General features: G+C 70.1%; 106 protein-coding genes (2 of these 106 only partly in view). 68 read left to right on the top strand and 38 right to left on the bottom strand.

Features of this window, described 5'->3' with window-relative positions:
* Both ACZ5J1_RS17220 and ACZ5J1_RS17215 read left to right on the top strand, forming a co-directional pair.
* Positions 1-338, top strand: the final stretch of a protein-coding gene (locus tag ACZ5J1_RS17220; RefSeq protein ID WP_464560765.1) for a sugar phosphate isomerase/epimerase family protein. 667 nt of this gene lie to the left of the window's left edge; 338 of the gene's 1,005 nt are visible here — the last part of the coding sequence; its start codon lies beyond the left edge, outside the window; it ends in the stop codon at positions 336-338.
* Positions 335-1,813, top strand: coding sequence for an MFS transporter (locus ACZ5J1_RS17215; RefSeq protein WP_464560764.1), 1,479 nt, complete (start codon positions 335-337; stop codon positions 1,811-1,813). Before ACZ5J1_RS17220 ends, ACZ5J1_RS17215 begins: the two co-directional genes overlap by 4 nt.
* Here the strand turns inward: ACZ5J1_RS17215 and ACZ5J1_RS17210 are convergent.
* Both ACZ5J1_RS17210 and ACZ5J1_RS17205 read right to left on the bottom strand, forming a co-directional pair.
* Positions 1,781-2,986: an MFS transporter gene (locus ACZ5J1_RS17210; RefSeq protein WP_464560763.1), complete on the bottom strand. Its 1,206-nt coding sequence runs from the start codon at positions 2,984-2,986 to the stop codon at positions 1,781-1,783. The genes ACZ5J1_RS17215 and ACZ5J1_RS17210 overlap by 33 nt on opposite strands.
* Before the next feature lie 94 nt (positions 2,987-3,080).
* On the bottom strand, positions 3,081-4,004 hold the full coding sequence (locus tag ACZ5J1_RS17205; RefSeq protein WP_464560762.1) for a LysR family transcriptional regulator: 924 nt from the start codon (positions 4,002-4,004) through the stop codon (positions 3,081-3,083).
* A 144-nt stretch (positions 4,005-4,148) separates the two neighbouring features.
* On the opposite strand from ACZ5J1_RS17205, the gene ACZ5J1_RS17200 reads away from it, so the two are divergent.
* Genes ACZ5J1_RS17200 through ACZ5J1_RS17160 form a run of 9 tightly spaced genes read left to right on the top strand, consistent with a single transcriptional unit; the run spans position 4,149 to position 11,868 of the window.
* Positions 4,149-5,279, top strand: a complete 1,131-nt coding sequence (locus ACZ5J1_RS17200; RefSeq protein WP_464560761.1) for an FAD-dependent monooxygenase — start codon at positions 4,149-4,151, stop codon at positions 5,277-5,279.
* A 31-nt stretch (positions 5,280-5,310) separates the two neighbouring features.
* On the top strand, positions 5,311-6,297 hold the full coding sequence (locus tag ACZ5J1_RS17195) for a VOC family protein (RefSeq protein WP_464560760.1): 987 nt from the start codon (positions 5,311-5,313) through the stop codon (positions 6,295-6,297).
* 11 nt (positions 6,298-6,308) lie between these two features.
* Positions 6,309-7,301, top strand: coding sequence for a fumarylacetoacetate hydrolase family protein (locus tag ACZ5J1_RS17190; protein ID WP_464560759.1), 993 nt, complete (start codon positions 6,309-6,311; stop codon positions 7,299-7,301).
* On the top strand, positions 7,298-8,035 hold the full coding sequence (locus tag ACZ5J1_RS17185) for an SDR family NAD(P)-dependent oxidoreductase (protein ID WP_464560758.1): 738 nt from the start codon (positions 7,298-7,300) through the stop codon (positions 8,033-8,035). The genes ACZ5J1_RS17190 and ACZ5J1_RS17185 overlap by 4 nt, the downstream gene beginning before the upstream one ends.
* Before the next feature lie 18 nt (positions 8,036-8,053).
* Positions 8,054-9,241 carry an alpha/beta hydrolase family protein gene (locus tag ACZ5J1_RS17180; protein WP_464560757.1) on the top strand — a complete coding sequence of 396 codons (1,188 nt, stop codon included), beginning with the start codon at positions 8,054-8,056 and terminating at the stop codon, positions 9,239-9,241.
* The gene (locus ACZ5J1_RS17175; protein ID WP_464560756.1) at positions 9,238-10,245 is read left to right on the top strand and encodes a cyclase family protein; all 1,008 of its coding nucleotides are present in this window, start codon (positions 9,238-9,240) and stop codon (positions 10,243-10,245) included. Before ACZ5J1_RS17180 ends, ACZ5J1_RS17175 begins: the two co-directional genes overlap by 4 nt.
* A gap of 18 nt (positions 10,246-10,263) precedes the next feature.
* A complete protein-coding gene (locus tag ACZ5J1_RS17170) occupies positions 10,264-11,043 on the top strand; it encodes a CoA transferase subunit A (protein ID WP_464560755.1) in 780 nt (259 codons plus the stop codon).
* Positions 11,040-11,252, top strand: a complete 213-nt coding sequence (locus ACZ5J1_RS17165; protein WP_464560754.1) for a hypothetical protein — start codon at positions 11,040-11,042, stop codon at positions 11,250-11,252. Before ACZ5J1_RS17170 ends, ACZ5J1_RS17165 begins: the two co-directional genes overlap by 4 nt.
* Positions 11,236-11,868, top strand: a complete 633-nt coding sequence (locus ACZ5J1_RS17160) for a 3-oxoacid CoA-transferase subunit B (protein WP_464560753.1) — start codon at positions 11,236-11,238, stop codon at positions 11,866-11,868. The genes ACZ5J1_RS17165 and ACZ5J1_RS17160 overlap by 17 nt, the downstream gene beginning before the upstream one ends.
* Before the next feature lie 287 nt (positions 11,869-12,155).
* Here the strand turns inward: ACZ5J1_RS17160 and ACZ5J1_RS17155 are convergent, their stop codons facing one another.
* Positions 12,156-12,905, bottom strand: a complete 750-nt coding sequence (locus tag ACZ5J1_RS17155) for an IclR family transcriptional regulator (RefSeq protein ID WP_464560752.1) — start codon at positions 12,903-12,905, stop codon at positions 12,156-12,158.
* Between the two features lie 71 nt (positions 12,906-12,976).
* On the opposite strand from ACZ5J1_RS17155, the gene ACZ5J1_RS17150 reads away from it, so the two are divergent.
* Positions 12,977-14,173, top strand: a complete 1,197-nt coding sequence (locus ACZ5J1_RS17150; protein WP_464560751.1) for a 4-hydroxybenzoate 3-monooxygenase — start codon at positions 12,977-12,979, stop codon at positions 14,171-14,173.
* Positions 14,174-14,337: 164 nt separating this feature from the next.
* Here the strand turns inward: ACZ5J1_RS17150 and ACZ5J1_RS17145 are convergent, their stop codons facing one another.
* From ACZ5J1_RS17145 to xylA, 3 genes are read right to left on the bottom strand one after another with little or no spacing between them, the layout of a single operon-like run.
* Entirely contained in the window at positions 14,338-15,594 is a 1,257-nt protein-coding gene (locus ACZ5J1_RS17145; RefSeq protein WP_464560750.1) for a D-arabinono-1,4-lactone oxidase, read from the bottom strand.
* A gap of 4 nt (positions 15,595-15,598) precedes the next feature.
* Positions 15,599-16,984: a xylulokinase gene (gene xylB, locus ACZ5J1_RS17140; protein WP_464560749.1), complete on the bottom strand. Its 1,386-nt coding sequence runs from the start codon at positions 16,982-16,984 to the stop codon at positions 15,599-15,601.
* A gap of 32 nt (positions 16,985-17,016) precedes the next feature.
* Positions 17,017-18,177, bottom strand: coding sequence for a xylose isomerase (xylA, locus tag ACZ5J1_RS17135; protein WP_464560748.1), 1,161 nt, complete (start codon positions 18,175-18,177; stop codon positions 17,017-17,019).
* Between the two features lie 152 nt (positions 18,178-18,329).
* On the opposite strand from xylA, the gene ACZ5J1_RS17130 reads away from it, so the two are divergent.
* Positions 18,330-19,496 (top strand): ROK family transcriptional regulator, encoded by a 1,167-nt coding sequence (locus ACZ5J1_RS17130; protein ID WP_464560747.1) that lies wholly within the window; start codon positions 18,330-18,332, stop codon positions 19,494-19,496.
* A gap of 385 nt (positions 19,497-19,881) precedes the next feature.
* Here the strand turns inward: ACZ5J1_RS17130 and ACZ5J1_RS17125 are convergent, their stop codons facing one another.
* The 3 genes from ACZ5J1_RS17125 to ACZ5J1_RS17115 all read right to left on the bottom strand — a co-directional run bounded on the left by ACZ5J1_RS17125 (position 19,882) and on the right by ACZ5J1_RS17115 (position 21,724).
* Positions 19,882-20,430 carry a helix-turn-helix domain-containing protein gene (locus ACZ5J1_RS17125; protein WP_464560746.1) on the bottom strand — a complete coding sequence of 183 codons (549 nt, stop codon included), beginning with the start codon at positions 20,428-20,430 and terminating at the stop codon, positions 19,882-19,884.
* Entirely contained in the window at positions 20,427-20,831 is a 405-nt protein-coding gene (locus ACZ5J1_RS17120; RefSeq protein WP_464560745.1) for a hypothetical protein, read from the bottom strand. Before ACZ5J1_RS17120 ends, ACZ5J1_RS17125 begins: the two co-directional genes overlap by 4 nt.
* A 152-nt stretch (positions 20,832-20,983) precedes the next feature.
* On the bottom strand, positions 20,984-21,724 hold the full coding sequence (locus ACZ5J1_RS17115) for an IclR family transcriptional regulator (RefSeq protein WP_464560744.1): 741 nt from the start codon (positions 21,722-21,724) through the stop codon (positions 20,984-20,986).
* Between the two features lie 68 nt (positions 21,725-21,792).
* On the opposite strand from ACZ5J1_RS17115, the gene pcaH reads away from it, so the two are divergent.
* Genes pcaH through ACZ5J1_RS17085 form a run of 6 tightly spaced genes read left to right on the top strand, consistent with a single transcriptional unit; the run spans position 21,793 to position 27,699 of the window.
* Positions 21,793-22,572, top strand: a complete 780-nt coding sequence (gene pcaH / locus ACZ5J1_RS17110; RefSeq protein ID WP_464560743.1) for a protocatechuate 3,4-dioxygenase subunit beta — start codon at positions 21,793-21,795, stop codon at positions 22,570-22,572.
* Complete coding sequence (gene pcaG / locus ACZ5J1_RS17105; RefSeq protein WP_464560742.1) at positions 22,569-23,120, top strand: protocatechuate 3,4-dioxygenase subunit alpha; 552 nt, start codon at positions 22,569-22,571, stop codon at positions 23,118-23,120. The genes pcaH and pcaG overlap by 4 nt, the downstream gene beginning before the upstream one ends.
* Positions 23,113-24,276 carry a lyase family protein gene (locus ACZ5J1_RS17100; protein ID WP_464560741.1) on the top strand — a complete coding sequence of 388 codons (1,164 nt, stop codon included), beginning with the start codon at positions 23,113-23,115 and terminating at the stop codon, positions 24,274-24,276. Before pcaG ends, ACZ5J1_RS17100 begins: the two co-directional genes overlap by 8 nt.
* Entirely contained in the window at positions 24,273-25,409 is a 1,137-nt protein-coding gene (gene pcaDC, locus ACZ5J1_RS17095; RefSeq protein ID WP_464560740.1) for a bifunctional 3-oxoadipate enol-lactonase/4-carboxymuconolactone decarboxylase PcaDC, read from the top strand. The genes ACZ5J1_RS17100 and pcaDC overlap by 4 nt, the downstream gene beginning before the upstream one ends.
* Before the next feature lie 59 nt (positions 25,410-25,468).
* Positions 25,469-26,929 (top strand): peptide MFS transporter, encoded by a 1,461-nt coding sequence (locus ACZ5J1_RS17090; protein WP_464560739.1) that lies wholly within the window; start codon positions 25,469-25,471, stop codon positions 26,927-26,929.
* 5 nt (positions 26,930-26,934) lie between these two features.
* Positions 26,935-27,699 carry an endo alpha-1,4 polygalactosaminidase gene (locus tag ACZ5J1_RS17085; protein WP_464560738.1) on the top strand — a complete coding sequence of 255 codons (765 nt, stop codon included), beginning with the start codon at positions 26,935-26,937 and terminating at the stop codon, positions 27,697-27,699.
* On the opposite strand, the gene ACZ5J1_RS17080 is transcribed toward ACZ5J1_RS17085, so the two are convergent.
* A complete protein-coding gene (locus tag ACZ5J1_RS17080) occupies positions 27,668-28,576 on the bottom strand; it encodes a LysR substrate-binding domain-containing protein (protein ID WP_464560737.1) in 909 nt (302 codons plus the stop codon). The two genes, ACZ5J1_RS17085 and ACZ5J1_RS17080, sit on opposite strands and share 32 nt — an antisense overlap.
* A gap of 71 nt (positions 28,577-28,647) precedes the next feature.
* Between ACZ5J1_RS17080 and ACZ5J1_RS17075 the strand changes: the two genes are divergently transcribed.
* Genes ACZ5J1_RS17075 through ACZ5J1_RS17065 form a run of 3 tightly spaced genes read left to right on the top strand, consistent with a single transcriptional unit; the run spans position 28,648 to position 31,198 of the window.
* The gene (locus tag ACZ5J1_RS17075) at positions 28,648-29,850 is read left to right on the top strand and encodes a thiolase family protein (RefSeq protein ID WP_464560736.1); all 1,203 of its coding nucleotides are present in this window, start codon (positions 28,648-28,650) and stop codon (positions 29,848-29,850) included.
* Positions 29,850-30,545 (top strand): 3-oxoacid CoA-transferase subunit A, encoded by a 696-nt coding sequence (locus ACZ5J1_RS17070; RefSeq protein ID WP_464560735.1) that lies wholly within the window; start codon positions 29,850-29,852, stop codon positions 30,543-30,545. Before ACZ5J1_RS17075 ends, ACZ5J1_RS17070 begins: the two co-directional genes overlap by 1 nt.
* The gene (locus tag ACZ5J1_RS17065) at positions 30,542-31,198 is read left to right on the top strand and encodes a CoA-transferase (RefSeq protein WP_464560734.1); all 657 of its coding nucleotides are present in this window, start codon (positions 30,542-30,544) and stop codon (positions 31,196-31,198) included. The genes ACZ5J1_RS17070 and ACZ5J1_RS17065 overlap by 4 nt, the downstream gene beginning before the upstream one ends.
* Here ACZ5J1_RS17065 and ACZ5J1_RS17060 read toward each other — a convergent pair.
* Positions 31,195-32,616, bottom strand: a complete 1,422-nt coding sequence (locus ACZ5J1_RS17060) for a pyridoxal phosphate-dependent decarboxylase family protein (RefSeq protein WP_464560733.1) — start codon at positions 32,614-32,616, stop codon at positions 31,195-31,197. The genes ACZ5J1_RS17065 and ACZ5J1_RS17060 overlap by 4 nt on opposite strands.
* 100 nt (positions 32,617-32,716) lie before the next feature.
* On the opposite strand from ACZ5J1_RS17060, the gene ACZ5J1_RS17055 reads away from it, so the two are divergent.
* A complete protein-coding gene (locus ACZ5J1_RS17055; RefSeq protein WP_464560732.1) occupies positions 32,717-33,181 on the top strand; it encodes an Lrp/AsnC family transcriptional regulator in 465 nt (154 codons plus the stop codon).
* Positions 33,182-33,249: 68 nt separating this feature from the next.
* Positions 33,250-33,885 carry a hypothetical protein gene (locus tag ACZ5J1_RS17050; RefSeq protein WP_464560731.1) on the top strand — a complete coding sequence of 212 codons (636 nt, stop codon included), beginning with the start codon at positions 33,250-33,252 and terminating at the stop codon, positions 33,883-33,885.
* Between the two features lie 79 nt (positions 33,886-33,964).
* On the opposite strand, the gene ACZ5J1_RS17045 is transcribed toward ACZ5J1_RS17050, so the two are convergent.
* A complete protein-coding gene (locus ACZ5J1_RS17045; RefSeq protein WP_464560730.1) occupies positions 33,965-34,753 on the bottom strand; it encodes an IclR family transcriptional regulator in 789 nt (262 codons plus the stop codon).
* A gap of 215 nt (positions 34,754-34,968) precedes the next feature.
* Here ACZ5J1_RS17045 and kduI point away from each other — a divergent pair, with 215 nt between their 5' ends.
* The 12 genes from kduI to ACZ5J1_RS16985 all read left to right on the top strand — a co-directional run bounded on the left by kduI (position 34,969) and on the right by ACZ5J1_RS16985 (position 55,023).
* Entirely contained in the window at positions 34,969-35,751 is a 783-nt protein-coding gene (gene kduI / locus ACZ5J1_RS17040) for a 5-dehydro-4-deoxy-D-glucuronate isomerase (protein WP_464560729.1), read from the top strand.
* The gene (gene kduD, locus ACZ5J1_RS17035; RefSeq protein WP_464560728.1) at positions 35,748-36,500 is read left to right on the top strand and encodes a 2-dehydro-3-deoxy-D-gluconate 5-dehydrogenase KduD; all 753 of its coding nucleotides are present in this window, start codon (positions 35,748-35,750) and stop codon (positions 36,498-36,500) included. The genes kduI and kduD overlap by 4 nt, the downstream gene beginning before the upstream one ends.
* A gap of 110 nt (positions 36,501-36,610) precedes the next feature.
* Complete coding sequence (locus tag ACZ5J1_RS17030; protein WP_464560727.1) at positions 36,611-37,687, top strand: sugar ABC transporter substrate-binding protein; 1,077 nt, start codon at positions 36,611-36,613, stop codon at positions 37,685-37,687.
* Positions 37,688-37,689: 2 nt separating this feature from the next.
* Complete coding sequence (locus ACZ5J1_RS17025; RefSeq protein ID WP_464564813.1) at positions 37,690-38,694, top strand: ABC transporter permease; 1,005 nt, start codon at positions 37,690-37,692, stop codon at positions 38,692-38,694.
* Positions 38,691-40,268, top strand: coding sequence for a sugar ABC transporter ATP-binding protein (locus tag ACZ5J1_RS17020; RefSeq protein WP_464560726.1), 1,578 nt, complete (start codon positions 38,691-38,693; stop codon positions 40,266-40,268). The genes ACZ5J1_RS17025 and ACZ5J1_RS17020 overlap by 4 nt, the downstream gene beginning before the upstream one ends.
* A complete protein-coding gene (locus ACZ5J1_RS17015; RefSeq protein WP_464560725.1) occupies positions 40,265-41,260 on the top strand; it encodes an ABC transporter permease in 996 nt (331 codons plus the stop codon). Before ACZ5J1_RS17020 ends, ACZ5J1_RS17015 begins: the two co-directional genes overlap by 4 nt.
* 64 nt (positions 41,261-41,324) lie before the next feature.
* Positions 41,325-42,818 (top strand): aldehyde dehydrogenase family protein, encoded by a 1,494-nt coding sequence (locus tag ACZ5J1_RS17010; protein WP_464560724.1) that lies wholly within the window; start codon positions 41,325-41,327, stop codon positions 42,816-42,818.
* Positions 42,815-43,459, top strand: coding sequence for a bifunctional 4-hydroxy-2-oxoglutarate aldolase/2-dehydro-3-deoxy-phosphogluconate aldolase (eda, locus tag ACZ5J1_RS17005; protein ID WP_464560723.1), 645 nt, complete (start codon positions 42,815-42,817; stop codon positions 43,457-43,459). The genes ACZ5J1_RS17010 and eda overlap by 4 nt, the downstream gene beginning before the upstream one ends.
* Positions 43,456-44,481 carry a sugar kinase gene (locus ACZ5J1_RS17000; RefSeq protein ID WP_464560722.1) on the top strand — a complete coding sequence of 342 codons (1,026 nt, stop codon included), beginning with the start codon at positions 43,456-43,458 and terminating at the stop codon, positions 44,479-44,481. Before eda ends, ACZ5J1_RS17000 begins: the two co-directional genes overlap by 4 nt.
* Positions 44,482-44,754: 273 nt before the next feature.
* Positions 44,755-51,276 carry a LamG-like jellyroll fold domain-containing protein gene (locus ACZ5J1_RS16995; RefSeq protein ID WP_464560721.1) on the top strand — a complete coding sequence of 2,174 codons (6,522 nt, stop codon included), beginning with the start codon at positions 44,755-44,757 and terminating at the stop codon, positions 51,274-51,276.
* Positions 51,277-51,363: 87 nt separating this feature from the next.
* Positions 51,364-53,085, top strand: a complete 1,722-nt coding sequence (locus tag ACZ5J1_RS16990) for a PKD domain-containing protein (protein WP_464560720.1) — start codon at positions 51,364-51,366, stop codon at positions 53,083-53,085.
* Between the two features lie 90 nt (positions 53,086-53,175).
* Entirely contained in the window at positions 53,176-55,023 is a 1,848-nt protein-coding gene (locus tag ACZ5J1_RS16985; RefSeq protein ID WP_464560719.1) for a 3-keto-alpha-glucoside-1,2-lyase-like domain-containing protein, read from the top strand.
* Positions 55,024-55,301: 278 nt separating this feature from the next.
* Here the strand turns inward: ACZ5J1_RS16985 and ACZ5J1_RS16980 are convergent, their stop codons facing one another.
* Positions 55,302-55,526, bottom strand: a complete 225-nt coding sequence (locus tag ACZ5J1_RS16980) for a tautomerase family protein (RefSeq protein ID WP_464560718.1) — start codon at positions 55,524-55,526, stop codon at positions 55,302-55,304.
* 185 nt (positions 55,527-55,711) lie between these two features.
* Between ACZ5J1_RS16980 and ACZ5J1_RS16975 the strand changes: the two genes are divergently transcribed.
* From ACZ5J1_RS16975 to ACZ5J1_RS16965, 3 genes are all read left to right on the top strand, one after another.
* On the top strand, positions 55,712-56,416 hold the full coding sequence (locus tag ACZ5J1_RS16975; protein WP_464560717.1) for a YcnI family copper-binding membrane protein: 705 nt from the start codon (positions 55,712-55,714) through the stop codon (positions 56,414-56,416).
* A complete protein-coding gene (locus tag ACZ5J1_RS16970; protein WP_464560716.1) occupies positions 56,386-58,089 on the top strand; it encodes a copper resistance CopC/CopD family protein in 1,704 nt (567 codons plus the stop codon). The genes ACZ5J1_RS16975 and ACZ5J1_RS16970 overlap by 31 nt, the downstream gene beginning before the upstream one ends.
* 123 nt (positions 58,090-58,212) lie before the next feature.
* Positions 58,213-58,944, top strand: a complete 732-nt coding sequence (locus tag ACZ5J1_RS16965) for a YwaF family protein (RefSeq protein WP_464560715.1) — start codon at positions 58,213-58,215, stop codon at positions 58,942-58,944.
* On the opposite strand, the gene ACZ5J1_RS16960 is transcribed toward ACZ5J1_RS16965, so the two are convergent.
* From ACZ5J1_RS16960 to ACZ5J1_RS16950, 3 genes are all read right to left on the bottom strand, one after another.
* Complete coding sequence (locus tag ACZ5J1_RS16960) at positions 58,895-59,266, bottom strand: VOC family protein (RefSeq protein WP_464560714.1); 372 nt, start codon at positions 59,264-59,266, stop codon at positions 58,895-58,897. The genes ACZ5J1_RS16965 and ACZ5J1_RS16960 overlap by 50 nt on opposite strands.
* A 60-nt stretch (positions 59,267-59,326) precedes the next feature.
* Positions 59,327-60,835, bottom strand: coding sequence for a GGDEF domain-containing protein (locus tag ACZ5J1_RS16955; protein ID WP_464560713.1), 1,509 nt, complete (start codon positions 60,833-60,835; stop codon positions 59,327-59,329).
* An 85-nt stretch (positions 60,836-60,920) separates the two neighbouring features.
* Positions 60,921-61,580: a hypothetical protein gene (locus ACZ5J1_RS16950; protein ID WP_464560712.1), complete on the bottom strand. Its 660-nt coding sequence runs from the start codon at positions 61,578-61,580 to the stop codon at positions 60,921-60,923.
* A 116-nt stretch (positions 61,581-61,696) separates the two neighbouring features.
* Between ACZ5J1_RS16950 and ACZ5J1_RS16945 the strand changes: the two genes are divergently transcribed.
* The gene (locus tag ACZ5J1_RS16945) at positions 61,697-61,993 is read left to right on the top strand and encodes a putative quinol monooxygenase (protein WP_464560711.1); all 297 of its coding nucleotides are present in this window, start codon (positions 61,697-61,699) and stop codon (positions 61,991-61,993) included.
* Positions 61,994-62,062: 69 nt separating this feature from the next.
* Positions 62,063-64,150: a putative bifunctional diguanylate cyclase/phosphodiesterase gene (locus ACZ5J1_RS16940; RefSeq protein WP_464560710.1), complete on the top strand. Its 2,088-nt coding sequence runs from the start codon at positions 62,063-62,065 to the stop codon at positions 64,148-64,150.
* On the opposite strand, the gene ACZ5J1_RS16935 is transcribed toward ACZ5J1_RS16940, so the two are convergent.
* From ACZ5J1_RS16935 to ACZ5J1_RS16925, 3 genes are read right to left on the bottom strand one after another with little or no spacing between them, the layout of a single operon-like run.
* Positions 64,117-64,659 carry a gamma carbonic anhydrase family protein gene (locus ACZ5J1_RS16935; RefSeq protein WP_464560709.1) on the bottom strand — a complete coding sequence of 181 codons (543 nt, stop codon included), beginning with the start codon at positions 64,657-64,659 and terminating at the stop codon, positions 64,117-64,119. The genes ACZ5J1_RS16940 and ACZ5J1_RS16935 overlap by 34 nt on opposite strands.
* A 30-nt stretch (positions 64,660-64,689) precedes the next feature.
* A complete protein-coding gene (locus ACZ5J1_RS16930) occupies positions 64,690-65,787 on the bottom strand; it encodes a PDR/VanB family oxidoreductase (RefSeq protein WP_464560708.1) in 1,098 nt (365 codons plus the stop codon).
* Between the two features lie 40 nt (positions 65,788-65,827).
* Positions 65,828-66,229: a nuclear transport factor 2-like protein gene (locus ACZ5J1_RS16925; RefSeq protein WP_464560707.1), complete on the bottom strand. Its 402-nt coding sequence runs from the start codon at positions 66,227-66,229 to the stop codon at positions 65,828-65,830.
* An 88-nt stretch (positions 66,230-66,317) separates the two neighbouring features.
* Between ACZ5J1_RS16925 and metX the strand changes: the two genes are divergently transcribed.
* The 6 genes from metX to ACZ5J1_RS16895 all read left to right on the top strand — a co-directional run bounded on the left by metX (position 66,318) and on the right by ACZ5J1_RS16895 (position 71,519).
* Positions 66,318-67,343 (top strand): homoserine O-acetyltransferase MetX, encoded by a 1,026-nt coding sequence (gene metX, locus ACZ5J1_RS16920; RefSeq protein WP_464560706.1) that lies wholly within the window; start codon positions 66,318-66,320, stop codon positions 67,341-67,343.
* Positions 67,340-68,644 (top strand): O-acetylhomoserine aminocarboxypropyltransferase/cysteine synthase family protein, encoded by a 1,305-nt coding sequence (locus tag ACZ5J1_RS16915; RefSeq protein ID WP_464560705.1) that lies wholly within the window; start codon positions 67,340-67,342, stop codon positions 68,642-68,644. The genes metX and ACZ5J1_RS16915 overlap by 4 nt, the downstream gene beginning before the upstream one ends.
* Positions 68,644-69,138, top strand: coding sequence for a CoA-binding protein (locus tag ACZ5J1_RS16910; protein ID WP_464560704.1), 495 nt, complete (start codon positions 68,644-68,646; stop codon positions 69,136-69,138). Before ACZ5J1_RS16915 ends, ACZ5J1_RS16910 begins: the two co-directional genes overlap by 1 nt.
* An 82-nt stretch (positions 69,139-69,220) precedes the next feature.
* Complete coding sequence (locus ACZ5J1_RS16905) at positions 69,221-69,742, top strand: OsmC family protein (protein WP_464560703.1); 522 nt, start codon at positions 69,221-69,223, stop codon at positions 69,740-69,742.
* 26 nt (positions 69,743-69,768) lie between these two features.
* A complete protein-coding gene (locus tag ACZ5J1_RS16900) occupies positions 69,769-70,329 on the top strand; it encodes an OsmC family protein (RefSeq protein ID WP_464560702.1) in 561 nt (186 codons plus the stop codon).
* Positions 70,326-71,519 carry an NAD(P)-binding domain-containing protein gene (locus ACZ5J1_RS16895; protein WP_464560701.1) on the top strand — a complete coding sequence of 398 codons (1,194 nt, stop codon included), beginning with the start codon at positions 70,326-70,328 and terminating at the stop codon, positions 71,517-71,519. The genes ACZ5J1_RS16900 and ACZ5J1_RS16895 overlap by 4 nt, the downstream gene beginning before the upstream one ends.
* A gap of 8 nt (positions 71,520-71,527) precedes the next feature.
* Here the strand turns inward: ACZ5J1_RS16895 and ACZ5J1_RS16890 are convergent, their stop codons facing one another.
* The 6 genes from ACZ5J1_RS16890 to ACZ5J1_RS16865 all read right to left on the bottom strand — a co-directional run bounded on the left by ACZ5J1_RS16890 (position 71,528) and on the right by ACZ5J1_RS16865 (position 77,824).
* A complete protein-coding gene (locus ACZ5J1_RS16890) occupies positions 71,528-72,409 on the bottom strand; it encodes an LLM class flavin-dependent oxidoreductase (protein WP_464560700.1) in 882 nt (293 codons plus the stop codon).
* Between the two features lie 8 nt (positions 72,410-72,417).
* Positions 72,418-73,491 (bottom strand): NAD(P)H-dependent amine dehydrogenase family protein, encoded by a 1,074-nt coding sequence (locus ACZ5J1_RS16885; RefSeq protein ID WP_464560699.1) that lies wholly within the window; start codon positions 73,489-73,491, stop codon positions 72,418-72,420.
* Positions 73,488-74,501 (bottom strand): Rieske 2Fe-2S domain-containing protein, encoded by a 1,014-nt coding sequence (locus tag ACZ5J1_RS16880; protein ID WP_464560698.1) that lies wholly within the window; start codon positions 74,499-74,501, stop codon positions 73,488-73,490. Before ACZ5J1_RS16880 ends, ACZ5J1_RS16885 begins: the two co-directional genes overlap by 4 nt.
* A 41-nt stretch (positions 74,502-74,542) precedes the next feature.
* Complete coding sequence (locus tag ACZ5J1_RS16875) at positions 74,543-75,769, bottom strand: cytochrome P450 (protein WP_464560697.1); 1,227 nt, start codon at positions 75,767-75,769, stop codon at positions 74,543-74,545.
* Positions 75,770-75,773: 4 nt separating this feature from the next.
* Positions 75,774-76,400, bottom strand: coding sequence for a YitT family protein (locus ACZ5J1_RS16870; RefSeq protein WP_464560696.1), 627 nt, complete (start codon positions 76,398-76,400; stop codon positions 75,774-75,776).
* Positions 76,401-76,462: 62 nt separating this feature from the next.
* Entirely contained in the window at positions 76,463-77,824 is a 1,362-nt protein-coding gene (locus tag ACZ5J1_RS16865) for an FAD-dependent oxidoreductase (protein WP_464560695.1), read from the bottom strand.
* Positions 77,825-77,958: 134 nt separating this feature from the next.
* On the opposite strand from ACZ5J1_RS16865, the gene ACZ5J1_RS16860 reads away from it, so the two are divergent.
* The gene (locus tag ACZ5J1_RS16860; protein ID WP_464560694.1) at positions 77,959-78,285 is read left to right on the top strand and encodes a non-heme iron oxygenase ferredoxin subunit; all 327 of its coding nucleotides are present in this window, start codon (positions 77,959-77,961) and stop codon (positions 78,283-78,285) included.
* Here ACZ5J1_RS16860 and ACZ5J1_RS16855 read toward each other — a convergent pair.
* Complete coding sequence (locus tag ACZ5J1_RS16855; RefSeq protein ID WP_464560693.1) at positions 78,264-79,088, bottom strand: IclR family transcriptional regulator; 825 nt, start codon at positions 79,086-79,088, stop codon at positions 78,264-78,266. The genes ACZ5J1_RS16860 and ACZ5J1_RS16855 overlap by 22 nt on opposite strands.
* A gap of 71 nt (positions 79,089-79,159) precedes the next feature.
* Between ACZ5J1_RS16855 and ACZ5J1_RS16850 the strand changes: the two genes are divergently transcribed.
* Genes ACZ5J1_RS16850 through dmpG form a run of 3 tightly spaced genes read left to right on the top strand, consistent with a single transcriptional unit; the run spans position 79,160 to position 81,968 of the window.
* A complete protein-coding gene (locus ACZ5J1_RS16850) occupies positions 79,160-79,981 on the top strand; it encodes a 2-keto-4-pentenoate hydratase (protein ID WP_464560692.1) in 822 nt (273 codons plus the stop codon).
* A complete protein-coding gene (locus ACZ5J1_RS16845) occupies positions 79,981-80,946 on the top strand; it encodes an acetaldehyde dehydrogenase (acetylating) (RefSeq protein ID WP_464560691.1) in 966 nt (321 codons plus the stop codon). Before ACZ5J1_RS16850 ends, ACZ5J1_RS16845 begins: the two co-directional genes overlap by 1 nt.
* The gene (dmpG, locus tag ACZ5J1_RS16840; RefSeq protein WP_464560690.1) at positions 80,943-81,968 is read left to right on the top strand and encodes a 4-hydroxy-2-oxovalerate aldolase; all 1,026 of its coding nucleotides are present in this window, start codon (positions 80,943-80,945) and stop codon (positions 81,966-81,968) included. The genes ACZ5J1_RS16845 and dmpG overlap by 4 nt, the downstream gene beginning before the upstream one ends.
* A 113-nt stretch (positions 81,969-82,081) precedes the next feature.
* Here the strand turns inward: dmpG and ACZ5J1_RS16835 are convergent, their stop codons facing one another.
* Positions 82,082-83,521: an MDR family MFS transporter gene (locus tag ACZ5J1_RS16835; RefSeq protein WP_464560689.1), complete on the bottom strand. Its 1,440-nt coding sequence runs from the start codon at positions 83,519-83,521 to the stop codon at positions 82,082-82,084.
* 18 nt (positions 83,522-83,539) lie between these two features.
* Between ACZ5J1_RS16835 and ACZ5J1_RS16830 the strand changes: the two genes are divergently transcribed.
* The 4 genes from ACZ5J1_RS16830 to ACZ5J1_RS16815 all read left to right on the top strand — a co-directional run bounded on the left by ACZ5J1_RS16830 (position 83,540) and on the right by ACZ5J1_RS16815 (position 88,595).
* Positions 83,540-84,124, top strand: coding sequence for a TetR/AcrR family transcriptional regulator (locus tag ACZ5J1_RS16830; protein WP_464560688.1), 585 nt, complete (start codon positions 83,540-83,542; stop codon positions 84,122-84,124).
* Between the two features lie 87 nt (positions 84,125-84,211).
* Positions 84,212-85,339 (top strand): YihY/virulence factor BrkB family protein, encoded by a 1,128-nt coding sequence (locus ACZ5J1_RS16825; protein WP_464560687.1) that lies wholly within the window; start codon positions 84,212-84,214, stop codon positions 85,337-85,339.
* Between the two features lie 50 nt (positions 85,340-85,389).
* On the top strand, positions 85,390-87,594 hold the full coding sequence (locus tag ACZ5J1_RS16820; RefSeq protein WP_464560686.1) for a HelD family protein: 2,205 nt from the start codon (positions 85,390-85,392) through the stop codon (positions 87,592-87,594).
* A 17-nt stretch (positions 87,595-87,611) separates the two neighbouring features.
* Positions 87,612-88,595, top strand: a complete 984-nt coding sequence (locus ACZ5J1_RS16815) for a LacI family DNA-binding transcriptional regulator (protein WP_464560685.1) — start codon at positions 87,612-87,614, stop codon at positions 88,593-88,595.
* Between the two features lies 1 nt (position 88,596).
* On the opposite strand, the gene ACZ5J1_RS16810 is transcribed toward ACZ5J1_RS16815, so the two are convergent.
* Entirely contained in the window at positions 88,597-89,469 is an 873-nt protein-coding gene (locus ACZ5J1_RS16810; protein WP_464560684.1) for a DMT family transporter, read from the bottom strand.
* 83 nt (positions 89,470-89,552) lie between these two features.
* On the opposite strand from ACZ5J1_RS16810, the gene ACZ5J1_RS16805 reads away from it, so the two are divergent.
* Complete coding sequence (locus ACZ5J1_RS16805; protein WP_464560683.1) at positions 89,553-91,667, top strand: MMPL family transporter; 2,115 nt, start codon at positions 89,553-89,555, stop codon at positions 91,665-91,667.
* Here the strand turns inward: ACZ5J1_RS16805 and ACZ5J1_RS16800 are convergent.
* Entirely contained in the window at positions 91,647-92,822 is a 1,176-nt protein-coding gene (locus ACZ5J1_RS16800; RefSeq protein ID WP_464560682.1) for a hypothetical protein, read from the bottom strand. The two genes, ACZ5J1_RS16805 and ACZ5J1_RS16800, sit on opposite strands and share 21 nt — an antisense overlap.
* A gap of 152 nt (positions 92,823-92,974) precedes the next feature.
* Between ACZ5J1_RS16800 and ACZ5J1_RS16795 the strand changes: the two genes are divergently transcribed.
* Both ACZ5J1_RS16795 and zwf read left to right on the top strand, forming a co-directional pair.
* The gene (locus ACZ5J1_RS16795) at positions 92,975-94,939 is read left to right on the top strand and encodes an anthranilate synthase family protein (RefSeq protein ID WP_464560681.1); all 1,965 of its coding nucleotides are present in this window, start codon (positions 92,975-92,977) and stop codon (positions 94,937-94,939) included.
* A gap of 80 nt (positions 94,940-95,019) precedes the next feature.
* Positions 95,020-96,492, top strand: coding sequence for a glucose-6-phosphate dehydrogenase (gene zwf, locus ACZ5J1_RS16790; protein WP_464560680.1), 1,473 nt, complete (start codon positions 95,020-95,022; stop codon positions 96,490-96,492).
* A 2-nt stretch (positions 96,493-96,494) separates the two neighbouring features.
* On the opposite strand, the gene ACZ5J1_RS16785 is transcribed toward zwf, so the two are convergent.
* Together ACZ5J1_RS16785 and ACZ5J1_RS16780 are read right to left on the bottom strand one after the other, a co-directional pair.
* The gene (locus ACZ5J1_RS16785; RefSeq protein ID WP_464560679.1) at positions 96,495-97,919 is read right to left on the bottom strand and encodes a sensor histidine kinase; all 1,425 of its coding nucleotides are present in this window, start codon (positions 97,917-97,919) and stop codon (positions 96,495-96,497) included.
* Positions 97,916-98,554 carry a response regulator transcription factor gene (locus tag ACZ5J1_RS16780; protein WP_464564811.1) on the bottom strand — a complete coding sequence of 213 codons (639 nt, stop codon included), beginning with the start codon at positions 98,552-98,554 and terminating at the stop codon, positions 97,916-97,918. Before ACZ5J1_RS16780 ends, ACZ5J1_RS16785 begins: the two co-directional genes overlap by 4 nt.
* A gap of 128 nt (positions 98,555-98,682) precedes the next feature.
* Between ACZ5J1_RS16780 and ACZ5J1_RS16775 the strand changes: the two genes are divergently transcribed.
* The 3 genes from ACZ5J1_RS16775 to ACZ5J1_RS16765 are packed head-to-tail and all read left to right on the top strand — an operon-like array spanning position 98,683 to position 101,791.
* Positions 98,683-99,573, top strand: coding sequence for an AAA family ATPase (locus ACZ5J1_RS16775; protein WP_464560678.1), 891 nt, complete (start codon positions 98,683-98,685; stop codon positions 99,571-99,573).
* Positions 99,574-99,580: 7 nt separating this feature from the next.
* A complete protein-coding gene (locus ACZ5J1_RS16770) occupies positions 99,581-100,963 on the top strand; it encodes a VWA domain-containing protein (RefSeq protein WP_464560677.1) in 1,383 nt (460 codons plus the stop codon).
* A 21-nt stretch (positions 100,964-100,984) separates the two neighbouring features.
* The gene (locus tag ACZ5J1_RS16765; protein ID WP_464560676.1) at positions 100,985-101,791 is read left to right on the top strand and encodes a nucleotidyltransferase domain-containing protein; all 807 of its coding nucleotides are present in this window, start codon (positions 100,985-100,987) and stop codon (positions 101,789-101,791) included.
* A 55-nt stretch (positions 101,792-101,846) separates the two neighbouring features.
* On the opposite strand, the gene ACZ5J1_RS16760 is transcribed toward ACZ5J1_RS16765, so the two are convergent.
* Entirely contained in the window at positions 101,847-102,416 is a 570-nt protein-coding gene (locus ACZ5J1_RS16760; RefSeq protein WP_464560675.1) for a hypothetical protein, read from the bottom strand.
* A 152-nt stretch (positions 102,417-102,568) separates the two neighbouring features.
* On the opposite strand from ACZ5J1_RS16760, the gene ACZ5J1_RS16755 reads away from it, so the two are divergent.
* Together ACZ5J1_RS16755 and ACZ5J1_RS16750 are read left to right on the top strand one after the other, a co-directional pair.
* The gene (locus ACZ5J1_RS16755) at positions 102,569-103,192 is read left to right on the top strand and encodes a hypothetical protein (protein WP_464560674.1); all 624 of its coding nucleotides are present in this window, start codon (positions 102,569-102,571) and stop codon (positions 103,190-103,192) included.
* A 78-nt stretch (positions 103,193-103,270) separates the two neighbouring features.
* Positions 103,271-103,570: a thiamine-binding protein gene (locus tag ACZ5J1_RS16750; protein ID WP_464560673.1), complete on the top strand. Its 300-nt coding sequence runs from the start codon at positions 103,271-103,273 to the stop codon at positions 103,568-103,570.
* Here ACZ5J1_RS16750 and ACZ5J1_RS16745 read toward each other — a convergent pair.
* The 3 genes from ACZ5J1_RS16745 to ACZ5J1_RS16735 all read right to left on the bottom strand — a co-directional run bounded on the left by ACZ5J1_RS16745 (position 103,551) and on the right by ACZ5J1_RS16735 (position 106,259).
* Entirely contained in the window at positions 103,551-104,711 is a 1,161-nt protein-coding gene (locus ACZ5J1_RS16745; RefSeq protein WP_464560672.1) for a PGAP1-like alpha/beta domain-containing protein, read from the bottom strand. The two genes, ACZ5J1_RS16750 and ACZ5J1_RS16745, sit on opposite strands and share 20 nt — an antisense overlap.
* Entirely contained in the window at positions 104,708-104,995 is a 288-nt protein-coding gene (locus ACZ5J1_RS16740; RefSeq protein ID WP_464560671.1) for a hypothetical protein, read from the bottom strand. The genes ACZ5J1_RS16745 and ACZ5J1_RS16740 overlap by 4 nt, the downstream gene beginning before the upstream one ends.
* Before the next feature lie 88 nt (positions 104,996-105,083).
* On the bottom strand, positions 105,084-106,259 hold the full coding sequence (locus ACZ5J1_RS16735) for an aminotransferase class I/II-fold pyridoxal phosphate-dependent enzyme (RefSeq protein WP_464560670.1): 1,176 nt from the start codon (positions 106,257-106,259) through the stop codon (positions 105,084-105,086).
* A gap of 78 nt (positions 106,260-106,337) precedes the next feature.
* Between ACZ5J1_RS16735 and ACZ5J1_RS16730 the strand changes: the two genes are divergently transcribed.
* Complete coding sequence (locus ACZ5J1_RS16730; RefSeq protein WP_464560669.1) at positions 106,338-107,831, top strand: potassium/proton antiporter; 1,494 nt, start codon at positions 106,338-106,340, stop codon at positions 107,829-107,831.
* 1 nt (position 107,832) lies between these two features.
* On the opposite strand, the gene ACZ5J1_RS16725 is transcribed toward ACZ5J1_RS16730, so the two are convergent.
* Genes ACZ5J1_RS16725 through ACZ5J1_RS16715 form a run of 3 tightly spaced genes read right to left on the bottom strand, consistent with a single transcriptional unit; the run spans position 107,833 to position 110,434 of the window.
* Entirely contained in the window at positions 107,833-108,351 is a 519-nt protein-coding gene (locus ACZ5J1_RS16725; RefSeq protein WP_464560668.1) for a LytR C-terminal domain-containing protein, read from the bottom strand.
* Between the two features lie 7 nt (positions 108,352-108,358).
* Entirely contained in the window at positions 108,359-108,649 is a 291-nt protein-coding gene (locus ACZ5J1_RS16720; protein WP_464560667.1) for a type II toxin-antitoxin system VapB family antitoxin, read from the bottom strand.
* Between the two features lie 9 nt (positions 108,650-108,658).
* Positions 108,659-110,434 carry an FtsK/SpoIIIE domain-containing protein gene (locus tag ACZ5J1_RS16715; RefSeq protein ID WP_464560666.1) on the bottom strand — a complete coding sequence of 592 codons (1,776 nt, stop codon included), beginning with the start codon at positions 110,432-110,434 and terminating at the stop codon, positions 108,659-108,661.
* Between the two features lie 147 nt (positions 110,435-110,581).
* Here ACZ5J1_RS16715 and ACZ5J1_RS16710 point away from each other — a divergent pair, with 147 nt between their 5' ends.
* The 4 genes in view from ACZ5J1_RS16710 to ACZ5J1_RS16695 are tightly spaced (each overlapping or abutting the next) and all read left to right on the top strand, a layout consistent with a single transcriptional unit that may run on beyond the window.
* Positions 110,582-110,902: a WXG100 family type VII secretion target gene (locus ACZ5J1_RS16710; protein ID WP_464560665.1), complete on the top strand. Its 321-nt coding sequence runs from the start codon at positions 110,582-110,584 to the stop codon at positions 110,900-110,902.
* Positions 110,899-111,189, top strand: a complete 291-nt coding sequence (locus ACZ5J1_RS16705) for a WXG100 family type VII secretion target (RefSeq protein ID WP_464560664.1) — start codon at positions 110,899-110,901, stop codon at positions 111,187-111,189. Before ACZ5J1_RS16710 ends, ACZ5J1_RS16705 begins: the two co-directional genes overlap by 4 nt.
* Positions 111,186-111,689 carry a hypothetical protein gene (locus tag ACZ5J1_RS16700; RefSeq protein WP_464560663.1) on the top strand — a complete coding sequence of 168 codons (504 nt, stop codon included), beginning with the start codon at positions 111,186-111,188 and terminating at the stop codon, positions 111,687-111,689. Before ACZ5J1_RS16705 ends, ACZ5J1_RS16700 begins: the two co-directional genes overlap by 4 nt.
* Positions 111,680-111,763, top strand: partial view of a hypothetical protein gene (locus ACZ5J1_RS16695; protein WP_464560662.1) — the 5' portion only. The gene runs 69 nt beyond the window's last position; only the first 84 of its 153 coding nucleotides appear in the window; it begins with the start codon at positions 111,680-111,682; its stop codon lies off the right edge, out of view. The genes ACZ5J1_RS16700 and ACZ5J1_RS16695 overlap by 10 nt, the downstream gene beginning before the upstream one ends.

Here is a 111,763-nt window from a genome sequence, read left to right as displayed (position 1 = left end):
GCTTCCTCTGGGACTTCCAGGACCGGATCTACCACGTGGACTGCAAGGACACGAAGCGCCAGACGGGCAACGGCCGCAACGGCCGCCTGGGCTCGCACCTGCCATGGGCCGACCCCCGGCGGGGCTGGGACTTCGTCTCCACCGGGCGCGGTGACGTGCCATGGGAGCAGTGCTTCAGGACGCTCAACGCGATCGGGTACGACGGCCCGATCTCGATCGAGTGGGAGGACGCCGGCATGGACCGTCTCGTCGGTGCACCCGAGGCGCTCGACTTCGTCCGGGCGCAGCTGTTCGAAACTCCGGAGTCCGCCTTCGACGCCGCCTTCAGCACCCGGTGAACGAGGGGACGCTGAGCGCAGCACCGACCGCGGTGGTGTCGCCCCGGCGGCAGACCGCTGTGCTGGTCGTCGCCGGTGCTGTCGCACTGATGACGGTGCTCGACCTCTCGGTGGTGACCGTCGCGCTCCCGGCGATGCAACGTGAGCTCGGGCTCTCGCCCGGTGAGCTTCAATGGGTGGTCAATGCCTACGCCCTGACCCTTGCGGGGTTCCTGCTTCTCGGTGGGCGGGCGGCCGACCTCTGGGGCGCTGAGCTGGTCTTCCAGGTCGGGCTGGTCGTCTTCACTGTCTCCAGTCTGGTCGGCGGCCTGGCCGTCGAGGGGTGGCAGCTGATCGCGGCCCGGGCGGTCCAAGGGGTCGGGGGAGCCGTCCTCGCTCCGGTCACGCTGACCCTGCTGACCCGGACGTTCCGCGAACCGCAGGAACGCGCCCGAGCTCTGGGGATCTGGGCCGCCGTGGCGGGCATCGGTGGCGCTCTCGGCGGTGTCGTCGGCGGCCTGCTCACCGGGCTGCTCAACTGGCGCTGGGTCTTGATGGTCAACGTCCCTGTGGGCGTCGCGCTTATGGTCGCCGCTCTCCTGGTCTTTCCGATCAGTCGGAGCCAGGGCGGCCGCGGACGGCTCGATATCCCTGGTGCCATCACCGTCACCGGTGCTTCCGCCGCGCTCATCGGTGGGATCACCGCCGCCGAGGGTCGCGGGTGGGCTGACCCGCTCACCGTCGCGCTGATCGCCGCCGCGGTCGTCCTGGCGCTCGGCTTCGTCGCGATAGAACGTCGAGTCCCCGCACCGCTGGTGCCGCTGTCGATCTTCCGGATCCACTCCCTGCTCCTGGCCAATACGCTCTCGCTGCTGACCGGCGGGGTCGTGGGTGCGACGTTCTTTGTCCTGTCGCTCCACCTGCAGAATGTCCACGACTCCACGCCAGTGGCGACCGGCTTCCTGCTGCTGCCCGGCGCGATCGGAATCAGCCTGGGTGCCCGGTTGGCGCCCCGGTTGCTGCGTCACCAGTCGCACCGCAATGCCTATCTGATCGGGGTGGGACTGACCGTGGTCGGACTGATCTGGCTGGGTGCAGTGGTGGGAACCGAGGCCTCCCCGATCCACGTCCTCGCTCCGTCGTTCGTCGCGATGGCCGGGTGTGGGTTCTCGGGCCTCCCGCTGACGTTGTCGGCGCTGGTCGACGTTCCCGAGGACCGGGTCGGGCTGGCCTCCGGGCTGCTCAACACCTCCCGACAGCTCGGCGGTGCGGTGCTGCTCGCACTCCTGATGACGATCGCCTCAACGATCGCCGCCCCCCAGCACGCCGGTGAACTGAACGCCGGCTACACCACCGCGCTCGCGGTAATGGCGTGCCTGGTCGCGGCCACGGCGCTCGTCGGTGTACGGCTGAACGCCGCCCGGCCCGATCGGGCCGAGCGGCGGTCGGTCGGGCCAGCAGGGTCAGACGTGGGTGGAGCGCCGAGCGCCGAGTAGTGCGGCCGCGGCGGCGGCCAGCGAGAGCAGGCCCACGCTCGCGACCGCGCCTCCGCGGTTGTCGGTTCCCGCCATCACGGCGAGGACGAGGAGTGGGCAGATGAACTCCCCAAGGAAGAGCGCCGAGGTCCAGCGTCCCGTCGCCCGGCCGCGCTGGTCGTAGTCGACGCCCGACAACGCCCACGTGAGCAAGGTCGGGAGCATCAGGCCTGTACCCGCCGAGGCGACTACGGCGCCCACGACGAGCGCCGGGACGGAGTTGGCGAAGCCAGCCGCGATGAGGCCGACGGCGGCGAGGCCGAACGCCACGGTCAGCAGGACGGGGGTCGGACGCCGACCTGCGACCCGGCCGAAGGTGAAGGCGCCGCCCGCGGTGGCCGCAGAGGCGAGCGCGGTGACCGCTCCGATGACCGGGACCTCGTCGATACCGAGGTCGTCGAGGAGGAACGGCACCTGCACGATCGGGGTGTAGAAGACGATCCCGCCCAGCAGGGTCGCCCCGCACGGCAGCAGCAGACGCGACCAGGGCAACGGCGGCAGCGGGGCATCCCCGTCCACCGCAGTCCGAGGTGTGCGCGGCTGCCACAGCAGCGCGGCGGCCAGGACGGCGAAGACCAGACCGCAGGCGTAGAGCCAGAACGGCGTCCGCCAACTGTGGGCGCCGAGCGCGCCGCCCAAGGCGAAGAAGAGCGTGGCCGATATCGAGGCGAAGACCGTCTGGAGACCGAGCCACTGGTCTCGCTCAGGACCGGAGAAGTAGTCGGCGATCATGGTGGTGCAGCAAGTCATGATCGCGGCCTCGGCGACCCCGACACCCGCGCGGCTGAGCAGGATCGCCGGCAGCCCGTCGAGCCAGAGGGGAGCCGTGCCGAAGACCGAGTAGATGACCAGTGCCGTGACGAGGAGGCGCTTGCGTCCGAAGGTGTCGATGATCCGTCCGGCGAACGGTGCCAGCAGAGCGATCATCAGGGCGGGCAGCGTCAGTGCCAGCGGGACGAGCGCCTCGGCCTGGTCGGTGTTGCCGAACGCGTCCTGCATGTTCGGGAGGATCGGGGCCAGGAGTACGGCACCCAGGATGGGCAGACAGCTGATCAGCATCAGCAGGATGCCTTGAGGGCGCCCTGCCTGTCGGGTTCCCGCGACGTCTTCTGCGCGGGCAGTGGTGAAAGACATGGCGAGAATCGTGACGCCGGTCACAGTGCCAGGGAACCGCCAGTCGCTGAGGCTTCGTATCCATGGCGTGAATAGGCCGGTGCGTCAGCCGAGTTCAGGAGGCGCGGACCTCGCTCGCCACAACCCGGAGCTCGGAGCGCAGCCACTGGTGTGCCGGATCGGCGCTGTGGACCGGGTGCCACCAGAACGCCTCCTTGAGCGGCACGACGTCCCAGGGGCAGGGAAGGATTCGAATCTCGGCAGCGGGCTGGAGGCGTTCGGCGAGACGACGCTGGAGGACGGCGACGCGTCGGGTCCCGGTGACTAGGAACGGGATCGGCAGGAAGCTGTCGATCGCAACCTCGACCCGGGGCTCGACCCCGAGCATGGCGAGCTGCCGGGCAGCGGGGGCGAAAGCGGTCGGCAGATCGTAGAGAGACACCCAGGGCAGCGAGCTGAGGGTCGTGAGGTCGAGCTCGTCGCCCACGGCCGGGTTGTCCGCGCTGACGATGCAGACCCACTCGTCGTCGTACAGGTCGGTGAATGGGAGGTCGCTGATCAGGCCGTGAGGGAGCAGGATCCCGTCGACCCCGCGCAAGGTCTCGGCCGCCTCGTCGAGCAGGGTCAGGCCTGGCTGACGCAAGCGCAGGCGCACGCCGGGCGCCGTCTCGGCCAGGCGGCGGCCCAGCGGCTGCCCGAGGATCGTCGCGGCGTAGTCGGAACAGATCAGCGAGAATTCACGGTCCGTCGTCAGTGGATCGAACTCCGGAGCGGCGTCGAAGACCCGCGTGACGATGGCGAGCGCCGCCTCGGTCTGGCTGCGCAGCTGTACGGCCAGCGGGGTGAGCTCATAGGTGTTGCCCGAGCGGTGCAGCAGCTCGTCGTTGAAGTGGCGCCGCAGCCTACGCAGGGCAGCTGAGACGGCCGGCTGGCTCAGGCCCAGGGCCTCGGACGCGCGGGTCACGTTGCGCTCACTCAGCAGCGCCCCAAGGGTCGGGAGCAGGTTCAGGTCGAGGTTGCGCAGGCTGTTCGTCGGCACAGTCGGGCACCCTACGCCCACTATCCATCTGATGGATAGCAGGGATCATCAGGTTGCCCTTCCGTGATGGTGATCACGCGAGAAGAGTGGTCCCCGTCACAAGTTCGGATCCACCGGACTGTTCGATACATCCGGGAGATCCACGTGCCTGCTGTGCGTCATGTCCTCGTCGTCGGCGCGGGTGCCGCCGGTGCCGCCACCGCGATCCTGCTGGCCGAGCAAGGCGTCTCGGTCGACCTCATTGACATCAAGCCCGACGTCAGCGCGCTCGGCTCGGGCATCACACTGCAGGGCAACGCCCTACGCGTCCTGCGTCAGCTCGGCGTGTGGGACGAGGTCTCCGCGCTTGGCTACCCCTTCGACTCCCTGGGCATCCGCCTTCCGGACCCCCAGGCGACCCTGGTCGCCGAGCTGACCGAGATCCGCACCGGCGGGGAGGACCTCCCGGCCACGATGGGGATGTACCGCCCCGACCTGGCCCGCATCCTCGTCGATCGCGCGATCGAGCTCGGCGCCAAGGTCCACTTCGGCACGACGTACACAGAGCTCAGCCAAGACGCTGATGGCGTCGAGGTCACGTTCGCCGACGGTTCGAGCGGCCGGTACGACCTCGTCGTCGGGGCTGACGGCGTTCGCTCGTGGACCCGTCGCCAACTCGGCATCGACCTGGAGACCCGCTCGACCGGGATGGGCATCTGGCGCGTGTTCGCCCCGCGCCCCACCTCGGTGACCCGCACCGACCTCATCTACGGCGGCCGCTGCTTCATCGCCGGCTACTGCCCGACCGGGGAGGACAGCCTCTACGCCTACCTCGTCGAACCGGCGCAGGACCGCAGCACGCTCAGTCCCGAGGAGTCGCTCGCGGTGATGCGTGATCTCGCCGAGAGCTATCACGGCCCCTGGGACGAGATCCGCGACTCCATGACCGACCCGGACCGGATCAACTACACCTGGTTCGAGACCCACGTCCTGGACGAGCCGTGGAACCGGGGCCGCGTGGTGCTCATCGGCGATGCAGCCCACTCGTGCCCTCCGACCGTGGCCCAGGGCGCCGCCCAAGCGCTCGAGGACGCATCCGTCCTGGCCGAGCTGCTGGTCGCCGGCGACGAGCTCACTCCCGAACTCTGGGCGGCCTTCGGTGAGCGTCGCACCGCTCGGGCGAAGGAAGTTGTGGACGCGTCTGTCCAGATCGGGCAGTGGCTCCTCGAGGGCGTCCAGGGCGACGTCCCCGGCGTCATGGGCCGGATCTCCGCGCTCGTCTCCTCGCCCGCCTAACCATCTTCCCCTTCGAAACGAGGACCTCTCGATGACCGAGACCACCGCCAACGCTCCGATCAACGCACCCGTCGACGACAACGGCGAACGCCTCATCACCCACCTGCGCCACGTCGACCTTGCAGTGCCGGACTACGACAAGCAGTTGCAGTTCTACACCGAGACCTGGGGCCTCAAGGCCGAGCACAACGACGAGGGGATCGCCTTCCTCGCCGCCGAGGGCTCACCCGAGCAGTACGCCGTCCGGATCCGCAAGGCCGAGGAGAAGCGCCTCGACCTGATCTCCTTCGGTGCGGCCACGGCCAGCGACGTCGACCGGATGGCCCAGCGCCTGGCCAGCGGCGGCGTCCAGCTGGTCAACGAGCCCGACAAGCTCGACACACCCGGAGGCGGATACGGCTTCCGTTTCTTCGACAACGACGGCCGCACCATCGAGATCTCCTCCGACGTTGCGGTTCGTCAGCACCGCAAGATCGAGGAGGGCGAGTCGATCCCGGTCAAGCTCTCCCACGTCGTGATCAACGGGCCTCGCCCCGAGGAGACCGTCGCGTTCTACGAGAAGTACCTCAAGTTCGCCCTCTCGGACACGCTCACCTCCCCGCACATGGGAAGCGTGATGTGGTTCATGCGGACCAACCCCGCCCACCACAGCCTGGCGATCGCCCGCGGGCCGCACGTCGCGCTTCACCACGCCTCCTTCGAGATGCGCGGCATCGACGAGTACATGCGCGGCACCGGCCGCCTGATGCGCGCCGGCGCCACGAAGATCTGGGGGCCGGGCCGCCACATGGCCGGCAACAACACCTTCAGCTACTTCCTCGACCCGCACGGCAACACCATCGAGTACACGACTGAGCTCGAGGAGCTCGACGAGGACACCTGGCACCCGCATCTCTACGACTTCTCCAACCCCGAGGTCACCGACCAGTGGGGCACGGCCAACCCCATGAACGAGCTGGTCGCCAAGGAGTCCTTCAACGACCCCGACCGCGGCGTCTTCGTCGCGCCTCCGGTCTGAGGGGCGGACCGATGAGGCTGGCGACGTACACCGACGCCCCGGGTCGCTCACGCGTCGGGATAGTCGAGGGGGAAGGCGACGCCACCGTGGTGCGGGCCCTCCCGACCGAGGCGACGATGCGCGACCTCATCGCCGAAGGGATCGACGTTGTCCGCGATCTCGCCACCCGTGCAGGGGAGCCTGTCGCGCTGACCGACGTCACCCTCGAGGTGCCACTGACCCCGGCCAGCGTTCGAGACTTCGTAGCCTTCGAAGAGCACGTCGAGGGCGTGCGGCGCAGCGTCGACGGAGTCGCCGGCGTTCCCGAGGCTTGGTACGACGCCCCGACGTTCTACTTCACCAACCCGCACGCGCTGGTCGGGGACGGTGCCGAGGTGGCCTTTCCCGCCCGCTCGGTCGCCCGGGACTTCGAGCTCGAGGTCGCCGTGGTCGTCGGACGCGAAGGGAGCTCGCTGGGCGTCGAGGCCGCCGAGGCCTCGGTCTTCGGCTACCTGATCCTCAATGACTGGTCTGCGCGCGACCTCCAGGGCCGCGAGATGAAGGTCGGGCTCGGACCCGCAAAGGGCAAGGACTTCGCCAGCACGCTCGGCCCGTGGATCGTCACCGCCGACGAGCTCGCAGACCACCGGGACGAGGACGGCTTCCTCCGGCTCGGCTGCACGGTGAGCGTCAACGGCGCCGAGATCGGCCGCGACCTGCTCTCGAACATGGGCTGGTCCTTCGCCACGATGATCGCCTACGCCTCCCGCGACAGCCGGGTGCTGCCCGGTGACGTGCTCGGCTCTGGCACCACTGGCAACGGCGGCTGCTTGGCCGAGCTGTGGGGCACCCGGGGTGAGGACGCTCCGCCTTCGCTCGTCGACGGCGACGTCGTCACCATCGCCGTCGAGGGCATCGGCACCCTCACCAACCGCATCACCAGCGCACCGGAGGTCCCGGCCCTGCCGGCCTTCCGCAGGCCTAGCCGCGAGCGCCCCGAGCTCGGGGAGCCGGTCGGCCGATGAGCACGCTCGCAGGACGCACGATCGTCGTCACCGGTGCCGCTTCCGGCATCGGTGCTGCGGTCGTGGAGGCGATCACCGCTGCCGGCGGGACGGTGGTCGGCACCGACCTCGCCGCCAGCGGCGACGTCGGTGCGCTCGACGTCCGCGACCCCGACCAGTGGGAGACCCTGGCCGGGGAGATGGCCCGGCGCGGTCCCGTCCACGGCCTGGTCAACTGCGCCGGAACCACCTGGCGCGCCCGCGTCGGAGAGGTCGAGGCCAACCGGTTCCTCGACGTCCAGGCCACCAACGCCCTCGGACCGCTGCTCGGCATCCAAGCCTTCGCCCCGCGGATGGAGGCCGGCGCCGCAATCGTCAACGTCGGATCTCTCGCCGCACTCCAGGGGCACTACCCGGTCGCCTACACCGCCAGCAAGTGGTCCTTGCGCGGCATCACTCGCGCCGCCGCCCTCGAGCTCGGCCCGCGCGGCATCCGGGTCAACGCCGTCCACCCCGGCTTCATCGACACCCCGATGACTGCGTCGGCCCCCGACGCTTTCCGCGAGGCCTCGATCACCGCCGCTCCGTTGGGCCGCGCCGGCCGCGCCGACGAGGTCGCCGCCGTCGTGGTGTTCCTGCTCAGCGACGCCGCCTCGTACCTCACCGGGGTCGACCTCCCCGTCGACGGTGGCGCTGCCTCGCACGGCGGTGCCAAACCGATCTCCGACGCGCTCACCTCGAGCGCTCCGAAGTAAGTAGAAGGAAGCAGAAGCATGTTCGAGTACTTTCCCGGCAATTACGTCTGGAACCTGGGCGTCGTCGCGACGCTGAACTCCGGCGGCACCATCGACGAGGTTGACCGCGCCTGCCGCCCGCTGCGCGAGCTCGCAGCTCAAGGTTCTGACGTCGGCACCGGTGCGTTCATGGACGCTTGGCGTGCCGTCGCCGACCAGCTCGAGGAGCAGGCGACTGAGGCCGAGAAGGCCGGCCACTCGCGCACGGCCGGGCAGAAGTACTTCCGCGCCAGCGTCTACGTCTCCCAGGCCGAGCGGATGCAGTCGGCCCGCGATGCCGGCCGCAACGCGGAGTATCAGCGGAGCGCCGACCTTCTGCTGCGTTCCTTCGAGCTGATCGACCCGCGCACTAGCCGGGTCGAGATCCCGTACCTCGCGGGCCCGGCCGACGGTCAGCCCGAGGGCACCGTGACCAGCCTGCCGGCGTATTTCTGCAACGCCTCGACCGACGGTTCGCTGACTCCGGTGATGATCGTGTGGAACGGCTTGGACTCGACCAAGGAGATGATGGTCGGCTCCGGCATCCACACTGAGCTCGCCGCGCGCGGCATCTCCTCCCTCATGGTCGACTGTCCCGGCGCCGGTGAGGCTCTGCGACTGCGCGGTCTGACCGCGCGGGTCGACACCGAGGCCTGGGCCGCGGCATGCGTTGACTGGCTCGAGGGCCGCTCCGACGTCCGCGCGGACCGGATCGGCATCGTCGGCTGGTCCCTGGGTGGCTACTACGCACCGCGTGCGGCGGCGTTCGAGAAGCGGCTCGCGCTCTGCGTGGCGTGGGGTGCGAACCAGAACTGGGGCCAGATCCAGAAGCGCCGCCTGCAGCGCGAGGGCGAGAACCCGGTCCCTCACTACTGGGACCACGTGATGTGGGTGTGGGGCGAGACCGACCTCGACACCTTCATCACCAAGTCCGAGGCCGTCAGCCTCGAAGGGGTGATGGACAAGATCACGGTCCCGATCCTCATCGCGCACGGTGAGAACGACCGTCAGATCCCGCTCGACCTGGCGCACCGTCAGTTCGACCAGGCGGTCAACAGTCCGAAGCGTGACCTGCGGGTCTTCACCCCCGATGAGGGCGCCACCGAGCACATCGGCCTGGACCACTTCCCGCACGTCGTGACCTACATCGCCGACTGGGTCGCCGACACGTTCAGCGAGCTGGCATGACCGAGCCGTTCCCCTACGACCCGACCGACCCCGCCAGCGCGATTGCGCAGGTGGCCGAGGAGGTCCGCAACTGGGGTCGCTGGGGTGACAACGACCGGGTAGGGACGCTGAACTTCATTACGGCCGAGCATCGAGCCGCTGCTGCCGGGCTGGTTCGCGCGGGAGAGTCCATCTCCCTGTCGCAGTCCTTCGACATGGATGGGCCGCAGAAGGGCTGGCGGCGTCGGACCAACCCGGTCCACACGATGCTCGACACCGGGACCGACGCGGTCGCGGGCGTGCAGGGCTTCCCGCACGGCATCGGTGGTGCCGACGACGTGATCGCGATGCCGTTGCAGTGCTCGACGCAGTGGGACGGCCTGGGCCACATCTTCGACCGTGGCCTGGCCTGGAACGGCCGGCCGGCCGACCAGGTCGTGACCGGCCTCGGCGACGGCCTCACCGGAATCGAGCACACCGCCGACCTGATCAGCGGCCGCGGCGTCCTGCTCGACGTCGGCCGCCACCTCGGGCCTGGCCTGACTGGCAGCGACGAACTCCCCGACGGCTTCGCCATCACCCCCGCGATGCTCGACGCCACGATCGAGGCCCAAGGGCTATCGGCCACGGTCGGCACGGGTGACCTCTTGCTGGTCCGCACCGGCCAACTCACCCGAGCGCGGCGCGGAGTCGATGCTGGAGAGGGATGGGGCGAGTACGCCGGAGGTCCTGCTCCCGGTCTGTCCTTCACCACCGCGGGGTGGCTCCACGAGCGTGAGGTTTCCGCTGTGGCCACGGACACCTGGGGCTTCGAGGTACGGCCCAACGAGTTCGACGTCGCCTTCCAACCGCTCCATCAGGTCGCGATCCCGAACATGGGCCTGACCATCGGGGAGATGTGGGACCTCGATCGCCTTGCGGCAGCTTGTGCGGCGGACGGCCGGTGGGAGTTCCTCCTCGTCGCAGGAGCACTACGGGTCACGGGCGCCGTCGGAGCGCCGCTGAACCCGATCGCGCTGCGTTGATCGTCGAAAGGAACTGACATGGACAAGGTGTTCAGGGATCCCGCCACCGCCGTCGACCTCGTGGCCGACGGGATGACGCTGGCGGTCGGCGGATTCGGGGTGTGCGGGATTCCGTCCGTGTTGATCGAAGCCGTTCTCGCCTCGGGGGCGGCGGACCTGGAGTTGGTCTCCAACAACGCCGGCATCGACGACTGGGGACTGGGTCGCTTGCTCGCCGCCGGCCGGGTGCGACGGGTCGTGGCGTCGTACGTCGGGGAGAACAAGGAGTTCGCCCGGCAGTACCTATCCGGCGAGCTCGAGGTCGAGCTGACCCCTCAGGGAACCCTCGCCGAGCGGATGCGTGCTGGGGGGTCGGGCATCCCGGCGTTCTACACCTCGACCGGCGTCGGTACGCAGGTCGCGGACGGCGGCCTGCCCTGGAAGTACGCCGCGGACGGCTCGGTAGCCGTCGCTTCTCCGGCCAAGCCCGTCGCGCTCTTCGACGGCCCCGACGGTGAGCGTGAGTACGTGCTCGAGCACGCGATTGTCGCCGACGTCGCGCTGGTGCGGGCCTGGAAGGGCGACCGCCACGGCAACCTCGTCTTCCGCCGCTCCGCCCGCAACTTCAACCCCGTCGCAGCGATGTGTGGTCGGGTCACCGTGGCCGAGGTCGAGCACCTCGTCGAGCCCGGTGAGCTCGACCCCGACGAGATCCACCTCCCGGGCATCTACGTCCACCGCGTCGTCCCGCTCACCCCCGAGCAGGCGGCGGAGAAGCGCATCGAGAAGTGCACCGTCCGCTCCAGCGGTGCGTCGTGACTGCCAAAGGGCTCGCGCCGTGCGAGGTCGTCGACAGAGCTGAGCTGCTCGGACTGACCCCTTCCGAGTGGTGTGACCTCGCCGCGACGGTGGTTCCGGGGCCGCACGACGGTGCCGGTCGAGCGATCGAACCGCTTTCGCCGCAGGAATGGCGCGAAGCAGTGCTGAGCCAATTCGAGGAAGGAAACGACGATGTCCTGGAGCCGTGAGGAGATGGCGGCCCGAGCCGCCCTCGAGCTGAGTGATGGGATGTACGTCAATCTGGGCATCGGGTTACCCACGCTGGTGCCGAACTACGTTCCCGACGGCGTCGAGTTGGTGCTCCAATCGGAGAACGGAATCCTCGGCACCGGAGCGTACCCACTCCCTGACGAGGTCGACCCGGACCTGATCAACGCAGGCAAGGAGACCGTCACCCTGCGCCCCGGAGCGGTCATCTTCGACTCCGCAATGAGCTTCGGGATGATCCGCGGCGGCAAGGTGGACGCCGCGATCCTCGGCGCGATGCAGGTCTCCGCCACCGGCGACCTCGCCAACTGGATGGTCCCCGGCGCGATGGTGAAGGGAATGGGCGGCGCGATGGACCTCGTCCATGGCGCCGGACGCGTGATCGCCTTGATGGAGCACGTCACCAAAGCCGGAGAGCACAAGATCGTCGAAGACTGCACCCTGCCGTTGACCGGGGTCGGGGTGGTCCAACGGATCATCACCGACCTCTGCGTTCTCGACGTCACCCCCGCCGGCCTGGAACTCGTGGAACTGGCGCCGGATGTCACCGCCGACGTTGTACGCGAGCGGACCGGGGCTCCGGTGATCGGCGCATGAACACGCTGAAGGCGCCCTCGCCCCGCCCTGTCGTGTCGTTCAGCGAGTGGGCCAGACCACACCTCTGCCACCTTGGCGCCGCCGTTTGCCGAGCACTCGCCATCTCCGGTGCGGCGAGCACCGGAGGTGCATCTCTGTTCCGCAACTGAGGTCGCCGAAAGGACTCCAGCCCGGCGCACAATTCGGGCGGCCATTCTCGATGCTCTGCGTGGGTCCCTCGCGCCTAGTGGATCGAGAACCTTCGAGCAGAACGTCACGCAGAAGGAGTTGTACTTAGTGCCGACCGATCATCGGGTTGGGGTGGATCCGCGTCCGATCGCACGGGCCGCAACCGTCAGGGCGCCAATCAGGCGCGCTTTCTCTCGGCGGATATCGGGGACAACGACCCCAATCGCGGCGATGACAGTCGCACCGGCAGTCACGGGAACGGCGATGGAGGACGCGCCCAGAGTCATCTCCTCCCGCGTCGTCGCGTAGCCCTCGGTGCGAACCCGAGTGAGCTCGCGCCGCAGCAGACCGGGCGAGGTCAAGGTGTAGGGCGTCAGCGGCTCGAGTGCTCCGAGTACCTCGCGGACTACCTCCTCGGGAGCGTGCGCCAGCAGGGCCTTGCCGACGCCGGTCGCGTACAGCGGGAGGCGCCCACCGACGCGGCTGACGACCGGGACCGAGGCCTGGCCGGCGAGGCGGTCGAGGTACACGACTTCGGTGCCCTCGCGGATGGCGAGGTGAACGGTTGCGCGGGTGGTGGCGTGCAGGTCCTGCAGGTAGGGGGAGGCGATCTCGCGTAGGTCGGTCTCGACAGGGGAGAGCAGACCGATGTGCCACAGCGTGCGACCGATCGCGTAGGTGCGGTCCTCGTCCCGGGTCAGTGCTCCGCCGGCGACGAGTTCCTGGGTGATCCGCCAGGTCGTCGCCTCCGAGAGCTCGGCGCGGCGGGCGAGGGTGGCGAGGTTGAGGCGGCGATGTTCTTCGTCGAAGGCGCCCAGGACGGCGAGCGTGCGGGCAACGAGCGAGGTTCCTTCGCCTCCGCCAGCCATGCTCAACCTTCTTTCACTGAGTGAAAGGAACATGATGCCATCACGCGGATCCCCTCCCTAGTGTCCGGCGCATGACAACTGCAGCTCCCGTCACCACCACCCGCACCCAGGTTGCCATCGTCGGCGGCGGACCCGCGGGGCTGATGCTCTCCCAACTCCTCCACTTGGCCGGGATCGATTCCGTCGTGGTCGACGACCGGGAAGCGTCGGTCATCGAGACCACGCATCGCGCCGGCATCCTCGAGCGCGACAGCGTCCAGCTACTCCTCGACGCCGGCGCGGACCGGGTGCTGCGCGACGGGCATCGTCACGAGGGCATCTCGTTGCGCTTCGGCGGCGTCAGCCACCGGCTCGACTTCGAGGACCTCGTCGGTGCCTCGTGCTGGCTCTACCCCCAGACCGACGTCTTCATCGACCTGCACCGACTGCGCACCGGCAACGGCGGCGACCTGCGCTACGGGATCGGTGGCACCGAGGCCGGCGGCGTCACCACCGACCAGCCATGGGTTCGGTACATCGACGCCGACGGCGCCCCGCACGAGATCCGTGCCGATCTCGTCGTGGGAGCCGATGGCTCACGCAGCATCTGCCGCTCCCTGGTCGAGGGCGCGACGCAGCACTTTCGGGAGTACCCCTTCGCTTGGTTCGGCGTCCTGGTCGAGACCCCGCCCAGTGCACCGGAGCTGATCTACGCCCGCTCCGACCGTGGCTTCGCGCTGGTCAGCCAACGCACCGACACCGTTCAGCGGCTCTACTTCCAGTGCGACCCGACCACCAACGTCGAGGAGTGGTCCGAGGACCGGATCTGGGACGAGTTCCAGGCACGCCTCGCTGGCGAGGACGGGTTCGGGCTGCACGAGGGCCGCGTGATCGAGAAGACCGTGCTGCCCTTCCGCAGCTTCGTTCAGACCCCGATGCGGCACGGCAACCTGCTGCTCGCGGGCGACGCAGCCCACACCGTTCCGCCGACCGGTGCCAAGGGGCTCAACCTGGCGCTCGCCGACGTCCGCCTCCTGGCCGAGGTGATCGAGCGTGCCTTGGTCAAGGACGACGCGGACGCGCTCGCCGAGTACACCGACCACGCGCTCGCTCGAGTGTGGAAGGCCCAGCACTTCTCATACTGGATGACCACGATGCTGCACCGCCTCGACGGCGCCACAGCCTTCGATGAAGCCCGTCAACTCGGGGAACTGAGCAGCATCGTCGAGTCCCGTGCCGGAGCGACCTACCTCGCCGAGGGCTACACCGGCTGGCCGCAAACTCGATAACGAGGCAACAGCTTGCATCGGTTGAGGCCCGGCGCAATGGGGGCTTCCCCCGTCCTCGGTGTGCTTCTCCCCCTCGCGCACAACAGCCCCAGAGCTTCGGATCTGGGTTTTTGTGTGTTCCGTGAGGTCGACCGTGCTTGCCGAGGCGACGGGAGAGGCGCCCTCTAGCGACCGAGCACGCGCGCGGTCCACGGGTTCGCCAACCTGCCGTCAGGGTCGAACCGGGTTCTGAGCGATGTGAACTCGTTCCACCTGGGAAAAAGCGAAGCGAGCTGAGTGGCGCCAGCAGCGAAGAGCTTGCCCCAGTGAGGCCGAGCGCCGAGCGAGAGGAGTCGCTCCTCAATCTTTGGCAGCAACCTTGCCACCTCGGACGGCCGACGGAGCCAGGTGAAATGAACCCCCAGCACAGTCCCGCCGTACGCCCCCGACAGCCACAGGTCATCGCCCGCGATGGCTCGCAGCTCCGTCACGTGAAGGAGCGGCTCAATCTCGTTCGCAAGTTCACGCAACGCGGCTAGAGCCTCTCGGGCCGCCTCCCGAGGCACGAAGTATTCGCTCTGAAGCTCATCACCGCTACTTGGAAGGAAGCCGTGCCGGAAGTGCGGGAGACGCTCGTGCCACGGACCCGGCTCATCCAACTGGCGGGTCGTGAGCGCGGGGTCCATCCCGGCAATCATGTGGACCTGCTCCCGCGCCGGCACCGTCCCCCCAACCCGGGCGGCAGCGCTGCCTTGCTCCTTCGTCCATACCTGGCCAACGTCGGCCCTCACCCAGCGGGTGAAGACAGAAACGGAGTACGCGGCCCCCATCACTGCCCACGGGTCGGCGAGCAACTGGTCCCAAGCCAGCCCGGTGTGGACGGTCTGGGCGATGTCAAAGGCCGGGACCGTGTCGAGTTCAAGGTGGGTGACGATGCCGAGAGTCCCCATCGAGACGACGGCACCGTCAAACCCGGTATTGCCGCGGACCAGGCGAACGTGATTCCCGCGGCCGCTGACGAACTCGAGCGCGGACACCGCGGTGGACAGGCAGCCGTTGCCCACGCCTGACCCGTGCGTTCCGGTCGCGACCGACCCTCCAATGGAGATGTGTGGCAGCGACGCCATGTTGGCCAAGGCGCGACCGCGACTAGCCAGCCACAGTGCCAGGTCGCCGTATCGGAGCCCGGCCGGTACTCGAACCCGAGTTCCTATCAGTTCCGGTGCCTCATCGAATCCCTCAAGAGAAACGAGCACGCCTGGGGAGTCAGCGATGTCGCTGAACGAATGCCTAGAGCCGAGTGCTCGGATGTGCTGTTCCTCCCGGACGATCGTGACGACCTGCTCGACGGTTGTCGGGATGAGGACTCCTCGGGCACCGAACGCGTGGCTACGCGCCCAGGTCGCGCCCGCGGGGCTCATCTTCGTCACGTAGGGAGACACGGGTCTACGAACCTTCGGTGAGGTCTCGGACCGCCGCGTACCGCTCGCGAACCTCGGTTACCAGGTCGGCCTCGAACGTATCCGCGCCGGCCGTGGCCCAGGTAGGCAGCTCTCCGGTCAGGGCCCAGGCGGCCTGGCGGGCGGCGCCGTCGGCGACATACTCGCCGGGCTCGGGTACGACGACGGGGCGGCCGAAGACTGTCGGGGCGATTCGGCGGACTGCTTCCGAACGAGCGCCGCCGCCGACCAGGAGGACCCGGTTGACCGGGACTCCGAGGTCGGTCAGGGCGTCGACCCCGTCGGCGAGTCCGCACAGCAGTCCCTCAACAGCGGCCCGAGCCATGTGGGCCGGTGTCGAGTTGGCCAAGCTCAGACCGTGGACCGCGCCGCGGGCGCGCGGCTTGTTGGGCGTCCGCTCGCCTTCGAGGTACGGCACCAGGACTAGGCCGTCGGCGCCGGGCGCGGCGCTGAGGGCGAGTTCGGAGAGCCGGTCGAGCGAGACGCCGAGCAGCTCGGCGGTGGCGGACAGCACCCGGGCGGCGTTGAGGGTTGCCACCAGCGGCAAGTAATGGCCCGTGGCGTCCGCGAATCCCGCGACAGTGCCTGTGACGTCAGCGGTAGGGGTGGCGGAGACCGCGCAGGCGACACCTGAGGTGCCGATCGAGATCACGACGTCACCCGGCCGCGCGCCGAGCCCCAGGGCAGCGGCGGCGTTGTCGCCGGCACCGGCGCCGAGGACGATCCCGTTCGAGGTGACCCCGGCACTCTCCTGGGCATCGAGGACCCGGGGCAGGACGACGTCTTGGCGGCCAAGGGCGCGCTCAAGCAGGTCGAGTCGGTACTCGCCGGTGACGGCAGAGAAGTAGCCGGTCCCGCTGGCGTCGGATCGGTCGGTAGCGAGCTCGTCCAGGTCGCCGCCGGCCAGGCGCCAGGTCAGCCAGTCATGGGGCAGGCAGACCGCCGCCGTACGCGCCGCCGAAGCGGGTTCGTGCTCGGCAAGCCAGCGCAGCTTGGAGACGGTGAAGCTGGCCACCGGCACCAGCCCGACCGCGCCGGCCCAGGCGTCGGCTCCCAGGTCGGCGGTCAGCTTGTCAGCAGCTTCGGCCGACCGGGTGTCGTTCCACAGCAGCGCAGGACGAACGACGCCACCGTTGTCGTCGAGGCAGACCATGCCGTGCTGCTGGCCACCGACGGAGAGCGCGGCAACATCAGTGAGCCCGCCAGCCCTCTCAGCCGCTGCGTTGAAGGCCGTCCACCAATGTTCGGGGTGGACCTCGGTGCCGTCGGGATGAGCGGCCGAGCCGGACCGCACCAGGCGGCCCGACTCGGCGTCACGGACGACGACCTTGCAGGACTGGGTCGAGGTGTCGACCCCTGCAACCAGCGTCATGACAGGTACTACTCGCTCTCTCGTTACCTGGGTCAGCGGAGGCCGAGGAGGTGGTCCATGGCGAGCTGGTCGAGCTGCTCGAAGGCGAACCCGTGGGTCGCCATCGCCTCGACGTCGAAAGCCTCGTCCCGCACCGTGGCGAGGGACTCGCCGGCGGCCAGGGTCGGTGCAGCGAGCTGGTCGAGGCCCGAGCGGACCAGGGCCGCCTGGACCTCGGGGTCGGCACGGAACGCCTTCGAGCGCTCCTTGAGCACGAGGTAGTTGCGAATGCCGCCCTCGGCTGAGGCCCAGACGCCGTCCTCGTCCTCGGTCCGCGGCGGCTTGAAGTCGAAGTGCCGGGGACCGGTGTAGTCGCTGTTCTCGAGCAGGTCGACCAGGTTGAACGCGCCGCGCAGGTTGCCCGCACCGAAGCGAAGGTCCTGGTCGAAGCGCGGGCCGTGCTGTCCGTTGAGGTCGATGTGGAAGAGCTTGCCGTGCCACAGCGCCTGAGCGATGCCGGCGGCGAAGTTGAGCCCGGCCATCTCCTCGTGCCCGGTCTCCGGGTTGAGGCCGACCATGGCGGAGTCCTCGAGGCTGTCGATGAACGCCAGCGCGTGCCCGATCGTGGGGAGCAGGATGTCGCCGCGGGGCTCGTTCGGCTTGGGCTCGATCGCGAAGCGGAGGTTGTAGCCCTGCTCCTTGACGTAGGCCGTCAGGGTGTTGAGGCCTTCGCGGTAGCGGTCCAGGGCGTCCCCGATGTTCTTCGCGAAGTGGCTCTCCGCGCCTTCGCGACCGCCCCAGAAGACGTAGGTCTCGGCGCCGAGCTCGGCGGCGAGGTCGATGTTCTTGGCGATCTTGGCGAGAGCGAAGCGGCGCACCCGGCGGTCGTTGCTGGTGAACGCGCCGTCCTTGAAGACCGGGTGGCTGAAGGTGTTGGTGGTGACCATCGGGACCTTGAGCCCGTGGGTCTCGGTGGCCTTGCGGAAGCTGTCGATCGCGGCCTGGCGCTGTGCCTCGTCGGCGTCGAAGCCGAAGACGTCGTTGTCGTGGAAGGTCACGCCGTAGGCGCCGAGCTCGGCCAGTCGGCCGACCGCGTAGGCCGGATCCATCGGCGGACGGACGGCGCCACCGAAGACGTCGACACCCTCCCAGCCGACGGTCCACAGACCGAAGGTGAACTTGTCCTCAGGGGTGGCCTTGTACTCCGTCGTCACGACGCTTCCTCTCGCTGAATGCACCAGACCTTGTTTTGGTCAGGTTATGAACTAAATCGTGATCCAACTCTCCTGCCATGCGGCATGTCAAGCGTTCGCGTTCGCAAGTCACGCGACTTGCGCAATAGTTCATGTCCTGGTCTACTCGCGCCATGCCGTCGCCCCAGCAGCCCCTGCAGCACGCTGGGATGCGCGCGAGCAACCTCGCCCTCGCCCTCGGTGCAGTCGCCGATGGCGGCCCGCTCACCCGGGCGCAGATCGCCACACGGACTGGGCTGACCAAGTCATCCGTGTCTGGGTTGGTGTCGGACCTTGTCGGTGCTGGCCTGGTAGTCGAGTCGCCGGCGCCGCCTGCTCGGGACCGCGGGCGACCCGGCACCCTCGTCGCTCTCAGTCCTCGGCGTGTCGCCGGCCTCGGTCTCGAGATCAATGTCGACTACCTCGCGGCGATGCTGGTCGACCTTGCCGGCGTCGTCCGCTACCGACACGTCGTCCTGGTCGACAACCGGGGCCGCACGCCTATGGACGTACTCGTGACCGTCGGCGAGCTCGCCGACGCAGCAGCCAAGGCGGCCGCCGAGCAACGGCTGCACCTTGCTGGAGCATGCCTCGCCGTCCCTGGCGCCGTCGAGACGCGAGGGGTGTTCCAGGCGCCCAACCTCGGGTGGTCCGACGTCCCGTTCTCGGATGCTCTCGAAGCAATCGCGGCCGACGGCTCCTTGGCGGGCCGTGAAGCCCTCATCGACAACGAAGCCGACCTGGCAGCGCTCGGTGAGCTCTGGTTCGGTGACGCAGGCAACGACTTCGTCCACATCTCCGGCGAGATCGGAATCGGCTCCGGCATCATCGTCAACGGCGAACTCTTCCGCGGTCGACGCGGCCGCGCCGGCGAGCTCGGCCACATGGTCCTCGAGCCCGACGGCCCGGAGTGCTCCTGCGGCGGGCGCGGCTGCCTCGAACGGTTCGCCGGCCAAGACGCCATCCTGGCTGCCGCCGGGGCTGCCACCCCCGACGCGCTCAAGGCCCGCTGTCAGGACGGCGACGACGCCGCGGTCAAAGCTGTCGCGCAGGCCAGCGAACGACTCGGGGTCGCGCTCGCCTCGGTGACCAACCTGCTCGACCCCGGCGCGATCGTCCTCGGCGGCCTGTTCGCTGAGCTAGCCCCCTGGGTCGTAGATGTCGTCGGCGACACCCTTCGTCGACATGGAACGGAACCCCGACTGGTCGTCTCGCACCTCGGTTCCGATGCCGCGGTTCGGGGCGCCGCCGGTCGAGTCATCCGCTCAGTTCTCGCGGACCCGGCCGCCTATCTCAACTAGGCCGCGACGGGTTGCGGCGGTGTGATGGCCTCGTCGTCGGTTCAGGTGGTGTCGAAGTCCCACTGCGTGATCGAACTGAACTCATCGCCAGCCCGCAGGACGGTCGATGGGAAGTCGGGCCGGTTGGGCGAGTCCGGGAAGTGCTGCGGCTCCTAACTCGACGCAGCAGCTGAACCCCAGATCGTGCGGACACAGTGCCTAGGTGCGTCGGGGTGCTTGAGTAATAGGGCCGGATGATCCAGCGGCAGGCGCACGGGACCACCGCTTCGCGAGCCACGTTTGGGGGATTCCCCCGTCTTCGGTGTGCTACTCCCCCCTCGCGCACAGTGAAGCGAAAGCCCCCGACCGGGATCCGGTCGGGGGCTTCGTCGTTGGTGGGGAGGCCCTATGGCGCCAGCATCACGTCCTGCTGCTCGGCGTCCGTGTCGCTGCGGAGCTGTGCAAGCTTGCTGTCTCTCATCCCGAACAGGTCGAGCTCGACGTCGACGCCGTTGACGCGGACCACGATGCTCGCGGACTCGGCTCCGGTCGCCTCGAGGTAGCCGGCGAGTGTCGAGAGCAGCATGTCATCGCTGCGCTCGGTGCGTGAGACCACACTCTGAGTCACGCCCATCTGCTTGGCGACCTCGACCTGGGTGTAGTCGGCTGCCTTGCGGATGGCTGCGACGTTCAGCGCGTAGATGCGGTCGAGTTCGCGCATCTCCCCGCGGATCGCGCTGACCCGCTCCTTGGCGCCCGGGCGCTGCTTGAGACGCTTGAGTCGCTCATTGCCCTCGGTACCTCGCACGAACCCCGCGCTGGGCGGTTCGGGCTGTCCCGCGTGTTCCGGCTGCGCGTCCTCCTGCTCCGGCTGAAAGGCAGCCTGCGTCTGTTCGTGGTTCACGTCATCATGAGCGTCCAGGAAGGGCCCCTCCTGGAACTTCTCGTCACTCATTTCTCGCCCCTCGCTACTTCGCGCTTCCATTGGTCGATCAACGGATCACCTCTGCTGGCGACGCTGTTGTAGAAGACGTCTCCCATCCGGGCCTTGTCGCCTGCGAACAGCGCCACGACCACCGTGCCTTCATCTGGTGGGAACCAGACGATCAGGCGGATCGCGATGCCTTCGCAGTACGGGTGGGACACACGCCAGAGCTCGTATCTCCTGCGCTGTCGCACCCATTTCAGCGTCGCGGTCTCGTCATCCCTGCTGGGAGCCGTCTCCAACTCGTCCAGTTCCTCGAGGAGCGCCTGCACGATGTCGAGTTGATCTCGAGCCCGTACGTCGCCCTTGTCTGCCTTTTCCTCGAGAGCATCGACCCAGCGCCAGAACTCGGCCGGCGCATCGATGATCACACCATCATTATGGCCCTGGAGTCATATTCACTTCAAGCCATATTTCTGGGTTTACTCTGAACGGCGCTCCCGGGCCAGCTGCCGGACTGGAGTTGGGGCCGTGGCGCTGCAGGATCGCCTGGCGCTCTTCTTCGAGGGTTCGTTGGTTCGGCTCAGCCGAGATTGCGGGCGATGCCGTGCGCGGCGACCTGGAGCGCGGAGACGAGCCGGGTCTTGGTGCGGCGCAGGTCGGGGACGACGAAGCCGATCGCTGCCACGACGTCGGTCGATCCAGGGCCAGCTGTGATGGGGACAGCCACCGAGCAGGCGCCGAGGGTCATCTCCTCGATCGTGGTCGCGTAGCCGTCGGCGAGGATCCGGCTGAGCTGGTCCTCGAGGGCGCGGCGTGAGGTGACGGTGTACGGCGTGAAGCGCTGCTTTCGCCCGGCCAGCACCCGCTCGCGTACGTCGTCGGGCGCATGAGCCAGGAGCACCTTCCCGACCCCGGTGCAGTGCAGGGGCAGTCGGGAGCCGGTGGTGCTGACGATCGGGACGGAGCGGTGTCCGGCCAGCCGTTCGACGTAGAGGGCCTGGTCCTGGTCGCGCACCGCGAGGTGGACGGTCTCCAAGGTGGCGCCGTAGAGGTCGTTGAGGAACGGCGAGGCCGCCTCGCGCAGGTTCGTCTGCACCGGGGCGAGGAGCCCGAGGTCCCAGAGTCGGCGCCCGACGACGTACTCACCAGTGGGTGCTCGGCGGAGGGCGCCGCACTCGACGAGCTCGGCGACCAGGCGGTGCGTGGTGCTCAGGGGGAGGTCGGCGCGGCGTGAGATCTCGGAGAGCCGCAGGGCGCGGTGGGTGGTGTCGAACGCGCCGAGGAGGCCGAACACCCGGGCGGTCACCGACGGCATCGTCATGCTGGATCCTTCCGTTCAGCGGAAGCCTAGGCTTCCGTTGACGGGAGAGCGAGGACACCCTCGACCCCGTGAGCACGCCGACCCAGGAGCAGATCTCCGCCGAGATCGCCGACATCGCCGCCCGGCCGAGTGACGGCACCGAGCCGCAACCGCGGATCGACTACCCGCCGTACCGCTCGAGCATCCTGCGCCACCCGACGAAGGACCCGCGCCACGTCGACCCCGAGACGATCGAGCGCTGGTCGCCCTGCTTCGGGCACTCCGACGTGCACCCGCTCGAGGCCGACCTGACCCTCGGCGCGCACGCCGGCATCAACTCGGCGGCGACCGGAGAGCCGATCGGGGAGCGGATCACGGTCAGCGGCCGCGTCGTCGACGGCGACGGCCGACCGGTCGCGGGCCAGCTCGTCGAGATCTGGCAGGCCAACGCCGCGGGCCGCTACGTGCACAAGAACGAGCAGCACCCGGCTCCGCTCGACCCGAACTTCACCGGCGTCGGACGCTTCCTCACCGGCGCCGACGGCTCCTACTCGTTCCGGACGATCAAGCCCGGCCCGTACCCGTGGGGCAACCACCGCAACGCCTGGCGCCCGGCGCACATCCACTTCTCCGTCTTCGGCACGGCCTTCACGCAGCGGCTGATCACGCAGATGTACTTCCCGGGCGACCCGCTGTTCGCGCTCGACCCGATCTACCAGGCGATCACCGAGCAGAAGGACCGCGACGCCCTCGTGGCGACGTACGACCACGACCTGACCGTGCCGGGCATGAGCATGGGCTACCGCTGGGACATCGTCCTGACCGGATCGCACGCCACCCCGCTCGAGCGCGAGGAGGCGCACGCATGATCACGACCCCCACCCGAACGCCTGGCCAGACGATCGGCCCGTTCTTCGGTCAGGCCCTGCCGTACGACGGCGACCACGAGCTCGTTCCCGCCGGCAGTGCCGGGGCGATCCGGCTGCACGGCTACCTCTACGACGGTGACGGGATGCCGGTCCCGGACGCGATGATCGAGATCTGGCAGGCCGACGCCGGAGGCGCGGTCCCGCGCCGCGAGGGGTCCCTGCACCGCGACGGTTGGACCTTCACCGGCTGGGGGCGCTGCCACGCCGACCGCACCGGCCACTACTCGTTCACGACCGTCGCGCCGGGGGTGACCCAGGACGGTGCGGCGCCGATGTTCGCGGTCGTCGTCTTCGCGCGGGGATTGCTCGACCGGCTCTTCACCCGGATCTACCTGCCGGGCCACGCGGCCAACGCGACCGACCCGCTGCTCGGTTCGCTCACGGACGACGAGCGGGCGACGTTGATCGCGACGGCCGACCCGAGCGGCCTGCGCCACGACCTGCACCTTCAGGGCGAGCGGGAGACGGTGTTCCTCCGCCATGGCTGATCTCTTCTGGCCGGGCGACGGGCGCGCCGGCACCCTCTGCTCCGACGTGGCGTTCCTCGAGGCGATGGTCGCGGTCGAGCAGGCCTGGCTCGACACCCTCGTCGCGGCGGGGCACGCCGAGCCGGCGCAGCTGACCGTCCCCGACCTCGATCGGATCGCCGCTGGCGCCGAGGCCGGTGGCAGCCCGGTGATCCCGCTCGTGGCTGCCCTGCGCGAGCAGAGCCCCCATGTGCACCGGGGTCTGACGTCGCAGGACGTCCTCGACACCGCCCTTGTGCTCTGCCTGCGCGACGCGCTCGCGCAGGTCGGCCGCGACGTCGACCGGCAGCGGATCGCGCTGATCGGCCTGGTCGAGGAGCACCGCGCCACGCTCCGCGTCGGCCGGACCCTGACCCAGCACGCGGTCCCCATCACCTTCGGGCTCACGGCCGCGACCTGGCTCCAGGGCCTGTGCGCTGCGACCGAACGGCTCGACGCCTCCGCTTCGTTGCCGGCCCAGCTCGGCGGCGCTGCCGGCACCTGGGCCGCGGCCACCGCGATCACCGGTGACCCGAGCACCGCGCTCGGGTTGGCGGCCGACGCCGCGCGCCGCCTCGGCCTCGTCGCCACGGCTCCGTGGCACACCGACCGCTCCACGGTCACCGCCACGGCCGATGCGCTCGTCGGTCTCTCCGACGTGTGGGGACGGATCGCCGCCGACGTCGCACTCGGATCGCGTCCCGAGATCGGCGAGCTCGGTGAGGCCACCGGCGGTGGCTCCTCGACCATGCCCGGCAAGGCGAACCCGGTGCTCTCGACGCTCGTACGGCGCCACGCGCTCGCGGCACCAGCGCTGGCGTCCACGCTCCACATCGCCGCGGCGTCGTACGTCGACGAACGGCCCGACGGTGCCTGGCACGTCGAGTGGGACACCCTGCGCCTGCTCGCCCGACGCAGCCTCGTCGCCGCCTCGCAGGTCGCCGACCTGCTCGAGGGCCTGGTGGTCGAGGCCGACGTGATGCGGGCCCGGGCTCTCGCGGCCGCGGAGACCCTGACCGCCGAGCAACACAGCATCAGCGGTCTCAGCGGAGAGCCGTCGGCCTACCTCGGTGCGACCGACCAGTTCATCGACGCCGCCCTCGACCGAGCCCGCGCCCAGCAGAAGGACCGCCCGTGACGCCCCTCGACCTGACGCTCGTCCACCTCGCCGGCGGGGAGGGCCAGCCGGTCCTCGTCGTCGGCCCCTCCCTCGGCACGGCCGTCACCCCGTTGTGGGAGCAGGTCGCGACCCAGCTGGGTGAGCGGCTCCACGTTGTCGGCTGGGAGCTGCCCGGCCACGGACATGGCGCCCCAGCGACGTCGCCCTTCTCGATCGCCGACCTCGCCCATGCCGTCGCCACCGCGGTCGACCGCACCCTGGGTCCGACCCCGTTCCTCTACGCCGGTGACTCCGTCGGCGGTGCGGTCGGTCTCCAGCTCGCCCTCGACCACCCCGGCCGGCTCCTCGCCCTCGCGGCGATCTGCACCGGGGCCCGGATCGGGACGCCCGCGTCGTGGGCCGAACGCGCCGCCACGGTGCGGGCGTCGGGCACCCCGGCCGTGGTCGAGACGTCGGCCGCCCGCTGGTTCGCGCCCGGCTTCCTCGACCGCGAACCCGAGGCCGGAACCGCTCTGTTGAGCTCGTTGCAGCACACCGACGCCGAGAGCTACGCCCTCGTCGCCGAGGCCCTGGGCGCGTTCGACGTCGTGGCGCGACTCGGCGAGATCACCGCGCCGGTGCTGTCGATCGCCGGTGCCGACGACGTGGCCACGCCTGCGGCGACGCTGCGCGAGCACACGGCGTTGATCCCGGGGGCACGCTTCGTCGTCCTCGACCGGGTCGCCCACCTCGCCCCGGTCGAGGCACCGGCCACGGTGGCCAGCCTGATCGAGTCGCTGCTCGACCACGACCCGCGTCCCGCCGCGATGCAGGTGCGCCGCCAGGTGCTCGGCGACGACCACGTCGACCGGGCGATCGCCGGCACCACCGACGTCACCGCCGACTTCCAGGACCTCATCACCCGCTACGCCTGGGGATCCATCTGGACCCGCCCCGGCCTGGCCCGACGCGACCGTTCCATCGCCGTCCTCACCGCACTCATCGCCGGCCGGCACTTCGAGGAGCTGGAGTTCCACCTCCGCGCGGCACTGCGCAACGGACTGAGCCGGGAGGAGATCGTCGAGGTGATCCTGCAGTCAGCGGTCTACGTCGGCGTACCCGCGGCGAACACCGCATTCGCGGTGGCCCGCGAGGTGCTCGCCGAGGAGTGAGTCGTGCGTCGCTCTTGACGCGGACCGGTGCCTCGGGAGCAGAGTGAACCGTGGCGACCATGGATGCAGGCACCGACGACGAGGCCCGGCTGGATCGCGGATTCTTCGGTCATCCGAAGGCCCTGGCCAATCTCTTCGGCGTCGAGATGTGGGAGCGGTTCAGCTTCTACGGCATGCAGGGCATCCTGCTGATCTACCTGTACTACTCCGCCGCCGAGGGCGGACTCGGGATCGACAAGACCACCGCGACCGGCATCGCCGGAGCGTACGGCGGGTCGGTCTACCTGGCCACGATCCTCGGCGCCTGGGTGGCCGACCGCGTGCTCGGCTCGGAGAAGACCCTCTTCTACGCCGCCATCGGTGTGATGGCCGGCCACATCGCCCTCGCCCTCATCCCCGGTCTGGCCGGGGTCGGGGTCGGCCTCGGGCTGATCGCGCTGGGCAGCGGCGGGGTCAAGGCCAACGCCAGTGCGGTCCTCGGCACGCTCTACGCCGAGGACGACGAACGCCGCGACGGCGGCTTCTCGCTGTTCTACATGGGGATCAACATCGGCGCCTTCTTCGGCCCGCTGCTGACCGGGCTGTTCCAGAAGAACTGGGGATTCCACGCCGGCTTCGGGCTGGCTGCGGTCGGGATGGCCATCGGCCTCGTCCAGTACACCCTCGGACGGCACCGGCTGCCGGACTCGTCCCGCGAGGTGCCGCACCCGCTCGCCCACGCCGAAAGGCTGCGCTGGGCAGGGATTGCGGTCGCGGTCGTCGTCCTTGTCGTCGTGGCCTGCCTGGTCGGGGTGATCACCAGCGACAACCTCGCCGACGTCGTCCTGATCGTCACCTCGGTCGCTGCGGTGGCGTACTTCGCCGTGATGCTGACCAGCCGGGAGATCTCCGCCGTGGAGCGGAGCCGGGTCTGGTCGTTCATGCCGCTCTTCGTGGTCAACGCGGTCTTCTGGTCGCTCTACCAGCAGCAGTTCACCGTCGTGACCGAGTACTCCGACGAGCGGCTCGACCGGAACCTGTTCGGCTGGGAGATGCCGGTCTCGTGGGTGCAGTCGATCAACCCCGTGATGATCATCGTGCTGGCGCCGGTCTTCGCCGTGATCTGGACCCGGCTCGGGCCCCGGCAGCCCTCCACCCCGGTGAAGTTCGCGGTCGGCACGATCCTGATGGGCGTGGCGTTCCTGCTCTTCATCCCGATCCCGAAGGGGCAGAACACCGCGCCGCTGCTGGCGCTGGCCGGCATCCTGCTCGTCTTCACCCTGGCCGAGCTGTTCATCTCCCCGGTCGGGCTGTCGCTGTCGACCAAGCTCGGCCCGAAGGCGTTCCACACCCAGATGATCGCGCTCTATTTCCTCTCCGTCGCGTTCGGCAGCGCGATGGCCGGCAAGCTCGCCGGGTACTACGACTGGCAGGACGAGAACCCCTACTTCCTGATCCTCGGGCTGACCGCCGTCGCCGTCGGGCTGGTGCTGCTCGCCTTCACGAAGCCGATCCGGCACCTGATGGCCGGGGTGCACTGATCCCGATGCGGGCCTTGCTCCTCGCCTGCTGCCTCGTCTGCTGCCTGCTCGGCCCGGCCGCAGCTGCCGGACCCGTCGCCCCGATCCCGGCGAGCAGCGACGTCGACTACCAGCTCGGCGGCGGCTACCGGCCGGCGTCGAACGTCGGGATCGTCGTCAGGGACTCGACCGAGGCGCCGATCCCGGGGCGCTACAACGTCTGTTACCTCAACGCCTTCCAGACCCAGCCCGGCACCCAGAAGTACTGGCGCGCCCACCCGAGCCTCGTCCTGCGTCGCGGTGGCCGCCCGGTCGTCGACCCGGGTTGGCCCGACGAGTGGCTGCTCGACATCTCGACCCCGGCCAAGCGCCAGAAGCTCGCCCGGATCGTCGGGCGGTGGATCACCGGGTGCTCTCGAGCGGGCTACCATGCGGTGGAGTTCGACAACTTCGACTCCTTCACCCGCTCGCGCGGGATGCTGAAGGCGAAGCACGCCAACGCGTTCGCGAAGCGGCTGGTGAAGGTCGCCCACCGCGCCGGGCTGGCTGCCGGTCAGAAGAACCGGGCCGCCTTCAACGGCCGCCGCCTCGGCTTCGACTTCGCGGTCGCCGAGTCCTGCGCCCGGTGGAACGAGTGCGCGTCCTACCTCGCTCACTACGGCGACCAGGTCCTCGCGATCGAGTACCGCCGCACGGACTTCCGGAAGGCGTGCGCGCGGATCGGCTCCCGCGTCCCCGTCGTCCTCGCCGACCGGGAGCTCAGGCCCCGCGGGCCGCGCTCCTGGTGCTGATCAGCTCCTCGATGACGCCCAGCGTCCGGGCCAGGTGGGGCTCGTGCCGGTCGGCGCGGTGCGCCGCGGCGAGGTCGATCGTCGGGGACGGCCCGCGCAGCGGCCGGTAGGTCACGCCGTCCAGTGCCAGCGCGGTCACCGGCTCCGGCACGATCGCCGCGCCGAGTCCGCCGGCGACCAGCGTGATCAGGGTCGAGGTCTCGCCGACCTCGTGCCGGATCCGGGGTGCGACACCGGCGTCGTGCAGAAGCCGTACGGCGACGTCGTACATGACGGAGCGGCGCCCGGCCGAGTGCACGATCAGGTCGACGTCGGCCAGGTCGGTGGCACGGATCGTGCGGCGCTTCGCCAGGGCGTGGTCGGCCGGCAGCGCGACGACCAGCCGGTCGTGGCGGAGGGGGACGAGCCGCAGCGTCGGGTCGGCGATCGGGGGTCGCAGCAGTGCCACGTCGATCACGCCGGTGCGGAGCGCCTCGACCTGGTCGGGGACGAGCATCTCGCCACGGAAGGAGAAGTCGACGCCCGGCAGCTCGGCGGCCAGGTGGCGTGACAGCGCCGGCAGCAGGCTGTACGTCGCCGAGCCGACGCAGCCGATCGTGAGATGTCCGATCGAGCCGGCGGCGACGCGGCGGGCGCGGTCGGCTGCCTCGTCCACCTCGGCGAGGATCGCTCGCGCCCGTTCCAGGTAGGCGGTGCCGGCGGCGGTCAGCGCGACCCGACGGGTGGTCCGGGTGAGCAGCTCGACGCCGAGCTCGCCCTCGAGCTGACGGATCGCCTGCGACAGCGGTGGCTGCGCCATGTGCAGCCGGTCGGCGGCGCGACCGAAGTGCAGCTCCTCGGCGACGACGACGAAGTAGCGCAGGTGACGCAGATCCATATGCCACACATCTCAATAGGGACTGATATTCGTACTTCAGAATATCGACCGTTCGGCTTAGCGTCGATCAGGTGAGCGCCTTCCTCTATGCCGCGTCCCGCACCCCGTTCGGGCGGTTCAACGGTGCCCTGGCCGGCGTACGTCCTGACGACCTGGCCGCTGCCGCCATCACCGCCACCCTCGACCGGGTGCCGGGACTCGACTCGGCGGCGATCGACGACGTGGTCTGGGGCAACGCCAACGGCGCGGGGGAGGACAACCGCAACGTCGCCCGGATGGCCACGCTGCTGGCGGGACTGCCGGTGAGCGTGCCGGGCACGACGGTCAACCGGCTCTGCGGCTCCTCGCTCGACGCCGCGATCATGGGGTCGCGGGCGATCGAGTCCGGCGACGCCGACGTCGTCCTGGTCGGCGGGGTCGAGTCCATGACCCGCGCGCCGTGGGTGCTGCCCAAGCCGTCGAAGGGGTACCCCGCGGGCGACGTCACCGCGGTCTCCACCACGCTGGGCTGGCGGTTGGTCAACCAGCGGATGCCGGCCGAGTGGACGGTCAGCCTGGGCGAGGCCAACGAACAGCTGGTCGAACGCTTCGGGATCTCGCGCGAGCGCCAGGACGAGTTCGCCGCTCGCTCGCACCGGTTGGCCCAGCAGGCGTGGGAGACCGGCTTCTACGACGACCTGGTCACGCCCGTCGCGGACCTCGCCCGTGACGAGGGCATCCGCCCGACCTCGACCGCCGAGGTGCTGGCCGGGCTCCAGCCCGTCTTCCGCGCCGAGGGCGGCACCATCACCGCCGGCAACGCCAGCCCGCTCAACGACGGAGCCTCCGCGGTGCTGCTCGGCAGCGAGGCCGCCGCCACCGCGATCGGCGCCGACCCGATCGCCCGGATCGCCGGCCGCGGCGTGATGGCGCTCGAGCCGCAGGCCTTCGGCAACGCACCGGTCGAGGCGGCCAACCGGGCGTTGGCCCGGGCCGGGATCGGCTGGGACCAGGTCGGCGCCGTCGAGCTCAACGAGGCCTTCGCGGTCCAGTCCCTCGCCTGCGTCGACGCCTGGCTGGCCCTCGGGCTGCGCGACGCCGAGCTGGTCAACGCCCACGGCGGAGCGATCGCGATCGGCCACCCGCTGGGTGCGTCGGGTGGTCGGATCCTGGCCACCCTGGCCAAGACCCTGCGGGTCACGGGGGAGCGGTACGGCGTGGCCGCGATCTGCATCGGCGTGGGCCAGGGCCTGGCCGTGGTGCTCGAGAACGTCGACACGCAGGCGGGTGCCTGATGGCCCGCACCGCCCTGCTCGACTCGTGCGACGAGGCGGTCGCCGGGATCGAGGACGGCTCGACCATCCTGGTCGGCGGCTTCGGCCTCGCCGGGATGCCGTTCGACCTGATCGACGCCCTCATCCGCCAGGGCGCTGCCGACCTGACGATCGTGGCCAACAACGCCGGCAACGCCGACGTCGGACTGGCCGCGCTGCTCAGGGCAGGCCGGGTGCGCAAGATCCTCTGCTCGTTCCCGCGGCAGGTCGACTCCTACGTCTTCGACGAGCTCTACCGTGCCGGGCGGATCGAGCTTGAGGTCGTGCCGCAGGGCAACCTCGCCGAGCGGATGCGCGCCGCCGGTGCCGGGATCGGGGCGTTCTACTGCCCGACCGCGGTCGGCACCCCGCTTGCCGACGGCAAGGAGACCCGGGTCATCGACGGGCGGGAGTACGTCCTCGAGCTCCCCATCCGGGGTGACTACGCGCTGATCAGCGCCCACCGTGCCGACGGGATGGGCAACCTCGTCTACCGCAAGACCGCCCGCAACTTCGGGCCCGTGATGGCCGCGGCCGCCGCGACCACGATCGTCCAGGTGGCCGAGGTCGTCCCGACCGGATCGCTCGATCCGGAGGCGGTGGTCACCCCCGCCATCTACGTCGACCGGGTGGTCCAGGTCGACCCCCGGCACTACACCGTCGAGGGAGCACGATGAGCGCCATCACGTCCGCCCACCCGTTGAGCATGGACGAGCTCGCCGCGGTGATCGCGCGCGACATCCCGACCGGCTCCTACGTCAACCTCGGCATCGGCCAGCCGACCAAGATCGCCGACCACCTCGACGCCGAGCACGGCGTCGTACTCCACACGGAGAACGGCATGCTCGGCATGGGTCGTGCGGCCGACCCGGCGCTGGGCGACGTGGTCGACGCCGACCTCACCAACGCCGGCAAGGTCCCGGTGGTCGAGACCCCGGGCTGCTCCTATTTCCACCACGCCGACTCCTTCGCGATGATGCGCGGCGGCCACCTCGACGTCTGCGTGCTCGGCGCCTTCCAGGTCGCGTACGACGGCAGCCTGGCGAACTGGCACACCGGTCGGGCCGACGACATCCCCGCCGTCGGCGGTGCGATGGATCTGGCGATCGGGGCCAAGCAGGTCTTCGTGATGATGAGCCTCTTCACCCGGTCGGGCGAACCCAAGCTGGTCGAGGCCTGCACCTACCCGCTCACCGGCGTCGGCTGCGTCAGCCGGGTCTACACCGACCACGGCGTCTTCGACGTCGGCCCGGACGGCCTCCGGATCCGGGAGACGTTCGGGATCAGCGAGCCCGAGCTGCGCGAGCGCCTGGGGCTGTCAACGCGCTAGGCGTCCGCACCCTGGCCCTGGAGGGTCAGGCCCAGGTCGTCGATCACCGGCAGGACGGTCGCGACGTCCGCGTCCGTCGTGCGGTAGTTGACGAAGCAGACCCGCAGGCAGGTGGTGCCGTCGACGACCGCGGGGGCCAGGAAGACACGACCGTCGCGCTGGACGAGCCGGGCGAGCTGGTCGTTGTGGCGATCGAGGGCCTCGGCATCCAGGCCGGCCGGCACGTGCCGGAAGCACACGGTCGACAGCATCGGCTCGTGCAGCAGCTCGAAGTCGGGGTGCGAGCGCACGGCCTCGGTGAAGGTCCGGGCGTGGCTCAGGGTGGTGGTGATCCACGCCCGGAACTGGTCGGCGCCGTGCAAGCGCATCGCGAGCCAGAACTTCAAGGAACGGAACGGGCGGGAGTACTCCAGGGTCGAGTCGACCGGGTTGCCACTGTCGGCTTCGTGCAGCATGTAGTGCTCCTCGTGACCGAAGGCCGTCCGCAGCGCGCCGCGTGAACGGGTGAGCACGACGCTGCAGCTCTTCGGCATGCCGAGCCACTTGTGCGCGTCGACCGTGACGGAGTCCGCGCGCTCGATGCCGTGGAACCAGTGGCCGGCGAGGTCGGTGGCGGCCGCCGGGAGGCCGTAGGCGCCGTCGACGTGCAACCAGACCCCTGCGCGCTCGCAGATCTCAGCGATGTCGTCGAGCGGGTCGACCGCGCCGGTGAGGGTTGTCCCGGCGGTGGCGACGACGGCGATGGGGGTGACGCCCGCCGCCCGGTCGGCCGCGATCGCCTCGGCGAGGACGTCCGGGCGCATCCGGCGGTGGCTGTCGGTCGAGATCCGTCGGACCGATCGGCGACCGAGCCCGGCGGCCTCGACCGCACGGACGACGGAGTGGTGCGCCTCGTCGGAGCAGTAGACCGCGGCCTCGCGTCCCGCCAGACCGTGCTCGCGGGTGCCGGGCAGGGCATGCTCACGCGCGGCCAGCAGGGCGGTGAGGTTGGAGACCTGCCCCCCGCTGGTGAAGTGCCCCTCGGCCATCGGGAAGCCGATGAACGCAGCGATCCACTCGACCGCCTGCCGGTCCAGGAGATCGGCGGCCCCGGCCGCCGTGGCGAGGTTGGCGTCGTACGCCGAGGTGAGGGCGGCCGCCACCACGCCCGCCTCGAGCCCACTGGAGCCGACGTAGGCCAGGTAGAGCGGTCGGGACGGGGAGACGCTGGCCTCCAGCACGTGGACCGCGTCGTCCAGGGCCCCGGCGCGATCACCGGGCTGATCGGGCAGCGGCGCCAGCAACCGCTCCAGCAGGGCCGAGTCCACCTCGGGCTCCGCGGGGCGGGGATGCTCGAACGAGGACCACGCCTCGGCGATGTAGCCCGTCAGCAGGTGCAGCAGCTCGTCGGGGGCGCCATGGGGATCGCTCGTAGCCATGCGGCGACCATCACAAGCCGAGGACGGATTGCGCAACAGCGGCCCCTCGGCTTGGGCATCCTGACCGCAGGAGTCGATCTGATGTTGCAGAATGCTCAGCGTGGACGGCCTCGATGCACGAATCCTGCTGACTCTCGACGAGTCGCCCGACATCTCGGTGCTCGCGCTCGCCCGCGAGCTCGGGATCGCCCGCAACACGGTGCAGGCCCGACTGCGGCGACTCGAGTCGACCGGCGTCATCGGTCGCCACAGTCGTCGGGTCGACCCGGCCGCCGCCGGCTGGGGGCTGACCGCGTTCGTCTCCGTCGAGCTGAGCCAGACCAGCGGCAACCGCGCCGTCGCCGCGCTCGCCGACGTCCCGGAGGTGCTCGAGATGCACGCCATCACGGGCGAGGCCGACCTGATGCTCAAGGTCGTGGCACGCGACACCACCGACCTCCATCGCGTCACCGGGGAGATCCTGGCCGTCCCGGACGTGCTGCGCACCGCGACCGTCATCTCTCTGCGCGAGCACCTTCCGCTGCGCACGACCGGCCTGCTGACGTCGATGAGCGAAACCTCCTAGGCGAGGCAGCACGCCCGACACGCGGCGCGGTCCTCGCCATGGGAGCGCCCGAGTGGCACGTTGCTGGCATGACCGATTTCGTGTTGGGACTGGTAGCGATCGTGGTCGGCCTGCTGTTCTGCTTCGCGGGCGGTGGGCTGATGCGGGTGGTTCTTGCCATCTGGGGTGGATTCGTCGGCTTCGGCCTGGGTGCCGGCCTCGTGGCCGAGATCGGCAACGACGGGATCCTCTCCACGGCGCTGTCATGGAGCGCGGGGCTCATCCTGGCGATCGTGTTCGCCGTGCTGGCCTACTTCTTCTACGCCGTCGCGGTGGTGCTGGCGATGGCCGGTGCCGGGTTCGCGCTCGGCAGCGGCCTGATCGTGGCGCTCGGGATCGACTGGAACTGGGTCGCGGTGACCGTCGGGGCCGTGGTCGGACTCGCCTTCGCCCTGATCGCGATCGTCGGTGACCTGCCGCTCGCCTTCCTGATCGTGCTCAGCGCGATCGGCGGTGCCGCGGTCGCGGTCACCGGGCTGATGCTGGTCTTCAACGCGATCGACGCGAGCGCCTTCGACGACGCCGGGTTCGTCGAGCTGGTCCGGCAGGACTGGTGGTGGTGGCTGCCCTACGCCGCCCTCGCCCTCCTCGGCCTGATCACCCAGGCCCGGACCGCCGCGGCGATGAAGGCCTCGATGCGCGAGGCGTGGACCACGGTCGGCTGAGCTTCGCGACCCACCAGGAACACCGAAGGCCCCGGAGTGATCCGGGGCCTTCGGTGATTCCTGCGGTGACTCAGGTGACTCAGTGGACGAGACGGTTCTCGTTCTCCAGCTCGAGCTTGGCCTTCACGCTGAGCAGGGTCTCGATGATGAGGTCCTCGCGACCGTTGAGCCGGCTGATCGGGACCGCGACACTGAGGCCGTCGACCGCGGGCCTGGCGAACGGCAGCGCCACCCCGAAGCAGCGCACCCCGATGCAGGACTCGTCGCTCTCGGCGGCGTACCCGTTGCGCGCGGCGGCGTCGATGATCTCGATGACCGCGCCCCGCTCGACGACGGTCCGCTCGGTCAGGGGACTGATGGAGTCGGGCACGAGCGCGTTGCGCACGTCGACCGGACGCTCGGCCAGGATCGCCCGGCCCAGGGCGGTGGAGTACGCCGGCAGCCGACGACCCACCTGCGAGTGCATCCGCAGCGGGTGCACGGACTCGCGCTTGGCGGTGTAGATCACCTGGTCGCCGGAGAGCCGGCCGAGGTTCACGGTCTCCTCGGTCGCGTTGGCGACCTCCTCCATGATCGAGGCGGCGCGGGCCAGCACCGGGTCACCGGAGAGGTAGGCCGAGCTGACCACCAGCGAGTGGATCCCGAGCTGGTAGACGCTGCCCGTCTGGTCGGTCTGGAGCCAACCGCGGTCGAGCATCGTGCGCAGCAGCGCGTGCAGGCTGCTCTTCGGAATGCCCATCCGGGTGGACAGCTGGAGCTGGGTGCCCGGACCGCTGGTGGCGATCTCATCGAGCAGGTCGAGCGCGCGTGCGGCCGACTTGACCGGCCCGGCGGCGCCGGCTCCGTTGATCTTCTCCGCCACTGGCATGAGGGCTCCACTTCACTCGTATGTAGGGCACAAGCGTCGCATATATCTTTTTCGCGCGCAGCACTCTGTCCACATATATGGACAGAATTCTCCCTCTTGACCAGTGATCGGCATCACAGATAGAGTCCGGATTCAGATATCCGAACGCAGTTCACGATTCAGGAGCTCAGGAGCCCCACATGATCCAGGTCCGATATTCGACATCTCCGTCGAGCGTGGAGACATCCCACGCCGCGGACCTGCGGGCGAATTTTCTCGTCGAGGGCATCTTCGAAGCGGGAGAGGTGCACGCGACGTACACCCACGATGACCGCCTCGTCATCGGTGGCGCCGTGCCGGCCGACGGCCAGCTCGACCTGCCCGCCTGGAGCGAGGTGCTCGGCGTCGACTCCCACCTGGAGCGTCGCGAGGTCGGCATCATCAACGTCGGCGAGGCCGGCCAGGTGCTGGTCGACGGCGAGAAGTTCGAGCTCGGCCACCTCGACGGTCTCTACGTCGGCCGTGGCCGCGAGGTGACCTTCGCCGGCGCCGACGCCGCGTTCTACTTCGTCTCCGCCCCGGCCCACGCCGAGCACCCCACCGTCGCGCTGACCCACGGCGACATCGAGCCGATCGCGATCGGCACGACGGAGGGCGCCAGCCAGCGCCAGCTCTTCAAGTACGCCTGGGGCGACGACCTGGCCACCGCCGGTCTGCAGTTCGGCGTCACCGTCATCTCCGAGGGTTCGGTGTGGAACACGATGCCGCCGCACCTGCACGACCGTCGTACCGAGGTCTACCTCTACGCCGACCTCGCCGAGGAGGACCGGGTCTTCCACTTCCTCGGCCAGCCCGGCGCGACGCGCCACCTGATCATGTCCAACCGCCAGGCGGTCATCTCGCCGCCGTGGTCGGTCCACTCGGGCGCCGGCACCGGCCGCTACGCCTTCGTCTGGGCGATGTCTGGTGAGAACAACCAGTACACCGACCTCTTCCCCGTCCCTCTGGAGGAGCTGTGAACCCCTTCGACCTCACCGGCAAGCTCGCCGTCGTCACCGGCGCCGGTCGCGGCCTCGGTCAGGGCGTGGCCCTGGGCCTCGCCGAGGCGGGAGCCGACCTGGTCCTCGTCGGGCTGCCCGGCAGCCAGGTCGAGACCGAGAAGCTGATCCGCGACCTCGGCCGCGACGTCGAGGTCGTCGACCTCGACATGGGTGACCACGACGCGGTCGCTCGGGTCGGCGACGACATCGCCGCCCGCTTCGAGGTCGACATCCTGATCAACAACGCCGGGATCATCGACCGCCACGACACCGTCGACGTCACCGAGGACTCGTGGCAGAAGGTGATCGACATCAACCTGTCCGGTCTCTTCTACCTGAGCCAGCGGATCGGTCGCACCATGGTCGCCCGCGGTCACGGCAAGATCGTCAGCATCGCCAGCCTGCTCGCCTTCCAGGGCGGCATCCGGGTGATCTCCTACACCGCCAGCAAGCACGGCGTCGCGGGGATCACGAAGGCGCTGGCCAACGAGTGGGGCGGCTCCGGCGTGCAGGTCAACGCGATCGCGCCCGGCTACATGGCCACCGACAACACCACCGCGCTGCGTGAGGACGCCGACCGTTCGCGGGCGATCCTCGAGCGCATCCCCGCCGGCCGCTGGGGTACGCCCGCCGACATCGCGGGTAGTGCGGTCTTCCTCAGCTCGTCGGCGTCGGACTACGTCAACGGACACGTCCTCGTCGTCGACGGAGGTTGGATGGCGCGGTGACGCGCCCTTCTACCACCTGAACCCGGGGATCAATGAACTGTGACCCCCGTCACAAAACTCTCGGAACCGTCACGTCAGAATTTCTGGCACCTAACAAAGAAGGATCGATGATGATCGTCAAGTCAAGTTCCGCGATTGCGCTCCTCAGCTTGTCGCTGGCGGCCGTCGCACTCACGGGCTGCAGCTCGGAGTCCAACGCCGATGCGAAGAGCGGAAGCTCCACCTGCGACAAGTCCGACATCAAGCTTGTCGGCCAGGTTCGCAACGAGTCCAACCCCTACGAGGCGGCGTGGCTCAACGGCGGCGACGCGTTCGCCAAGTCGGTCGGCCTGGAGCAGCAGCGCCTGACGTACGACGGTGACTCGACCAAGCAGCAGGAGCAGATCAGCCAGCTCCTCGCCGGCGACACCGACTGCCTCGTCATGAACATCCTGCCCAACGGCGACTCGGACACCCCGCCGATCGTCGAGCAGGCCCAGGAGGCTGGCGCCTACCTGGTGACCCAGTGGAACAAGCCGGCCGACCTCAACGTCACCGACTACTCCCAGTGGCTGAGCCACATCACGTACGACGGCAAGACCTCCGGCAAGGAGATCGGCGACGCGCTCGCCACGGCCATCGGCGGCTCCGGCGGCATCATCGCCCTCCAGGGCATCCTCGACACCGGTGCTGCCAAGGACCGGTTCGCCGGTCTGGAGGAGTCCCTCAAGGCCAACACCGGCGTTGAGCTGCTCGACCAGCAGACCGCCAACTTCTCGCGTGCCGAGGCCCTCGACGTCACCAAGACGCTGCTGGCCAAGCACGGCGACAAGATCAAGGGCATCTGGGCGGCCAACGACGACATGGCTCTCGGTGCGCTCGAGGCCCTGAAGGCCGCCGGCAAGGAGGGCAAGGTCGCCGTTGTCGGTATCGACGCCGTGCCCGACGCCCTGACCGCCATCCAGAACGGCTCCATGACCGCGACCGTCTCCAGCGACGGCCCGTGGCAGGGTGGCATCGGTCTGGCGATCGGCTACTGCGCCGCCACCGGTGACCTCGACGTCGCCGACATCAAGGACCGTGCCTGGTTCGCCGAGCAGTTCCTGATCCAGAAGGACAACGTCGCCGACTTCATCGACCCGAAGGTCGACGACGCCGACTTCGCCTGCGACAACCTCTTCAGCCGCTCGCAGGGTCCGATCTCGTGACCATGACATCCCCCGTCGAGGACGTCGAGATCGTCGCGGCGCGCCCCCCTCGGCGGGGGGTGTCCCTCCGTGACGCCGGTCCACTGATCGCTCTGGTCGTCGTCACCCTGATCTTCTCCGTGCTGAGCTCGGAGTTCCGCACCCTCGGGAACTTCCAGAACATCATGGACTCGGCCGCGGTCCTGACCGTGGTCACGTGCGGCATCACGTTCGTCCTGCTGACCGGGTCCATCGACCTGTCAGCCCCGGGCGTGATGGGAGCGGCGGCGATCGCCGTGTCGCTCCTGGTCGCGAACAACCGCAACGACAACAACCTCGGGCTGATCGGTGTGCTCATCGCCATCGCCCTCGCAGCAGCCCTCGGGTGCCTCAGCGGACTCGCTCTGGTGATGCTCAAGGTGCCCTCATTCATGACCACCCTGGGCGTCTCCGCCGTCGGGCTGGGCATCGCGACCCTCCTCTTCGCCGGTGTCCAGCCCAACATCTCCGACGAGATGCTCGCCAGCCTGGCCGTCGACCGGTTCCTCGGGTTCTCCTACCTGACCTGGCTCGCCGCGGTCTGCGTCGTGGCCGGATACCTGATCCAGCGCTACTCCCGCCTCGGTCGCTACGCGTTCGCCATCGGTGGCGCCGAAGAGGTGCTCTCCCTGTCGGGCGTGAAGGTGGCGCCGTACAAGGTGGCGGTCTTCACCCTGGCCAGCGCCTTCTACGGCCTGGCCGGCGTGATGGTCACCAGCCAGCTCAGCGCCGGCCTGGTCCAGGCCGGCAAGGGCTACGACTTCGCGGCCATCACGGCCGCGGTGGTCGGCGGCACCCTGCTGACCGGTGGACGCGGCGGAATCCTCCACTCCGCCGTCGGTGTCCTGCTGGTCACCGTGCTCACCAACGGCATGGTCCAGGTCGGGGTCAGCCCCTACTGGCAGGGCGGTGTCCAGGGCCTCATCGTCGTCGTCGCGGTCGCCGCGGCGGTGGCACCCCAGCGTCGAAGGAATCAGGTGACGAAGTGAGTCTCGATACTCAGGTGGCGGGAACGGCTCCGGCTCCCGAGCCGACCAACGCCCTCGAGGTCCGTGGCCTCATCAAGCACTACCCGGGCGTCAAGGCGCTCGACGGGATCGACCTCGTCGTGCGCAAGCACGAGGTGCTCGGCCTCGCCGGTGAGAACGGTGCCGGCAAGTCCACCCTGCTCAAGGCGCTGGTCGGTCTGGTCCGGCCCGACGCCGGCGAGATCTGGGTCCGCGGTGAGAAGGTCAAGCTCAAGAGCGTCGTCGACGCTGCGAACCACGGCATCGGGATGGTCTTCCAGGAGCAGTCGCTGGTGCCGAACCTGACCGCCGCGGAGAACATCGTCCTCGGCGCGGAGGGCCCCGGCGTGCGCCGCGGGATCTACCGCTGGGACACGATGCGCAAGCTCGCCCAGGAGCAGCTCGACAAGCTCGGCTCGTCGATCGACCCCCTGGCGCGCACCGACTCGCTCAGCTTCGCCGACCGGCAGATGGTCGAGATCGCCAAGGTGCTCCGGATCGAGGAGCGCACCCAGCACGCACCCGTGATCATCCTCGACGAGCCCACCTCGGTGCTCGAGCCGAAGGAGGTCGAGACCCTCTTCGAGCAGGTACGACGCCTGCGCGAGTTCGCCTCGGTCATCTTCGTCTCCCACCGACTCGACGAGGTGCTCGACGTCTGCGACCGGGTCGCCGTCCTCCGGGGTGGCCAGTCCGTCGGCGAGATGCCCACCGCGGGCGCCGAGCCGACCCAGCTCCACCGCCTGATGATCGGCTCGATCGGCTCCGAGGACCACTACCACGACAAGGCAGCGGTCCGTCGCGAGTCCGAGGAGGGCCAGCCGGCCGCCGAGCCCACGCTCAGCGTCCGCAAGCTCTCCAGCAAGGCGTTCAACGAGGTCGACCTCGACGTCGCGTCCGGGGAGATCGTCGGCATCGTCGGCGTGCACGGCTCCGGTCGTGAGGACCTGTGCCGCACGCTCTTCGGCGCCGAGCCGACCACCGGTGGCGAGGTCTTCCTCGACGGCAAGAAGCTCGACCTGTCCAGCACCCGGGCCGCCTGCGCCGCCGGAGTCGGCTACGTGCCGGCCGAGCGCAAGACCGAGGGCATGGTCGGACCGATGTCGATCGCCGACAACATGACCCTGGCCAAGGAGAAGGCCCGCTGTGTCGGGCCGTTCGTCTCCCCGCCCAAGCAGGCCAAGCTGGTCGACCGCTGGATCGAGCGCCTCTCCATCCGGGCGCCGCACCGCGGCACCGCGATCCAGCGGCTCTCGGGCGGCAACCAGCAGAAGGTCGTCCTGGCCCGCTGGCTGGTGGCCGACGACATCAAGCTGCTGCTCCTGGACCACCCCACCCGTGGTCTGGACATCGGTGCTCGCTCCGAGGTCTACCGACTGATGCGCGAGCTGGCCAACAGCGGCGTCGCGATCGTGCTCCTGGCCGACAGCCTGGAGGAGGCGATCGGGATGTCTGACCGGATCGTCGTGATGAACGACGGACGGGTCACCACCTCGGTCGACTGTGCCTCTGGCGCGAAGCCGACCCCGCTCGATCTCGTGAAGGAAATGGTATGAGCGCCCCCACGATCGTCGCCTCCGAAGCCGAGGTGGCCGCCGTCAAGCACGGTCCGACGCTGACCCAGCGCCTGACCCTCTTCATGCCGGTGATCGCCCTGGTGGTGCTGCTCGCGGCGCTGTCCATCGCCGACCCCGACTTCCTCACCGAGCGCAGCCTCTCCGCGCTCGTGCGGACCTCGGCCCCGCTGATCGTGCTCGCCGCCGGCGCCACGGTCGTGGTGATCTGTGGCGGCATCGACCTCTCCATCGCCGCGCTGGCCTCGCTCTCGACGGTCTTCTTCGCGATGTGGCTGCCCGACCTCGGTGCCCTGACCACGGTCGCGGTGATCGCCGCCGCCGGTGCGATCGGCGCGCTGCAGGGCCTGGCGCACGTGCTGCTCCGGATCCCGTCGTTCATCGTGACCCTCGGCGGGATGAGCATCTTCTCCTCGGTCGCCCTGGTGATCTCCGACGCCGGCCCGATCCGGGTCGTCGACCGGGACGCCACGGCCTGGCTCTCGACGTACGTCGTCGGCTCGCTGCCCACGGCCTTCGTGCTCGCGGTCGGGGTCGTCGCCGGGATCGCGCTGCTGCTGCGTCTCACGCCGCTGCAGAGCTACGTCTCCGCGACGGGTTACTCGGAGTCCGCCGCCCGCCTGGCCGGAAACCCGGTCGACCTGGTCAAGGTCTTCGCCTTCACCCTCTCGGGTGCGTGCGCCGGCCTGGCCGCGGTGATGCTCGCCTCGCGCAACTACAGCGGCAGCCCGACCATGGCCGACAACCTGCTCCTGCCCGCGGTCGCCGCGATCGTCGTCGGCGGCACCGCGATCACGGGTGGTCACGGCAGCGTGTGGCGCTCGCTCGTCGGTGCGCTGGTGATCACCCTGCTGCGCGTCGGCCTGCCGATCGTCGGTGTGCCGTCGGCGTACGAGCAGATCCTCTACGGCGCGATCATCGTGGTCGCCGTCGCCCTCACCCTCGACCGCTCGAAGGTGCTGATCATCAAGTAGTCGACGCCTTCTTCCTCTCCTCCCGCTTCCACCCTGTTCTCTCATCACTCCCTGGAAGGTGCCCATGTCGCACGACCACACCGCTCTCCTGCCCGCCGTCCGCTCGTTCCTCTCCTCGCCCAAGCAGCTGCTGATCGACGGCGAGTGGGTCGACGCCAAGGACGGCAAGACCTTCGCCACGATCAACCCCGCCACCGAGGAGGTGCTGGTCCAGGTCGCCCAGGCGTCCGCGATCGACATCGACCGTGCCGTGGTCGCGGCCCGCAACGCCTTCGAGGCCGGCTCGCCGTGGTCCCGGATGACCCCGCGCGACCGCTCGCACCTGCTGTGGCGCATCGGTGACCTGATCGACGCCAACGCCGAGGAGTTCGCCCAGCTCGAGTCCCTCGACAACGGCAAGAGCCTCGACTCGGCCCGGGGTGACGTCGGCGTCGCCGCCGAGCTGTTCCGCTACTTCGCCGGATGGGCCACCAAGATGGAGGGCACCTCCATCCCGATGTCGGTGCCCGGCCGCGAGTTCCACGCCTACACCCGCCGCGAGGCGATCGGTGTCGTCGCGGGCATCGTGCCGTGGAACTTCCCGCTCACGATGGCTGCCTTCAAGGTCGTCCCGGCGATCACCGCCGGCAACACGGTCGTGCTCAAGCCGGCCGAGCAGACCCCGCTCACCGCGCTGCGCCTGGGCCAGCTGCTGCTCGAGGCCGGCGTCCCGGCCGGTGTCGTCAACGTCGTCCCCGGTTACGGCGACGCCGGTGCCGCGCTGGTCGACCACCCGGACGTCGACAAGGTCGCGTTCACGGGTAGCACCGAGGTCGGCAAGAAGATCGCTGCCGGCGCCTCCAAGAACCTCAAGAAGGTCTCCCTGGAGCTCGGTGGCAAGGCGCCGAACATCATCTTCGCCGACGCCGACCTCGACGCCGCGATCGCCGGTGCCGCCCTGGCCGGTTACTTCAACGAGGGCCAGTGCTGCGTCAACGGCTCGCGTCTCTACGTCCAGCGCTCGGTCTTCGACCAGGTCATCGAGGGTGTTGCCGCCGCTGCCAAGGCGATCACCGTCGGCAACGGTTTCGACACCTCGACCACGATGGGTCCGCTGGTCTCCCAGGAGCAGCATGAGAAGGTGATGGGCTACGTCCGCGGCGCGATCGCCGACGGCGCCACCATCAACGCCGGCAGCGCCGACCGGATCGGTGAGAAGGGCTACTTCTTCGCCCCGACCCTGATCACGGGCGTCACCGAGCAGATGGCGATCCAGACCGACGAGATCTTCGGCCCGGTCGTCACCGCGATCCCGTTCGACACCGAGGACGAGGTCGTGGCCGCGGCCAACAACACGGTCTACGGCCTGGCCGCGGGCGTCTGGTCCAAGGACCTGGGCACCGCCCACCGCGTCGGCTCGAAGCTGCGCGCCGGCACCGTCTGGCTCAACACCTGGCACGCCGACGACGTGACGCTGCCGCGTGGTGGCTTCAAGCAGTCCGGTTGGGGCCGCGAGCTCGGTTCGTTCGGTCTGGACGACTACACCGAGCTCAAGACCGTGATCGCGGAGCTGCGTTGAGCGCTCTGAACGTCCTGGGCCCTCATCGGGTGGTACCGGTCGTCGTCCTCGACGACCCCTCCCGGGCCGCCGACCTCGGTGATGCACTGAAGGTCGGCGGCCTGCCGGTCGCCGAGGTCACCCTCCGCAGTCCCGGCGCAGCGCGCGTGCTCCGCGTGCTCGCCGGGCGGGGTGACCTCCTGGTCGGGGCGGGCACCGTCCTCACCCCCGACCAGGTCGACCTGGCCCACGACGCCGGCGCCACGTTCGTCGTCTCCCCGGGTCTGAGCGCCGCGGTCGTGCGCCGCTGCCAGGAGCTCGGGATGGCCGTCCTCCCCGGCGTGTGCACGCCCACGGAGATCATGGCGGCGCTGCGTCTCGGGCTCGACACGGTGAAGTTCTTCCCGGCCGAGCCCTCGGGCGGGATCGGCATGATCAGCGCCTTCGCGGCCGCGTTCCCCCAGGTGCGGTTCATGCCCACCGGTGGGATCACGGTCGACAGCGCACCCGACTACCTCGCCCACCCGGCGGTCGCTGCGATCGGTGGCACCTGGATCGCGACCCCCGCCCTGATGGCCGCGGGCCGCTGGGACGAGGTCGCGGAGCGCGCGGCCGGCGCCGTACGCCTGTTCGCGCCTGAGCTGCAGCGGGCCGCGTCGTGATCGCGACCCGACCCCGGGAGAGCTGCGAGCTCGACCTCGTCTCGTTGGGCGAGGTCATGCTCCGGCTCGACCCGGGGGAGGGCCGCGTCCGCACCGCCCGCCGGTTCGAGGTCTGGGAGGGCGGCGGTGAGTACAACGTCGCCCGCAGCATCAGCCGGGTCTTCGGACTGCGCTCCAGCGTGGTCACCGCGCTGGCCGACAACGAGATCGGCCGGCTCGTCGAGCACCTCGTCCTGCAGGGCGGCGTCGACACCTCACTGATCCGCTGGGAGCAGTTCGACGGCGTCGGCCGCACCGTCCGCAACGGACTCAACTTCGTCGAGCGCGGCTTCGGTGTCCGCGGCAGCCTCGGCGTCTCCGACCGTGGTCACACCGCGGTCAGCCAGCTGGCCCCCGGGATGATCGACTGGGACGACCTCTTCGGTCGACGCGGCGTGCGCTGGCTGCACACCGGCGGCGTCTTCGCCGGCCTCTCGCCGAGCACCGCGCTCGTGGCTGAGGAGGCGATGGCTGCGGCCCACCGGCACGGCACCGTCGTCTCGTACGACGTCAACTACCGTCCGAGCCTCTGGGACGAGGCCGGTGGGATCGAGGCGTTCAACGCCGTGACCGACCGGCTGGCGCGCCATGCCGACGTCCTGATCGGACTCGCCCGCGCCGACGCGACGCTGGAGAGCACCGCTGCGGCGATGCCGTGGCTGTCCGTCATCGCGACCACCGTGCGCCGGGTGCACAGCGCCAGTGACAACGACTGGCAGGCGATCGGTTGGACGCCCGAGACGGGCGCGCTGTCCTCGGTCCCCCGCGAGCACCTGCAGATCCTCGACCGGATCGGCGGGGGCGACGGATTCGCCTCCGGCCTGATCCACGGCCTGCTGGCCGGCGAGGGTCTCCAGCAGAGCCTCGAGCTCGGCGCGGCCCACGGCGCGCTGGTGATGACCACGCCCGGCGACACCTCGATGGCGTCCCTGGCCGAGGTCACCGCACTGGCCTCCGGAGGGAGTGCCCGGGTCCGCCGCTGACCCCACGAACGCCCTGAGGCACGAACCCTTCGTCGGACAAGGGTTCGTGCCTCAGGCATGTCCGGAAGGACATCCTGAGTTCATATGTTTGAACAAATGAATCTATTTGTTCACAAATATGTCTCAGGTTCTTGTAGTGGTGTGATGTGCACCACTAGTTTCGCATGTAAGACCGTGGACGCTCTGACGGGCGTTGCCGGATCATCCCGAGACAAGGGGAAGAACGTGCTCAACAGATCTGCCCATCGGCGCCGCTGGCGCTCCCTGGCGCGCATGGCGGCTGTCGCCGCGGCGGCGGCAGTCGCCGTCCCGGCGACCACCGGCATCGCCTCGGCCGCACCGGCCGAGAACGAGGTGCTGCGTGCCCTGGTGTTCACCAAGAACACCTCGCACGACTCAGCGACGCAGCAGCGGGCCACCGTGACGACGCTGCTCAACGAGCTCGCCACTCAGTACGGCGGCCAGACGGTCGACATCCAGACCACCGACGACGCCGGCCAGTTCAACGACGCCAACCTGGCGAACAAGGACCTGGTGATCTTCTCCCAGAACGGTGGCGTGCTCTTCGACGCCGCTCAGCGCACCGCGCTGGAGAAGTACATCCGCAACGGCGGCGGCTACTTCGGCATGCACTACAACAGCTGGAGCCGCGGGGTCGTCAGCGAGACCGAGGCCAACCCCTTCTACCTCCAGCTCGTCGGCGCGCAGTCGAACGACGGTCACCCCGAGCCGGCCGGTGGCCAGAGCGGCCGGGTCTACCTCGCCGACACCACCGGCACGGACCCGCTGACCTCCGGTCTGGCGCAGTCGATCGTCCGTCAGGACGAGTGGTACAACTGGGACGTCAACCCGACCCAGAACGTGCACGTCCTGAACTACGTCGACGAGTCCACCTACGGCCAGCAGGCCGGAAGCCCGCAGGTCACCGAGGGTGAGGGCGAGCAGGGCACGGCCCACCCGATGACGTGGTGCCAGAAGATCGACTCGGGCCGTTCCTGGTTCTCGGGCCTGGGCCACGCCGGCTCGGCCTACTCCGAGCCGTACATGATGGAGCTGATGAAGCGCGGCCTGGCCTACACGGCTGGCCTGCTCCCGGCGGACTGCTCCCCGCCCGCCAAGGCGGAGGAGGGCGCGTGGAGCGGGGTCACCCCGTGGCCGCTGATGCCGATCAACATGTCGCTGACCGCGGACGGCAAGGTGCAGTCCTTCGGCTCCGTCGGTGGCTGGGGCACGGACACCACCCCCTTCGACTTCTCCGGCGACAGCTCGATCACCCAGGGCGGACAGACCCAGATCGACGTCTGGGACCCCACGGTGCCGCGCACCCTGGAGAACTACCGCAGCGGCCTGATCGCCAACACGACGTACACGGACCTGTTCTGCTCGATGCAGGTGCAGAACCCGTACACGGACGCGGTGATGACGGTCGGCGGTGACGACAGCCTCGGTGGCAACGCGCCCAACGACGCCGCCATCGGCACGACCAGCTTCACCACGGACGGCGGCATCGTCGATGCAGCCCCGATGAACTACCCGCGCTGGTACCCGACCGGCACCACGACCGCCGACGGCAGGATCGTGGTCCAGGGCGGCAGCATCAGCGGTGGACCCGGCGGCGCCGGAGTCCAGACCCCGGAGATCTACGACCCGACCAAGGGGAGCGGCTGGCAGCTGCTGACCGGCGCCAAGAGCGCGCTGGCCTACGGCGACGGCGGCAACGGCAACGGGCCCGACGAGAACCGCTGGTGGTACCCGCGCTCCTTCGTCGCCCCGGGCAGCGGCAAGCTCTTCACCATCACCGGCTCGGAGATCTTCGCCCTCGACCCCGACGCCAACGGCGGTGCGGGCGCGATCACGGACGCCCAGACCCTGGACGGCGCGATCACGAACCAGGGCGGGAACGGCCGGCCGATCGGTGCCACGTCCACGGCGGTGATGTACCGCCCCGGCAAGATCCTGCAGGTCGGTGGCGGCGCGTTCGCCAACGGTGGCGGCGCTGACGGCGCTCGCGCCGGCTTCACGGTCGACATCACCGGTGGCACCGACCACCCGGTGGTGACGGCCACGGCCCCGATGAAGTACCAGCGTCACTGGGCCAGCTCGACGGTCATGCCCGACGGCAACGTGATCATCACCGGCGGCTCCCGCGACAACGCCAACGACGGTGGCTTCGTCACCAACGCGGAGATCTGGAACCCGGACACCGGCGAGTGGAAGACGGTCGTCAACCCGTCCGCGCACCCGCGCCTCTACCACTCGAACGCGCTCCTGCTTCCCGACGGTCGCGTCATGATCGGCGGCGGTGGGGCTCCCGGCCCGCACAACTACACCGACGTCGAGTACTACACGCCGTCCTACCTGTTCGGTGCCGACGGCAAGCCCGCGACGCGTCCGGCGATCACCGCCGCCCCGAAGAAGGTCGGCTACAACGGCACCTTCGGCATCCAGGCTGACAGCGCGATCTCCCGGGTGACCCTGGTCCGCAACGGCACCGCGACGCACAGCTTCAACAACGGACAGAACTTCCAGGACCTGGAGTTCACCCAGTCCGGTGGCAACGTCTCGATCACGGCTCCGGAGGACGGCACCTACGCGCCTCCCGGTTCGTACATGCTCTTCGCCTTCGACGAGGCCGGCGTCCCGTCGGTCGCCAAGATCGTGAAGATCGACCCGGCCGTGAAGATGGTCCAGAACGCGCCGAAGGTGGTCGACCAGTTCGAGTACCCGAAGCTCCCGGTCACGTGGCGCTCGGGCGGGTACGACAACACCGTCACCGTGGCTGCTGGCGCTGACCGGCTGTCGCCGTGGAAGGTCGACGGTCAGGTGCAGCTCGTCCGCGGCCTGGTCGCGGGCAACGGTGGTCAGGGTCTGACCGGCTACCAGCTCGCGCTGCCGGCCGCCGGCAACATCTCGCGCACCCTGCGCGGGCTTCAGCCGGGCGGGAAGTACCGGGTGTCGCTTCGCTATGCGCGCGACAGCAGGACGAACGGCACGGCTGACGGCACGGGCACCATCTCCGTGGGTGATCTCGCCGAGACCCTCACGGCGAGCACCGGCGTCCCGTCGAACGGCTCCTCGCAGAACCAGCCGTACGCCACCTACGTCGGCGAGTTCACCGCCGGCGCACGGCAGCAGACCCTGACGCTGGCGGGTGTGGCCGACAGTGCCGGCCTGATGATCGACGACCTCGTCGTCGTGCAGGACGGCACGCCGCTCGACGACGCCGCGGTCAAGTACGAGTTCGAGGAGGGAACGGGCACGACGGTCGCCAACACCGGCACCGACGACTCCGTGGGCTCCGCGGTGCTGACCGGCACCACCGGATTCTCCGGTGCCGACGAGGGTGTCTTCGGGCGTGCGCTGGACCTGAAGGGTGGCAACAACGGCAACGCCGTCGACCTCCCGGACAACCTGCTCCAGAACGCCGAGAACTTCACCACCTCGTTCTGGGTGAAGCCCGACACCAAGGCCAACTGGATCGGCATGTTCCACATCGGTGACGGTCTGGAGGGCGCAGGCAGCTTCTTCCAGATCCAGATGCAGACCCAGGCAGCTGGCAACACCGGGCTCGCGGCCACGTTCAAGGCCAAGGGCAGCGACCTCCAGGAGCGGATCTACGCCACTCCGACGAAGGACGTCGACGTCAACAAGTGGAACCACGTCGTCTTCACTCGTGAGGGCGCGACCGGCACGCTCTACCTGAACGGTGTCGCCATCAAGACCGTCAACAACCTGACGATCGACATGACCGACATCGGCCCGACGTCGAACAACTGGCTGGGCCGCAACGGATTCCCGGACCCGGCCTACGACGGCAAGATGGACGACGTCCGGCTCTACACCGAGGCGCTCAGTGCGCAGGACGTGGCCACGCTCTACGGCGACGGTTCCTCCCTGCGCACGACGACGGCGGTGAGCGTGGACTGGCCCGAGAACACGGGTCCCGAGTCGGCGAACTCCGACAAGGAGTTCACGGTCAAGGCCACGGTCAAGGACGCCAACAACGCCGCTGCCCAGGGCACGGCCGAGCTCTGGGTGGACGACGCCCAGGTCGGCTCGGCAGTCGCAGTCGGCACCGACGGTGCGGTCTCCTTCCCGGGGATGGCGCTGAAGCGTGGCGACCACGACATCGAGGTCCGGTTCGTCCCGGTCGACGGCTACCGCCAGTCCACCGGATCGACCGCGCTGACCGTGCTCCGGGCCAACGTGGGTGCTGGCACCGCTGTCCAGTACACCTTCGACGAGAAGACCGGGACGGCGGCGCTCAACACGGGCGTCGACACCTCGGTCGGCTCGGCGACGGTGGCTGAGGGGTGGCGCACCAACGCCGGCAAGTTCGGTCGCGGGATCACCCTGGCTCAGGGCCGTTCGATCACGCTCCCGAACGACATCACCGATGGGTTCGAGGACGAGATCTCGGTCTCGCTCTGGGCCAACCCGACCAGCAACGCCGTCTGGCGACCGCTGCTCAACATCGGCAACGGCCAGTCGACGTACCTGCTCTTCCAGACGCACAACGGCGACAACGCCTACACCAAGCACGGGTTCACCGCGACGCTCCAGTCCACGACCGGGACCAAGCGGCTTCCTCTCACCGAGACGTTGCCGCTCAACACCTGGACGAACGTGGTCTTCACGCTGGCCGCCACGGACGACCCGGACGTGATGACGGGGAAGATCTACTTCAACGGCGTCCTGATGGGCACCGAGAGCTTCCCGGTCAGCATCGACGACCTGCTGGTCGACGGTCACACGACGCTCAACCGGATCGGTGCCGACGGCTACAACGACGGCAACTTCGTCGGTGGCATCGACCAGTTCGAGATGTTCGGGTACGCCCTGACGCAGAGCCAGATCGATGCCCTGGTGGTCGGTCCGGAGCCGAGCAAGGTTCCGGTCGCCGAGGGCGAGCGCTACACCGCGACCGCTGGTCAGAAGCTGACCGTCGCGGCCCGGGGTCTGCTCGCCAACGACTCCGATGCCGACACCGCTGCGGCCGACCTCCGGGTCGACGTGACGGGCGCGCCGTCCCACGGCACGCTCAAGGTGGAGGACGACGGCTCGTTCACCTACCAGCCTGCCGACGGGTTCACGGGCGCTGACACGTTCACCTACAAGGTGACCGATGGTGACAACAGCTCGGAGCAGGTGACGACCACGATCGCGGTCGCTCCGGCGGTCCGTGCCGTCACGACCCCGCAGGTGGAGTACGCCCTCGACGACGCCCTCGGCGCGACGACGGCGAAGAACACCGGCTGGGACAACTCGGCTGCGTCGGCGACGTACGGCGGCACGGCTGGTCCGATCACTGACGCCACCAAGCCGGGTGGTGCGGGACTGGTCGGCAACTTCCCGGGCGGCAACAGCGCGACGAACAACCACCTCGTCCTGCCTGCCGACCTTGACCAGGACGCGACCGACAAGTTCACGGTCTCGGTCTGGGCCAACCCGGCGGCCTTCAACGGCAACTTCGTGCCGTTGCTGCAGCTCGGGACGGGAACCGACTCGTACTTCCTGCTGCAGTCGAACGTGAATGCTTCGCAGGGAGGCCGGACGAACGGTTTCGCTGCGACGTTCAAGAACGCCGCAGGGAACGAGCAGCGCCTGGTGCTCGGTGCGGCCAACGACCTGCCACTCAACAAGTGGACGTTGGTCACCTTCACGATGGAACCGAACCCGGCGAACCCGGGAACGTTCACCGGCACCGTCTACTACGACGGTGTGCAGAAGGCTCAGCGCACCGACTTCCCGTTCGGGCTCGCATCCGTCGGGGCGACTGGCCACACCACGGCCAACTACCTCGGTGGCACGAGCTGGCCCGATGGCCGGTTCAACGGGAAGATGTCGGACTTCCGCTTCTACCCCTACGCGCTGTCGGCGGCCTCCGTCGCTGCGCTGTACGCCGGCGAGGACTCGACCGACAAGGCCGACACCAGCGTCTCTGCCACCTCGGAGCCCTTCGTTGCGGGGACCGAAGGCACGGCAACGGTGACGGTCACGCCGGCGGATGCCACCGGCGACGTCAGGGTCAGTGCCGATGGCTTCACCTTCGGCACCGCAACCCTCGGTTCGAACGGCAAGGCGACCGTGTCGCTCGGCAGCGACTTCCTGCCGGGCACGCACACCCTGACCGTCACGTACCTCGGCGACGACACCCACAGCGGGTCGACCAGCACGTTCGAGGTGACGGTCACGAAGGTTGCGACGACTGTCTCGGGCACGGCTCCGGCCTTCACGGTGGGGTCGGCCGGTACGGCGACGATCACCGCGACGGGAGTCACGACCGGCACGGTCACGGTGTCCGAGGGTGCGACGGTGCTCGGCACCGGCGTGCTCGCCGGTGGCAAGGCGACGGTCTCGCTCGGGACCTCGCTCGCGGTCGGCGTCCACACCTTGAAGGTCGCCTTCGCTGGGGATGACACTCACCAGGCGTCCGTCGGCGAGTTCTCGGTGACGGTCAAGAAGGCGCCGGCACCGCCGGTTCCGCCGAAGGTCGGTCAGCCGGGGAACCCGGCTCCGGTCGCTGGTGCGGTCGTCCCGTCGAAGATCAAGTCGAGCGCCAAGAAGCTCTCGATCTCCTTCAGCGCCATCGGTGCCGCAGGCTCGGTGGTGAACGGCAAGGTGAAGGTCTACGACGGCAAGAAGCTGATCGGGACGGCCACCGTGGTGCACGGCAAGGTGACGGTGAAGCTGAAGAAGAAGCTGAAGAAGGGCAAGCACAAGCTCAAGTTCGTGCTGTCCGCCTCGGCGACCTCGAAGGCCAAGACGATCACCAAGACGGTCAGGGTCAAGTGACTCTGATCTGATGACGAGAGCGGCCCCCGGAGGGAGACCTCCGGGGGCCGTTCTCGATCGATCCCCACTCTCGAGGAGAGCTCCTGAATGACCACTCTGATTCGACGCCTCAGCCTGGGACTCGTCCTGGTGCTGATGACCACCGGGCTGACGGGACTCGTCGGCTCGGTCCGGCCCACCTCGGCCGCGGCGCCGGCGGGCGAGGGCCGGACCTGGGTGGTCGACGCGGTCGACGACGCTCAGGGCAATCGTTGGGTGTCAGCCGACAGCGGTACGAGCCGCGTCACGATCGCCGTCGGCGACTCGGTCGAGTGGCAGTTCGACGAGGCTGCGCAGGACCACGACCTGACCTCGCAGAACACCCACAGCACCTGGGGTGACGTCGGCGGCGTCACGACCCTTGCGGAGTATCGCGGCATCGACGGTGAGCCGGTGGTCCGACGGTTCACCGAGCCGGGCACCTTCGACTACATCTGCTCCATCCACGGCACCATGATGTTCGGCCAGGTCGAGGTGGTCGCGCCCGACGAGGCGAACCAGAACCCGACGCTGGCGCCGATGGCCGACCCGGCCTCCGGACCCGCGCCGCTCACGGTCGCCTTCATGGCCATGCCCGACGATCCCGACGGCGACACCCTTGCCTTCGACTGGGACTTCGGCACGGGTGTCTCGACCGACTCCTCCACGGAGGAGAACCCGATGTTCACCTACGCCAAGCCCGGCGTCTACGCCGTCACGGTCAACGCCTCGGACGGCCGCGGGGGCACCGCGCACGAGGAGCTCACCGTCACCGTGGCCGAGGGCGAGGGCGAGGGCCCGAGCGATCCAGCGGGGTCCACCCTGCCGGCGGTCAAGGCAGGCGCCTCGATCACGCGCGGGATCGCCCCCCTGGCCGTGCAGTTCTCGACGGACGTCACGACCACCGGTACCTTCCACTCCTACTCCGCCGGCCTGTCCTCCAACCCGGCACTGACCGGAACGGCCGGAATGACTCGCGCGCGCGGGCGGACCACGACGTGGTTCGACGTGACCGGACTCAATCCGAGCGCCACCCATGCGGCGGTCCACGTTCACGAGGCCTCCTGCACGACGGCCGTCGGTGACCCGCCGGCCCTGGCGGGTGCGCACTTCCGGTTCGACACCGATCAGCCGTTCGCCGAAGCCAACGAGATCTGGCTGCCGTTCACGTCCGATGCCGAGGGCCGGAGCGGGCACGTGGAGGTGACGAAGTCACGGCGGGCCGGACCCAAGGCGGTCTCGGTCGTGATCCACGACCCGACCGACAAGAACCGCCGGATCGGCTGTGTCGATCTGGCGCCGTCGATCGCGGGCCTGAGCTACACGTGGAGCTTCGGCGACGGCACGGTCGGCGCCGGTGCCGACCCCGACCACACGTACACCGCCCCGGGCACCTACACCGCGACCGTCATGGTGAGCACGGCCGGCGACCAGCCGCAGATGGTGATGCGGTCGGTCACCGTGACCGTGGGACCGCCGCCGACGGCGGTGGGCAAGCCGGGGAACCCGGCTCCGGTCGCTGGTGCGGTGGTCCCGTCGAAGATCAGGTCGAGCGCCAAGAAGCTCTCGATCTCCTTCAGCGCCCGGGGTGCCGCAGGCTCGGTGGTGAACGGCAAGGTGAAGGTCTACGACGGCAAGAAGCTGATCGCGAAGGGCACCGTGGTCCACGGCAAGGTGACGGTGAAGCTGAAGAAGAAGCTGAAGAAGGGCAAGCACAGGATCAAGCTCGTGCTGTCCGCCTCGGCGACGTCGAAGGACGCGACGATCATCAGGACGGTCAGGGTCAAGTGAGGTTCATGAATATGAACGCATTTACTGAAATGTTCATGGATCAGGACTCAGTTCTTGACTGTGTGTGACCTGCCTCATACGTTGAGTGCCATGAAGACGTCCCCACGCCGCAGGTCTCGCCGGTCTGTCGCGCTCCTGGCCACGCTGACCACGGCACTGCCGTTGGCCGGTGTGGTCGGGGGTGTGGCGGCCTCCCCGTCGTACGCCGACTCCGTCGGCTCCGACCCGATCGCCTGGCTCGAGGTCGAGGACGGCGCAGCGATCAACCCGGTGCGGTTCCCGGCCGTCGGCGACACCGTGCACAGCAACTTCTCCGGCACCGGCTTCGACACCATCCGCGACGCGGGTGAGGCGGCCACGATGACCTTCGAGGCGCCGGAGGCCGGGACCTACCCGGTCTACGTCCGCTACGCCAGTGGGCTCCTGGGTGGCCAGCCGGACGTCCGCACGATCGGGCTGGTCGCGAACGGGACCCGGCAGGTGATGAACCTGCAGCTCACCACCACCGCCAGCACGCCGGAGAGCACCCACGGTCACTGGGAGACCTGGGGTTGGTGGACGGGCAACAGCGCTGCGCAGGCCACCGTCGCACTGAACAAGGGCACCAACACGATCGCTGTCGCTTGCGCCTCGGGCGATGCGTGCCACGTCAACATCGACGCGATCCAGATCGGTGGGAGCGCTCCGGACGTGTGCGCCACCGCCCCGGCCGACACCGGCTACCGCGCCCTCTTCGACGGCACGTTGGCGTCGTACGACCAGTGGCGCAGGCAGGTGCCGGAGGGCAACGGTGCCTTCGGCCGTGTGGTCGTCGGGAGCGCCGCCGCCCCGACCGACTGCTACCTGACCAACTACTACAACGGCGGCGCCGGCGCGGAGTGGCTGATGGACCGCGTCTCCGGCTCGTACGTGCTTCGGGCCGACTGGCAGTGGTTCGACGAGGCGGGCGAGAGCACCGCCATCTACGTGGGCTCCACCGGCAGGGACAACACCCCGGCCGGCGGCTACCAGTTCCCGCTCGGCCGCGGCTCCGAGATCAACGCCACCACGCGGGCCGGTGACACGGGCAAGATCGTGACGACGGGCGGAGCGACGAAGGACGCTGACACGGCGGCGGTCCGGGCCGCGCTCAAGACCACCGAGGGGGCCTGGAACAGCACCCTGATCCAGGTCACTCCGACCGCGATCCGCGAGTACCTCAACGGCACCCTGGTCAACACCCTCGCCGGCACGATCGCCACCGACGGGTACATCGGTCTGAAGAACAGCTCCAGCGTGAGTGCGAAGTTCAAGAACATCGAGCTCCTGCCCACCGCCCAGGCCTCCTCGGTGACCACGGTCTCCCCCTCGTCGACCAAGCCGGTCCGCGGCAAGGACTCCGTGACGGTCACCGCCACCGTCGACGGTGGCGGGACCCCGGTCTCCGGCGACGTCGCCTTCTCCGTCGGTGGCAGCGTCGTCGCGACCGTCCCGGTGGTGAACGGCGCGGCGAGCGCCCAGGTCGGCCCGTTCGGCAGCCTCGGCGCCCAGAGCATCACGGCGACGTACGTCGGCAGCGAGCTGGTCACGACGTCGACCGGGTCCGCGACGGTCACCGTGGTGCCGCCGGCACCGGCGCCGCCGGTGCCTCCGAAGGTCGGTCAGCCGGGGAACCCGGCTCCGGTCGCCGGTGCGGTGGTCCCGTCGAAGATCAAGTCGAGCGCCAAGAAGCTCTCGATCTCGTTCAGCGCTCGTGGCGCCGCAGGCACGGTCGTGAAGGGCGCGGTGAAGGTCTACGACGGCAAGAAGCTGATCGCGAAGGGCACCGTGGTCAACGGCAAGGTGACGGTGAAGCTGGCCAAGAAGCTGAAGAAGGGCAAGCACAAGATCAAGATCGTGCTGTCCGCCTCGGCGACGTCGAAGGCCGCGACGATCACCAAGACGGTCAAGGTCGCCTGACTCTGATCCGATGACGAGAACGGCCCCCGGAGGATCTCCTCCGGGGGCCGTTCTCGTTGTCCGTTCGCCGACTTGAGGGTTCTGGCAGCCGACTTGAGGCTTCCTGCAGCGGAGTTGAGGGTTCTGGCCACCGATGCGAAAGGCCCCGGGGGTATCCCTCCGGGGCCTTTCACACGACTCGGTTCACCAGAACCCGCGACTCGGTTCACCAGAACCCGCGACTCGGCGGTCTAAAACCTCAAGTCGCCTGCAGGAACCCTCAAGTCGGCGAGTTGGGGTCAGTCGTCGGCGAGTGCAGCGACGACGCCAGCGCGGCTGTCGTCCTCGCTGGCGAGCACGCCGCCGTTGGCGACGATGTCGGGGGTGATCTCGCTGAAGACCATCCGGACGTCCTGGCGGCGGGCGCCCAGGATCTCGACGGCGTTGTCGGCCACGGCCTGGGCGAAGGCGCGGCGCTGCTCGATCGTGCGGCCCTTGAGGAGCTCGACGGTGATGTTGGGCATGACAGTCCTTTCGACGGAGCCACCCTGGAATCTGTCCATGTCGGCGACCTCAGTTCAGTGATGCGAACCACACTAGCCCCCGGTGGGACCAAGTTCACATCCTTGACAACGGTTCGGTATGCTGTTTGTGTGACGTCGGTCACCCGAAACAGGGACGTCACCCCTTCCGCATCCAGGAGTCGCTCGTGAACCGCCACGTCGTGTCACCCGCCCGAGGTCTGGCCGTGGCGGCGGGTCTACTGACACTGGTCGCCGTGGCGGCGCCCGCGTCGGCCCACGTCACCGTGACCCCGTCCACGACCCAGGCTGGCGCCAACGCCGTACTCACGGTCAGCGTCGGCCACGGCTGCGAGGGGTCGGCGACGACCGCGATCGAGATCCGGATCCCCGACTCGGTCTACTCGGTGACGCCGACCCGGAACCCGCTGTGGGAGATCACCGTCAAGAACGAGCCGGTCGTCCCGCCCGCCACCGACGAGCACGGCACCCGGATCACCGACCGCGTCTCCTCGATCACCTACCGGACCGACACCCCGCTGCCCGACGGCCAGCGCGACACCTTCGAGCTCGCCCTCCGGTTGCCCGCCGAGGTGGGCAGCACCCTGGCGTTCCCGACGATCCAGACCTGCGAGAAGGGCGAGGCGGCCTGGATCGAGGTGCCGGCCGCGGGCCACAGCGCCGACGACCTCGCCCTGCCCGCCCCGAGCTTCGTCCTCACCGCCACCGGAACAACGGCCGCGACCGACCCGGCGACGTCCGTGGAGCTGGTGGCCGGTGAGGGTGCGTCGTCCGGCAGCAACTCGCTCCTCGCCCTCGGTGCCTTGGCCGTCGGTGTCGTCGGCGTCCTGCTCGGCATCGCGTGCCTGACCCGGTTGCGTCGACGCTCGTGATCACCCGTCCCGGGGGACGGCCGGCAGCGCGGGGAGTCCGCGCGTTCGCAGCCCTCGTCCTGCTCACGCTCAGCCTCGTCCTCGCCTCGGCCGGCGCGGCCCAGGCGCACGCCGTCCTGCTCGGATCGGATCCGGCCGAGGGGGCGGTCCTGGCGGAGGCGCCCGAGCAGATCACCTTCACCTTCAGCGAGACCATCGGGCTGGTGCCGAAGGGCGTCCACGTCTTCGATGCCCAGGGCGACGAGGTCGACTCCCAGGCGTCGGCCACCGGCCACACCCTCGAGGTCGAGCTCACCGAGCCGGTCGAGGACGGCACGCTGGTGGTGGTCTGGCGGATCATCTCCGACGACGGCCACCCGGTGAGCGGATCGTTGCGGTTCTCCGTCGGCGCGCCGAGCGCCACGGTGGCCCCGATCGACGCGCCGGAGGCGGGCACCGAACGGCCGCCCGTCCTGCTCCAGGTCCTGCGGATCGCGGGCTACGCCGGACTGCTGCTCCTGGGTGGACTGATCGCCTTCATCCTGCTGGTCCTCCCGACCGACTCCCCGGACCGGGCGCGCGAGCGGCTGGTGCGCATCGTCCGGGGTGCGGCCGGCGTCGTCGCCGTCGCCTGGCTCCTCGCCGTTCCCGTGGTCGCGACCTACCAGCTCGGTGGCGGCCTCAGCCTGCTCGGAAACGCCAGCACCTGGTCGGCGATCGCTCCGCTGGACCACCTCGTCGCCGACCTGGTCGTGCTGGGCAGCGTGGCCGCCGTGCTGCTGCTCGGATCGGGCACGCCGTCGCGCACCCGTCGCTACGCCACCCTGGTGGCCGCCGGGCTCGCGGTGATCGCACCGGCCCTGACCGGCCACACCCGCGCCACCTCTCCGGAGTGGTTCGTCGTCGGCGTCGACATGCTGCACCTGCTCGCCGGAAGCGTCTGGCTCGGCGGGGTCGTCGCGCTGGCCGTCGTGCTCCCGCTCCTCGCCGAGCGGGGGGCACTCGCCGCCGAGACACTCGCCCGGTTCTCGGGGATCGCGGCCGGCGTGCTCGTCGCGCTGACCCTGTCCGGGGCCGTCCTCGCCTGGCGGATCCTCGGCTCGTGGAGCGCCCTGGTGGAGACCACGTACGGGCGGCTGCTGATCGCCAAGATCCTCACCGTCCTCCTCGTCGTCGGGATCGCCGCGTGGAACCGTCGTGTCCTGCTCCCGCGGATGCAGCAGGTGACCAAGCGCCACGAGATCCGTGCTGCCGCATCGTCGGTGACCCGGGTGGTCGCCATCGAGGCAGCGCTCCTCGGCGTCGTGCTGGTCCTCACCGGACTCCTGGTGGACCGCAGCCCCGACGTCGAGCTCAGCGCCGCCCGCCCGGCCGCGCAGACCACCCAGCTCGGCACGATCGAGGCGACCGCGACGATCTCCTCGCCGGTGACCGGCCCGAGCTCGGTCACGATCGAGCTCACCGACGCCAACGGCGGCCCCACCGAGGGGTACGCCGCCCCGACGGCCACCCTCGCCGCGGGCGACCTCGACCTCGGCGACGTGCCGCTGCAGAACGTCGGCCCGGGGGTCTACACGGGATCGGTGGTCTTCCCCGAACCCGGCCGGTGGGAGCTGCAGATCTCGCTGCGCACCGGTGAGTTCGACAACCCGGTGGGAGCCCTGACGTTCACCGTCAAGGAGAGCTCCCGATGAAGACGCGCTGCTGACTCCTCGCAGCAGCGCCGAGCCCCCGACCGGGATCCGGTCGGGGGCTCTGTCGTCAGCGACATGCTCTGATCCCTCGCCTTCGCGGACCCGGGGTGAGACGTTGCTCCCATGACCGGTTCGGTGCGCTTCGAGGCGTTCTCGTCCGAGCACTTCCTGTGGTTGGCGATCTTCGCGATCGGCGTGCCCGCGATGGTGGTGTGGGGGCACCGGGTGAGCGGCACCCCGGCGGAGGTGGTGTCACGGCGCTGCTTCGCGCTGGTCGTCGCCGCGGCGGGGATCTTCAACCTGGCCGCCAACCTGGCCCCGGCGGACTACGACGTGGACACCTCGTGGCCGTTCCAGCTCTGCGACCTGGCCACCCTGGCCGCCGTGATCGCGCTGTGGTCGCGCTCGACGCGCGCCTCGGCGTTCGTCTACTACGTCGGGATCACCCTGACGATCCAGGGGATCCTCACGCCGTCGCTCTACCAAGCCTTCCCCGACCCGCGGTACGTCGGCTTCTGGGTGCTCCACCTCGGCGTGGTGTGGGCGGCGGTCTTCCTCACCTGGGGCCTGGGCGTACGTCCCACCTGGGCCGGCTACCGGTTCACCGTGCTGGTGACGGCGAGCTGGGCGATCGCCGCCTACGTCTTCAACGTGGTGGCCGACACCAACTACGGCTACCTCAACGGCAAGCCGAGTGCGGCCTCGGCGCTGGACCTGCTCGGTCCGTGGCCGACGTACGTCGTGGCGGAGATCGCGCTGCTGCTGGGCGTCTGGGCGGTGGTGATGACGCTGCCCTGGACCCGGGTCACTGCGGCGGGCAGAGGCAGAACGGGTGACCGTCCGGGTCGAGCATGACGACCCAGCCCTCGCCGGTCTGGCCGGTGGCGCGGGTCGCGCCGAGCGACTCGGCGTGCGCGACCGACCCGTCGAGGTCGGAGACCCGGAAGTCGAGGTGGAACTGCTGCGGCCGGTCCTGGCCCGGCCACTCCGGCCGGCTGTAGTCGGCGACCTGCTGGAAGTTGAACGTCGAGCCGAGCGCCTCGACCTGGGCGTAGCCGTACTCCGGGTACTCGCCGGTGACGGCGCCGCCCAGCAGGTCGGCGTAGAAGCGGGCCGCTCGACCGGAGTCGGAGCAGTCCAGCGTGACGGCGATGAGCTCGGTGATCGGTGTTGTCATCCCTCGATCATCACCCCGACCGTGCCGCGTGTCACCTGGCTCAGACGCTGGGGGCGCGGATCAGCGCGGGTCGGTCAGCGCGTCATCGGCGACGCCGTCGCGGCCCGCGTCCTTCGCCCGGTAGAGCAGTGCGTCGGCCCGGCCGATCAGCTCGTCGACGGTGGTGGCGGGGTCGGGAAGGACGGTGTGCACGCCCACGCTCGCAGTGACCGGCCAGTCGTGCAGCGGGACGAGGCGCTCGGCCCAGGCCGGGTCGCGGACCTTCGGACCGGACGTCACCGCCGGCGGTGCCTCCGGATCCGCGGCGTGGGAGAGAGCCCGCACGACAGCGGTCGCCGTCGCCGTCCGCAGCAGCGCGGCCAGTGCGACGGCTTGGTGGTGATCGGACCCGCTGATCAGCACGGCGAACTCCTCGCCGCCGAGGCGGCTCAGCACGCCACGGCGCGGGATGACGGCCGCCAGGGCGTCACTGACGGCGATCAGCAGGGAGTCGCCGGTGAGGTGGCCGAACCGGTCGTTGATCCGCTTGAAGTGGTCGAGGTCCAGCATCAACAGGCTCACCGGTTCGGTCCGAGCCGCGGCCTCGGTCAGCACGGTGCCGGCCCGGTCGACGAAGGAGCGCCGGTTGAGCAGGCCGGTCAGGGGGTCACTCGCGGCGAGGAGGCGCACCTGGGCCAGGGCCGCCTCGCGGGAACGCACCGCCGCGGCGACGACGATCGGGCACGCGGCGAGCAGCGCCATACCCGCCTCCAACGAGACCTGGGTGGTGGCGGCCAGGCTGTCCATCTCCGTGTCGAGCAGTCCTGACCCCATCGCGATCATGTTCCACCCGGTCGCCAGCACGGCGAGCACGCTGGTGGTGTGCACCCGGCCCTGGATGGCCGTCCACAGCAGCAGGGGGAGGAGCACGAGCAGGGCGGTCGGCCCGCCGATCGCGGCGCCGACGGCGAAGGCGACCGGCAGGAGGAGGAAGGGGCCGAGCTCGGCCAGCGTGGGTCTGCGCACGCGACGCAGGACCCGCAGGTGCGGGCTGCTCAGCACCGCGGGAAGGATCGCCATGTAGGCGGTGACCTCCGCGAAGAACCAGGTCTGGGTGGCGTCGGCGGCACTCAACCCGAACGCTGCGACGCCGCACGGCGCCCCGACGAGGGTGGCGACCCCGGCGCCGGCCAAGCCGACCCCGATCAGCCGAACGACATCGCTCGGTTCGGCGAGGCCGCGTTGGGACGGGCTCCAGGAACGGCACAGGAGGACCGCGGTCAGGACGCCGGCCAGGTTGGCCACCGTCAACCCGAACGTCACGACGAGCTCGCCGCCGGTCAGGAGGTCGGCGGTCATGTAGGCAGCGAACGCGGCGGTCCACGTCGTCCAGTGCAGGAGTCGCGGGTAGCGGATGAAGAAGCCGGCCAGCAGGGCGTTCGCGGGCCAGAACGAGGCGAGGTAGGCGCTCATCCGGGTCCAGATCCCGAAGAGGGCAGCCGCCAGCACGAGAGCGAAGACAAGCGCAACGCAGATCAGCAGCAGGCGTCCGCGGAGTCCTGCCGCGGGCCTGGTGGTCCCGATCGTCATCTCACCCCCTGCCGTTGCTCGTCACCCTACGGACCGGGTCGCCTTCGCGTGGGAGGTTGCTGAGGTTCGGCATCGCGCCGATTCGTCAGCAGAGGTCGGGGTGGAGCGTCCAGCGCAGGCACTCGCCGAGCTCGTCGATGGTCCGTGCCGCTTCGGGGAAGACGACCTCCATCGCGTGCGCACCGTTGTCGGTGACCCACTGCAGGTCGAGCCCGCTCGCGGTGATGGCCGCTACCTGGGCGGCGACGATGTCGTCGAGGGTCGCGGTCGTCCGGCGAGCGATCGCCTCCCGCAGGTGCACGCCGTGCACGTCGTTGAGGTGCTGTTGGCTGCGCCGCAGGTAGCCGGAGTTGAGCTCGAGCTGCGGGTCGCGGAAGTCACGCACGTCGATCGACGTCCTGATCCCGTCGCGCTCCATCACGATCTGGGCCAGGTCGGCCACGACGTACTCCCGCCCACCGTCGCAGCACGGGCACACGTCCGCGCCGAGGTGACGCAGGCGACCGGCCAGGTAGAGCCGTTCGCCGGGGCGGACGTGGCTCGTCAGCGCCATCACGGCGTCGAGGCGACGCTCCCCGGCGCGGGCGATCGGCCCCTCGGGAGCGCAGACGAGCATGGGGGCGCCGGCGAAGTCGCGGACGCACTCGAAGGCGTCGTCGAGGGGCTGACGGACACCCTCGACGGCGAGATCGACGGTGGCGACCGCGGCCAGGATGCTGCGGGCTGCTTCGGCCTCGTGATTCATGACTTCCCTCCAACTAAGGACAGCCTTACCTAAACATGATCGAGAGATATGCGCAATGCGTCGTCCAGGGGTCGAGTCGGCCCGCGATCGTCCTGAACGATCGCTAAGGTGGTGGCATGGCTGTTATCGCACTGCTCGAGATGAAGTTCGCCCCGGAGAAGCTCGACGAGGCCCGCACGATCATGGCGCGGGTGCTGGCGGAGACCCGCGCCTTCCCCGGCTGCCTGAGCGTCGAGACCCTGGTCGACGGGACCGACCCGGCCCGCCTGGTCTTCGTCGAGAAGTGGGAGTCGCTCGAGGCCGACGCCGCCTACCGCGCGTTCCGTGCCGGCGAGGGGAAGGTCACCGACCTCGCTCCGACGCTCGCAGCCGCTCCCGTGCTGACCGTGGGATTGGTCGACCCAACGGTGTGACCATGTGGGATGCTCGGATCACCTGAGCGCCGGTGAGCATCACCCGTGGACCTCCCGAGAGGAGACACCGTGAGCGACGGACCAGCACCAGACCTCCCGGAGCCCCCCGAGCGGGGCGAGCTCTTCGACGCCGTCATCCAAGCGACCGGCGAAGCGGTGTGGGACTGGGACCTCGACAACCGGCTGCAGTGGCACAACTCCGCCTACATGGCGATGCTGCGGATCGACTCGATCGCTGCCGAGGGCGCTCTGACCTCCTGGGAGGTCCGCCTGCACCCGGACGACTTCGACCGGGTGACGGGCAGCCTCAACCTCGCCGCCACCGGCACCGCCGGGGATACCTGGGCCGAGACCTACCGGCTGCGCGGCGACGACGATCGCTACATCACGGTCGACGACCGCGCCATCCTGCTCCGTCGCGAGGACGGTTCGCCGGTGCGGATGGTCGGCACGCTGCGCGACGTCACCGCGGCCCACGAGGCGGCCGCCGAGCTGCGGATCGCTCGCGACTACGCCGACGCGATCCTGACCGCGTTGCCCGGGCCGTTCTACCACGTCAACGCCAACCTGGAGATGGTGCGCTGGAACGCCAAGTTCTCCGAGGTCTCGGGCTACACCGACGCCGAGATCGCCCGGATGAAGGCGACCGACTTCTTCTCCGTCGACGAGATCCCCCGGGTCGAGGTCGCGATCAAGGAGGTCTTCGAGCACGGCTGGAGCTCGGTCGAGTCCTCGGTCCTGCGCAAGGACGGCACCCGCCTGCCCTACGTCTTCACCGGCCAGCGGTTCACCCACGCCGGCGAGCTCGGGTACGTCGGCGTCGCGATCGACATGGGGGAGCAGGCCGCCCTCCAGGCGCAGCTGCGGCACGAGGCCTCGCACGACCACCTCACCGGACTGGTCAACCGCGCCCGGCTCTACGAGGAGATCGACGTCGCGATCGCCGCCGCGCGCGCTGGCGGGCACCGGGTCGCGGTGCTCGACCTGGACCTGGACCGCTTCAAGTTCGTCAACGACGGCTTCGGACATCCGTACGGCGACCTCGTACTGCAGGCGGTGGCCCGCCGGCTGATGTCGTTGGTCTGCCCCGAGGACGTGGTCGCCCGCCTCGGTGGCGACGAGTTCGTGATCGTCGCTCCCCGCGTGGACCGTCGCGAGGACATCGACGAGATGGCCCAACGGATCGTCGACTCCCTGGCCGAGCCGCTCAACGTCGAAGGTCGCCGGATCCACCTGACCGGCTCGATCGGCGTGAGCTTCTACCCCGACGACGGAACCACCGGTGCCCGGCTGATCGACAACGCCGACGTCGCGATGTACTTCGCCAAGGCCGCGGGTCGAAGTGGGTTCCGCGTCTTCCGCCCCGACATGGCACGCGACACCCAGCGCCGCACCGACATCGAGACCCGCCTGCGTGACGCCGCCGACGCCGGCCGGTTCCGGCTCGCCTACCAACCGAAGATCGACCTCGCGACCGGGGCGATCCTCGGCTGCGAGGCCCTGCTGCGCTGGAACGACCCGGAGCTCAACGAGGTCTCCCCGGTCGAGTTCATCCCGATCGCCGAGGACTCCGGGCTGATCGTGCCGATCGGCGACTGGGTGCTCACCGAGGCCTGCCGCCAGGCGCAGGCCTGGCGCGAGGCCGGGCTGCCGCCGCTCACCGTGTCGGTCAACGTCTCCGCCGGCCAGCTGCTGTTGAAGGACCCCGTCGCGTGGGTGAGCGAGACGTTGGCGAGCACGGGCTTCTCGGCCGACCTGCTCGAGCTGGAGCTGACTGAGACGGTCCTGGCCGAGGACGCGTACGGGGTGATCGAGTCGATCGCCGCCCTGCGGGCCCTCGGCGTCGGCGTCGCGATCGACGACTTCGGGACCGGGTACTCGTCGCTGTCCTACCTCAAGCGCTTCGACGTGACGGCGATCAAGATCGACCGCACCTTCGTGCAGTCGATGCTGGGCGAGGCCGGCGATCGGGCGATCGTGCGGGCCTCGATCGCGCTCGGGCACGCACTCGGGCTCTCGGTGGTGGCCGAGGGTGTCGAGACCGAGGAGCAGCGCGAGCTCCTCCGGCAGCTGCACTGCGACCAGGTCCAGGGGTTCCTGATCAGCCACCCGCTGACGCCGGATCAGTTCGCGGCGCTGCTGGCCTCTCGGTGCTGAACGGCCAGGTCCCGGTAGACCGCCGCGTTGAGCGTGATCCCGGCGACCTGGTCGTCCCCGATCTCCTTGCGCACCTTCGCGGGCACGCCGACGATCAGTGACCGGGGTGGCACGACGGTGCCCTCGGCCACGCAGGCACCGGCACCGACGATGCTGCCCGTCCCGATCACGGCGCCGTTCATCACGATCGCCCCCATCCCGATCAGGACGGTGTCCTCGATGACGGCGCCGTGCAGGACCGCGCCGTGACCGACGGAGACGTCGGCCCCGATCCGCAGGGGGAACCCGGGATCGGCGTGCAGCACGCACCCGTCCTGGAGGTTCGACCCCGATCCGATCGAGATCGACTCCATGTCGGCCCGCGCCACGACGCCGTACCAGAGGCTCGCCCCGGCGGCGACGGAGACGTCACCGACCACGGTGGCTCCGGGGGCGACCCAGGCGTCGGGGTCGATCGAGGGACGGCGCGCGCCCAGGGTGAGGAGGCGGGGACGGTCATCGGTGGCCATGACCGCCATTGTGCTCGACCCCTCGGGGGGCTAGGCGTCGAGGACGACCAGGTCGGTCGTGGCGCGCGAGACGCAGACGTACATGGTGGTGTTCTCCGCCTTCTCGGCGTCGCTCTGCGCCTCGTCGCGGTGGTCGACGGCACCCGCGAGGATCTTCGCGGGGCAGGAGCCGCAGTGGCCCTCCTCGCAGGAGAACGGGTAGTCGGGCACGGCCTGCAGGATCGCGTCGAGGGCGGTCTGGTCGCTGGCGACGGTGACGGTGACGCCGCTCTGGCGCAGCTCGATCTCGAACGGGACGTCGCTCTTGGCCTTCTCGGCCCGCGCGGCGGTGGCCTCGGCCGACGCGGTGAAGCGCTCGAAGTGCAGGTCGATCCCCGGCTGGGCGGCACAGGCCGTCTCGACGGCGGAGATCAGGCCCGACGGGCCGCAGCAGTAGACCGCGGTGCCCTCGCCGAGACCGGACAGGGCGGCGGCGAGGTCGAGGATGCCGGACTCGTCCTGCGGCACGACCTGGATGCGGTCACCGCCGATCGCGGCGAGCTCGTCGAGGAAGGCCATCGTGGCGCGGCTGCGGCCGCCGTAGAGCAGCTTCCAGGTCGCGCCCGCGGGAACGGCCGCGACCATCGCCCGGATCGGGGTGATGCCGATGCCGCCGGCGATGAAGAGGTAGTCCGGGCTCTCGACGAGCTCGAAGTGGTTGTGCGGACCGGTGGCCGCGATCCGCAGGTTGACCAGGTCGCCGGCCCGGTGGAGGTCGTGCAGCTCCTTCGAGCCACCGCGGCCGTCCTCCTCGCGCAGCACCGCTACGCGGTAGGACTCGTGGTCTGCCGGGTCGCCGCACAGCGAGTAGTGCCGGATCAGGCCGCTGGGCAGGTGCAGCTCGAGGTGGGCGCCGGGGGTCCACGCGGCCAGCTCGCCACCGAGCGGGTCCCGGAAGGTGATCGAGATGACGCCCTCGGCCTCGGTGGTGACGGCGGAGACCTCGAGGTCGAAGGTCACGTGGTGGTCCTGCGCGGTGGCCTGAGCAGCTCGCGCCAACGACGCCTTGATGTCGGCCACCGGGTCGTACGACAGCACGGTGGTCGCCGTCGAGGCAGGCTTGGAGCGCTTGAGGAACGAGAAGGCCATGAGCAAGATCATATATTCTTTGCCCTGAGGGCGGGCATCATCAGCCGAAGAGCGGCTCGGTGGCCCGGGAGTCGGCGTACTCCTCGAAGCGTGCGATCCGGCCCTCGTGCAGGGTCACGACCAGGCAGCTCGGGATCCGTACGGCGACGCCGTCGGCGTTGGTCCCCACCGTCGTGGACTGCAGCACCCAGCCGCCGTCGAAGACCCGCAGCCGGACGTCGGTCACCTCGAGGCGGGCGCCGGCCCTGATCTGGCGCGTGCGTGAGGGGGTGCGCTCGATCTCGGCCTCCCACTCGTCGATGTTGTGCCAGGTCGAGACCCCCTCGACGTAGAGCTCGTCCTCGGCGCGCCGGCCCTCCAGGAAGGCGGGCAGCCAGCGACGGGCGACGGCGAGTGCCTGCTCGACGCCGGCGGAGGACGGGTTCGGGATCTGGACCTGCATGGCTGCATCCTGTCGCACCCCTTGGATCGACCGCCGGTTGTCGATATTGTCGAGTGATCTACTCAACTTGTCGTGAGGGCGGGGTGCCATGGTCGAACACGTCACGCTCTTCGCCGACCAGCCGCTGCAGCTCTCCGGCGGCGGCACCCTCGCGCCCGTCGAGGTCGCCTACGCGACGTACGGCCGGCTGAACGCGGCGCGGGACAACGCCGTCTTCATCGCCCACGCCCTGACCGGGGACGCCGAGGCCACCCAGTGGTGGCCGACCATGGTCGGCCCCGGTCGCCCGGTCGACACCGACCGCTACTTCGTGATCTGCCCGAACCTGCTCGGCGGGTGCCGCGGAACCACCGGTCCGTCGTCGATCGACCCGACGACCGGCGAACCCTTCGGGACACGGTTCCCGCTGATCTCGGTCGCCGACCTGGTCGCCGTCCATCGGGCGCTGGTCGCCCACCTCGGCATCGACCGGCTGCACGCCGCGGTGGGTGGCTCGCTCGGCGGGATGCAGCTGCTGCAGTGGGCCGCCGACGGCCCCGGCGAGATCGACCGCGCCGTGCTGGTCGCCGCCAGTGCACGGCTCAGCGCGCAGAACATCGCGCTCTCCCACGTCGCCCGCCAGGCGATCCTGCGCGACCCGGTCGACGGGCTCGCGGTGGCCCGGATGCTCGGCCACATCACCTACGTCTCCGACGCCGGGCTCGAGGAGAAGTTCGGTCGCACCCGGCCGGCGGACGCGACGCCGGGCTTCGGTGCCGAGTTCGAGGTGGAGCGCTACCTCGACCACCAGGGCGAGGTCTTCGTGGACCGCTTCGACGCCGACTCCTACCTCTACCTGACCCGGCTGCTCGACCACTTCGACCCGTTCGCCGAGGCGGGGTTCGTCGACCGGATCCTCGCCACGGACCGGCCGACCCGCTTCCAGGTGATCTCCTTCGACTCCGACTGGCGGTTCCCGACCGCGCACTCGGAGCTGATCGAGAAGCAGCTGCGTTCCGGCGGGGCCGAGGTGGAGCGGCACGAGGTGCACTCGAGCTGGGGCCACGACTCGTTCCTGCTCGAGCCGCCCGGGTACCTCGACCTCGTCCGCACCTTCCTCAGGAGTGATCAGTGAGCGACCCGTTGAACGAGCACCGCTTCGGCTTCGCCACGCGGGCGATCCACGCCGGCAACATCCCGGACGCCGTCAGCGGCGCCCGCGCGCTGCCGATCTACCAGACCGCCTCGTTCGTCTTCGACGACACCGCCGACGCCGCGGCCCGGTTCGCGCTGCAGAAGTACGGCAACATCTACTCCCGCGTCGGGAACCCGACCGTCTCCTCCTTCGAGGAGCGGATCGCCTCGCTCGAGGGCGGGATCGGGGCCGTCGCGACCGCGTCCGGGTTGGGCGCCGAGTTCATCACCTTCGCCTCGCTTGCCGGGGCCGGGGACCACATCGTCTCCTCGGCCCAGCTGTACGGCGGCACCGTCACCCAGCTCGACGTGACCCTGCGCCGCTTCGGGGTGGAGACCACCTTCGTCGGCTCGGCCGAGCCGGAGGCGTACGCCGCCGCGATCCGCCCCGAGACCAAGCTGCTCTTCGTCGAGACGGTGGCCAACCCGTCGGGAGACATCGCCGACCTGGCCGGGCTCGCCGACGTCGCCCACGCGCACGGCATCCCGCTGGTCGTGGACTCGACCATCCCGACGCCGTACCTCAACCGACCGATCGAGTGGGGCGCCGACATCGTGGTGCACTCGGCGACCAAGTTCCTGGGCGGGCACGGCACCACCCTGGGCGGCGTCGTGGTCGAGTCGGGCCGCTTCACCTACGGCGCCGAGCGGTTCCCGCTGTTCCACGAGCCGGTCGAGCACTACGGCGGGCTGTCGTGGTGGGGGAACTTCGGCGAGTACGCCTTCCTCACCCGGTTGCGGGCCGAGCACCTGCGCAACGTCGGCGCCACCCTGAGTGCCCAGTCCGCCTGGCAGCTCGCCCTCGGCGTGGAGACGCTGCCGCTGCGGGTCCAGCGCCACGTCGAGAACGCCCGAGTCGTCGCCGAGTGGCTCGAGGCCGACGACCGGATCGAGTTCGTGAACTGGGCCGGACTGGCCTCTCACCACCACCACGAGCGCGCGGCGACCTACCTGCCGCAGGGGCCGGGCAGCGTCTTCTCGTTCGGGATCAGGGGTGGCCGTGCCGCCGGGGAGCGGTTCATCGAGTCGGTCGAGCTGGCCAGCCACCTGGCGAACATCGGTGACGCGAAGACCCTCGTCATCCACCCGGCCTCGACCACCCATCGCCAGCTCAGCGACGAGCGCCTGGCCGAGGCGGGCGTCTCGGCCGGACTGGTCCGGATCAGTGTCGGCATCGAGGACGTCGACGACATCGTCCACGACCTCGACCGGGCGCTCGGCGCCGCGGTGAAGGAGGCGTGATGACGATTCCGCAGATCCAGCACGAACCGACCGCGAAGGAGCGGCTCGGGATCCTGCAGGCCGCCCGTTCGATCGCGATCGTCGGGTTCTCGCCCAACACCGCCCGGTCGAGCTACTACGTGGCGACGTACCTGGTTCAGGACACCGACTACACGCTCTTCTTCGTCAACCCGAACGCCGCCGGCACCGAGGTGCTCGGCCACACCGTCCACGCGTCCCTGCAGGACCTGCCGGAGGTGCCCGACGTCGTCGACGTCTTCCGCAGGTCCAGCGACCTGCCGGCCGTCGTCGACGAGGTGATCGCGCTGGGCAGCCCCGTGGTGTGGTTCCAGCTCGGGCTCGAGAACGAGGCCGCCGCCGAGGCCGGCCGGGCGGCCGGGCTGACCGTGGTGCAGAACCGCTGCCTCAAGATCGAGCACGCCCGGTTCCACGGCGGGCTGCATCTCGCCGGCTTCGACACCGGCGTGATCACCTCGCGCAAGGGCGGCCGCTGACCGGATCGCGAGACGCTCGATTAGTCGAGTTTGTCAGTCTACTATCAAGAGAACAGGCAGATCCCTCACTCCAGGAGACACCATGAGCATCGACGCAACGACGCGCCTCAACGATGTCGACCTCGCCGCCGTCGGCGGCCTCGTCCAAGCCATCCAGGCCGACCCTGCCAAGGCCCGCACCACCTGGGCCGCCCACGTGACGTGGAAGGGCGCCTTCGCCTCGGAGTCGAAGGTCCGCTCCTTCGAGCCGACCCTGTCCGACGAGCCGGCCGGCCTCGGCGGCGGCGACACCGCGGCCAACCCCGTCGAACAGCTGCTCGGCGCGCTCGGCAACTGCCTCGCCGTCGGGTACGCCGCCAACGCGAGCGTGGCCGGCATCCGCCTCGACGACCTCCGGATCGACCTCAAGGGCGACGTCGACCTCACCGTGTTCCTCGGTCTCGCCCCCGGTCACGCCGGGTTCGACGCGATCGAGGCCGTGGTCTCCCTCGCCTCCGACGCGCCCCGCGACGAGCTCGAGGCACTGCACGCCAAGGTGCTCGCCAGCTCCCCGGTCGGCCACACGCTCAGCAGCCCGATCCCGGTCAGCATCTCGCTGGCCTGAACCCCATCACCAGAGGAGACACAGTCATGACCCAGACCACCACCCCTGTCGACAACGGCGTCAACGTCGAGGCGCTGCTCGGCGCCCGCGCTGCCCTGCAGGAGACCCCGGAGGCCGCCCAGTTCACCTGGCGCGCCAGCAACACGTGGGTCAAGGGCACCCACTCGCGCAGCAAGGTCGAGGGCTTCTTCGGCCTCGGCGAGGAGCAGGAGGCCGGCCGTTCCTTCGAGTACGAGGGCGACCACCCGCCGCAGTTCGCCGCCGAGAACCACGGTGCCACGCCGGTCGAGACGCTCCTCGTCGCGCTCGGCGGTTGCCTCACCGCCGGTGTCGCCGCTGTCGCCCAGCAGCGCGGCATCCAGCTCAACTCGGTCACCGCGACGATCGAGGGCGACCACGACATCCGCGGGATCCTCGGCGCCGATCCCGACGTGCGCAACGGCTTCACCGACATCCGGGTGAACTACGCGATCGACGCCGACGCCAGCCCCGAGGACATCCAGGCCCTGGTCGCCCAGTCGCAGAAGCGCTCGGCGGTCTTCGACGCGCTCACCAACCCGACCGCGGTCACCGTCTCCGTCTCGTGACCCGCGCGACCACCGTCGCGGTGGTCGGAGCCAGGCACAGCGGACTGGCCATCAGCCGCCACCTGACCGAGCAGGGGATCGACCACGTCGTCCTCGAGCGCGGTCAGGTGGCGCACTCGTTGCGGACGCAGCGCTGGGACTCCCTCCGCCTGCTCACGCCCAACTGGATGACCCGGCTGCCGGGCTTCGGCTACACCGGTGACGACCCGGACGGCTTCCTCGCCGCCTCCGAGGTGGCAGCGCTGATCCAGGACTACGCTCGCGCGGCCGAGGCGCCGGTCCGGGCCGAGACCGCCGTGACGCGGGTCGCGCCCGGCCCGGCCGGGTTCACCGTCGAGACCGATCAGGGCCCGTGGTCGGCCCGGTCGGTCGTGCTCGCCTCCGGCTCGGTGCGCGGCGTGGCGCCGACGCTGGCCGAGGCGCTGCCGGCCGGGGTCGCGTCGCTGCACGCGATCGACTACCGCCGCCCTGACCAGGTCGCCGACGGCGGTGTCCTGGTCGTCGGCGCGGCCGCGAGCGGGGTCCAGATCGCGGCGGAGCTCCGGGCCGCCGGCCGCGAGGTGACCCTGGCCGTCGGAGAGCACGTGCGCGCCCCGCGGCGCTACCGCGACCGCGACCTGTTCGCCTGGATCGACGAGATCGGGCTCCTGGACGAGCGCTGGGACGAGGTCGACGACGTCGTCCGCGCCCGTCGCCTGCCGTCGTTCCAGCTCGCCGGGGGTGCCACCACGCTCGACCTCAACACGCTCCAGGATCGCGGGGTGCGGGTGGTCGGGAAGCTGGCGGCGATCCGGGACGGCGAGGCGCTCTTCTCCGGCTCGCTGGCCAACGTGGCCGGGCTGGCCGACCTCAAGCTCGCCCGGCTGCTGACCTCGATCGACACCGCCTGCGGCGGCTCCGGCGAACGGCTCGAGCCCACCCGGGTGCCCGCCGCGCGGCTCTCGCTGCGGCTGGACTCGGGCGAGATCCGCACCGTGATCTGGGCGACCGGGATCAAGCCCGACCACCGGTACGTCGACGCGCCGGTCTTCGACGCCAAGGGCGCGATCCGGCACGAGGGCGGCGTCACCGAGGTTCCCGGGCTCTACGTCACCGGCCTGCCGGTGCTGCGCCGCCGCCGGTCGACGTACATCGACGGCGCCCGTGCCGATGCCGACGAGCTGACCAAGCACCTCGCCGCGGCTCTCTGAGCCGGGCGTCAGCGAGCGGCGAGAGCGGCGGCGATCAGGCGGACCTGCTCGGGGTCGTCGCTGGTCGGGATGAGCTGGACCTCGTCGGCCCCGATCGCCTCGAACCGGTCGAGGTGGGCGAGCAGCCCGTCCACGGTGCCGGCGAACCCGGCGACCGGGGCGAGCGCATCGACCAGCTCGGTCGGGAGCCAGTTCATGTAGTGGTGCAGGTGCTCGCGGATCTGGGCGCGGGGATCGGGGGACGTCTCGGCCAGGGCGAACCAGAACGAGGTGGTCAGCCGCGGCGCCGGGCGACCGGCCTCAGCCCATGCCTCGCGGGCGACCTCGAACAGCCGAGCCGTCTCGATGACGTCGGCGGTCAGCGTCATCCCGGCCAGCCCGTCGGCCCACCTGGAGGCATGGCGCAGGGTCTTCTCCCCGAGCGTGCCGACCAGCAGCTCCGGGCCGCCGGGACGGACCGGCGGCGGCCCGACCGGTCGGGTGGCGCCCGTCAGGTTCTCCCCGGCCCAGACCCGGCGCAGCACGTCGGCGCGACTGGCCATCTCGGCCATCGTCCTGGTGGACGGCTCGGCGCCTGCGGCGACGTAGTCCTCGTCGCGGCCACCGACCCCGAGTCCGACCGAGAGCCGGCCCTCGCAGAGCCGGTCGCCGGTCGCCAGGGCCTTGGCCAGCGACACCGGGTCGTGCAGCTGCGGCACGATCACCGTCGTCACGATCGGCACCCGCGACGTCCAGGCAGCGACGGCACCCAGCAGGGTGAGCGCGTCCGGGTTGTCGAAGGCGACCCGCTCCCCGAACGCCAACGACCCGAACGGGCCGGCGTCGATCAGCTGGGCCCACTCCTGCAGGGTCGCCGTCGAGATCGCCGGTTCCATCACCGGCAGGGTCATGCCGAGCTTCACGAGCGTGCGAAACGTCCGGCGAAGCCACGCAGGGGGACGTCGGCACTGGTCAGCACCCCGGGCGCCGCGTCGATCACCGAGCGGATCACGTTCAGTGCCGGCAGCCCTGTCACCGTCATGCCGATCGAGGCGAACGCCGCCGGGTCGGAGAGGTCCACGCCGGGCTTCGGGAAGATCATGTGCTTGTTGTAGACGTGCGGATCGCCCTTGATCTCGGTGATGTAGCAGCCCCGGATGTCCCACGACGGGCTGGTGTGCGGCGTCATCTGCCACTCCAGGTGGGTCTCGATCCGCGGCACGCCGTCGACGGTGCCGACGTACTTGATGTAGCTGCCGCCGAGTGAGCCCTCGGGCAGCTGGTACCAGCCGAGGTCGATGTCCTTGGTGCAGGCGCCGAGCTCGTACTCGAAGCGCACCTCGTCGAGCTCGATGTCGAAGCAGTCGGCCATCATGTAGACCGAGTCGGCGAAGACCTCGGTGTACTTGCGCAACATCCCCGGCAGGGCCGGGTCGTCGACCGGACGGCCGTAGCCGACCTCGATCCAGGTGCCAGCGGAGTGGTGGCACGACACGTCGACCGACTCGATGCAGGTGATGTGCTCGATCTCGGCGACGTCGGCCGAGCACGCCACCGCGAGGATCTGGTTGACCCCCGGGTTCATCCCCGTGCCGTAGAACGTAGCGCCGCCGGCCTTGGCCGCCTCGTCGAGGATCTCGGTCCAGGACCGGCCCGAGGCGTGCGGGTGGTTGGCGGTGCGGTGGTGACCGGTGATCCAGTCGGCCGTGGTGACGATGTTGATCCCGGCGGCCAGGACGGCGAGGTAGAGCTCCTCGTCGGGGAAGACGCCGTGGAAGGTGACCACGTCCGGACGGGCCGCGATGATCTCGTCGACCGTGCCGGTGGCGAGGACGCCGATCGGTCCGATCCCGGCGAGCTCGCCGACGTCGCGGCCGATCTTCGAAGGCGTGTAGCAGTGCACCCCGATCAGCTCGAGGTCACGGTGAGCACCGATCCGGCGGATCATCTCGGTGCCGACGTTGCCGGTCGCGACCTGGAAGACGCGGATCATGTGAGGGTCCTTTCGGAGGCGGGATAGAACTGCTGGGCCCACGCGCGCAGTGCGGTGAAGCCGGCGTACTCGCCCCGGGCCAGCGCGGCCGGGTCGGCGTACTTCTGGTGGGACCAGATCACGATGTCGGCGGCGAACTGCTCGATCACGCCGGCGGCGTGCCGGTCGGCGCGGGCACGGGCCTTCTCCCCGTCCGGGTCCTCGCCCTCGCGGTCCTGCCGGCCGATCCAGACCGAGAAGTGGATCGCGCTCGTCGAGTCGTCGATCGGGGTGACCGCGGAGATGGTGCGGTTGTCGATCATGCCGTGGCTCTTGGTCACGGCCAGGCCGATGCCGGCGTTGATCGCCTCGACCCAGCTGTCCACCTCCTCGATGCTGCCGGGCTCACCCTCGAAGGCGATCGTGAAGTCGACGTAGGCCCACGGGTCCTCGAACTCCTGGCGGGTGAACTGCGGGATGATCGGCACCTTGTGCACGTACTTGAAGTGCGCGAAGTCGACGCCGTTCTCCTGCACGTACTGCGGATGCAGCTCCAACCCGGTCTCGTGCAGCCGGGACTCCGGGTGCAGCGGGTAGTAGTCCGCGGCCGTCTTCTCGTCACCCCAGACGCTGAAGATGTCGGGGACGTCGAAGGACGGCTCGCGTCCCTCGACGTCGTGCCACAGGTAGATCGCCTCGTTGAGCTCGCGCACCGGGTAGGTGCGGATCTTGCGGCCGAGGTTGGGATGGTCCTCGTAGGGGATGCAGACGTTGCGTCCGGCCTGGTTCCACTGCCACCCGTGGAAGGGGCACTGGATGGTCTCCTCGACCACCGTGCCGCCATAGCCCAGGTGGGCGCCGAGGTGCTCGCAGTAGGCCTCCATCACCGTGACGACGCCGGCCATCGAGCGCCAGGCGATCAGCTCACGGCCGAAGTAGTGCATCCGGTGGACGGCCCCGGTCGGGACCTCGTCGGACCAGGCGACCTGGAACCAGCCGGTGGGTCGCATGCTGAGGGTCGGCTTCGCCACCACGGCATCGTGGCAGGAAAACCGACAAACTGGAACCCGTTCTACCTCGTGGTTCGGATGACCACGCTGAGCGGTCGCCGGACGTAGCTCCCCGGTGCCCACGTGATCGAGTCGGGTTCGACCACGTGGTCGGGCATCCGGGTGAGCAGCTCCTCCAGGGTCACGCGCGCCATCATCCGGGCCGCCGCCGCACCGAGGCAGTGGTGCGCGCCGTGGGCGAAGGACAGGATCTGGCGCGGTCGCCGGCCGACGTCGAGCCGGTCGGCGTCGTCGCCGAAGGCGCGGGGGTCGCGGTTCGCGGCGGCGTACCCGAGCAGGACCTTGCGTCCGGCCGGGATGACGGAGCCGCCGATCTCGACATCGCGGGTGGTGGTCCGGGCCAGGCCCTGGACCGGGGAGGTCAGGCGCAACAGCTCCTCGACGGCCGCCGGTACGTCGTCCAGCACCCGCGCCCGCTCGGCCGGTGCGTCGGCGAGCAGCCCGATCCCCGCTCCGAGCAGGCCGGTGGTGGTGTCGTTGCCGCCGGCGACCATCGTGAAGGTGAAGGCGAGGATGCGCAGCAGACCCGCGTCGGAGTCGCTCTCCCCGGCCGCGACCAGCTGGGAGACGACGTCCTCGCCGATCTCGGCGCCCGGCACGGCCAGCTCCTCGCGCCGGCGCTGGATCAGGGCGGCGAAGTAGCCGAGCATCTCCGCGGTCGCCGCCGCGGTCACGGGCGCACCGGAGGCGGCGTTGGCGGCGACGATCGCCTCGGTCCAGCGGTCGAAGGCGGCCCGGTCCTCCTCCGGCACGCCGAGGTAGTGCGCGACCACCATGGACGGCAGCGGCTTGAACACCTCGGCGACGATGTCCCCGCCTCCGGCCGCAGCGATCCGGTCGAGCCGCTCCGTGACGAAGCCGCGCACCAGCGGCTCGAGGGTCTCGACCTGGCGCGGGGTGAAGCCGCGGCTGACCAGGCGACGGAAGTCGGTGTGGCTCGGCGGGTCGGTCATCACCATCGGCGGGTTGTCGGTCAGACCGATCGCCTCGAGCTCGCCGTACTCGACGGTGAGTCCCGACGCCGAGGAGAACGAGTCGGTGTCGGTGACGGCCGCCAGCACGTCGGCGTGCCGGGTCAGCACCCAGTAGTCGCGGTCGGGGTCGTCGTGGCGGACGCGGTGGACGGGATCGTGGTCGCGCAGGGCGGCGTACATCGGCCAGGGATCAGCCCAGGTCGGGCCCGATCGGGGGACGTGCAGAACCGGTGGCGCGGAGGGAGCAGAGGCCATGGCCTCAGAATCCCATGTACCGCCCCGGTCGATGGCTCATCGCGAGGATGAGATTCAGGATCACCGCGCCGAGGGCGGACCACAGCACGACGTCGACGTCGAGGACCGCGAACGAGGCCAGCAGGACGACGGTGTCGAGTGCCATCATCACGTAGCCGGCCCGCCAGCCCACCCGTTCCTGCAGGATCACCGCGACCACGCTGAACCCGCCGACGCTGGCGTTGTGCCGGACCAGGGCGAGCACCCCGACGCCGGTCAGGACGGCCCCGGCGAGGATGCCGTACGGCTGGTTGATCCGCTCCAGGCCGAGGGCGTCGCCCTGGAGTCCCGTGGCCACCGACACCGCCGCCACGCACAGGGCGGACTTGATCGCGAACGGGAGGCTGCGCTGGGTGAAGGCGATCACCACGAACGGCAGGTTGACCACGGCGAAGACGAGCTGGAAGTTCCAGTCCGCGGCGTAGGAGAGCAGCAGCGCGAGACCGGCGGTTCCGCCGGTGACGGCACCGGTGAGGTGGATCAGGTAGAGCCCGAGCGAGGTCAGGTAGATCCCGATCGCGAGCCCGAACAGATCCTCGAGGGGCCCGTGCGGGGGCGCCTCGAGGATCGGGTCGGCGGTCTCGTGGGTCACGGACCAGATTTTCCCAGTCCGCGGTGCGGCCCGAGGAATCGTCGCCGGTGTGATCCTCGCCGTCAGGCGCGGGAGATCTGGATCATCTCGTCGCGCGCGACGACCTTGATCCGCTCCCGCGTCAGCTCGGGCGTGCTGGCGGCCTCACCGAGCGCGAGCTCGTGCGCCTCGAGCTTGCCCCAGCCCTCCTCGGTGGTGAACTCCACACCGCGGGCGGTGAGGTGCTCGACGATGCCGGCGGGGTCGCTGATCTCGGCCGCGGGGATCGCGTCGAGGTCGGCGAGCAGGTGGTCGACGGTCTCGCGGGCGTCGGACTTGGTGTGACCGATCAGGCCGACCGGGCCACGCTTGATCCACCCGGTGACGTAGATCCCGGGGACCTGGTCGCCGCCCGCCTCGGTGAGCACACGACCGCCGGCGTTCGGGATGACGTGCTTGCGCTCGTCGAACGGGATGTCGGACAAGGGCGAGGACCGGTAGCCGATCGCGCGGTAGACGGCCTGGACCGGGGTGTCGACGAAGACGCCGGTGCCCTTCACGTTGCCGGTGCCGTCGTACTCGGTGCGCTCGGTGCGGATCGCCACGACCTTGCCGTCCTCGCCGAGGATCTCGACGGGGTTGTGCATCATGTGGATGACGATCTTGTGCGGCGCGCCGGTCGGCTCCGTCTCGAGGTACTTGAGCAGGGTGTCGACGACGAGCTTGACGCTCTTGGCGCCGGAGATCTCGGCCTGGCCGGCCTCGTCGATCTCGAAGCCGTCCTCCTCGACCACCACGTCGACGCTGGGCGAGTGCGAGAGCTCGCGCAGCTCCATCGGGGAGAACTTGATGTGGGCCGGACCGCGGCGGGCGAAGACGTGCACCTCGGTGGCGGGGTTCGCCTTGAGGCCCTGGTAGACGTTGTCGGCGATCTCGGTGACGAGCTGCTCGTCGGCCGGCTTGGCCAGCATCCGGGCGACGTCGAGGCCGACGTTGCCGGCGCCGAGGACGGCGACGGACTGGGCGTTGAGCGGCCACTCACGCGGGACGTCGGGGTGGCCGTCGTACCAGGAGACGAAGTCGGCGGCGCCGTAGGAGCCGTCCAGGTCGATGCCGGGGATGTCGAGGTTCAGGTCGGCCATCGCGCCGGTGGAGAAGATGACGGCGTCGTAGAAGCGCTTGAGGTCGTCGAGCTTCAGGTCGGCGCCGAAGTCGACGTTGCCGAAGAAGCGGATGCGGTCGTTGTCGAGCACCCGGCGCAGGGCCTTGATGATCTCCTTGATCCGCGGGTGGTCCGGTGCGACGCCGTAGCGGACCAGGCCGTAAGGGGCGGGAAGACGCTCGATGACGTCGACGGTCGCACCCTCGTACTCGCGGGTGAGGATGTCAGCGGCGTAGATGCCGGCGGGGCCACCGCCGACCACGGCAACGCGAATGGGACGCACCACAAGAAGGCCTTTCCGGGGAAGAAATACCTACCCAGGATAGAAGGGTCACCTCAGTACGCCGAAACCGACGATCCAAATATGAGACGGACCGCCGCGTTTTTGAGACGCCTGGAGAGTGGGAGGATCGAGGCATGACCGACGCGATCCGTCTCGCTGCCCTGGCCGACATCCCGACCGACACCGGTCTCTACATCGACAACGGCATCACCGGCACCAAGGACGACATCGCACTCTTCCGGGACGGTGACGAGGTGTTCGCGCTCGACGACACCTGCTCCCACGCCCTCGCCTCGTTGGCCGAGGGGTACGTCGCCAACGGCAAGGTCGAGTGCCCTCTGCACGCGGCCGAGTTCTGCCTGCGTGACGGCACCGCGTTGAGTCTGCCCGCCACGATGCCGGTGCGGACGCACACGGTCGAGGTGCGTGACGGGGACGTCTACCTGGTGCCCGACGCCTGAGAGGCGACCCGGACCAGCGTGCTCGACAGCGCTGAGGCGGTCGCGCGCAGCGCCGTCTGGTGAGCCTCGGGGCGGAAACGGCCGACGGGCCCGGTGATGGAGATCGCCGCCACCGCCGTCTTGCCGTCCTCCTCGAGGATCGGCGCCGCGATGCAGAGCAGGCCGTCGGCCGACTCCTCCCGCTCGAAGGCGACCCCGACCTCGAGCGCACGCGCCATCTGCTGCTGGATCATCCCGGGAGCCGTCAGGGTCCGCGCGGTCCGACGCTCCAGCGGGGCGGACAGCACGGCGAGCTGGTCGGCGGTGGTCGAGTGGGCGAGCAGGATCTTGCCCAGTGCGGTGCAGTGCATCGGCATCCGGCCGCCGGTGCGGGAGGGCGCCTTCGCCTGGCGGTGGCCGCCGATCTTGGCGATGTAGACGACCTCGTTGCCGTCCCTGACGCCCAGGTGGACCGTCTCGTGGGTGCGCTCGTAGAGGTCCTGGAGGTACGGCATCGCCACCTCGAGCAAGCCGCGCTCGGCGCTGGCCCGCAGGCCGAGCTCGAACAGCCCGCCGGAGAGCCGGTAGCCGCGGTCGGTCTTGTCCAGCAGCCGGTAGGCGACCAGGTCGGCGGCGACCCGGTGCAGGGTGCCCTTCGCCATCCCGGTGCGGCGGGTCAGCTCGGCCAGGGAGAGCACGCGATCCTCGGCGGTGAAGGCCTGCAGGATCGCGACCGCCTTGCCCAGCACCGTGTCCAGTGCGGGAGGAACGTTCTCCTCGACCGCATTGGCGACCGCCTGGTCGACGGAGGCGGGCACGGACATGAGAAGAAGCGTACCGCTGAGTGGAACGGAACCGTGGCGCGGGTCACGTCCCTCCCCCCACGATGGCGGACATGACTGCAACCCCCCACGCGAGCGTCAGCGCTGACGCGATCGCCCAGGCGGCCGAACGGCTGCTGACGGCCGCCCGAACGGGAGTCCCGGCCGCCCCGGTGCGCGACCTGATCGGACGTGACGACATCGCCGCCGCCTACGCGGTGCAGAACGCGAACATCGCCGAGCTGCTCGCCGAGGGCCGGGTCGTCGTCGGCCGCAAGATCGGCCTCACCTCCGAGGCCGTGCAGAAGCAGATCGGCGTGGACACGCCCGACTTCGGCTGGCTGCTCGACGACATGGCCTTCGCCGACGGCGACGCCGTCCCCTACGAGCGCGTCCTCCAGCCCAAGGCCGAGGCCGAGGTGGCCTTCGTGCTCGGGGCCGACCTGGCCGAGGGCGACCTCGACTACGACCAGGTGGCCGCCGCGATCGAGTACGGCGTCGCCGCGATCGAGGTCTGCGGCAGCCGCGTCGCCGACTGGGACGTCAGCTTCGGTGACACCGTCGCCGACAACGCCTCCTCCGGTGTCTACGTGCTCGGCACCGAGCGCAAGACCCTCGCCGAGTTCAGCCCCGTCGACGTCACCATGTCGATGTCCGTCGACGGCGTCGAGGTCTCCACCGGCGCCGGCGCGGCCTGCCTCGGCGACCCGGTCAACGCGGTCGCCTGGCTCGCCCGGTACGCCCGCGACTTCGGTGAGCCGCTCCGTGCCGGCCAGGTGCTCCTCTCCGGCGCCCTCGGCCCGATGGCCGCGATCAACCCCGGCGCCACCGTCTCCGTGACCATCACCGGCCTGGGCACCGTCTCGGCCACCTTCCCGCGAACAAAGGAATCCTGATGAGCAAGACGAAAGTCGCCATCATCGGGTCGGGCAACATCGGCACCGACCTGATGATCAAGGTGATGCGGACCTCGCAGCACCTCGAGATGGGAGCGATGGTCGGCATCGACCCGGAGTCCGACGGGCTCGCGCGCGCGGCCCGGTTCGGCTTCGCCACCACCCACGAGGGTGTCGACGGCCTGATGGCCCTGCCGAACTTCGACGAGATCGAGATCGTCTTCGACGCCACCAGCGCCAAGGCCCACGTCGCCAACGCGGCCAAGCTCGAGCCGCTCGGCAAGATCATGATCGACCTGACCCCGGCCGCCATCGGGCCCTACGTCATCCCGGCGGTCAACATCGAGGAGCACCTCGGCAAGTCGAACCTCAACATGGTCACCTGTGGTGGCCAGGCCACGATCCCGATCGTCGCCGCCGTCTCCCGGGTCGTGCCGGTCGAGTACGCCGAGATCGTCGCCTCGATCGCCTCGAAGAGCGCCGGTCCGGGCACCCGGGCCAACATCGACGAGTTCACCGAGACCACCTCGGCCGCGATCGTCCGGGTCGGTGGGGCCAAGCGGGGCAAGGCGATCATCATCCTCAACCCGGCCGAGCCGCCGCTGATCATGCGCGACACCGTGTTCGCGCTGGTCACGCTGCCGACGGACGCCGACGAGGCCGCCGCGCTCGAGGAGCAGATCAAGGCCTCGGTGGAGAAGATGGTCGGCGACGTCTCGGCCTACGTGCCCGGCTACCGGTTGAAGCAGAAGGTGCAGATCTTCCCGATCGCCGACGACTCCCCGGTCGAGACGCTCCTCGCCGAAGGGGCCGACTCGGTCCGACCGACCCACCAGGTCTCGGTCTTCCTCGAGGTCGAGGGCGCCGCCCACTACCTCCCGGCCTACGCCGGCAACCTCGACATCATGACGTCGGCCGGCCTCCAGGTCGCCGAACGGATCGCAGCAGAGAAGGCGAACGCATGAGCACCCCGATCTTCGTCCAGGACGTCACCCTGCGCGACGGCATGCACGCCGTCCGTCACCGGATCACCCCGGCGGACGTGAAGCGGATCGTCTCCGCCCTCGACGAGGCCGGCGTCGACGCCATCGAGGTCGCCCACGGTGACGGTCTCGCCGGTGGCTCGGTCAACTACGGTCCCGGCTCCAACACGGACTGGGAGTGGATCGAGGCCGCCGCGAGCGTGATCAAGAACGCCCGCCTCACCACCCTGCTGCTGCCCGGTGTCGGCACCATCCACGAGCTCGAGCGGGCCTGGGACCTCGGTGTCCGCTCGGTCCGGATCGCGACGCACTGCACCGAGGCCGACGTCTCGGCCCAGCACATCGCCGCCGCCCGCGAGATCGGCATGGACGTCTCAGGCTTCCTGATGCTCAACCACATGGCGCCCGCCGCCGAGGTCGCCCAGCAGGCGAAGCTGATGGAGTCCTACGGCGCGCACTGCGTCTACATCACCGACTCCGGTGGCCGGCTGACGATGAAGGACGTCGAGGAGCGGGCCAAGGCCTACCGCGACGTGCTCGACCCGTCGACCGAGCTCGGGATCCACGCCCACGAGAACCTCTCGCTCTCGGTGGCGAACTCGGTGGTCGCCGTGGAGCACGGGATCTACCGGGTCGACGCGTCCCTGGCCGGCCACGGTGCCGGCGCGGGCAACTGCCCCCTGGAGGCGTTCATCGCGGTGGCCGACCTGGTCGGCTTCAAGCACGGCTGCGACCTGTTCGCGCTGCAGGACGCCGCCGACGACATCGTCCGTCCGCTGCAGGACCGCCCGGTCCGGGTGGACCGCGAGACGCTCACCCTGGGCTACGCCGGCGTCTACTCGAGCTTCCTGCGTCACGCCGAGAACGCCGCGGCCCGCTACGACGTCGACGTCCGCGACATCCTGATGGAGTGCGGCAAGCGCCGCCTCGTCGGTGGCCAGGAGGACATGATCATCGACATCGCGCTCAACATCGTCGCTGCGCGCGAGGGACAGCCCGCCTGACCTGGGGGAAAGTAACCCCAGAAACCCGCTGAGCCGGGGGAAAGTAACGAACAACGTTCGTTACTTTCCCCCGGCTCACGGCTATTTCGGGGTTACTTTGCCCCGGTTCACCGTCAGTTCTGGACGGGACGCTTGGGCAGCACGACCGCGAGCACGGTGGCGATCGCGGTGAAGCCGATCGCCCACCAGAACGCCTCGTGGAAGGCGTGCGCGACATCGTCGACCGAGGCCGCCGTGCTCACGCCGCTGGCCAGGATGGTGGCCAGGACGGCCGTGCCGAAGGAGCCGCCGAGCTGCTGGACGACGCGGGTCAGGATGCTGGCGTCGGGCATCTCGTGCTTCTCGAGGCCGTTGAACGCGACGGCCATGATCGGCGTCATGATCATGCCGAGGCCGAAGCCGCGGAAGAGCAGCACGGTCATCAGCCACCACTGCGGCGTCTCCGCGGAGGCGAAGGCGAAGGGGATCGTGGCGACGACCGCGATCGCGAAGCCGACCATCGCGACCATCCGGGGCCCGATCGTGTCGGTCCAGCGTCCGCCGGTCCGCCGCGAGAGCAGCGTGCCCACGCCCTGGGGGACGAGCAGCAGGCCCGCCCGCAGCGGCGAGGCGTCGTACATGGTCTGGAAGAAGATCGGCAGCAGGAACATCGAGCCGAAGAGCACGAAGCCCATCAGGAACATCAGCGAGCCGCCGACCGCGAGCGGGCGGTGCCGGAACAGCTTGATGTCGATCAGGGCGCGTTCGCCGCGCTTGAGCGCCCAGGCCACGAACCCGGCCGTGAGGAGCAGGCCCGCGCCGAGGTAGCTGATCACGTCGCTGTGGCCGATCCCGCCCTCCCTGCTGAAGTTCACCATCCCGTAGATGACGCTGACGATGCCCGGGGCGATCAGCAGGAAGCCGATGATGTCGAACGACTTCGCCGAGCCGGGCACGGGCCGGTCGTGCTCGAGCACCTTCCAGGCCGCGATCACACCGACGATGACGAACGGGATGTTGACCAGGAACAGCCAGTGCCAGGAGCCGAAGGCGAGGATCAGGCCGCCGATCACCGGACCGAGGATCGGGCCGAGCGAGATCGGCAGGCCGACGACCGCCATCAGCTGGCCGAGCGGCTGGCCCTTGGCCGCCTGCATCAGCAGGGTGATCATCAGCGGCATCATCACGCCGCCGCCGAGGCCCTGGACGACCCGGAAGGCGATCAGGCTCTCGGTGTTCCAGGCGCAGGCGCACAGCACGGAGCCGAGGCCGAAGAGGGCCAGCGAGTAGATCCAGACCATCTTCCCGCCGAGCCGGGATTGCAGCCAGCCGGTCGCGGGGATGGCGACGAACATCGCGAGCAGGTAGCCGGTCGAGACCCACTGGATCTCCGAGACCGTCGCGTCGAGCTCGCGGCCGAGGTCCTTGATCGCGACCGACACGATGGTCGAGTCGAAGATGACCGCGATGCCGCCGACGATGATCGCGAACGCGGTGCGCAGCATCCGGGGGTCGAGGCCGTCCTTGCGGGGGGCCTCGGACGCCGCGGGCGCTGAGGGGGAAGTGGATGTCACATCCGTTAAGATACATCTATGTCTCTTAGTGAGGAAACCTCCGGTCGTCGCCGGGGTGCTGCTCTCGAAGCGGCGTTGATGGAGGCGGCCTGGGCCGAGCTCGTCGAGAACGGGTACGGCGGTTTCGCGATGGACGGGGTGGCCAAGCGGGCCGCCACCTCCCGGGCGGTGCTCTACCGGCGCTGGGACGACAAGCACGCGCTGGTGCTCGACGTCCTCCGCTGGCGGCGGGCCCAGCGACCCGTCGAGACGCCCGACACCGGCACCCTGCGCGGCGACATCCTCGGCCTGCTCGACCACGTCGAGGCGATGGGCGACCTGGCGCGGGTGCTGATGGTGGGGATGGCGGCCTATGTCGAGACCGGGATCCCGATCGCCGCCTTCCGACGCGAGCTGATCCGGGACACGGGCAAGGCGTTCACCCCGGTCCTGGAGCGGGCGATCGCCCGCGGCGAGATCGACCCCGACCGCCTGACCCCGATGATCAAGGCGCTGCCGATGGACCTGATCCGGCACCACGTCCTGATGACCGGCGACGTGCCGAGCCGCGAGGTCCGCGAGGAGATCGTCGACACCGTGTTCCTGCCGCTGGTGTCCCGATGATGCCGGGGTGGACCCCGGCCCCGCACTAGGGTGGCCCTCGTGGGTGTGGTGGCGTCTTTGGACCGGGGGCAGCGGCGGTTTCCGCCGGTGAGCTTCCCGCTCGGCGTCATCTACAAGTTCTTCGACGACCAGGGCAACTACCTGGCCGCGGTGGTGACGTACTACGCCTTCATCGCGATCTTCCCGCTGATGCTGCTGGGCACCTCGATCCTCGGCTTCTTCCTGCAGGGCAACCCCGAGCTCCAGGACCAGCTGCTCAACTCGGCGCTCGGCCAGTTCCCGATCATCGGTGACGAGCTCGGGCGCCCTGACTCGATCCAGGGTTCGACCAGCGGTGTGATCATCGGTTCGATCGTCGCGGTCTATGGTGCGCTCGGTCTGGGCCAGGCGATTCAGAACGTGCTCAACACCGCCTGGTCGGTGCCGCGCAACAGCCGACCCAACCCGTTCCTGCTGCGGCTGCGGTCGCTGATCGTGCTCGCCACGGCCGGTGTCGTCGTCGTCGCGATCTCGGTGATCTCGACGCTGGGAGCCAACACCGAGGCGTTCGGTGGCGGGTTCAACCGCGGCATGCGCTGGCTGATCCTGCTGGCGACCGTCGTCCTGGTCGGCTCGATGCTGACCGTGCTGTTCCGGCTGGGGACCGCGCGCGACCACTCGCTGCGCTCGGCGGCGCCCGGGGCGTTCACGATGGCGATCCTGTGGCAGGTGCTGCAGTGGGGTGGCGCTGTCTACGTCACCAACGTGATCAACGCCGCCACCGGGATGAACAAGACCTTCGCCACGGTCCTCGGACTGATCGCCTTCATCTACATCGCGGCGGTGATGGCGGTGCTCTCGATCGAGGTCAACGTCGTGATCGTGCGCCACCTCTGGCCGCGCGCCCTGCTCACCCCGTTCACCGACGCGGTCGACCTGACCGATGCCGACCGTCGCGCCTACGCGTCGTACGCGCTGATGAACCGGCACAAGGGATTCCAGACGGTCGCGGTCAGCTTCGACGGTCGCGACGGCGACACCCACGAGATCGTGATGGACCCGACCTGGGCACGGAAGCCGAACCGGCGCCGGCCGACGTCGGAGGATCCCTTCCTCTCCGGCGAGAACGCCGAGCACCTGCCCGGCCCGACCTCCCCGCCGCCGTCGAGCCCGCCGACGATGCGGGTCATCCAAGGTGAGGGACGTCGCACCACTGAGATCCGCGAAGCGGAGTAGAGTTATTCGCTCGTCGGCGACGTGCCGACCTGGGGAGTGGATAGAGGACCTTGAGCGACCAGCAGGACATCGCCGAGAACATCGTGGAGCGCGAGATCGCAGCCGAGCAGGCGTTCGTCGATCGCGTCTACCGGCAGTTGGAGGTCTCAGCGCAGGCGGCCAAGGCGCTGGAGAAGGAGGGCCACGCCCGCGGTCGACTCGGTCACGAGGGTGGCCTCGTGGAACGCGACGCGATGCTCTTCCAGGCGGCCCGTCGGATCGCGCAGCTCGACGCCGCGCACGAGGGCCTCGTCTTCGGTCGGCTCGACCTCGACCCCGAGCTGGACGACCAGCCCCGCTACATCGGCCGGATCGGCCTGCGTGACGAGGACCGCGACTCGCTCCTGATCGACTGGCGCGCCCCGGCGTCCGCCGTGTTCTACCAGGCCACCGCGGCCGAGCCGCGCGGCGTCGTACGGCGTCGGGTGCTGAGGTCGAAGGGCCGCGCCGTCCTCGGTGTCGAGGACGAGCTGCTCGACTCCGAGGCCTACTCCGGGCTGGAGGAGGCGCTCCCGATCGTCGGTGAGGGTGCGCTGATCGCGCAGCTCTCCCGCGCTCGCGACCGCCAGATGCACTCCATCGTGGCGACCATCCAGGCCGAGCAGGACCAGGCGATCCGCGCACCCGGCAAGGGTGTGGTCTCGATCAGCGGTGGCCCCGGCGTCGGCAAGACCGTGGTCGCGCTGCACCGCGCCGCCTTCCTGCTCTACTCCGACCGGCGTCGGTACGAGTCCGGTGGCGTCCTGATCGTCGGTCCGTCCGGCGTCTTCATGAACTACATCGCCCGGGTGCTGCCCAGCCTCGGTGAGACCGCCGTCGCGCTGCGCTCGCTCGGCGAGGTCGTCGACGGCTACAAGTCGAGCCGGCACGACGAGCCGTCGGTCGCCGCGGTGAAGGGCTCGGCCCGGATGGCCGAGGTGCTGCGTCGCACCGCCCGCCAGGCCGTGCCCGGCGGGCCGCGCGAGTTCCGGATCTTCTACCGCGACGACGTCCTGCTGCTGGACCGCGCCAAGCTGGGCGACCTGCGTCGCCAGCTGATGAACCAGGGCCGCCGCAACCGCCAGATCACCCGGGTCCCGCAGACGCTGCTCGACGCGCTGTGGCGCCAGGTCCGCTCCGAGCGGGGTCGCGATCGCGGACGTGAGGCGTTCGAGGACGACATGCTCGGCGACGACAGGTTCCTCGACTTCGCGCACGCCTGGTGGCCGCCGCTCGAGGCCCGCGAGGTGCTCGGCTGGCTGCGTGAGCCCGAGATGCTCGCCCGTGTCGCCGACGGCGTGCTGCCGGCCGAGGACCAGCGGCTGCTGCTGAAGTCGTGGGCGTCGGCGGACCTGAGCATCGCCGACATCCCGTTGCTCGACGAGCTGCGCTACGCGATCGGCGACCTGCCGGAGAAGCCCGCCGACGAGCGCGACATCGACCCCGAGCTCGGGATCAGCGTCACGGAGCTGCTCACCGCCTCGGACCGCGAGTTCGCCAGCGGCCCGGCGTGGAAGCCGCCGACGAACCGGATCGACGACGACCCGTACGCGCACGTGCTGATCGACGAGGCGCAGGACCTGACCCCGATGCAGTGGCGGATGGTCGGCCGTCGCGGGCGGACGGCGTCCTGGACCGTGGTCGGCGACCCCGCCCAGTCCTCGTGGCCCGTCTGGGCCGAGGCCGAGGCCGCGCGGGCCGAGGCGTTGGAGGGCAAGGAGCTGCACGAGTTCCACCTCAACACCAACTACCGCAACAGCTCCGAGATCTACGAGTACGCCGCCGACTACGCGCGTCGGGTCGGCCTCGACGCCGACCTGCCGACCGCGGTGCGCTCCACGGGCGTCGACCCGACGGTGATCACCGGGATCGGCAGCGTCGCCGAGCTCGAGGCGACCACGCGTGCCGAGGTGATCCGGTTGGCCGGCGAGGTCTCCGGCACCGTCGGCATCGTCGTCCCGTTCGCCCGTCGTGCCGAGGTCAACACCTGGCTGGCGTCGTGGCCCGAGCTGGCCGAGGACGCCCGCAGCGCCCGCGCCGCGGCGACGGACTCCGGTGCCGCCCCGTCGGGTGAGGACCGGGTCGTGGTGCTGACCGGTCTGGACACCAAGGGTCTCGAGTTCGACGGCATCGTCGTCGTACGGCCCGACGAGATCGAGGCGGAGTCGGCGACCGGACGGGCGACGCTCTACGTCGTGCTCACCCGTGCCACGCAGCTGCTGACCACGATCAGCTGAGGTCCACCGTGCCCCGGGTGACGCTCGCCGACGTGGCCAAGGCGGCGGGGGTGTCGCGCTCGACGGCCTCGGAGGCGTTGTCCGGTCGGGGCCGGATGGCCGAGGCCACGCGGGACCTGGTCCGCGAGACCGCCGCCCAGCTCGACTACCGACCCAACGCGCTGGCGCGGGGCCTGCGCACCGGCCGGACCCGGTCGATCGGGCTGCACCAGCTGGCCGGGGCCGACGCGTTCGCGGCGCAGTACGTCCGCGACTTCGTCGGTGGCGTGATGCTGGTCGCCAAGGAACGCGACTACGACCTGATGTTCCTGTCGGCGCACCCGGACAAGCCGCGCGCCAGCCAGCCGCAGGTCGACGGGATCATCATCGCCGACCCGATCGCCGACGACCTGCGTGCGTTGGAGCTGCTCGGCTCGGGTGTCCCCGTGGTCGCCGCCGAGCGCTACCCCGACGGGATGCCGACCTCGCCGGTGATCGGGATGGACCACGCGACCGCTCTGCGTGAGCTGCTCGAGCACTGCCGGGCGGCCGGTGCGACCCGGCCGCTGCTGGTCGTCCCCGACGAGCGGTCGGGCTGGGGATCGCTGCTGCTCGCCGTCTACCGCGAGTGGTGCGGCGAGCACGGCTTCGATCCGGTGCACGCCCCGGTCGACTTCATCGAAGGGTTCGAACCCGACGCCGGAGTGCGCAACGAGCACCTGGTCGCGCTCCGCCCGGACGCCGACCTGATCCTGGTGCCGACCGAGTCCATGGCCGTCGTCGTGGTCACCTCGCTCACCGAGCGGGGCGTGGCGATCGGCTCGCAGGTCAAGGTCGCGGCGCTCTGCGACGCGGCCCTGCTCCCGCATCTGACGCCGCCGGTGAGCGCCATCGACCTGAGCCCGCGCCAGCTGGGCGCCGCCTGCGCCAGCGCGCTGATCGACCACCTCGAGCAGGGCACCGAGCTGGCCGAGCTCACGCTGCTGCCCGGCAGCCTGCGGCTGCGGGACTCGACCGGCTGAGTCACTCCTCCAGCGCGAGCCCACCGACGGCGGCCAGCACCAGCACGCAGCCGAGGACCCCGACGGCGGTGAGGTGCTCCTCCAGCACGATCGCGGCCAGCACCGCGGCGGTGACAGGTTCGAGCAGGCTGGCGAGGGTGGCTTGGGTCGCGGGGACGGTGCGCAGGCCGGCGTACAGGGCGAGGTAGGCCAGCGCCATCGTGCCGACGCCGAGGTAGAGCAGCCAGCCGGCCACCGCCGCCGACTCGGGCAGGTAGGGCCCGCCGACCAGGAGCAGCGGCAGCAGCACGATCGCGCCCGCGGCGGTGGAGGCGGTGGCCAGCGAGGTGGGCGCGGCCACCTGGGCGACGCGACGTCCGACCAGCGTCGCCAGCGCGTACGTCGCCCCCGATGCGATCGCGAGGGCGACTCCGAGTCCGGGGCGCGGTCCGAGGTCGGAGCCGCTGGTCAGGCAGACCAGCGCCAACCCGGCCAGTGCGACCCCGAGGGTGACCAGCGTGAGCGGTGAGGGCATCCGGCGCCGATGGGCCGCGTCCAGGCCGGCCAGCAGCACCGGCGCGAGTCCGAGGCTGACCATCGTGGAGACCGCGACCCCGACCTGGGTCACGGCGACGAAGTAGAGCGCCTGGTAGACGCCGGTGGCGCCACCGACCAGGAGCACCGATCCCGGGTGCCGGCGCACCAGCTGGACGACATCGCCCAGACCGCGGCCGAGGGCGACGATGACCAGCATCGCCGCCGCCCCGATCAGCATCCGTTCGGAGCTGAGGACGAGCGGGGAGAAGGGCTGCTCCTCGCGGATCAGCTGCACGACCAGCCCGCCGGTGCCCCACAGCACACCGGCCAACGCCACCTGGAGGAGACCGATCCGCACGAGGGGACTCTAGTGAACCGAGGGGGATGCCCCGGAGAAGAACCCTGGTGCATATTTCCGGCACTCGTGCTGCACTAGTGGTCATGCACCGCGCGATCGCTGGAAGCATGACCGGACGGATCACCAAGTGGATCGTCCTCGCCGTCTGGATCCTGATCATGGTCGGCGCCTCCGGCCTGGCCGGGAAGCTGACCGAGGTCCAGAACAACGAGGCGTCGAGCTGGCTGCCGGACTCGGCTGAGTCCACCCAGGCACTGGCGAAGCTGGCGCCGTTCCAGGACGAGGAAGACGTGCCCATGGTGGTCGTCTACCACCGTGAGGGCGGGCTGACCCCGGAGGACTTCACCGCGATCACCGCGCAGGCCGCCGAGCTGGCGGAGCTCGACCGCGTGGTCGTCCCCGACTCCGGCCCGACCGTGATCGCCCCGACCGATGCCGCCTCGGGGCAACAGGCGGGCCTGGTCTCCGCCGACGGCGAGGTCGCCCAGGTGATCGTCACCTTCAACATCGGCGAGGAGGGCTGGAACATCCTGCCCGACATCGCCGATGACGTGAACGAGATCGTCGGCCTGTCCGACGGCGGTGTCACCCACCTCGCCGGCCCGGGTGGTCAGAGTGCTGACGCCGCCGAGGCCTTCGCCGGGATCGACGGGACGCTCCTGCTCGCCACGCTCGGTGTCGTGATCGTGATCCTGCTCTTCACCTATCGCAGCCCGATCCTCTGGCTGCTGCCGATCATCTCGGCGGTCTTCGCGCTGTTCACCGCCGAGGCGGTGATCTACCTGCTGGCCAAGCACGCCGGCCTGGTGGTCAACGGTCAGTCGCAGTCGATCCTGTCGGTGCTGGTGATCGGGGCCGGGACCGACTACGCCCTTCTGCTGGTGGCGCGCTACCGCGAGGAGCTGCGCCGGCACGAGGACCGGCACGCCGCGATGGCCGTCGCGCTGCACCGGGCCGCCCCGGCGATCATCGCCAGCGGGTCCACCGTCGCGATCGGGATGCTCTGCCTCCTGTTCGCCGAGATGAACTCGACCGCCGGCCTCGGACCGGTCGCCGCGATCGGCATCGTGGCGACGCTGCTGGTGATGCTCACCCTGCTCCCTGCGCTGCTGGTGATCTGCGGTCGCTGGGTGTTCTGGCCGGCCCGGCCGACGTACGGGACGACCGACCCGACCACGCACGGGATCTGGGCCAAGGTCGGCGCCTGGATCAAGCCGCGTCCGCGGCGGGTGTGGGTCGGGACGAGCCTGGTGCTGGCGGCGTGCTGCCTCGGCGTCCTGACGCTGTCGGTCGGCAACATCCCGACCGACGAGCAGTACACCAAGGACTTCGACTCCGTGATCGGCCAGCAGACCCTGGTCGACCACGGCCTGGCCGACACCTCGACCCCGATCCAGGTGGTCACCAACGCCGAGAGCTCGGACGAGGTCGTGGCGGCGATCGGCACCGTCCCCGGCCTGGGCGAGATCAACGACCAGATCCCGCCCGTGGACGGGGTGAAGTACATCGAGGTCACCCAGCCGGTCGACCCCGCCAGCGACGAGGCGGCCGACCAGGTCGTCGCCGTGCGCGAGGCGGTGCACGCCGTGCCCGGCGCGGATGCGCTCGTCGGTGGGTCGGCGGCGCTGTACCTGGACATCGCGGAGGCCTCCCAGCACGACAACCGGGTGATCATCCCGATCGTGCTGCTGGTGGTGATGGTCATCCTGATGATCCTGCTGCGGGCGATCCTCTCCCCAGCGCTGCTGATCGTGACCGTCGTGCTCTCCTACGGGGCTGCGCTTGGCCTGTCCTCGCTGATCTTCAAGGCCCTGGACTTCCCGGGCGCGGACAGCTCGTTCCCGCTGTTCGTGTTCGTGTTCCTGGTCGCGCTCGGGATCGACTACAACATCTTCCTGATGACCCGGGTGCGGGAGGAGACCCCTGCCCACGGCACCCGCGAGGCGTCCCTGATCGCGCTCGCCTCCACCGGGGGCGTGATCACGTCGGCCGGCCTGGTGCTCGCGGCGACCTTCGCCGTCCTCGGATCGATCCCGCTGGTCTTCCTCGCCGAGCTCGGCATCGCCGTCGCGCTCGGGGTCATGCTCGACACGCTGATCGTGCGCTCGGTGCTGGTGACCGCCCTCAACCTCGACGTGGGTGGGCGGATCTGGTGGCCGTCGCGCCTCGATCGAGCGTCAGTGGACGCGGCTGACTGAGCCGCTCTCCGGGTCGATGACGACGTAGGACGGGTCGCGGTACTTCCACTTGAAGGTTCCGAGGATCAGCATGAAGATTCCCGTGCCCGCAATCGCCAGGATCGTGGAGTCGACGCCGCCGACGGCGATCGCGACGAGGCCGCCGGCGATCAGCGCGATGGCCCCCGCCCCGATCCAGAATCCCGTCAGGACGAGGTCGGCCGATCGCCACATCGAGCCCGGAACCGGCACCTGCACCGCTGGCAGTGCCGGCCGGCCGCGAGGCTTCAGGCCGGGACGATCACTGAGCCACTTCTCCCGGCCCGCAACCAGCTCTGCGTTCGCACGTTCCCGATCGAGCTTCTCCAGCTGCTCGGCCTGTCCGGCGAGGTCGTCGCCCAACGGCTCGAGGAGGCGCGCGGCCAGGGCGGGGAGGCCGAGGGCCTCCAGCAGTTCCGCCGGTGACCCGGCGCGTCGGTACACCTCCGGCGCAACGTTCTCATCGCCACCGTTGCTGCGGGCGAACCGTGCCACCGGACCCACGGGACCGGTGGCTTCCGTCCCTCCGTAACGAGTCCCGAGCCCGATCCCGACCTCGAGTCCCACCTCGTGGATGACCTTGAGGTAGTACCCGGCCACGTCGAGATCGAGGAGGAGGAAGGTGACGGAGGACGGCACCGACTGGTCGTAGATGACGTGCCCGGCTCCCGACACGATGTCGGTCGCCTCGGGGTGTTCTGCCGCGTTGAGCTTGAGGTAGGTCCATTCGCCTGCCCGCACCAAGGTGGCACCGCCGAAGCGGTGTCCCAGCCACCGGAGCCAATGGGGACTGTCATTAGTACCGATCACGGCGGCCCCGATGCGAGGCTCGGGGATCATGCCGATCACCCTGGCCAGGTCGGACCAAGAGGAGACCAGGGCCTCGTCCAGCGCCGTTTCCGTGACGGGGAACGTCCCTGCGAGCCATGACCTCAGTTCCGTGAAGTCGCTGGTTTGACCGTCGGTGGCACGCCAAACGACTTCGGCGTGCCCCGGACGGAGGAGTCGCCATTTCGGGTCGGACTCGACGGTATCGTCGTCGATCCAGAGCTGGGGGCGGTCGAGGAGGAACGGCAGCCACGCATGGGCCGCGACGTTGGCCAGGATCCATCCCGTGTCGTTGTCGGCCGGCACCAAGAAGTCGGTCAGTGCATCAGCGACGGTGTCGAGTTGGGCCACCACCTCGTCCTGGGTCGCCCGAACCAGCCATCGCATCATGCCCCCATCATCGGCGTCCCAGGCGCAGTGCTGCGTGCAATCCGGTGGACTCGCCTCGTTAGGGTTCTCCCATGACTGCGCCTGATGCTGCTCGCGACGCTCTCGAGGCGATCCAGGCGCACGAGGCGTGGGCGCTCATCCGTCGCTCCACCCGGGTCGGTGATCGCGAGTCCATCGGCGCTCTCGGCGGCAGCCGCTCCGAGGTCGCCTCGATCATGGACATCCCGCTCGAGACGGGCATCCCGACCGACGGCCACGTCGCCGATCGGCTGGTCGCGGTGCCGTTCCGGCAGGTCACCGAGCGCGGCTTCGCGGCCCACGACGACGGCACCCCGCTGGTCGTGGTCGACATCGAGGCCGAGTTCGAGCTCTCCGTCGCCGACGTGCTGGCGGTGCTGCCCGACACCGACTTCGAGTTCTCCGACCGCGGCGGCTTCGAGACCTCCGACGCCGACTACGAGGCCGTCGTCGAGCAGGTCATCCGCGAGGAGATCGGCCTGGGCGAGGGCGCCAATCTGGTGATCGGTCGCCATTTCCGCGCCGTCGTCGCCGACTGGGACACCGACAAGGCGCTCACCGTCTTCCGCCGCCTGCTCGAGCGCGAGCGCGGCGCCTACTGGACGTTCTGCTTCTTCACCGGCGACCGTTACCTGATCGGCGCCACCCCCGAACGCCACGTCTCGATGTTCGGCGGCGACGTCCGGATGAACCCGATCTCCGGCACCTTCCGACTGCCCCGGGAGGTCGCCGCGACCACGGCCGAGGAGGCCGCGGCCGAGCTCAAGCCCCAGCTCCTCGAGTTCCTGCGGGACGAGAAGGAGATCTACGAGCTCTACATGGTCGTGGACGAAGAGCTGAAGATGATGTGCGAGATCTGCAACGAGGGCGGCCAGGTGCTCGGCCCGTTCCTCAAGCCGATGTCACGACTGATCCACACCGAGTACCTGCTCGCCGGGAAGTCGACCGCCGACCCGCGCCAGGTGCTGCGCGACACCATGTACGCCGCCACCGTGACCGGGTCACCCGTCGAGAACGCCTGCCGGCTGATCAAGGAGTACGAGCCCGAGGGCCGCGGCTACTACTCGGCTGCCCTGGCGCTCTTCGGTCGCGACAGCGCCGGGCAGCCGGTGCTGGACAGCCCGATCCTGCTGCGCACCGCCGACGTGTCCGTCGACGGCCGGCTCAAGGTCTCGGCCGGCGCCACGCTGGTGCGCGACTCGGTGCCGTCGTACGAGGTCGCCGAGACGCACGCGAAGGCGGCCGGGATCCTGGGCGCCTTCGGCCTGGTGCCGCCCGCCCCGGCCGTGTCGGGGCTCGGGGTCGCCGAGGTCGTCGCCGACGAGGACGTGCTGATCGAGCTGAGTCGCCGCAACCGTCGGCTGTCGTCGTTCTGGCTCAACGACCAGGGTGACGACACCGACGCCGACCTCGTCGGCCCGGACCCGCAGCTGGCCGGCCAGCACGTCGTCGTCCTCGACGGCGAGGACGACTTCGTCAAGATGATCCGGCACATCCTCGGCGTGCTCGGGATGACGTCGTCGGTGGTGCGGCACGAGGACTACACCCCGGCAGCGTTCGACGGTGCGGACCTGGTCATCGTCGGCCCCGGCCCCGGTGACCCGCGCGACGACGCCGATCCCAAGATGGGTCAGCTGCGCGCCGCGGTCGCCTACCTGCTCGAGAACGAGCGCCCGTTCCTCAGTGTCTGCCTGGGACATCAGGCGCTGTGCCACCAGCTCGGGCTGCCGTTGGCGATGAAGGACATCATCTTCCAGGGCACCCAGGCCGCGGTGCCGCTGACGCTGGGCGGGCGGACCCGGACCGAGCGGGTCGGGTTCTACAACACCTTCGTCGGTCGGGTGCCGGAGTCGGGCCTGCCCGACGGCGTCACGGTGGACACCGACCCGGTCAGCGGCGACATCCACGCGATCCACGGGCCGCACTTCGAGGGCATCCAGTTCCACGCCGAGTCGATCCTGACCGAGCGTGGTTTCGACGTGCTGCACGACCTGGTCCGCACCGTTCTCGTGCGTTGATTCGTTCCCGGGCGATGTTTCCTCGACGTTTCGACGCCCGGGGCTGACGCTCTCTGGAACGATCCATTAACGTGGAACCCATGGCTCAGCCCGATGAAACAGTCGCACCGCACGTGATCGTGCTCTTCGGAGCCACCGGCGACCTCGCGCGGCGCAAGCTGCTTCCCGGTCTGCTGCGCCTGCACGAGGCCGGACTGCTGCGCAGCGCCATGATCATCGGCACCTCGCTCGACGAGATCGACTCCGAGGAGTTCGCCAAGCTCGCCCGCCAGGCCTGCGAGGAGTTCGGCAAGGGTGAGATCACCGAGGAGCGGTGGTCCCACTTCGAGCAGATGCTCTCCTTCATCCCGACCTCGCAGGGCGCGCACGCGCTCAAGGCGCTGGTCGAGGAGAAGCGCGCCATCCTCGCCTCCTCCGCCGGTGCCTCCGAGGTCCGGCTGCTGCACTACTTCTCGGTCCCGCCCAAGGCGGCGCTCGTCGTGATCAAGGAGCTCGAAGAGGCCGGCCTCGTCGAGAAGGCCCGGATCATCATGGAGAAGCCGTTCGGCACCGACCTGGCCAGCGCCAAGACGCTCAACGCCGCGGTGCACGAGGTCTTCGACGAGGACCAGATCTTCCGGATCGACCACTTCCTGGGCAAGGAGGCGGCGCAGAACATCCTCGCCTTTCGGTTCGCCAACGGTCTGTTCGAGCCGATCTGGAACCGCAACTTCATCGACCACATCCAGATCGACGTCCCCGAGACGCTCGGCCTGGAGGGGCGTACGGCGTTCTACGAGTCGACCGGCGCGTACCGCGACATGGTCGTCACCCACCTGATGCAGATCCTCGCGTTCGTCGCGATGGAGCCGCCGACCTCGCTCGCGCCGGGACCGATCTCGGACGAGAAGAACAAGGTCTTCCGCTCGATGCAGCCGATCAACCCGATGGAGAACGTCGTCCGCGGGCAGTACTCCGGCTACCGCGGCAAGGAAGAGGTCGCCGACGACTCCGACACGGAGACGTTCGTGGCGCTCAAGGTCATCATCGACAACTGGCGCTGGAGCGGTGTCCCGTTCTTCCTGCGCACCGGCAAGAAGCTGGCCGAGGGCGCGCGGATCATCTCGATCGCGTTCAAGGAGCCCCCGCTGACGATGTTCCCGGCGGGATCCAACGCCGGAACGCAGGGACCGGACCACCTGACGTTCGACCTGGCCGACCAGTCGAAGCTCTCGCTGTCGTTCTACGGCAAGCGTCCCGGCACCGGGATGAAGCTGGAGAAGCTCTCGATGCAGTTCGCCACCGAGGACACCTCGTCGTCGTCCGGCGTGCTCGAGGCCTACGAGCGGCTGATCTTCGACGCGATGCGCGGCGACCACACGCTGTTCACCACCGCCGAGGGCATCGAGACGCTGTGGGAGGTCAGCCAGCCGCTGATCGACAACCCGCCGCCGGTGCGGCTCTACCCGCCCGGCTCCTGGGGGCCGAACGCGATCCACCAGCTGATCGCCCCGCACACCTGGCGCCTCCCGTTCGAGCGGGGCTGGCGTGAGAAGGGCACCTCGCGGCGCTGAGCTCAGGCCGGTGCGCCGGCCGGGACGGGCGCGGAGGATCCAGGCAGCACCAGGGTCATCCGGGCGCCGCCACGCGGGTTGCTCCCTGCGGTGACCGCGCCACCGTGGCGGTCCGCGGTCTGCTGGACGATCGAGAGACCGAGGCCGGAGCCGGGCATCGCCCGTGACTCGGCCGATCGGTAGAACCGGTCGAAGACGTGCGGCAGGTCGTCCGGGGCGATCCCCGGACCCTGGTCGTCCACGGTCAGGGTGCCGCCCACGAGCGTGACGGTGACGGTGCCCTCGGCGGGACTGAACTTCGCGGCGTTGTCGAGCAGGTTGGTGATCGCGCGCTCCAGTCCGGAGGCGTCACCGACCACCCACCACGGCTCGGCGCGGACGTCGAAGAGCACCGACGGTGCCCGCAGCCGGACCCGGGCGACGGCGTGGTCGACCACGTCGACGAGGTCGACCGGACCGACCTCGGTCGTCGGCGCCTCCTCCTCGCGCGCCAGCGCGACCAGGTCACCGATCAGCGTGGTGAGCTCCTCCATCTGAGCCCGTACGTCGCCCAGCAGCTCTTCACGCTGCACCGGGTCGAGCTCGAGGTCGGCCTGGGTGAGCAGGTCGATGTTGGTCCGCATCGAGGTCAGCGGGGTGCGCAGCTCGTGGCCGGCGTCGACGATCAGCTGCCGCTGACGGTCCCGGGAGGCGGCCAGCGCGATCAGCAGGCCGTTGAACGCGGCCGCCAGTCGGGCGACCTCGTCGACCCCGTCGACGGGCAGTGGGGTGAGGTCCTCGGTCCGGGTGATCTCCTCGACCTGGCTGGTGAGGCGTCGGACCGGGCGCAGACCGTTGGCGGCGACCAGCCAGCCGAGGATGCCGGCGATCGCGATCCCCAGGAAGCCGCAGAAGATCATCACGATCCGGAGGCGGTGCAGCATCCGGTCCTGGGTCTCCAGCGACTGGGCCAGCACCAGCGCCTGTCCGGGGATGACGGTCGGGACGGTGACGACGCGGTAGGCCTCACCGCCGGCCATCAGGGTGCGGATCGCCATGGGGGAGTTGCCGTCGGCGACGTCCTGCTCGGGCTGCCCCAGGTCGGGGACGGGCTTCACGGTGCGGTCGGGGAAGTACACCCGGCCGTAGGTGACGAAGCCGATCCGGACGTCGGCGGCACCGAGCGCGGCGATCGGGATCGTCACCCGGCCGCCGGTGAGCTCCTGGAGTGCGGGTGAGGCAGCTGCCGAGTGCGCCCGTTTCTCCAGCGAGGCGTCGAGGTTGCTGTTGAGCTGCATGTGCAGGACGACGTACAAGGAGACGGACAGGGCCGCCACGACCAGCGCCACCGCGCCGGTGGTCAGGACGGTGACCCGGCTGGCCAGGGAGTGTCGGTAGTGCCAGCGGTCGTCAGCACCCTGGTTGCGGGCCTCGGGGTCGGAGCTCACGATTCCTTCAGCACGTAGCCGACGCCGCGCACGGTGTGGATCAGGCGGGTCTCACCCTCGGCCTCGGTCTTGCGGCGCAGGTAGCCGACGTAGACCTCGAGCGAGTTGGCGGTGGTCGGGAAGTCGTAGCCCCAGACCTCCTCGAGGATGAAGCTGCGGTCGAGCACCCGGCGGGGGCGACGCAGGAACATCTCGAGCAGGGTGAACTCGGTGCGGGTGAGCTCGATCGCCCGTCCGGCGCGGGTCACCTCGCGGGTGGTGGTGTTCATGGTGAGGTCGGCGAACTCGAGGATCTCCTCGGAGTCCGGGTCCTCGAGGGGGACGGCGCGACGCAGCAGGGCGCGCAGCCGGGCGAGCAGCTCGGGCAGCGCGAACGGCTTGGTCAGGTAGTCGTCGGCGCCGGCGTCGAGGCCGTCGACCCGGTCCCCGACCGCGTCCAGCGCGGTCAGCACGATGATCGGCACGTCGTTGCCGGCCGCCCGCAGGGCGCGGGTCGCCTCCAGGCCGTTGAGCCGCGGCATCATCACGTCCATCACGACGACGTCGGGGTGCGCGGCACCGATCACGGCGAGTGCTTCGGCGCCGTCCTCGGCGAGTGCGACCTCGTAGCCGTTGAACTCCAGCGAGCGCCGCATGGACTCACGGACAGCCTTGTCGTCGTCGACGACGAGCGCGCGGGGCTTCGGTTCACCAGTCACGCTCGCTAGCGTGCCACGCGCGTCTGAGTCTGCGCTGAAAGTCGACCAGTGAAAGGATGAGTGTCATGACGTGGTTCGACTCGCCCGCCGACGCTGCCAGCCGCCTGGGCGAGGCGGGCTACCTCACCGACGACGCGATCGCGTTGACGGTCTTCCTCGCCGGTGCGCTGCAGAAGCCCATCCTGGTCGAGGGACCGGCCGGGGTCGGCAAGACCGAGCTGGCCAAGGCCGTGGCCGCCTCCACGGGCGCCGACCTGGTCCGGCTCCAGTGCTACGAGGGCCTGGACGAGGCCCGCGCACTGTACGAGTGGAACTACAAGAAGCAGCTGCTCCGGATCCAGGCCGCCAGCTCGGACCAGGCCTGGTCGGAGACGCACGACGACATCTTCAGCGAGGAGTTCCTCCTCACCCGCCCGCTGCTGACGGCGATCCGGCGCGAGGAGCCGACCGTCCTGCTGATCGACGAGGTCGACAAGACCGACGTCGAGGTGGAGGGCCTGCTGCTCGAGGTGCTGAGCGACTTCCAGGTCACCATCCCCGAGCTGGGCACGATCACCGCGGTCAAGCGTCCCTTCGTGTTCCTCACCTCCAACGCCAGCCGGGAGCTGTCCGAGGCGGTCAAGCGGCGCTGCCTCTACCTGCACATCGACTACCCGGACGCCGAGCGGGAGAAGGCGATCATCACCGCCCGTGTCCCCGGCCTGTCGGACATCGTCGTCACGCAGCTGGTCCAGGTGATCGCGCGGCTGCGGGAGCTCGAGCTCAAGAAGGCGCCGAGCATCGCCGAGTCGATCGACTGGGCGCGGACCCTGATCGCGCTGCAGATCGGCAACCTGGACGACAAGGTCATCGACGACACCCTCGGGGTGGTGCTCAAGCACAGCTCGGACCTCACCCGCGCGGCCCGCGAGCTCAAGCTGGGCAAGCCGGACCGCAAGCTCACCCAGTGGAACTGACTGCTCGATGAGTCTGCTCGACCGGCACATCGCCTTCCTCGAAGCCCTGCGGGCTGCGGGGATGCCGGTCTCGTTGTCCGAGGACCTCGACGCGGTCGCGGCCCTCGGCATCGTCGGCTGGGGAGAACGCTCCGCGGTGCACGACGTCTACGCCGCCACCCTGGTCAAGCGGGCCAGCCAGCGACCGACCTTCGAGGACCTCTTCGAGCTCTACTTCCCCCGGATGGTCGGGGCCGGCGCACCGCGCGAGCGGGGTACGTCGGCGGGCGAGGGTGACGGCGAGCCCGAGGACTTCGATCCCGAGGCTTTGATGGCCGCCTTCCGCGAGGAGCTCGTCGAGGCACTTGCAGCCGCGTCGACCGAGCAGGGTCGGCAGCTGGCCTCGGAAGCGGTCGGTCAGTTCGGTGCGATGCCGGGCCGTGGACCCGGGATGAGCAGCTGGTCGTCGTACACGGCGTTGAGGCGGCTCGACCCCGGTGAGATCGAGAAGCGCCTGACCGCGGCGCTGATGGAGCAGGGCTGGCCCACCGACCAGGCCGAGGAGACCGCCCGCCGTCGGGTGCGGGAGTTCCAGTCCCAGGTCGAGGCCGACGCCCGCCGTCGGATCGCGGAGGAGAAGGGGCCCGACCAGATCGCGAAGGTCACCATCCGGCCCACCATCGAGAAGCTGAACTTCCTGCACGCCCGCAAGGCCGACGTCGAGGAGCTGCGCCGCCAGCTGTACCCGCTGGCCCGCAAGCTCGCGACCCGGATGAGCCAGTCCCAGCACGCCAAGCGTCGCGGGCCGCTCGACATCCGCCGCACGATGCGCGAATCGATGTCGTACGGCGGCGTGCCCGTGGAGACGCGGCACAAGCCGAAGCGACCGCACCGCAACGAGCTGGTGGTGCTCTGCGACGTCTCCGGCTCGGTGTCGCACTTCGCGACCTTCACGCTGCTGCTGGTGATCGCGCTGCGCGAGCAGTTCACCAAGGTGCGCGCGTTCATGTTCGTCGACGACATCGTCGAGGTGACCGCGACGATGCAGCCCGGTGCCGATCTGGTCGACACGATGAACGAGCTCACCGCCGCCGCACAGCACGCCGCGACGATGGGGCGCACCAACTACGGCCGGGCGTTCCAGCGGTTCGCCGAGAACTTCCCCGACGCCGTCGGCCCGAAGAGCTCGCTGCTGATCCTCGGCGATGCGCGCTCCAACTACGCCGACCTGAAGCTCGACGTGCTCAAGGACCTGGCTGGGCGCGCGCGGCACTCGTGGTGGCTCAACCCCGAGGTCGAGATGCAGTGGGACGTCGGCGATTCCGCCGCGACGCCGTACGGCTCGGTGGTGCCGATGGTGGAGTGCCGCAACCTGGAGCAGCTCACGGAATTCGTGCAACGGCTGGCGTGAGCGCTCGGTAGCGTCTGCCCCGTGCGAGCCATACCTGACGACTTCGACCCCGCCGTCGTCGCCGAGATCGACGGCCGACTCGCCGCGATCCAGGACGACCACGGGGTCAGCATCCCGTGGGCGATCGAGAGCGGAAGCAGGGCCTGGGGCTTCGCCTCGCTCGACAGCGACTACGACTGCCGCTTCTTCTACGTCCGCCCCAAGCGCTCCTATCTCGACCTGTGGCCCGACCGGGATGTGATCGAAACACCGCTCGTCGGCCTGCTGGACGTGAACGGATGGGATCTCGGCAAGGCGGTGCGGCTCGCGGTCGAGGGCAACGCCACCGTCGGGGAGTGGCTCCGGTCGCCGACCGTCTATCTCGGTGAGGAGGCTTTCCGTGATCAGCTGATAGATCTCGTGGCCTCGGTCGCCGACGTGGGCCGCATCCGACGGCACTACCTCCACGTCGGTCGTGGGCAGTGGGCGAACGCGGACGCGGGCGGGGGCACGGTCAAGCTCAAGCGGATGTTCTACGCGATCCGGCCTGCCGTCACCCTGCACTGGATGGATGCCCACGACGGCGTTCCGCCGATGAACCTGGACGAGCTCCTCGCGGAGACTCCCGTCCCGGACGACGTGCTCGCCGAGATCACCGCCCTGCGTGAGGCCAAGGCGATCACCCGGGAGCTGGGCACCGCCACGGTCCCGCCGGCTGTGTCAGCGTGGATCGAGACGACCTTCGACGCGGTCGACGACACCCACCAGGCACCGCCGACCGGGATCCGGGAGCGGGCGATGGAGGGGTTCATCGACCTGCTCGACCGGTGGGGTTCTCCGAGCAGCTAGCCGGTGGGTGACTGAGGATTGACCGAGGTTGGGGCGCGCCGCAACCTGGAGCGGCCTACGGGGTTCGTGCGGCGGCTCGCCTGAGGACCACCATGGCGGACGCCACCATCGCCAGCAGTGTCGTCACTCCGAATGCCAGCCAGTCGGTGCCGCCGTCCTCCTCGGGGGCCTCTTCAGCGGCCGTCGGCTCGATCGTGGCGTCGCTGACTCCGGCCGGATCGACGCCGAAGGTGTAGTCAGGATCAAAGTCGAGCCCGTCGTCGACCGTGGCGGTGCCGGCCGGTGTCCCGGCGGGGATCTCGATGATGGTCGAGAAGCCCATCGACTGACCGCTGGGTTCGAAGGTGCCGACCTCCAGCACCTCGCCGCCGGGGAGGACCACCGTGACGTGCACGGGACTCATCGGGGCCAGAGGCTCGTCGCCGCCGGTGTCGTTGCAGGTCTCGGTGTAGAAGTGCCCGTAGACGGTGATCCGCCCGCCGGGCGCCACCGTCGGTGGTGCCGCACCGAAGTCGCCTCCCGGGGGCTGGTCGTCGATGTAGGGAGCGACGCAGGAGGCACTCGCCGGTCCGACACTGAGGGCGGTCGCCAGCAATCCACCGCCGACGATCGCTGCCCACCTCATGCCCATACGACGGATGATCCCACCTCCGGGTTCCCTCGGTTCGCAACTAACTGGTCTTGAACCGGCCGATCGGGAGCTCCCGGACCAGGGTTCAGGACCAGTTACTGTCCGGGACATGCTGCTCACCGACTCCGCCGCGCGAGGTGGCCGCGATGACAGCTGAGCACCCTCGCGCTGCGTTCGAGCGCAAGGCGTCCGCGCTCGTCGGGAGTCGCATCGTCGGGGTGCGCTACTCCGATCTCCCCGAAGAGTCGGATCCGAGAGTCTGGGATTTCGGCGACTGGCACCACGCCGTCATGGGGGCCGAGCTGATGCTCGACAGCGGCCCTGCCTCGATCACCTGGACGAGCACGTTCGACAGCTACGGGGTCGAGGTGTTCCACGAGCCGCTACCGGATCCCCAGACGCCCCACGACCGTGAGAACTGGGCGGTGGGGGGCGAGCCCTCTTGGCGGGACCGCCTCGGTGTCCCGATCTCGGCGGTCTCGTTCGCCTGGCATCGCTTCGAGGGGAGATCGAGTCGGCGCCGGTGGTGGGGCCGGTGGGTCGACGGACCGGTGGAGGTCACCGTCGTGCCGGACGCGATGCGCATCGACTTCGCGGGCGGGTTCGATCCCGTGTGGTTCGTGGCTGCGATGCCCGGCGAGGATGATCCGGAGAAGTCGTCCTCCTTGAGCGACGAGATCATCGTGGTCTTCACGGCCGACAAGATGAGGCGGATGGGGCTCGGCGCCGACGAGTTCGTCAACGTCGGCGGCCCCGGGCCTCGTCGATAAGTGCTGGTCAACCACCCCGCCGGTGGCCCTCGCGAACCCTTTGACCAGCACTTAACGCTGGGGGCTTAGGTTGGCCGCATGCTTCTCGCCTTCTCCGTCGCTCCCAGTGGATCCGCCGATGAGGACGGTTCGGTCGCCGCTGCGGTCGCTGCCGCCGTCCAGGTGGTCAAGGAGTCCGGGCTGCCGTGGGAGCTGACCTCGATGTTCACCACGATCGAGGGCGAGTGGGACGAGGTGATGGACGTGGTCAAGCGCGCCACCGACGCCGTCCTGGCGGTCTCGCCGCGAGCGAGCCTCGTGATGAAGGCCGACATCCGGCCCGGCTACACGGGTCAGCTGACCGCCAAGGTGAACCGGGTCACCCGCCTGCTCGACTGATCTGCCAGACCCGGCTGCTGGCCTGGGTCCCGGGAGGTTCGTCGAGGAACTTCTCGACCTCGCTCACCGCGTCGCGCACGAGCGGGTCCGAGGATCCGGCGGCCAGCGTGGCGCCGTGCCGGTAGTGCGTCAGGTCGTGCGGGTTGCGCGGGCCCGCGCCGAGATCGCTGAAAGTGACCGTCACCCGATGCCCCGCGACGTCGGGGAGACGGGCGGCGTCGAGGCGGGGGACCGGGTCGGTGGCGTGCTCCATCGCCAGCAGCCGCACACCCGACGGAAGGGGACGGTCCCCGATCGGTGAGCCAGCGGTGACGACCTGGGTGATCCGGAAGCCGGCCGGCCGCCGGGCGATCTCGGCGGCGACCATTCCGCCCATGCTGTGCCCGACCAGGAGCACCGGCTCGCCCGGCCGCACCCCGGAGGCGCGCATCGCCGCCACGATCCCGCGCTCGTACGTCGTCACCTGACCGGTCCGGATCGCCGCGTCCCCCGCGAAGCTGCGGGCCAGGTCGCGGTCGAACCCGTCCGTCCCCGGCAGCGTCACCACGTGGCGGCGCCCACCGGTCGGGGAGGTCAGGGTGAGCACCTCGATCGACCCCGCCGGCAGCTGGTTCACCCGGCTCAGCCGGTCGAGGAGGCCGGGCAGCGAGAGGGGCGGCGCCTCGCCAAGCGCGGCACCGGCAGCGATCCGTGCTGCGCCCTCCTCGCCGGCGTAGGCGTCGACCAGACCCCGCGCCCCGACACCGATCGAGGTGCCGGCGAGCACGGCCCGCGCAGCCAGCCCGAGCACGGTCTCGACGGGACCGCTGAACGCCATCGCCTCGTCGGTCGCGGACAGCAGCCCGATCGCGGAGCGGGCCGCGTCGGCGGTGAGCTCCAGCGATCGGGAGGTGCTGAGCAGTCCGCCCGGTCCGACCAGGACGGCCCCGAGGGTGGCTTGGGCCGCCGCGGCGGTGACCGGAGCGAGCGGCGCCGTCAGGGTGACGACCGCCAGGATCGACGCGGCTCGTTCGCTTCGACGTCGTGACCGCAGCGCCACCTCGTCGATCCGCCCCGCTACGGCCAGCACCTCGTCCCGCATCGCCGTCACGCCGGGGGTGGGGCCGATGTCGACCGCCCGGATCACGGTCGCCCTGGTCACGGCAGCACCGCATCGACCACGGAGCCGACGAAGGTCAGCGCCGACTCGGCCGTCTGCACGGCCCGTCCGTGCGCACCGACGACGTCAGCGGCGGCCTCGAGCTCGTGGGCCGCCAGGCGCAGCGCGTGCACCTGCAGGTCGACCGCGGCACGGAACGCGTCGGCGCTCAGTCCGCTCCACGACAGAGCCGCCGCCAGCCGGGTGAGCTCGGCCGCATCGTCGCGACAGCCGGCGGCGGCTGCGCGCAGGTCGTGCGCGCGTTCGTCCCAGCTGGATGCGCCCATGGGCGCAGCCTCATCGGAACCCACCGACCCGGTAGCACCACGATCCCCACCGGTGGACGGGACAGCCGCTGCCCCGGCCTGGGGAGGCTCAGCGGATCCAGGAATCCAGCGCGTCCATCCCGGACTCGATCACGCCGCGGTCCCCGGCGAACGAGAGCCGCACGAACCGGTGCCCCTCCGCGGTGTCGAAGTCGATCCCGGGCGCCACCGCAACGCCGGTCTCGGCGAGCAGCCGGTGCGACCAGGCCATCGAGTCGTCGGTGAGGTGCCCGACGTCGGCCCACACGTAGAACGCGCCGTCGGCCGGAGCCAGCCGGTCGATCCCCATCGCGCGCAGCCGGTCCAGCATCACCAGCCGGTTCCCGGCGTACGTCGCCACGTGCCCGTCCAGCTCGGCGGTCGCCTCGGGGGTGAACGCCGCGACGGCCGCGCGCTGGGCCAGTGCGGGCGGACAGATGGTGAAGTTGCCGGTCAGCACCTCGACGGCGCGACGCAGGTGCGCGGGCGCCAGCATCCAGCCGAGCCGCCAGCCGGTCATGGAGAAGTACTTCGAGAACGAGCCGAAGACCACCGGGCGGCGCGACGTGGACCAGCTCGACCGCGCCATCGCGGGCCCACCACCATCGACGGGGCCGTACTCGAGACCGTGGTAGATCTCGTCGCTGATCAGCTGCACACCGTGCTCGTCGCACCACGACGTCAGGGCGGAGACCTCGTCGGGGAGCAGCATCGTGCCGGTCGGGTTGGCGGCCGAGGCGAGCAGCAGCCCGCGCAGGTTCGGGATCGCCGCGACCTGCTCGACGGTCGGCTGGAACCGACTCGAAGGGCCGGTCTCGATCTCGACCACGGTGCAGCCCAACGCGGTCAGCACGTTGCGGTAGTAGGGGTAGGTCGGGCGGGCCATCGCGACCACGTCGCCGGGTTCGAAGGCGGCCAGGAAGGCCAGCAGGAACCCACCGGACGCACCCGTGGTCACCACGACCTCGTCGGGGTCGACGGCGAGGTCGTACCAGGAGCCGTAGTGCGTCGCGATCGCGGCGCGGAGCTCGGCCACCCCGACGGCCGGGGTGTAGCCGAGCGGGTCGGCGTCGAGCAGTCGGTGCGCCTCGGCCCGGACGGGGGCGGGCGCACCGGTGGAGGGCTGGCCGCTGTGGAAGGCGAACACCGGCGCACCGGTCGCGGCTCGCTGCGAGGCCGCCTCGATCATGTCCATCACATGGAACGGGGGCACGTTCGCGCGCTGCGCCGCGCTCCACCTCGACATGAGATCCACGCTGCCCAGGCTAGAGCCCCGATAACCTAGGACCCCGCCACCCCAGCGAAATCCCAGCGAAGAGGTGACATGACGTTCGACGCCCACCAGCTCGACATGTTCGTGCTGATCGGCGCCGCCGTCACCCTCGCCGCGATCCTCGCCGTCCGGGTCTCCTCCCGCACCGGGATGCCGACGCTGCTCGTCTACCTGCTGATGGGTGTGGTCCTCGGCGAGTCCGGGCTGGGGATCCATTTCGAGGACGCCGCCGCGGCGCAGGCGCTCGGCTTCATGGCGCTGGCGATCATCCTGGCCGAGGGTGGTCTGACCACCTCGTGGCGCGAGATCCGTCCGGTGATGCGCCTGGGCACCACGCTGGCGATCGTCGGGGTCGGGATCTCGATCGGCGTGGTCGCACTGACCGGGCACTTCCTGCTCGGCCTGGCCTGGCCCCTGGCCGTGCTGCTCGGCGCGGTGACCGCACCGACCGACGCCGCCGCGGTCTTCTCGGTGCTGCGGGTGGTGCCGCTGCCCCGCCGGCTGACCGGTGCGCTCGAGGCCGAGTCGGGGCTCAACGATGCGCCTACCGTCGTCCTGGTCACGCTGATCGCGACCGGGGCCGTGCACGAGCACGGTCCCTTCGTCGTCGGCGCGATCATCGCCTACGAGCTCGCCGCCGGCACCCTGATCGGCCTGGGTGTCGGGTTCGTGGGTTCCTGGCTGATGCGCCGCGCCGCGCTGCCCTCCTCCGGGCTCTACCCGCTGGCCGTGCTGACGCTGACCTTCCTGGCCTACGGCTTGGGCGTGCTCGCGCACGGCAGCGGCTTCGCCGCCACGTACGTCGCCGCGCTGCTGCTCGGCAACATGGAGCTCCCCCACCGTGGTGCCACCCGGTCCTTCGCCGAGGGTCTGGCCTGGCTGGCGCAGATCGGGCTCTTCGTGATGCTCGGTCTGCTCGCCTCCCCGGGCCGGATCACCGCCGAGACCGTCGGCCTGGCGCTGGTGGCCGGCTTCGTCCTGACCCTGGTCGCCCGACCGCTGTCGGTGGTGGTCTGCTCGATCTTCGAACGCTTCACCTGGCGCGAGCAGGCCTTCATGTCCTGGGCGGGTCTGCGCGGCGCGGTGCCGGTCGTGCTGATGACGATCCCGCTGGCCGAGGGGATGCCGGGCTCGGAGCGGCTCTTCGACATCGTGCTGGTGCTGGTGGTGGTCTACACCCTGATCACCGCCCCGTCGCTGCCGTTGGCCGCCCGGGTCCTGGGCGTGGCCCGTCCGACCGATCCACGGGCGCTGGAGCTCGAGGTCGCCCCGCTGGAGCGGCTCGACGCGGACCTCGTCCAGATCGCGATCACGCCGGGATCGCGGATGCACGGTGTCGAGGTCGGCGAGCTCCGACTCCCCCGCGGGGCCTCGGTCTCCCTGGTCGTCCGCGGCGGCGAGGCCGTCGTACCGGAGAAGCGGACCGTGCTCCGGTCCGGGGACGACGTGCTGATCGTGACGCCGCGGCACGTGCGCGAGGCCACCGAACGACGGTTGCGCCAGGTGAGCCGGCACGGCCGACTGGCCCGCTGGGTGCGGGACTGACTCAGGTCGTCGAGGCCGACGGCGAGCAGATCGTGGTGTCGGTCGACGCAGTCACCGACGCGGCGCCCGGGCCGACCTTGGTGAACTTGTCGCCGACCACGACCACGACGCCGACCTGCTCGATCGCTGTCTGAACCACGCGGACCGCGCCGAGCCGGGAGGCCACCAGCGCCACCGCCGGGCTGTCCGGGTCGTCGGTCCAGATCTCGACGGTGGTCACCCGGTTGGTCGAGGGTGCGTTCGCGGACTCGCCGGCGTTGAAGCCCTGCGAGGTGAACTCCTCCATCGTCCGCCCGGCGAGCCCCTGGCGCTTGCCGGCGTTCAGCACGCTGATCGTGACCTGCGCCGGGGTGACCTGATCGCCCGCCCGGACCGGGGTCTCGGTGCACAGCGCGGTGGTGTCGTCCGGGGCGATCCCCGGAAGCGGTGCCGTCACCTTGCTCCAACCCCATGACGCGGCGAGCAGGAGTCCTGCGAGGAGGACGCCGATCGTGAGGGTGGTGCGCAGCGCCGGGTTCATCGCATCGTCAGACTCCGTGAACCCGCGCGTGCAGGACGTGGCGTTGCTGCAGCGCCGCCCGCAGCGCGCGGTGCAGCCCGTCCTCGAGGTAGAGCTCGCCGCGCCACTCCACGACGTGGGCGAACAGGTCGCCGAAGAAGGTCGAGTCGTCGTCGAGCAACGTGTACAGCTGGAGCGTGTCCTTGGTGGTGACCAGCTCGTCGAGCCGGATCTGGCGCGGAGGGATCGCGGCCCACTCCCGAGCGGACAGACCGTGCTCGGGATAGGGGCGAGACTCGCCGACGCGTTTGAAGATCACGTCTCGACCCTAACAACGCGGTGGATCCGGGCGGGAGAGCCCAGCCAGGAACCGCACGCCGCCCCGGCCGAGGTCGACGATCCCGTGACCCGGCTGACCGGCCGGTACGTCGCCCGCGAGCCGCCGATCGATCAGCGAGTCGAGCGGGTCCGGGAGGCGCAGCTCGATCCGGGTGCCGAGCAGGTCGCGCAGGGCCGGCCGGACGTCGGCCCAGCGGGAGGCGGTGAGGACGAGAGCGAGCCGCTGGTCGGCGGCCGCGGCCCGGACCAGGGCGTCCTCGAGCAGCGGGTGCTCGGCGCGCAGCACGCCCCAGTCGTCGACCAGCAGCACCGCAGCGGTCGCGCGGGCGCGGTCGACCAGGTCGGGGTCCGGGCTGCGGGCGTCGAGGTGGAGGACCGGCCGGTGCCCGCGCGCGGCGGCGGCGCAGCCAACGGTGGCGAGGAGCGTGGTCTTGCCGCTCCCGGGACCACCGATGATCGCGACGTGCCGCAGGTCGTGCGGCAGCAGGACGGGGGTGCGCTGGACGGGGTCGTCGGTGACGCCGATCGGCAGCTCTGCGCCGGCCGTGGTGAGGAGGTCGGCGAGGACCGGCGGTGTCGTGAGCGGTGGCAGCCAGAGCGGGACGGCTGCCGGCGCTCGGCGGCGCTCGATCGCCCGCAGCGCGGCGGTGGTCTCGGCCGCGGTGAAGGGCTGCACCCGGAAGCGGTGCGGGCTGCCCGGGCCCGTGCGCAGCAGCGCCCAACCGGGGTCGCGAGGCAGCGCAGCGGCGTCGGGTCGCCCCAGCAGCGCCCGGGAGTCGGCCTCGGTGAAGGTGCGCAGCGCGAGCCGCCAGGACAGGTGCGAGTCCAGCTCGCGCAGCCGGTGCTCGTCGAGCCGCTGGCTGGCCAGCACCAGGTGCAGGCCGAGGGAGCGACCGAGGCGGCCGATCCGGACCAGCACCTCGAGCAGCCCCGGATGCTGGGTGAGCAGCTCGCTGAACTCGTCGATCACGATCACGAGGGGGACCGGGACCGATCCGTCGCGCAGCAGTCGTTGCCGGTGGTCGACCTCGTGGTCGAGGGCGTGGCACACCCGGGTGATCAGGCCGGGCGAGCTCTCCAGGTTGGTGACCAGGCCGACGCAGTGCGGCAGGCCTTCGAGGTCGCCGAGGCCGGTCCCGCCCTTGAAGTCGAGGCCGAGCAGCCTCAGTCGATCCGGCGGGAGTCGCAGCGCGAGACTCAGGACGAGGGTGCGGAGCAGCTCGGACTTCCCGGCGCCGGTCGCGCCGACGATCACGCCGTGCGGTCCGACCCCGCCCAGCGCCGCCTCACGCAGGTCGAGCGTGACGCCCGGCGCGAGCGCGGCTGCGAGCGGGGCGAGCTCGGACGCGGTCGTGGACGCGGTCGGCCAGGTCGGATCCGTCCACCGCCCCTCCCGCGGTACGACGGCTCCGTGCCGCAGCCGCAGCACGGCTCGGGCCGCCAGCACCCGACAGACGGGGTCGACCTCCGGCATCGACGGCACCGTCCAGTCGGCGGCCGGTGCGAGGTCGGCCAGGGCGGCGGCGTAGTCGCTGCGGAGACGGTCCAGGTCACGCCGGCGACGACGGAGCTGCACGTCGAGCTGGGTCAGCGCCGCCAGCCCGGTGCCGGCCATCAGCAGCAGCGCCAGACCGGGGTGGCCGAGGCTCGCGCTCATCGCGCCGAGCGCGATCAGGCTGACCAGCATCGGGGCGAGCTGGGCGAGCAGGGTGGCCCAGCCGCCGTCGTCGGGACGGCGCGACTCCGGCAGCGGCAGGTCGGGCACGGGCCGACGCTAGGTCGGCATCCGTTCGCGCATCCGAGAGGTGGCGGGGCCTGTGGACAAGCCCGCCCGTGCGGCGCGACGGGGTGCGATGGTGGACCCGGGCGACGACCCGACCGCGGCCTCTCGGGTCGCAGACAGGAAGCACCGATGACGCCACATCTCACCGGCCAGACGGCCGGAGCCCTGGCGCGGGCCGCGGCCCTCACCCTCGCCGCCCGGACCGACCTGGAGGCCGAGCTGCACCGCCTCACCGGGCAGCTCTCGTTCGCGCCGACGCAGTGGGACGGTGCCGGCGCCCGCGCCTTCCAGGCCGCGTTCCTGGCCTGGTCCGACCAGCAGCGCCGGGTGCTGGCCGACCTGCAGTGGCTGCACGACCAGCTGGTCGCGGTCGACCAGCTCAACGCGGCGACCGATGCCGCCCAGGCGGCGACCTTCGCGGTGCCGGCCACGCCGGGGGGTGCCGCATGAGTGGGTCGCTGGTGGTCGACCACGCGGTGCTCGTCGAGGCGGCCGCCACCCTCCAGCGCGGCGTCGCCAGCACCGAGGCCCGGCTCGACCAGCTCCGGCGCGAGCTGGCGCCGCTGGAGGGGGAGTGGTTCGGGCAGGCCCAGGCGGCCTGGCGGATCGCGCAGGACCGGTGGAGCCTGGCCGAGTCCGAGATGCATCGGGTGCTGGCCGATCTCGGGGTGCGTCTGACCGCGGCCCAGGAGGCCTACCTGGATGCGGACCGTGCCGGGGCCCGTGCGTTCGGATGAGCCTGCTCGACCCGGCCGACGTCGATCCGGCCGAGGAGGTCGCCCGGATCGTGGCGGCCGAGTCCGGCTGGGTCCCGCACTGGCACCGGATCCTGGTCCGCACCGCTGCGGTCGGGATCGTGAGCGCGGTGCTGCTCGGACGGTGCGGTCCGCCGGAGGCCGCGGTGGTCGCAACGTCTGCGGCGCTGGTGAGCCGGATCGGTCCCTGGGTGGTCGCCGCCGCACTGAGGAGGAGGGCGACCCGCGGGCCGGTCCGGTCGGCCCGGGAGCGGCTGCTGCTCCTCACCGCAGCGGCGGGTCTGGTGACGTTGCTCAGCGTCGTCGCCGCGGTGCCGTCGCCGCCAGCCGTGGCGACCTGCGTGTGCGCGGCCGCCGTCATCGTCGCGCCCCACCGCTCTGGGGCCGGGCTCGGCGCGCTGCTCGGTGAGGTGGTCGAGGCACTGGCCTTGGTGGCACTGCTCCCCTGCCTGGCGCTGGCCACGCGGGGGTGGTGGTCCTGACCGCGCGCGAAGCCCTCGCGGTCGCCGTGTGGGAGGTCCGGCGCATCACCACGGCGCTGGGCGAATCGACCAGC

It is taken from the genome of Nocardioides sp. JCM 18999 (assembly GCF_055391175.1).
Note: the sequence above shows the minus strand (reverse complement) of the source record. Positions and strands in the feature narration are given on the sequence as shown.

Bases quoted from the DNA above. Each gene is read 5' to 3' on its own strand.
- ACZ5J1_RS16750 (WP_464560673.1), top strand. From the start codon at position 103,271: ATGCTTCTCGCCTTCTCCGTCGCTCCCAGTGGATCCGCCGATGAGGAC.
- ACZ5J1_RS17180 (WP_464560757.1), top strand. From the start codon at position 8,054: ATGTTCGAGTACTTTCCCGGCAATTACGTCTGGAACCTGGGCGTCGTC.
- ACZ5J1_RS17190 (WP_464560759.1), top strand. From the start codon at position 6,309: ATGAGGCTGGCGACGTACACCGACGCCCCGGGTCGCTCACGCGTCGGG.
- xylB (WP_464560749.1), bottom strand. From the start codon at position 16,984: ATGACGCTGGTTGCAGGGGTCGACACCTCGACCCAGTCCTGCAAGGTC.
- ACZ5J1_RS17015 (WP_464560725.1), top strand. From the start codon at position 40,265: ATGAGCGCCCCCACGATCGTCGCCTCCGAAGCCGAGGTGGCCGCCGTC.
- ACZ5J1_RS16730 (WP_464560669.1), top strand. From the start codon at position 106,338: ATGACGTTCGACGCCCACCAGCTCGACATGTTCGTGCTGATCGGCGCC.
- ACZ5J1_RS17050 (WP_464560731.1), top strand. From the start codon at position 33,250: ATGACCGATTTCGTGTTGGGACTGGTAGCGATCGTGGTCGGCCTGCTG.
- metX (WP_464560706.1), top strand. From the start codon at position 66,318: ATGGTCGAACACGTCACGCTCTTCGCCGACCAGCCGCTGCAGCTCTCC.
- ACZ5J1_RS16945 (WP_464560711.1), top strand. From the start codon at position 61,697: ATGGCTGTTATCGCACTGCTCGAGATGAAGTTCGCCCCGGAGAAGCTC.
- ACZ5J1_RS17170 (WP_464560755.1), top strand. From the start codon at position 10,264: ATGGACAAGGTGTTCAGGGATCCCGCCACCGCCGTCGACCTCGTGGCC.
- ACZ5J1_RS17080 (WP_464560737.1), bottom strand. From the start codon at position 28,576: ATGGATCTGCGTCACCTGCGCTACTTCGTCGTCGTCGCCGAGGAGCTG.
- ACZ5J1_RS16875 (WP_464560697.1), bottom strand. From the start codon at position 75,769: ATGGCCTCTGCTCCCTCCGCGCCACCGGTTCTGCACGTCCCCCGATCG.
- ACZ5J1_RS16980 (WP_464560718.1), bottom strand. From the start codon at position 55,526: ATGCCCAACATCACCGTCGAGCTCCTCAAGGGCCGCACGATCGAGCAG.
- ACZ5J1_RS16780 (WP_464564811.1), bottom strand. From the start codon at position 98,554: ATGCGGCGCTCGCTGGAGTTCAACGGCTACGAGGTCGCACTCGCCGAG.
- ACZ5J1_RS17195 (WP_464560760.1), top strand. From the start codon at position 5,311: ATGACCGAGACCACCGCCAACGCTCCGATCAACGCACCCGTCGACGAC.
- ACZ5J1_RS16755 (WP_464560674.1), top strand. From the start codon at position 102,569: ATGACAGCTGAGCACCCTCGCGCTGCGTTCGAGCGCAAGGCGTCCGCG.
- ACZ5J1_RS17065 (WP_464560734.1), top strand. From the start codon at position 30,542: ATGAGCGCCATCACGTCCGCCCACCCGTTGAGCATGGACGAGCTCGCC.
- ACZ5J1_RS17030 (WP_464560727.1), top strand. From the start codon at position 36,611: ATGATCGTCAAGTCAAGTTCCGCGATTGCGCTCCTCAGCTTGTCGCTG.
- ACZ5J1_RS16890 (WP_464560700.1), bottom strand. From the start codon at position 72,409: ATGACCCTGCCGGTGATGGAACCGGCGATCTCGACGGCGACCCTGCAG.
- ACZ5J1_RS16935 (WP_464560709.1), bottom strand. From the start codon at position 64,659: ATGGCCACCGATGACCGTCCCCGCCTCCTCACCCTGGGCGCGCGCCGT.
- ACZ5J1_RS16910 (WP_464560704.1), top strand. From the start codon at position 68,644: ATGACGATTCCGCAGATCCAGCACGAACCGACCGCGAAGGAGCGGCTC.
- ACZ5J1_RS16700 (WP_464560663.1), top strand. From the start codon at position 111,186: ATGAGCCTGCTCGACCCGGCCGACGTCGATCCGGCCGAGGAGGTCGCC.
- ACZ5J1_RS16740 (WP_464560671.1), bottom strand. From the start codon at position 104,995: ATGGGCGCATCCAGCTGGGACGAACGCGCGCACGACCTGCGCGCAGCC.
- ACZ5J1_RS16985 (WP_464560719.1), top strand. From the start codon at position 53,176: ATGAAGACGTCCCCACGCCGCAGGTCTCGCCGGTCTGTCGCGCTCCTG.
- ACZ5J1_RS16950 (WP_464560712.1), bottom strand. From the start codon at position 61,580: ATGAATCACGAGGCCGAAGCAGCCCGCAGCATCCTGGCCGCGGTCGCC.
- ACZ5J1_RS16885 (WP_464560699.1), bottom strand. From the start codon at position 73,491: ATGATCCGCGTCTTCCAGGTCGCGACCGGCAACGTCGGCACCGAGATG.
- ACZ5J1_RS17150 (WP_464560751.1), top strand. From the start codon at position 12,977: ATGACAACTGCAGCTCCCGTCACCACCACCCGCACCCAGGTTGCCATC.
- ACZ5J1_RS16845 (WP_464560691.1), top strand. From the start codon at position 79,981: ATGAGCAAGACGAAAGTCGCCATCATCGGGTCGGGCAACATCGGCACC.
- ACZ5J1_RS16955 (WP_464560713.1), bottom strand. From the start codon at position 60,835: ATGACGATCGGGACCACCAGGCCCGCGGCAGGACTCCGCGGACGCCTG.
- ACZ5J1_RS17185 (WP_464560758.1), top strand. From the start codon at position 7,298: ATGAGCACGCTCGCAGGACGCACGATCGTCGTCACCGGTGCCGCTTCC.
- ACZ5J1_RS17130 (WP_464560747.1), top strand. From the start codon at position 18,330: ATGCCGTCGCCCCAGCAGCCCCTGCAGCACGCTGGGATGCGCGCGAGC.
- ACZ5J1_RS17115 (WP_464560744.1), bottom strand. From the start codon at position 21,724: ATGACGATGCCGTCGGTGACCGCCCGGGTGTTCGGCCTCCTCGGCGCG.
- ACZ5J1_RS16965 (WP_464560715.1), top strand. From the start codon at position 58,213: ATGACCGGTTCGGTGCGCTTCGAGGCGTTCTCGTCCGAGCACTTCCTG.
- ACZ5J1_RS16805 (WP_464560683.1), top strand. From the start codon at position 89,553: ATGCACCGCGCGATCGCTGGAAGCATGACCGGACGGATCACCAAGTGG.
- ACZ5J1_RS17175 (WP_464560756.1), top strand. From the start codon at position 9,238: ATGACCGAGCCGTTCCCCTACGACCCGACCGACCCCGCCAGCGCGATT.
- ACZ5J1_RS16775 (WP_464560678.1), top strand. From the start codon at position 98,683: ATGACGTGGTTCGACTCGCCCGCCGACGCTGCCAGCCGCCTGGGCGAG.
- ACZ5J1_RS16830 (WP_464560688.1), top strand. From the start codon at position 83,540: ATGTCTCTTAGTGAGGAAACCTCCGGTCGTCGCCGGGGTGCTGCTCTC.
- ACZ5J1_RS17085 (WP_464560738.1), top strand. From the start codon at position 26,935: ATGCGGGCCTTGCTCCTCGCCTGCTGCCTCGTCTGCTGCCTGCTCGGC.
- ACZ5J1_RS16995 (WP_464560721.1), top strand. From the start codon at position 44,755: ATGGCGGCTGTCGCCGCGGCGGCGGCAGTCGCCGTCCCGGCGACCACC.
- ACZ5J1_RS17160 (WP_464560753.1), top strand. From the start codon at position 11,236: ATGTCCTGGAGCCGTGAGGAGATGGCGGCCCGAGCCGCCCTCGAGCTG.
- ACZ5J1_RS17125 (WP_464560746.1), bottom strand. From the start codon at position 20,430: ATGAGTGACGAGAAGTTCCAGGAGGGGCCCTTCCTGGACGCTCATGAT.
- ACZ5J1_RS16860 (WP_464560694.1), top strand. From the start codon at position 77,959: ATGACCGACGCGATCCGTCTCGCTGCCCTGGCCGACATCCCGACCGAC.
- ACZ5J1_RS16930 (WP_464560708.1), bottom strand. From the start codon at position 65,787: ATGGCCTTCTCGTTCCTCAAGCGCTCCAAGCCTGCCTCGACGGCGACC.
- ACZ5J1_RS16795 (WP_464560681.1), top strand. From the start codon at position 92,975: ATGACTGCGCCTGATGCTGCTCGCGACGCTCTCGAGGCGATCCAGGCG.
- ACZ5J1_RS17210 (WP_464560763.1), bottom strand. From the start codon at position 2,986: ATGTCTTTCACCACTGCCCGCGCAGAAGACGTCGCGGGAACCCGACAG.
- ACZ5J1_RS16855 (WP_464560693.1), bottom strand. From the start codon at position 79,088: ATGTCCGTGCCCGCCTCCGTCGACCAGGCGGTCGCCAATGCGGTCGAG.
- ACZ5J1_RS17070 (WP_464560735.1), top strand. From the start codon at position 29,850: ATGGCCCGCACCGCCCTGCTCGACTCGTGCGACGAGGCGGTCGCCGGG.
- ACZ5J1_RS17090 (WP_464560739.1), top strand. From the start codon at position 25,469: ATGGATGCAGGCACCGACGACGAGGCCCGGCTGGATCGCGGATTCTTC.
- ACZ5J1_RS17100 (WP_464560741.1), top strand. From the start codon at position 23,113: ATGGCTGATCTCTTCTGGCCGGGCGACGGGCGCGCCGGCACCCTCTGC.
- ACZ5J1_RS16770 (WP_464560677.1), top strand. From the start codon at position 99,581: ATGAGTCTGCTCGACCGGCACATCGCCTTCCTCGAAGCCCTGCGGGCT.
- ACZ5J1_RS16710 (WP_464560665.1), top strand. From the start codon at position 110,582: ATGACGCCACATCTCACCGGCCAGACGGCCGGAGCCCTGGCGCGGGCC.
- zwf (WP_464560680.1), top strand. From the start codon at position 95,020: ATGGCTCAGCCCGATGAAACAGTCGCACCGCACGTGATCGTGCTCTTC.
- dmpG (WP_464560690.1), top strand. From the start codon at position 80,943: ATGAGCACCCCGATCTTCGTCCAGGACGTCACCCTGCGCGACGGCATG.
- ACZ5J1_RS16760 (WP_464560675.1), bottom strand. From the start codon at position 102,416: ATGAGGTGGGCAGCGATCGTCGGCGGTGGATTGCTGGCGACCGCCCTC.
- ACZ5J1_RS16735 (WP_464560670.1), bottom strand. From the start codon at position 106,259: ATGTCGAGGTGGAGCGCGGCGCAGCGCGCGAACGTGCCCCCGTTCCAT.
- ACZ5J1_RS17025 (WP_464564813.1), top strand. From the start codon at position 37,690: ATGACATCCCCCGTCGAGGACGTCGAGATCGTCGCGGCGCGCCCCCCT.
- ACZ5J1_RS16925 (WP_464560707.1), bottom strand. From the start codon at position 66,229: ATGCAGGTCCAGATCCCGAACCCGTCCTCCGCCGGCGTCGAGCAGGCA.
- ACZ5J1_RS16850 (WP_464560692.1), top strand. From the start codon at position 79,160: ATGACTGCAACCCCCCACGCGAGCGTCAGCGCTGACGCGATCGCCCAG.
- ACZ5J1_RS16705 (WP_464560664.1), top strand. From the start codon at position 110,899: ATGAGTGGGTCGCTGGTGGTCGACCACGCGGTGCTCGTCGAGGCGGCC.
- ACZ5J1_RS17060 (WP_464560733.1), bottom strand. From the start codon at position 32,616: ATGGCTACGAGCGATCCCCATGGCGCCCCCGACGAGCTGCTGCACCTG.
- pcaG (WP_464560742.1), top strand. From the start codon at position 22,569: ATGATCACGACCCCCACCCGAACGCCTGGCCAGACGATCGGCCCGTTC.
- ACZ5J1_RS16725 (WP_464560668.1), bottom strand. From the start codon at position 108,351: ATGAACCCGGCGCTGCGCACCACCCTCACGATCGGCGTCCTCCTCGCA.
- ACZ5J1_RS16960 (WP_464560714.1), bottom strand. From the start codon at position 59,266: ATGACAACACCGATCACCGAGCTCATCGCCGTCACGCTGGACTGCTCC.
- ACZ5J1_RS17155 (WP_464560752.1), bottom strand. From the start codon at position 12,905: ATGGCTGGCGGAGGCGAAGGAACCTCGCTCGTTGCCCGCACGCTCGCC.
- ACZ5J1_RS17045 (WP_464560730.1), bottom strand. From the start codon at position 34,753: ATGCCAGTGGCGGAGAAGATCAACGGAGCCGGCGCCGCCGGGCCGGTC.
- ACZ5J1_RS16905 (WP_464560703.1), top strand. From the start codon at position 69,221: ATGAGCATCGACGCAACGACGCGCCTCAACGATGTCGACCTCGCCGCC.
- ACZ5J1_RS16900 (WP_464560702.1), top strand. From the start codon at position 69,769: ATGACCCAGACCACCACCCCTGTCGACAACGGCGTCAACGTCGAGGCG.
- ACZ5J1_RS16990 (WP_464560720.1), top strand. From the start codon at position 51,364: ATGACCACTCTGATTCGACGCCTCAGCCTGGGACTCGTCCTGGTGCTG.
- ACZ5J1_RS17010 (WP_464560724.1), top strand. From the start codon at position 41,325: ATGTCGCACGACCACACCGCTCTCCTGCCCGCCGTCCGCTCGTTCCTC.